105 protein-coding genes, 1 tRNA gene, 1 pseudogene and 2 riboswitches (2 of these 109 running past the window's edge) are annotated in these 113,557 nt (G+C 62.2%); of the genes and pseudogenes, 30 read left to right on the top strand and 77 right to left on the bottom strand.

Annotated features, from left to right (window positions below; translation table 11 throughout):
• On the bottom strand, window positions 1-552 hold the 5' portion of the coding sequence (locus AC0KW6_RS13120; RefSeq protein WP_323776287.1) for a type I secretion system permease/ATPase. The gene continues 1,182 nt to the left of window position 1, outside the view; the window shows 552 of its 1,734 coding nt (coding positions 1-552); its start codon is at window positions 550-552; its stop codon lies off the left edge, out of view.
• Between the two features lie 162 nt (window positions 553-714).
• Here AC0KW6_RS13120 and AC0KW6_RS13115 point away from each other — a divergent pair, with 162 nt between their 5' ends.
• Together AC0KW6_RS13115 and AC0KW6_RS13110 are read left to right on the top strand one after the other, a co-directional pair.
• Window positions 715-1,476 carry an MlaA family lipoprotein gene (locus AC0KW6_RS13115; protein ID WP_323776289.1) on the top strand — a complete coding sequence of 254 codons (762 nt, stop codon included), beginning with the start codon at window positions 715-717 and terminating at the stop codon, window positions 1,474-1,476.
• Between the two features lie 2 nt (window positions 1,477-1,478).
• Complete coding sequence (locus AC0KW6_RS13110) at window positions 1,479-2,066, top strand: MlaC/ttg2D family ABC transporter substrate-binding protein (protein ID WP_323776291.1); 588 nt, start codon at window positions 1,479-1,481, stop codon at window positions 2,064-2,066.
• Window positions 2,067-2,251: 185 nt separating this feature from the next.
• Here AC0KW6_RS13110 and AC0KW6_RS13105 read toward each other — a convergent pair whose 3' ends face one another.
• The gene (locus AC0KW6_RS13105; protein WP_474035086.1) at window positions 2,252-4,468 is read right to left on the bottom strand and encodes a transglycosylase domain-containing protein; all 2,217 of its coding nucleotides are present in this window, start codon (window positions 4,466-4,468) and stop codon (window positions 2,252-2,254) included.
• 271 nt (window positions 4,469-4,739) lie between these two features.
• On the opposite strand from AC0KW6_RS13105, the gene AC0KW6_RS13100 reads away from it, so the two are divergent.
• Window positions 4,740-5,093 (top strand): P-II family nitrogen regulator, encoded by a 354-nt coding sequence (locus AC0KW6_RS13100; protein WP_024091228.1) that lies wholly within the window; start codon window positions 4,740-4,742, stop codon window positions 5,091-5,093.
• 25 nt (window positions 5,094-5,118) lie between these two features.
• Window positions 5,119-6,453, top strand: a complete 1,335-nt coding sequence (locus tag AC0KW6_RS13095; protein ID WP_474035085.1) for an ammonium transporter — start codon at window positions 5,119-5,121, stop codon at window positions 6,451-6,453.
• Window positions 6,454-6,577: 124 nt separating this feature from the next.
• Here the strand turns inward: AC0KW6_RS13095 and AC0KW6_RS13090 are convergent, their stop codons facing one another.
• On the bottom strand, window positions 6,578-7,762 hold the full coding sequence (locus tag AC0KW6_RS13090; RefSeq protein WP_474035084.1) for an amino acid aminotransferase: 1,185 nt from the start codon (window positions 7,760-7,762) through the stop codon (window positions 6,578-6,580).
• On the bottom strand, window positions 7,762-8,616 hold the full coding sequence (gene sseA / locus AC0KW6_RS13085) for a 3-mercaptopyruvate sulfurtransferase (RefSeq protein WP_474035083.1): 855 nt from the start codon (window positions 8,614-8,616) through the stop codon (window positions 7,762-7,764). Before sseA ends, AC0KW6_RS13090 begins: the two co-directional genes overlap by 1 nt.
• Window positions 8,617-8,897: 281 nt before the next feature.
• On the opposite strand from sseA, the gene AC0KW6_RS13080 reads away from it, so the two are divergent.
• The gene (locus tag AC0KW6_RS13080) at window positions 8,898-9,341 is read left to right on the top strand and encodes a hypothetical protein (protein ID WP_474035082.1); all 444 of its coding nucleotides are present in this window, start codon (window positions 8,898-8,900) and stop codon (window positions 9,339-9,341) included.
• 259 nt (window positions 9,342-9,600) lie between these two features.
• On the opposite strand, the gene smpB is transcribed toward AC0KW6_RS13080, so the two are convergent.
• The 3 genes from smpB to AC0KW6_RS13065 all read right to left on the bottom strand — a co-directional run bounded on the left by smpB (window position 9,601) and on the right by AC0KW6_RS13065 (window position 11,628).
• Window positions 9,601-10,083 carry an SsrA-binding protein SmpB gene (gene smpB, locus AC0KW6_RS13075; RefSeq protein WP_024091233.1) on the bottom strand — a complete coding sequence of 161 codons (483 nt, stop codon included), beginning with the start codon at window positions 10,081-10,083 and terminating at the stop codon, window positions 9,601-9,603.
• Window positions 10,084-10,128: 45 nt separating this feature from the next.
• Window positions 10,129-10,983 carry a DMT family transporter gene (locus AC0KW6_RS13070; RefSeq protein ID WP_474035081.1) on the bottom strand — a complete coding sequence of 285 codons (855 nt, stop codon included), beginning with the start codon at window positions 10,981-10,983 and terminating at the stop codon, window positions 10,129-10,131.
• A gap of 84 nt (window positions 10,984-11,067) precedes the next feature.
• Window positions 11,068-11,628 (bottom strand): helix-turn-helix domain-containing protein, encoded by a 561-nt coding sequence (locus AC0KW6_RS13065; RefSeq protein WP_474035080.1) that lies wholly within the window; start codon window positions 11,626-11,628, stop codon window positions 11,068-11,070.
• A gap of 105 nt (window positions 11,629-11,733) precedes the next feature.
• Between AC0KW6_RS13065 and AC0KW6_RS13060 the strand changes: the two genes are divergently transcribed.
• Entirely contained in the window at window positions 11,734-12,912 is a 1,179-nt protein-coding gene (locus tag AC0KW6_RS13060) for a benzoate/H(+) symporter BenE family transporter (protein ID WP_323776308.1), read from the top strand.
• A 134-nt stretch (window positions 12,913-13,046) separates the two neighbouring features.
• On the top strand, window positions 13,047-14,891 hold the full coding sequence (ilvD, locus tag AC0KW6_RS13055) for a dihydroxy-acid dehydratase (protein ID WP_323776310.1): 1,845 nt from the start codon (window positions 13,047-13,049) through the stop codon (window positions 14,889-14,891).
• A 415-nt stretch (window positions 14,892-15,306) separates the two neighbouring features.
• On the opposite strand, the gene AC0KW6_RS13050 is transcribed toward ilvD, so the two are convergent.
• Window positions 15,307-15,660, bottom strand: a complete 354-nt coding sequence (locus AC0KW6_RS13050; protein ID WP_474035089.1) for a DUF6678 family protein — start codon at window positions 15,658-15,660, stop codon at window positions 15,307-15,309.
• A 5-nt stretch (window positions 15,661-15,665) separates the two neighbouring features.
• On the bottom strand, window positions 15,666-16,484 hold the full coding sequence (locus AC0KW6_RS13045) for a sulfotransferase family protein (RefSeq protein WP_323776314.1): 819 nt from the start codon (window positions 16,482-16,484) through the stop codon (window positions 15,666-15,668).
• 143 nt (window positions 16,485-16,627) lie between these two features.
• Here AC0KW6_RS13045 and AC0KW6_RS13040 point away from each other — a divergent pair, with 143 nt between their 5' ends.
• Window positions 16,628-18,205, top strand: a complete 1,578-nt coding sequence (locus tag AC0KW6_RS13040; protein WP_474035079.1) for a DUF5928 domain-containing protein — start codon at window positions 16,628-16,630, stop codon at window positions 18,203-18,205.
• Window positions 18,206-18,335: 130 nt separating this feature from the next.
• On the opposite strand, the gene rpiB is transcribed toward AC0KW6_RS13040, so the two are convergent.
• Both rpiB and AC0KW6_RS13030 read right to left on the bottom strand, forming a co-directional pair.
• Window positions 18,336-18,785, bottom strand: coding sequence for a ribose 5-phosphate isomerase B (rpiB, locus tag AC0KW6_RS13035; RefSeq protein ID WP_323776317.1), 450 nt, complete (start codon window positions 18,783-18,785; stop codon window positions 18,336-18,338).
• A 229-nt stretch (window positions 18,786-19,014) separates the two neighbouring features.
• Window positions 19,015-19,155 (bottom strand): annotated as a pseudogene (locus AC0KW6_RS13030) (IS5/IS1182 family transposase); the annotation flags it as partial.
• Between AC0KW6_RS13030 and AC0KW6_RS13025 the strand changes: the two are divergent.
• Window positions 19,115-19,279, top strand: coding sequence for a hypothetical protein (locus AC0KW6_RS13025; protein WP_474035090.1), 165 nt, complete (start codon window positions 19,115-19,117; stop codon window positions 19,277-19,279). The pseudogene AC0KW6_RS13030 and the gene AC0KW6_RS13025 overlap by 41 nt on opposite strands.
• 54 nt (window positions 19,280-19,333) lie before the next feature.
• On the opposite strand, the gene AC0KW6_RS13020 is transcribed toward AC0KW6_RS13025, so the two are convergent.
• The 14 genes from AC0KW6_RS13020 to AC0KW6_RS12955 form a co-directional block, all read right to left on the bottom strand.
• Window positions 19,334-20,419: an FAD-binding oxidoreductase gene (locus tag AC0KW6_RS13020; RefSeq protein ID WP_323776319.1), complete on the bottom strand. Its 1,086-nt coding sequence runs from the start codon at window positions 20,417-20,419 to the stop codon at window positions 19,334-19,336.
• A 4-nt stretch (window positions 20,420-20,423) separates the two neighbouring features.
• Window positions 20,424-21,659 (bottom strand): aromatic ring-hydroxylating oxygenase subunit alpha, encoded by a 1,236-nt coding sequence (locus AC0KW6_RS13015; protein ID WP_323776321.1) that lies wholly within the window; start codon window positions 21,657-21,659, stop codon window positions 20,424-20,426.
• Window positions 21,660-21,766: 107 nt separating this feature from the next.
• Window positions 21,767-21,965: riboswitch (cobalamin riboswitch) on the bottom strand.
• Between the two features lie 240 nt (window positions 21,966-22,205).
• A complete protein-coding gene (locus tag AC0KW6_RS13010; protein WP_323776323.1) occupies window positions 22,206-22,850 on the bottom strand; it encodes a DUF1523 family protein in 645 nt (214 codons plus the stop codon).
• A gap of 10 nt (window positions 22,851-22,860) precedes the next feature.
• Complete coding sequence (locus tag AC0KW6_RS13005; protein WP_474035078.1) at window positions 22,861-23,127, bottom strand: hypothetical protein; 267 nt, start codon at window positions 23,125-23,127, stop codon at window positions 22,861-22,863.
• A 2-nt stretch (window positions 23,128-23,129) separates the two neighbouring features.
• Window positions 23,130-24,491, bottom strand: coding sequence for a DUF6638 family protein (locus AC0KW6_RS13000; protein ID WP_474035077.1), 1,362 nt, complete (start codon window positions 24,489-24,491; stop codon window positions 23,130-23,132).
• A 52-nt stretch (window positions 24,492-24,543) separates the two neighbouring features.
• Window positions 24,544-25,278, bottom strand: a complete 735-nt coding sequence (locus AC0KW6_RS12995; protein ID WP_323776329.1) for an HNH endonuclease — start codon at window positions 25,276-25,278, stop codon at window positions 24,544-24,546.
• The gene (locus AC0KW6_RS12990; RefSeq protein ID WP_323776331.1) at window positions 25,275-27,212 is read right to left on the bottom strand and encodes an AAA family ATPase; all 1,938 of its coding nucleotides are present in this window, start codon (window positions 27,210-27,212) and stop codon (window positions 25,275-25,277) included. The genes AC0KW6_RS12995 and AC0KW6_RS12990 overlap by 4 nt, the downstream gene beginning before the upstream one ends.
• 104 nt (window positions 27,213-27,316) lie before the next feature.
• Complete coding sequence (locus AC0KW6_RS12985) at window positions 27,317-28,438, bottom strand: hypothetical protein (RefSeq protein WP_474035076.1); 1,122 nt, start codon at window positions 28,436-28,438, stop codon at window positions 27,317-27,319.
• A gap of 192 nt (window positions 28,439-28,630) precedes the next feature.
• Entirely contained in the window at window positions 28,631-28,828 is a 198-nt protein-coding gene (locus AC0KW6_RS12980) for a hypothetical protein (protein ID WP_474035075.1), read from the bottom strand.
• Window positions 28,829-28,889: 61 nt separating this feature from the next.
• A complete protein-coding gene (locus AC0KW6_RS12975) occupies window positions 28,890-29,972 on the bottom strand; it encodes a hypothetical protein (protein WP_474035074.1) in 1,083 nt (360 codons plus the stop codon).
• A 171-nt stretch (window positions 29,973-30,143) separates the two neighbouring features.
• Complete coding sequence (locus AC0KW6_RS12970; RefSeq protein ID WP_323776127.1) at window positions 30,144-30,767, bottom strand: class I SAM-dependent methyltransferase; 624 nt, start codon at window positions 30,765-30,767, stop codon at window positions 30,144-30,146.
• 24 nt (window positions 30,768-30,791) lie between these two features.
• Window positions 30,792-31,532 carry a CDP-alcohol phosphatidyltransferase family protein gene (locus AC0KW6_RS12965; protein WP_323776097.1) on the bottom strand — a complete coding sequence of 247 codons (741 nt, stop codon included), beginning with the start codon at window positions 31,530-31,532 and terminating at the stop codon, window positions 30,792-30,794.
• A gap of 297 nt (window positions 31,533-31,829) precedes the next feature.
• Complete coding sequence (locus tag AC0KW6_RS12960) at window positions 31,830-33,038, bottom strand: aminopeptidase P family protein (protein ID WP_474035073.1); 1,209 nt, start codon at window positions 33,036-33,038, stop codon at window positions 31,830-31,832.
• 214 nt (window positions 33,039-33,252) lie between these two features.
• Window positions 33,253-34,038, bottom strand: a complete 786-nt coding sequence (locus AC0KW6_RS12955; RefSeq protein WP_323776099.1) for an alpha/beta hydrolase — start codon at window positions 34,036-34,038, stop codon at window positions 33,253-33,255.
• 196 nt (window positions 34,039-34,234) lie between these two features.
• On the opposite strand from AC0KW6_RS12955, the gene AC0KW6_RS12950 reads away from it, so the two are divergent.
• On the top strand, window positions 34,235-35,707 hold the full coding sequence (locus AC0KW6_RS12950) for an NAD-dependent succinate-semialdehyde dehydrogenase (protein WP_323776100.1): 1,473 nt from the start codon (window positions 34,235-34,237) through the stop codon (window positions 35,705-35,707).
• A gap of 301 nt (window positions 35,708-36,008) precedes the next feature.
• On the opposite strand, the gene AC0KW6_RS12945 is transcribed toward AC0KW6_RS12950, so the two are convergent.
• The 6 genes from AC0KW6_RS12945 to AC0KW6_RS12920 all read right to left on the bottom strand — a co-directional run bounded on the left by AC0KW6_RS12945 (window position 36,009) and on the right by AC0KW6_RS12920 (window position 42,250).
• On the bottom strand, window positions 36,009-36,473 hold the full coding sequence (locus tag AC0KW6_RS12945; protein ID WP_323776101.1) for an Hsp20 family protein: 465 nt from the start codon (window positions 36,471-36,473) through the stop codon (window positions 36,009-36,011).
• Between the two features lie 134 nt (window positions 36,474-36,607).
• Window positions 36,608-37,423 carry a trypsin-like serine peptidase gene (locus tag AC0KW6_RS12940; RefSeq protein WP_323776102.1) on the bottom strand — a complete coding sequence of 272 codons (816 nt, stop codon included), beginning with the start codon at window positions 37,421-37,423 and terminating at the stop codon, window positions 36,608-36,610.
• Window positions 37,420-38,178 carry a trypsin-like serine peptidase gene (locus tag AC0KW6_RS12935; protein ID WP_323776128.1) on the bottom strand — a complete coding sequence of 253 codons (759 nt, stop codon included), beginning with the start codon at window positions 38,176-38,178 and terminating at the stop codon, window positions 37,420-37,422. The genes AC0KW6_RS12940 and AC0KW6_RS12935 overlap by 4 nt, the downstream gene beginning before the upstream one ends.
• Window positions 38,179-38,329: 151 nt before the next feature.
• The gene (gene glcF, locus AC0KW6_RS12930) at window positions 38,330-39,652 is read right to left on the bottom strand and encodes a glycolate oxidase subunit GlcF (RefSeq protein ID WP_323776103.1); all 1,323 of its coding nucleotides are present in this window, start codon (window positions 39,650-39,652) and stop codon (window positions 38,330-38,332) included.
• A 3-nt stretch (window positions 39,653-39,655) separates the two neighbouring features.
• A complete protein-coding gene (locus AC0KW6_RS12925) occupies window positions 39,656-40,762 on the bottom strand; it encodes an FAD-binding protein (RefSeq protein WP_474035072.1) in 1,107 nt (368 codons plus the stop codon).
• Window positions 40,763-40,801: 39 nt separating this feature from the next.
• Complete coding sequence (locus AC0KW6_RS12920) at window positions 40,802-42,250, bottom strand: FAD-linked oxidase C-terminal domain-containing protein (RefSeq protein WP_323776105.1); 1,449 nt, start codon at window positions 42,248-42,250, stop codon at window positions 40,802-40,804.
• Between the two features lie 94 nt (window positions 42,251-42,344).
• On the opposite strand from AC0KW6_RS12920, the gene AC0KW6_RS12915 reads away from it, so the two are divergent.
• Complete coding sequence (locus tag AC0KW6_RS12915; protein ID WP_323776106.1) at window positions 42,345-43,067, top strand: DUF599 domain-containing protein; 723 nt, start codon at window positions 42,345-42,347, stop codon at window positions 43,065-43,067.
• 35 nt (window positions 43,068-43,102) lie between these two features.
• Window positions 43,103-43,459, top strand: a complete 357-nt coding sequence (locus AC0KW6_RS12910) for a hypothetical protein (protein ID WP_474035071.1) — start codon at window positions 43,103-43,105, stop codon at window positions 43,457-43,459.
• A 53-nt stretch (window positions 43,460-43,512) separates the two neighbouring features.
• On the opposite strand, the gene rlmH is transcribed toward AC0KW6_RS12910, so the two are convergent.
• From rlmH to AC0KW6_RS12895, 3 genes are all read right to left on the bottom strand, one after another.
• On the bottom strand, window positions 43,513-43,983 hold the full coding sequence (gene rlmH / locus AC0KW6_RS12905; protein WP_323776108.1) for a 23S rRNA (pseudouridine(1915)-N(3))-methyltransferase RlmH: 471 nt from the start codon (window positions 43,981-43,983) through the stop codon (window positions 43,513-43,515).
• A 62-nt stretch (window positions 43,984-44,045) separates the two neighbouring features.
• Window positions 44,046-44,426, bottom strand: a complete 381-nt coding sequence (rsfS, locus tag AC0KW6_RS12900; protein ID WP_474035070.1) for a ribosome silencing factor — start codon at window positions 44,424-44,426, stop codon at window positions 44,046-44,048.
• A 167-nt stretch (window positions 44,427-44,593) separates the two neighbouring features.
• Window positions 44,594-45,970 (bottom strand): mechanosensitive ion channel family protein, encoded by a 1,377-nt coding sequence (locus AC0KW6_RS12895; RefSeq protein WP_323776129.1) that lies wholly within the window; start codon window positions 45,968-45,970, stop codon window positions 44,594-44,596.
• Window positions 45,971-46,144: 174 nt separating this feature from the next.
• On the opposite strand from AC0KW6_RS12895, the gene AC0KW6_RS12890 reads away from it, so the two are divergent.
• From AC0KW6_RS12890 to AC0KW6_RS12855, 8 genes are all read left to right on the top strand, one after another.
• Window positions 46,145-46,243 (top strand): isopropylmalate isomerase, encoded by a 99-nt coding sequence (locus AC0KW6_RS12890; RefSeq protein ID WP_245602898.1) that lies wholly within the window; start codon window positions 46,145-46,147, stop codon window positions 46,241-46,243.
• A 53-nt stretch (window positions 46,244-46,296) separates the two neighbouring features.
• Window positions 46,297-47,700: a 3-isopropylmalate dehydratase large subunit gene (gene leuC / locus AC0KW6_RS12885; RefSeq protein ID WP_323776110.1), complete on the top strand. Its 1,404-nt coding sequence runs from the start codon at window positions 46,297-46,299 to the stop codon at window positions 47,698-47,700.
• Window positions 47,701-47,771: 71 nt separating this feature from the next.
• On the top strand, window positions 47,772-48,560 hold the full coding sequence (locus tag AC0KW6_RS12880; protein ID WP_323776111.1) for a glycosyltransferase family 32 protein: 789 nt from the start codon (window positions 47,772-47,774) through the stop codon (window positions 48,558-48,560).
• An 84-nt stretch (window positions 48,561-48,644) separates the two neighbouring features.
• On the top strand, window positions 48,645-49,250 hold the full coding sequence (gene leuD, locus AC0KW6_RS12875; RefSeq protein WP_474035069.1) for a 3-isopropylmalate dehydratase small subunit: 606 nt from the start codon (window positions 48,645-48,647) through the stop codon (window positions 49,248-49,250).
• 373 nt (window positions 49,251-49,623) lie between these two features.
• Window positions 49,624-50,460, top strand: a complete 837-nt coding sequence (locus AC0KW6_RS12870; RefSeq protein WP_474035068.1) for a hypothetical protein — start codon at window positions 49,624-49,626, stop codon at window positions 50,458-50,460.
• On the top strand, window positions 50,457-51,500 hold the full coding sequence (locus AC0KW6_RS12865; protein ID WP_474035067.1) for an endonuclease/exonuclease/phosphatase family protein: 1,044 nt from the start codon (window positions 50,457-50,459) through the stop codon (window positions 51,498-51,500). Before AC0KW6_RS12870 ends, AC0KW6_RS12865 begins: the two co-directional genes overlap by 4 nt.
• A gap of 119 nt (window positions 51,501-51,619) precedes the next feature.
• Entirely contained in the window at window positions 51,620-52,723 is a 1,104-nt protein-coding gene (gene leuB / locus AC0KW6_RS12860) for a 3-isopropylmalate dehydrogenase (RefSeq protein ID WP_323776115.1), read from the top strand.
• 183 nt (window positions 52,724-52,906) lie between these two features.
• A tRNA-Pro gene (locus AC0KW6_RS12855) sits at window positions 52,907-52,983 on the top strand.
• 70 nt (window positions 52,984-53,053) lie between these two features.
• Here the strand turns inward: AC0KW6_RS12855 and AC0KW6_RS12850 are convergent.
• The 6 genes from AC0KW6_RS12850 to AC0KW6_RS12825 all read right to left on the bottom strand — a co-directional run bounded on the left by AC0KW6_RS12850 (window position 53,054) and on the right by AC0KW6_RS12825 (window position 59,664).
• Entirely contained in the window at window positions 53,054-53,974 is a 921-nt protein-coding gene (locus AC0KW6_RS12850) for a LysR family transcriptional regulator (RefSeq protein ID WP_323776116.1), read from the bottom strand.
• 14 nt (window positions 53,975-53,988) lie between these two features.
• Window positions 53,989-55,032, bottom strand: a complete 1,044-nt coding sequence (locus AC0KW6_RS12845; protein ID WP_323776117.1) for an ABC transporter ATP-binding protein — start codon at window positions 55,030-55,032, stop codon at window positions 53,989-53,991.
• A complete protein-coding gene (locus tag AC0KW6_RS12840; RefSeq protein WP_323776118.1) occupies window positions 55,029-56,024 on the bottom strand; it encodes an ABC transporter ATP-binding protein in 996 nt (331 codons plus the stop codon). The genes AC0KW6_RS12845 and AC0KW6_RS12840 overlap by 4 nt, the downstream gene beginning before the upstream one ends.
• A gap of 4 nt (window positions 56,025-56,028) precedes the next feature.
• Window positions 56,029-56,979, bottom strand: coding sequence for an ABC transporter permease (locus tag AC0KW6_RS12835; protein WP_323776119.1), 951 nt, complete (start codon window positions 56,977-56,979; stop codon window positions 56,029-56,031).
• A complete protein-coding gene (locus AC0KW6_RS12830; protein WP_474035066.1) occupies window positions 56,976-57,956 on the bottom strand; it encodes an ABC transporter permease in 981 nt (326 codons plus the stop codon). Before AC0KW6_RS12830 ends, AC0KW6_RS12835 begins: the two co-directional genes overlap by 4 nt.
• A gap of 145 nt (window positions 57,957-58,101) precedes the next feature.
• Complete coding sequence (locus tag AC0KW6_RS12825) at window positions 58,102-59,664, bottom strand: ABC transporter substrate-binding protein (RefSeq protein WP_323776121.1); 1,563 nt, start codon at window positions 59,662-59,664, stop codon at window positions 58,102-58,104.
• A gap of 518 nt (window positions 59,665-60,182) precedes the next feature.
• On the opposite strand from AC0KW6_RS12825, the gene AC0KW6_RS12820 reads away from it, so the two are divergent.
• The gene (locus tag AC0KW6_RS12820; protein WP_323776122.1) at window positions 60,183-60,656 is read left to right on the top strand and encodes a nuclear transport factor 2 family protein; all 474 of its coding nucleotides are present in this window, start codon (window positions 60,183-60,185) and stop codon (window positions 60,654-60,656) included.
• A 69-nt stretch (window positions 60,657-60,725) separates the two neighbouring features.
• On the opposite strand, the gene AC0KW6_RS12815 is transcribed toward AC0KW6_RS12820, so the two are convergent.
• The 3 genes from AC0KW6_RS12815 to AC0KW6_RS12805 form a co-directional block, all read right to left on the bottom strand.
• Entirely contained in the window at window positions 60,726-61,709 is a 984-nt protein-coding gene (locus AC0KW6_RS12815) for a GlxA family transcriptional regulator (protein ID WP_323776123.1), read from the bottom strand.
• A gap of 22 nt (window positions 61,710-61,731) precedes the next feature.
• Window positions 61,732-64,206, bottom strand: coding sequence for a GcvT family protein (locus tag AC0KW6_RS12810; protein WP_323776124.1), 2,475 nt, complete (start codon window positions 64,204-64,206; stop codon window positions 61,732-61,734).
• Window positions 64,207-64,399: 193 nt separating this feature from the next.
• The gene (locus AC0KW6_RS12805; protein WP_323776125.1) at window positions 64,400-65,920 is read right to left on the bottom strand and encodes a trimethylamine methyltransferase family protein; all 1,521 of its coding nucleotides are present in this window, start codon (window positions 65,918-65,920) and stop codon (window positions 64,400-64,402) included.
• 95 nt (window positions 65,921-66,015) lie between these two features.
• On the opposite strand from AC0KW6_RS12805, the gene AC0KW6_RS12800 reads away from it, so the two are divergent.
• Window positions 66,016-66,930: a LysR substrate-binding domain-containing protein gene (locus tag AC0KW6_RS12800; protein ID WP_474035065.1), complete on the top strand. Its 915-nt coding sequence runs from the start codon at window positions 66,016-66,018 to the stop codon at window positions 66,928-66,930.
• 1 nt (window position 66,931) lies between these two features.
• Here the strand turns inward: AC0KW6_RS12800 and AC0KW6_RS12795 are convergent, their stop codons facing one another.
• The 4 genes from AC0KW6_RS12795 to AC0KW6_RS12780 form a co-directional block, all read right to left on the bottom strand.
• Window positions 66,932-67,792 (bottom strand): metal ABC transporter permease, encoded by an 861-nt coding sequence (locus AC0KW6_RS12795; RefSeq protein ID WP_474035064.1) that lies wholly within the window; start codon window positions 67,790-67,792, stop codon window positions 66,932-66,934.
• Window positions 67,792-68,670 carry a metal ABC transporter permease gene (locus AC0KW6_RS12790; RefSeq protein ID WP_323784410.1) on the bottom strand — a complete coding sequence of 293 codons (879 nt, stop codon included), beginning with the start codon at window positions 68,668-68,670 and terminating at the stop codon, window positions 67,792-67,794. Before AC0KW6_RS12790 ends, AC0KW6_RS12795 begins: the two co-directional genes overlap by 1 nt.
• Window positions 68,670-69,575, bottom strand: coding sequence for a manganese/iron ABC transporter ATP-binding protein (locus tag AC0KW6_RS12785; protein WP_474035063.1), 906 nt, complete (start codon window positions 69,573-69,575; stop codon window positions 68,670-68,672). The genes AC0KW6_RS12790 and AC0KW6_RS12785 overlap by 1 nt, the downstream gene beginning before the upstream one ends.
• Window positions 69,576-69,671: 96 nt before the next feature.
• Entirely contained in the window at window positions 69,672-70,574 is a 903-nt protein-coding gene (locus AC0KW6_RS12780) for a metal ABC transporter substrate-binding protein (protein ID WP_323778139.1), read from the bottom strand.
• Between the two features lie 279 nt (window positions 70,575-70,853).
• On the opposite strand from AC0KW6_RS12780, the gene AC0KW6_RS12775 reads away from it, so the two are divergent.
• Both AC0KW6_RS12775 and AC0KW6_RS12770 read left to right on the top strand, forming a co-directional pair.
• Window positions 70,854-71,258, top strand: a complete 405-nt coding sequence (locus tag AC0KW6_RS12775; protein ID WP_323778141.1) for a hypothetical protein — start codon at window positions 70,854-70,856, stop codon at window positions 71,256-71,258.
• 27 nt (window positions 71,259-71,285) lie between these two features.
• On the top strand, window positions 71,286-74,450 hold the full coding sequence (locus tag AC0KW6_RS12770; RefSeq protein ID WP_474035062.1) for a M10 family metallopeptidase: 3,165 nt from the start codon (window positions 71,286-71,288) through the stop codon (window positions 74,448-74,450).
• An 89-nt stretch (window positions 74,451-74,539) separates the two neighbouring features.
• Here AC0KW6_RS12770 and AC0KW6_RS12765 read toward each other — a convergent pair whose 3' ends face one another.
• From AC0KW6_RS12765 to miaB, 17 genes are all read right to left on the bottom strand, one after another.
• A complete protein-coding gene (locus AC0KW6_RS12765; RefSeq protein ID WP_474035061.1) occupies window positions 74,540-76,111 on the bottom strand; it encodes an alkaline phosphatase family protein in 1,572 nt (523 codons plus the stop codon).
• A 144-nt stretch (window positions 76,112-76,255) separates the two neighbouring features.
• Window positions 76,256-77,011 (bottom strand): maleate cis-trans isomerase family protein, encoded by a 756-nt coding sequence (locus tag AC0KW6_RS12760; protein WP_474035060.1) that lies wholly within the window; start codon window positions 77,009-77,011, stop codon window positions 76,256-76,258.
• A gap of 13 nt (window positions 77,012-77,024) precedes the next feature.
• Window positions 77,025-78,191 carry a Xaa-Pro peptidase family protein gene (locus AC0KW6_RS12755; protein WP_323778149.1) on the bottom strand — a complete coding sequence of 389 codons (1,167 nt, stop codon included), beginning with the start codon at window positions 78,189-78,191 and terminating at the stop codon, window positions 77,025-77,027.
• A complete protein-coding gene (locus AC0KW6_RS12750; protein WP_474035059.1) occupies window positions 78,184-79,374 on the bottom strand; it encodes a diaminopropionate ammonia-lyase in 1,191 nt (396 codons plus the stop codon). Before AC0KW6_RS12750 ends, AC0KW6_RS12755 begins: the two co-directional genes overlap by 8 nt.
• Before the next feature lie 2 nt (window positions 79,375-79,376).
• On the bottom strand, window positions 79,377-80,522 hold the full coding sequence (locus AC0KW6_RS12745) for an amidohydrolase (protein ID WP_323778151.1): 1,146 nt from the start codon (window positions 80,520-80,522) through the stop codon (window positions 79,377-79,379).
• A 562-nt stretch (window positions 80,523-81,084) separates the two neighbouring features.
• Window positions 81,085-81,717: a (d)CMP kinase gene (locus AC0KW6_RS12740; protein WP_474035058.1), complete on the bottom strand. Its 633-nt coding sequence runs from the start codon at window positions 81,715-81,717 to the stop codon at window positions 81,085-81,087.
• Complete coding sequence (gene aroA, locus AC0KW6_RS12735; protein ID WP_474035057.1) at window positions 81,714-83,060, bottom strand: 3-phosphoshikimate 1-carboxyvinyltransferase; 1,347 nt, start codon at window positions 83,058-83,060, stop codon at window positions 81,714-81,716. The genes AC0KW6_RS12740 and aroA overlap by 4 nt, the downstream gene beginning before the upstream one ends.
• A 100-nt stretch (window positions 83,061-83,160) precedes the next feature.
• Entirely contained in the window at window positions 83,161-83,937 is a 777-nt protein-coding gene (gene trmB / locus AC0KW6_RS12730) for a tRNA (guanine(46)-N(7))-methyltransferase TrmB (protein WP_474035056.1), read from the bottom strand.
• Between the two features lie 79 nt (window positions 83,938-84,016).
• On the bottom strand, window positions 84,017-84,673 hold the full coding sequence (locus AC0KW6_RS12725; RefSeq protein ID WP_474035055.1) for a COG3904 family protein: 657 nt from the start codon (window positions 84,671-84,673) through the stop codon (window positions 84,017-84,019).
• A 270-nt stretch (window positions 84,674-84,943) separates the two neighbouring features.
• A complete protein-coding gene (gene metK, locus AC0KW6_RS12720; RefSeq protein ID WP_323778161.1) occupies window positions 84,944-86,125 on the bottom strand; it encodes a methionine adenosyltransferase in 1,182 nt (393 codons plus the stop codon).
• Window positions 86,126-86,133: 8 nt separating this feature from the next.
• Window positions 86,134-86,182: riboswitch (SAM-SAH riboswitch) on the bottom strand.
• Window positions 86,183-86,243: 61 nt separating this feature from the next.
• A complete protein-coding gene (gene lnt / locus AC0KW6_RS12715; RefSeq protein ID WP_474035054.1) occupies window positions 86,244-87,743 on the bottom strand; it encodes an apolipoprotein N-acyltransferase in 1,500 nt (499 codons plus the stop codon).
• The gene (locus AC0KW6_RS12710) at window positions 87,740-88,639 is read right to left on the bottom strand and encodes a hemolysin family protein (RefSeq protein WP_323778165.1); all 900 of its coding nucleotides are present in this window, start codon (window positions 88,637-88,639) and stop codon (window positions 87,740-87,742) included. Before AC0KW6_RS12710 ends, lnt begins: the two co-directional genes overlap by 4 nt.
• Window positions 88,640-88,661: 22 nt before the next feature.
• Window positions 88,662-89,174, bottom strand: coding sequence for an rRNA maturation RNase YbeY (ybeY, locus tag AC0KW6_RS12705; RefSeq protein ID WP_323778167.1), 513 nt, complete (start codon window positions 89,172-89,174; stop codon window positions 88,662-88,664).
• An 83-nt stretch (window positions 89,175-89,257) separates the two neighbouring features.
• Complete coding sequence (locus tag AC0KW6_RS12700) at window positions 89,258-90,268, bottom strand: PhoH family protein (protein ID WP_323778169.1); 1,011 nt, start codon at window positions 90,266-90,268, stop codon at window positions 89,258-89,260.
• A gap of 141 nt (window positions 90,269-90,409) precedes the next feature.
• A complete protein-coding gene (locus tag AC0KW6_RS12695) occupies window positions 90,410-90,709 on the bottom strand; it encodes a hypothetical protein (protein ID WP_416361506.1) in 300 nt (99 codons plus the stop codon).
• A gap of 18 nt (window positions 90,710-90,727) precedes the next feature.
• Entirely contained in the window at window positions 90,728-91,306 is a 579-nt protein-coding gene (locus AC0KW6_RS12690; RefSeq protein WP_416361505.1) for an OmpA family protein, read from the bottom strand.
• Window positions 91,307-91,584: 278 nt separating this feature from the next.
• Window positions 91,585-92,907 carry a tRNA (N6-isopentenyl adenosine(37)-C2)-methylthiotransferase MiaB gene (gene miaB, locus AC0KW6_RS12685; protein WP_474035053.1) on the bottom strand — a complete coding sequence of 441 codons (1,323 nt, stop codon included), beginning with the start codon at window positions 92,905-92,907 and terminating at the stop codon, window positions 91,585-91,587.
• Between the two features lie 128 nt (window positions 92,908-93,035).
• Between miaB and AC0KW6_RS12680 the strand changes: the two genes are divergently transcribed.
• A complete protein-coding gene (locus AC0KW6_RS12680) occupies window positions 93,036-93,905 on the top strand; it encodes a glycosyltransferase family protein (RefSeq protein WP_474035052.1) in 870 nt (289 codons plus the stop codon).
• Between the two features lie 60 nt (window positions 93,906-93,965).
• Here AC0KW6_RS12680 and AC0KW6_RS12675 read toward each other — a convergent pair whose 3' ends face one another.
• On the bottom strand, window positions 93,966-95,300 hold the full coding sequence (locus AC0KW6_RS12675; protein WP_474035051.1) for an aminotransferase-like domain-containing protein: 1,335 nt from the start codon (window positions 95,298-95,300) through the stop codon (window positions 93,966-93,968).
• Between the two features lie 90 nt (window positions 95,301-95,390).
• On the opposite strand from AC0KW6_RS12675, the gene AC0KW6_RS12670 reads away from it, so the two are divergent.
• Window positions 95,391-96,569: an MFS transporter gene (locus AC0KW6_RS12670; RefSeq protein ID WP_474035050.1), complete on the top strand. Its 1,179-nt coding sequence runs from the start codon at window positions 95,391-95,393 to the stop codon at window positions 96,567-96,569.
• A 394-nt stretch (window positions 96,570-96,963) separates the two neighbouring features.
• Window positions 96,964-97,983, top strand: coding sequence for an AraC family transcriptional regulator (locus AC0KW6_RS12665; RefSeq protein ID WP_323775739.1), 1,020 nt, complete (start codon window positions 96,964-96,966; stop codon window positions 97,981-97,983).
• A 126-nt stretch (window positions 97,984-98,109) separates the two neighbouring features.
• On the opposite strand, the gene rimK is transcribed toward AC0KW6_RS12665, so the two are convergent.
• From rimK to AC0KW6_RS12625, 8 genes are all read right to left on the bottom strand, one after another.
• Window positions 98,110-99,015, bottom strand: a complete 906-nt coding sequence (gene rimK / locus AC0KW6_RS12660) for a 30S ribosomal protein S6--L-glutamate ligase (RefSeq protein ID WP_323775738.1) — start codon at window positions 99,013-99,015, stop codon at window positions 98,110-98,112.
• Window positions 99,016-99,574: 559 nt separating this feature from the next.
• Entirely contained in the window at window positions 99,575-100,399 is an 825-nt protein-coding gene (locus AC0KW6_RS12655) for a DUF481 domain-containing protein (protein ID WP_323775737.1), read from the bottom strand.
• A gap of 132 nt (window positions 100,400-100,531) precedes the next feature.
• Window positions 100,532-101,467 carry a LysR family transcriptional regulator gene (locus AC0KW6_RS12650; protein ID WP_323775736.1) on the bottom strand — a complete coding sequence of 312 codons (936 nt, stop codon included), beginning with the start codon at window positions 101,465-101,467 and terminating at the stop codon, window positions 100,532-100,534.
• 214 nt (window positions 101,468-101,681) lie between these two features.
• Window positions 101,682-104,069, bottom strand: coding sequence for an endopeptidase La (gene lon, locus AC0KW6_RS12645; RefSeq protein ID WP_474035049.1), 2,388 nt, complete (start codon window positions 104,067-104,069; stop codon window positions 101,682-101,684).
• Window positions 104,066-104,485, bottom strand: a complete 420-nt coding sequence (locus AC0KW6_RS12640; RefSeq protein ID WP_323775734.1) for an Hsp20/alpha crystallin family protein — start codon at window positions 104,483-104,485, stop codon at window positions 104,066-104,068. The genes lon and AC0KW6_RS12640 overlap by 4 nt, the downstream gene beginning before the upstream one ends.
• Before the next feature lie 40 nt (window positions 104,486-104,525).
• Window positions 104,526-104,927 (bottom strand): SPW repeat protein, encoded by a 402-nt coding sequence (locus AC0KW6_RS12635; protein ID WP_474035088.1) that lies wholly within the window; start codon window positions 104,925-104,927, stop codon window positions 104,526-104,528.
• Between the two features lie 103 nt (window positions 104,928-105,030).
• Window positions 105,031-105,417 (bottom strand): hypothetical protein, encoded by a 387-nt coding sequence (locus AC0KW6_RS12630; protein WP_474035048.1) that lies wholly within the window; start codon window positions 105,415-105,417, stop codon window positions 105,031-105,033.
• A gap of 227 nt (window positions 105,418-105,644) precedes the next feature.
• Entirely contained in the window at window positions 105,645-106,376 is a 732-nt protein-coding gene (locus tag AC0KW6_RS12625) for a Crp/Fnr family transcriptional regulator (protein ID WP_323775732.1), read from the bottom strand.
• Between the two features lie 329 nt (window positions 106,377-106,705).
• Between AC0KW6_RS12625 and AC0KW6_RS12620 the strand changes: the two genes are divergently transcribed.
• Window positions 106,706-106,810, top strand: coding sequence for a CBS domain-containing protein (locus tag AC0KW6_RS12620; RefSeq protein WP_323775731.1), 105 nt, complete (start codon window positions 106,706-106,708; stop codon window positions 106,808-106,810).
• 142 nt (window positions 106,811-106,952) lie between these two features.
• Here AC0KW6_RS12620 and AC0KW6_RS12615 read toward each other — a convergent pair whose 3' ends face one another.
• The 3 genes from AC0KW6_RS12615 to AC0KW6_RS12605 form a co-directional block, all read right to left on the bottom strand.
• Window positions 106,953-108,293, bottom strand: coding sequence for a magnesium transporter (locus AC0KW6_RS12615; RefSeq protein ID WP_474035047.1), 1,341 nt, complete (start codon window positions 108,291-108,293; stop codon window positions 106,953-106,955).
• A 173-nt stretch (window positions 108,294-108,466) separates the two neighbouring features.
• Window positions 108,467-110,098: a chaperonin GroEL gene (gene groL / locus AC0KW6_RS12610; RefSeq protein WP_416361469.1), complete on the bottom strand. Its 1,632-nt coding sequence runs from the start codon at window positions 110,096-110,098 to the stop codon at window positions 108,467-108,469.
• 154 nt (window positions 110,099-110,252) lie between these two features.
• A complete protein-coding gene (locus AC0KW6_RS12605) occupies window positions 110,253-111,116 on the bottom strand; it encodes a LysR family transcriptional regulator (RefSeq protein WP_474035046.1) in 864 nt (287 codons plus the stop codon).
• A 160-nt stretch (window positions 111,117-111,276) separates the two neighbouring features.
• Between AC0KW6_RS12605 and AC0KW6_RS12600 the strand changes: the two genes are divergently transcribed.
• A complete protein-coding gene (locus AC0KW6_RS12600) occupies window positions 111,277-111,927 on the top strand; it encodes a BON domain-containing protein (RefSeq protein ID WP_323775728.1) in 651 nt (216 codons plus the stop codon).
• Window positions 111,928-112,215: 288 nt separating this feature from the next.
• Window positions 112,216-112,665 (top strand): host attachment protein, encoded by a 450-nt coding sequence (locus tag AC0KW6_RS12595; RefSeq protein WP_323775727.1) that lies wholly within the window; start codon window positions 112,216-112,218, stop codon window positions 112,663-112,665.
• A gap of 180 nt (window positions 112,666-112,845) precedes the next feature.
• Here AC0KW6_RS12595 and AC0KW6_RS12590 read toward each other — a convergent pair whose 3' ends face one another.
• A protein-coding gene (locus AC0KW6_RS12590) for a response regulator (RefSeq protein ID WP_323775726.1) crosses the window boundary here: on the bottom strand, window positions 112,846-113,557 show its 3' portion. The gene runs 893 nt beyond the window's last position; only the last 712 of its 1,605 coding nucleotides appear in the window; its start codon lies off the right edge, out of view; its stop codon occupies window positions 112,846-112,848.

Below are 113,557 nucleotides of genomic sequence, written 5' to 3'. Positions count from 1 at the left end.
CGGCGCCCTGGTGAACAGCTGGTTGAGGATGGCAATCCCCACCAGCACCGCGCCGCCCGCCAGCGCCAGCAGGCCCAGCCAGGGGTGGAACAGGGCGATGCCGGCCAGAAACACCGGGGTCCAGGGCAGGTCGAAGGCGGCGGTCAGCACCGGCGAGGAGATCAGCCGCTGCACCGCTTCCAGATCCTGCAGCCCGGTCTGCGCCGCCGGATCCGGCGCCACCGCCGAGCGGCGGATCATCGCATCGAACACCCGGTGGTCCAGCGCCGCCTGCAGCCGCGCCCCGACCCGTGCCATGATCCGGCCGCGGGCGTAGTCCAGCAGCCCCATCATGCCGTAGAGGAACACCACCAGCAAGGACAGCGCCAGCAGCGTCGCCTCCGACCGGCTGCCCAGCACCCGGTCATAGACCTGCATCATATACAGAGGCCCGGTCAGCATCAGCAGGTTCACAAAAAAGCTGAAGACCCCGGTGAACCAGTACAGCCCCCGGCTCTGCCGCCGCACAGAACGAAGCTCATCGTAGCCGCTCTTATAAATGCTTTTATTCATGGTCAGTCTGCAATAGAAGTTCCCGGGCCATCGGCCATGCCTGAGACAGTATCAGATCAGACACAAGCCGGTGAATAAATGTAATTGCACTGGAAATAGGCTGAAGAACCCTTATCTGCGCTCCCAGCCGTCTGTTCCAGCATCAATTGGACACTTAACCGAATGCCTTTTCTTTTGCGACCGCTGAAATTTGTATCTGCGCTGATTTTGGCCGGTGCCGTGGCCGGCTGCGCAACACAGGATCCGGTTGCACGGGCTTCGGGCGAGGTTTTTGACCCGTATGAGCGGACCAACCGCGGGATTCATGCCTTTAACCGCGGCGTTGACCGCCTGGCCTTCCGCCCCGCGTCCAAAGGCTATGTGGCTGTTGTGCCGGCACCGATGGTGACCAGTTTCTCGCATTTCGCCGAAAACCTGTCGATGCCAGGCCAGATGATCAATGCGCTGCTGCAGGGCAATCTGAAACTGGCCGGCAACGCATTTTCGCGGTTTGTGATCAACTCCACCGTCGGCTTTGCCGGGCTTGCCGATCCGGCCAGCGAATTCAATGTGCCGGCAGTCGACACCGATTTCGGCCAGACATTGCACACCTGGGGCGTCGGCGAAGGCGCCTATGTCGAACTGCCCCTGCTGGGCCCCTCCACCAGCCGCGATGCCGTTGGGGTCGCCGTCGATTTCTTTACCAACCCGCTGGGTTACGCCGAGCAGAATACTGCCGACAATATAACGATTTACGCTGAGATCGTGCGCCGCATGGGCGATCGTGGCAATTATTCCGATACGATCGACTCGATTCTCTACGAGAGCGCCGACAGCTACGCGCAATCGCGCCTGATCTATCTGCAGAACCGCAGGTTCCAGCTGGGGGATGGAAAGGAGATCCAGGAGATTGATCCGTTCGAACTGAACACTGAAGGATTCTGATAATGGACCGCCGCAAATTTCTAATAGGCGCTGGCGCCATGCTGGCTGCCGCACCGCAAGCCCTGTGGGCGCTGACCGAGAACCGCGCCAGCACGCTGATCAACAGTCTGGTTGGCGATATCAACCGGGTGATCGATTCCGGCAAGGGCGAGACCGCAATGTTCCGCGAGTTCGAGCGGATCTTCCAGCGCTACAGCGACACCTCCTATATCGCGGCCTACGCGCTGGGTGTGGACGGGCGCCGGGCGTCTTCGTCCCAGAAAAAGGCCTTTTCCAAGGCATTCCAGGGCTATATCTCGCGTAAATACGGCAAGCGCTTCCGCGAATTCATCGGCGGCAAGCTGGAAGTCAAAGGCGTCAAAAAAGTTAAGAAATGGTATGAGGTGAGCACTATTGCCTACCTCAAAGGCCAGTCGCCGTTTGAAGTGACCTTCCTGGTGTCGGACCGCTCAGGCCGGGATCTGTTCTTCAACATGTTTATCGAAGGCGTGAATCTTCTGCTGACCGAACGCACCGAGATCGGCGCCATCCTGGACAGCAATAAAGGCGACATCGATGCGCTGATTGCCGAGCTGAAGCGGCTGAGCTGAGCTCACGCCTCAGCGTATTCCGGAACAGGCTCCCTGCGGGGGCCTTTTTCTTTGCGGCTGGCGGTCCGGCATTTTCTGCGTACCGCAAAAGCTCCCGCCCGTCGCCGCAGCGTCCTGGATGCTGCGCTCCCGTTGGGCCCATGGGGACCATGAGACAAGCGGGAGCCCCCCGTTTTCCTGACTGGTCAGTTGCCGAGAATGTCGCGCAGGATGTTGTCCACCGCGCGGCCCAGTTCCTTGCCCAATTGCGGCCCCTGGCGGCGGCGCTCGCGGCGGGTTTGCTGCGGCGGCGGGGCGATCGGCGCAGGTTCCAGCATCGGCAGCGGTTTGGCGGTAAGGCCATCGTGTACCCGCACCATGGTCTCGCGCCAGATCTCGGCCGGCAGGCCGCCGCCGGTCACACCTGAAAGCGGCGTGTTGTCGTCATAGCCCATCCACACCCCCGCCACATACTCAGCGGTAAACCCGATGAACCAGGCGTCCTTGGCCGCAGATGTCGTTCCCGACTTGCCTGCCGCCTGCCAGCCCGGGATCTGCGCCCGCCTGCCGGTGCCGCCGGCAATCACCTTCTCCATCATCCAGACCAGCTGCTGCGCCGCTTCGGGGCGGATCACCCGCTCGCCGATGCCGCCGCTGGCGCCCATCAGCGCGTCGCTGTCGTTCACCAGTTTCAACTCGGACACACCGTAGGGCGTCACCGAAGAGCCGCCATTGAGAATCCCGGCATAGGCACCGGTCATTTCCAGCAGGCTGCTTTCCGAGGCGCCCAGCGCCAGCGCAGGCCCGGCCGCGAGGTCGCTGTCGATTCCGAAATCGCGCGCCACACGGCTCACCTTGTCGCGGCCCACTGCTTCGGAAATCTTGACCGCCGGCACGTTGAGTGAATCCCGCAGCGCCCGCGCCAGGGTCACCTCGCCATAGAACTTGCGGGTGTAGTTTTCCGGGCACCATTGGCCGGATCCGGGAATTTTCATGCAGTATTTTGCGTCCAGCACCCGGTCGTAGGGCGAATATCCCAGTTCCAGGGCCGTGGCATAGACAAAAGGCTTGAAGGCCGATCCGGTCTGCCGTTTGGCCTGGGTTGCACGGTTGAAAACGCCGTTCACCCGCGTCTTGCGTCCGCCCACCATCGCGCGCACCGCGCCATCGGCGCTCATCACCACAATGGCGGCCTGCGCCTTGGAGCCCGGGCGGACCTTGTTCTCAAAGATGTATTTCAGCGCTTCCTCAGCCGCCCCCTGCAGGCGCTGATCGAGGGTCGAGCGGATCACTACATCCTCCGTCGTCTGATCGCCCAGGAAATCGGGGATGGTGTCCATCACCCAATCGGCAAAATACCCCCCTGCCCGTGCGGCAGCGGCCTCGCTCAGCACTGCCGGGTCGTTCTGGTTCCGCTGCATCTCGGCGGTGGTCAGGTAGCCCTGCTCCTGCATCAGCCGCAACACGGTAGCGGCGCGGTCCTGCGAGCGCTTGAGGTTATTGGTCGGCGCCAGCGACGACGGGGCCGTCAGCAAACCCGCCAGCATTGCGCCCTCAGCCGGATTCAGCTGGTTCGCCGATTTGCCGAAATACCGCTGCGCCGCAGCTTCGGCGCCATAGGCACCGCCGCCCATATAGGCGCGGTTCATGTAGATCGAGAGGATTTCGTCCTTGGTGTATTTGGCTTCCATCGCCAGGGCAAAGATCGCCTCGGTCCCCTTGCGCCACAGGGAGCCCTTACGGCAGTCGGCCTCGTAGGCGCTTTCGCTCTTCCATTCTGCAGGATCATAGACCCGGCCCAGGCACAGCAGCTTGGCGGTCTGCTGGGTTATGGTAGAGCCGCCATGCCCCGACAGCGGCCCGCGGCCTTCGCGCAGGTTGATGCGGATGGCGCTGGCGACGCCGCGCGGGGAAATGCCGAAGTGGCGGTAGAACCGCTTGTCCTCGGTCGCGACAACCGCGTTTTTCAGGTGCGGCGAAACCGTATCAGCGCGGATGATCCCGCCGAACTGGTCGCCGCGCCAGGCAAAAACCTCCCCTTTGCGGTCCAGCAGGGTGACCGACCCGCGCGCACGCCCGTCCAGATAGGCCGAAACCTCGGGCAGCTTGGCATATTGCAGCGCCACCGCCAGGCCGACCAGCAGGCAGACCACCATGCCGACCCGCCAGGTAAAGCCCCAGACCAGCCGGAACGCCCAGACAAAGGGCGTCAGCAAGAGACCGATGAAGCCGCGTTTCTTCGGCGCCGGTTTCGCCCGCGCCTTTTTACGCGCGAACAGGCCGAACAGGCCGGTCTTCTTGGGCTTAACCTTGCGTGCAGGTTTTTTGCGCGCAGGCTTCTTCGCGGCGGAAGGCTTGCCCTTGCCGCCTGCGGAATAGCGTTTTTCTGCCACCAGAGGCTTGCGCCCGGATCCTTGTGCCATCGTCATGTCCTGCCCGGATTGCCCGTTTGCCGGGACAATACCCTGCGCGCCCCGGTTTGTAGAGGGGCAGAATCCCGGGCTTTCCCCCTTTGCCAGATGGCCGTTTTTTAAGCGAAGCCGGTCAAAGGCGCAAAATTATTGTGCGCACGCAGAAAGACACGCGGAAACTTGCTGGCTTTGGGCTTTGCACCGCTCGCGACGGCGGTTTTGCTGCAGGTGCACAATGCATCGGCACAGGGCCGGAGCAGCGCGGAAACCAAGGGATGCAGAGATGAAGATGATCATAGCCGCCATCAAGCCCTTCAAGCTGGACGAGGTCCGCGAGGCGCTGACCGGTCTTGGCGTGAGCGGGCTGATGGTCACGGAAATCAAGGGCTTTGGCGCCCAGGCGGGCCACACGGAAATCTACCGCGGCGCCGAATACGAAGTAAATTTCGTCCCCAAGCTGAAGTTGGAACTGGTGGTGCCCGCCGATCAGGCCGACCAGGCCATCAGCGCGATTTCCGAGACCGCCCGCACCGGAAAACTTGGGGAGGGCAGGATCGGCGACGGCAAGATTTTTGTTCTGGATGTGGAACAGGCCGTGCGGGTCCGCACCGGCGAAACCAACCTCGAGGCGCTGTAAGGCGCCCGGCATGGAGGAAAGACCTATGAAGAACCTCAAACTCCCCCTCGCGGCCCTGGCACTGGCCGCGCTGCCGGGACTGGCGCTGGCCCAGGACGGCCCCGCCCCCGGCGTGAACCCCGCGACCGATACCGTGTTCATCCTGAACTCGCTGCTGTTTCTGATCGGCGGCTGCCTGGTGTTCTGGATGGCTGCTGGCTTTGCCATGCTGGAGGCCGGCCTGGTGCGCTCCAAGAACGTAACCATGCAGCTGACCAAGAACATGGCGCTGTTTTCCCTGGCCGCCGTGTTCTACTGGCTGATTGGCTATAATCTGATGTATCCGCTGGGCAACTGGGCGGTCGACGGCGTGCTGTCCGGTGTCTTTGGCCCCGGCGTGCTGGAGGCGGTCGGGATCACCGCGGAAGGTGCCGACGACTATTCCTATGCCACGACCGGCTCGGATTTCTTCTTTCAGCTGATGTTCTGTGCCGCCACTGCCTCGATCGTTTCGGGCACTTTGGCAGAGCGCATCAAGCTGTGGCCCTTCCTGATCTTTACCATCGTGCTGACGTCGGTGATCTACCCGTTCCAGGCAAGCTGGAAATGGGGCGGCGGTTTCCTGGAGCAGATGGGCTTCCTGGATTTCGCGGGCTCGACCGTGGTGCATTCGGTGGGCGGCTGGGCCGCGCTGACCGGAGCGCTGATCCTGGGGCCGCGCATTGGCAAGTACAAGGACGGCAAGACCATTCCGATGCCCGGCTCCAACCTGGCGCTGGCAACGCTTGGGACCTTCATCCTGTGGATGGGCTGGTTCGGCTTCAACGGCGGCTCGCAGCTGGCGATGGGTTCGATTGGCGATGTAGCTGACATCAGCCGGATCTTCGCCAATACCAATGCCGCTGCAGCGGGCGGCGCGGTGGCCGCATTGGTTCTGACCCAGCTCCTGTTCCGCAAGCCGGACCTGACGATGATCCTGAACGGTGCGCTGGCGGGCCTGGTGGCGATCACCGCCGAGCCGCTGACTCCGGGCCTGGGCCTATCCACTCTGATCGGCGCCATCGGCGGGGTGATCGTGGTCTTTGCGGTGCCGTTCCTGGACAAGCTGCAGATCGACGACGTGGTGGGCGCCATTCCGGTACATCTGTTCTGCGGTATCTGGGGCACTGTTGCGGTCGTGCTGTCGAACCCCGACGCGACACTGCTGAAACAGCTGACCGGGATTGCCGTAGTGGGGATCTTCACCATCGCCGCCTCGGCCGCAGTGTGGATCATCCTGCGGGCCACCACAGGCATCCGGGTGGAGGAAGAGAATGAGGTCAACGGGCTGGACATGGCAGAACTGGGCATGGAGGCCTATCCGGAGTTCTCACCCAGCTGACTCCTTGCACGGCATTGAAACAAAAGGACGGCGCTTTCATGGGGCGCCGTCTGTGCATTTGCAGCCCGCAAAAGAAAAACGCGCCCCTGAAAGGAGCGCGTTTCGGGATGTTCTGGCGGCGGCCTCAGACGCCGGCGTCGACGATTGCCTTAGCCAGCAACGGAACGGTCTGCGCATTCAGGCCCGCGATATTCAGGCGGCTGTCACCGACCATGTAGATGCCGTTGTCCAGCCGCATCTTCTCGACCAGATCCGGCGTGGTACCCAGGAGCGAGAACATGCCGCGGTGCTGGGCGATGAAGCCGAACCGGTCCGAGCCGGTCAGCCGCTGCAGCTCATCTGCAAGGCTTTGGCGCAGGTCCAGCATGCCGAGGCGCACCTCTTCCAGCTCTGCCGCCCAGTCGGTGCGCAGGGCCTCGTCGTTCAGGATCATCGTCACCAGACGCGCACCGTGGTCCGGCGGAAAGGAGTAGTTCTGCCGGTTCAGGAACGCCAGGGTGCCCTGATTCAGTGCCTGCGCCCCCGCGTCATTCGACACCGCCATCAACAGGCCGGTGCGCTCGCGGTAGATGCCGAAATTCTTGGAGCAGCTGGCCGCGATCAGCACCTCGGGGCAGCCCGCGGCCACCAGGCGCACGCCCCTGGCATCTTCCTCCAAACCGTCGCCAAAGCCCTGATACGCGATGTCGATCATCGGAATCAGGCCGCGCGCGTTCAAAAGCGCGATGACCTCTTTCCACTGGTGCTCGTTCAGATTGGCGCCGGTCGGGTTATGGCAGCAGCCGTGCAGCAGCACCACGTCGCCCTTCTGAGCGCCCTTCAAGTCTTCCATCATGCCGTCAAAGTTCACACCGCGGGTGTCGCGGTCGAAATAACGGTAGGTGACGGCCTCAATGCCGACATAGTTCAGGATCGACACATGGTTCGGCCAGGTCGGGTCTGAAACGAACACCCGGGCCTTGGGATTGGCCATAGTGATCAGTTCAAACGCCTGGCGCACAGCCCCGGTGCCCCCGGGGGTCGCAGCCGCCGCGATATTTTCACGCGCTACCGCATCGCCCAGGATCAGATTGACCATCGCGTCGCCATAAGCCGGATCGCCGGCCAGACCGACATAGGCCTTGGTGGTCTGCTCTTCCCACAGCTTGTGCTCGGCCGCCTTGATCGAGCGCATCACCGGGGTGACGCCCTCGGCGTTCTTGTAGACGCCGACGCCAAGGTCGATCTTGTCCGCGCGCGGGTCGTCGCGGTACATCTGCATCAGCGCCAGAATCTTGTCGGCGGGCTGGGGTTTCAGGGTCTCGAACATCAGTTCTCTCCGGTAGCAACGGGAAGGGTCGGGAAGGCACCCCATTCCGCCCACGAGCCATCATAGACCGCATGATCGGTCTTGCCGATGCGCTCCAATGCAAGGCTGAGGACGGCGGCGGTGACACCCGAACCGCAGGTGGTAATCACAGGTTTGTTCAAATCGGCACCGGCTGCGGTAAATTCGGCGCGCAGCCTCTCTGCATCCTTCATGGTGCCATCCGCATTCAGCAGGCGGCCGAAGGGCACGTTTTTCGAACCAGGGATGTGACCCGCCCGCAGGCCTTCGCGCGGTTCCGGCACCTCGCCGCGGAACCGCGCGGCGGCGCGGGCGTCGATGATTTCATGGTCGCCCAGCTTGGCCGCGGAAGACACCTGTGTCACATCGCGCACCATGTGGTTTTGCACCCGCACGGTCATATGGCGGTCGCGGATCACCGGCGGCAGGTCCTCAACCGGGCGGCCTTCGGCCTGCCATTTCGGGAAACCGCCATCCAGCACCGCAACATTGGCCTGCCCCATCAGGCGGAACAGCCACCAGACGCGGGCGGCGGAAAACAGGCCCGCTCCGTCATAGACCACCACTTGGTGGCCGTCGCCCACGCCCATCGCCCGCAGGCGGGACATGAATTTTTCAACCGGCGGCACCATATGCGGCAGGTCCGAGCGGTGGTCGGAAACATCATCGATATCGAAAAAGCGCGCGCCGGGGATATGGGCCGCGTCAAATTCCGCCTTGGGATCGCGGTCTTCCTGCGGCAAGTACCAGGAAGCGTCCAGCACCCGCAGATCCGGATCCTTCAGATGGGCGGCCAGCCAGTCGGTGGAAACCAGTGTCTTTGGATCATCCTGCATCAAAGCGTCTCCCTTTCTGCGCATGCGCTATGGGTACATCTGGCGGCACAGCGGCGCAAGGCCGCGGCGCCCTCTGCCTGCGGTTCCAAAATTCCCGCGAGCCGTTACCAGGACGTTAACAGCATGGGCCCCAATTTCAGCATTTCATCGCAAAGGCCCGTTGCAGGCCCGGTTTTCACAGCTTCCTTGCAGCTTTTCTAATTGCAGCGGGCATATTCAACCCCGGCGCCTTGCGCGCGGAATGCATGGAGATCGGCAAAACATACATTGGCAGCAACGACTTGACGGCAAAGACCCGGATTGGAAACCACACACCGGATCTGCGGAAACCAAACCAGTTCACTGAGCAGGCCGATCTTACCCTGATGGCCGGGCTGCCGTTCAAGTACCGTGTCGGCCTGTCGGCTCTCGCTGCGCTGCCAAAGCTTGAAAAGCTGGCCTTGGTGAACATCACAGCGCCTGACCTTGCACCGCTCGCCCGTCTGCCGCAGTTGAAGCGGCTCAGCCTTGATTCTGTCCGCGTGTCCGAGTTTACCCCGCTGACCCGGCTGACACAGTCTGAGCACCTCTCGGTCTGGGGGGCAGTCGGCCTGCCCGCCGGAACGCTGCAACCGCTGCTGGAGGTCGAAACCCTTCGGATTGTCTATACCGGCCCTGTTTCCGCTTCGCACAGGCGGCTGCTCGGGAAAGGCAACATCGCTCAGTACCTCACAGGCACCCCCTAGCTGGTGCAACTGCTGCACAGTGGGATCCTGACCTGAGACCGGCAGCACAATCGCAGCGCCCGTCAAGATCAAGCCCGGCGAGGACGTGACAGGTCATGTTTCCCGTATCGAGGGGCACGGCGGGCGTGACAGGCAGAATGCCCGCAGCGCCGCTTCAGGCTACGGTGCCAGCCGGCAGGCGCATGATCCCGGCTTCTTTCTGGTGGACATACTCAGGGTGAATCGGCCGCCCGGCCAAGAGGGCAGCGCCCTCCCCTGGTCAGCGCGCGTCCTTCAGAAGCCGCTGCTTCTGGCGGGACCAGTCGCGCTTGGCCTCGCTCGCCCGTTTGTCGTGGTTTTTCTTACCCTTGGCGATGCCCAGCTTTATCTTGGCCCGGCCCTTGTGATTGAAATACAGAACCAGCGGCACCAGGGTCATCCCCTTGCGCTGGGTGGCGTTCCACAGATCCGACAGCTCCTTGCGCGACACCAGCAGCTTGCGGCGGCGGCGCTCTTCATGCTTAAAGACCTTGGCCTGTTCGTAAGGCGGGATATAGGCATTCACCAACCACAGTTCGCCATTCTCCACCGCAGCATAGCTGTCTGCGATGTTGGTACCGCCGCCGCGCAGCGCCTTGACTTCGGACCCCTCCAGCATGATGCCGCATTCGATATCGTCTTCGATCGCGTAATCGAACCGTGCCCGCCGGCTCTCGGCGATCACTTTGTAATTCGGATCGGATGTCTGCTTCTTCTTGGCCATGGGAGGCAGATGTAAGGCGGCGCGGCGGCGGGCGCAAGGCGCGCGTCACCGCTTCCGGCTGCGCAGCAGCGTGAAAACACCACTGCCGACAATCACTGCGCTGCCGATCAGGGTCAGCGCATCGGGCCGCTCGCCAAATACCAGCACCCCCAGCACCATGGCAAAGATCAGCCTAGTGTACCGGAACGGCGCAATCACCGCGATTTCCCCCGCCCGCATCGCACCGGACAGCGCGTTATAGGCAATGACGCCGATCGCCGTGGCCGCCGTGATCTGCAACCAGTTGCGCGGCGCGGGCCAAACCGCCCCGCCGGTCCAGCCCAGCGCGATCACACCGGCAAACGCCAGCATGGCAAAACCGAGGAAGCCCAGCTGGTTGTTGCTCATGTCCTTGGGCGCCGCGCGGGTAGCCAGATCCCGGCCCGCAAACCCCAGCGTTCCGGCAACGGCAAACAGCGAGGCAGGTTCAAACCCGCTCAGGCCCGGACGCAGAATCAGCAGCACGCCCACGAACCCCAGCCCGATCGCCAGCCAGCGCCGCCAGCCTACCGTCTCGCCAAAGAACACCACCGCGCCCGCCGCCACCACCAGCGGCGTTGCCTGCAGAATGGCCGAGGCCGAGGACAAAGGCGTCAGCGCAATCGCCAGCGTATAGCACAGCCGCCCCGCCACCTCCGCAACAGAGCGCAGCAGCATCGGGCGCGTGCTGAATCCCGGATGCCACGGGGCATGTCCTTGCGCACGCGCCATCGCGGCAAAGACCGCCATGCCGCCCAGGCCGAAGAGGATCAGGATCTGCCCCACTGGCAGGCTGCGGGCTGCGGATTTGATGAACATGTCTTCCAGGGCAAAGGCAGCCATGGCCAGCGCCATCAACAGGCTACCGCGCAGCGTATCCATACAAGACCTTTCCGGGAAACGGCTTCAATTCAATGTCACGGTCACTTGGTAGGCCGCACGCCGGCGATGCACAAGTGAAGGATGTCACCCCGGCTGCGGCAGAACCGCCTGACGGTAGTGATGCATGTTGAGGAACACCGCGCCGCTGCCGCCGCTGCGGTAGCCATGCGGTTGATCGGCGGCGAAGCGCAGCCCCTGACCGCTGTCCAGCGGGGTCCAGCTGTCGCTGCGCAGCACTTCCATCTGACCCTGCAGCACAAAGACCTCCTCGGTGACACCGGCATCATGGGGCTGGGACTGGTGGCATTGCCCCGGTTGCAGCGTCACCTGAAAGGTCTCAGCCCCTAGCAGCGGATCAAAGGGAAACACCATCTTGACCGCGATGCTGCCGGGGAACTGCACCGTCTCATAAACACCCTCAGCCTGGCCCACGGGCCGCGTTGCCTCGCCGATCAGCGCGGTCAGCGGCAGGTGAAAGCCCTTGGCGATCTTCCACAGGGTGGCAATCGTCGGGCTTGATTCGCCGCGCTCGATCTGCCCCAGCATTGCCTTGCTGACGCCGGTCGCCTCCGCTGCCTTGCTGAGGCTAAGCCCAGCCGCCGCACGGATGTCCCGCAGGTTCAGGGTGATGGTTTCATCGCTCATAAGTTCCGCCGCTCAAAAAACACTTGTGCGTTATAACGCACGGTGTGTATTGTGCGCTATAACGCACAATATCCCTAGCCGATCCGGCATCAAAGGAAAACCCGCATGCTCAAGGAGCTGAAACTTTCGCATCTTGTCTCCGGCGCAGTGGCCGTGCTGGTGGGCTACACCGGATCGGTCGCTATCATCTTTCAAGCGATCGAAGCGGCCGGCGCCACCCAGGCCCAGGCCAACAGCTGGATGCTGGTGCTTGGACTGGGCATGGGCGTAACCTGCCTGATCCTGTCGGTGATGTACCGGATGCCGATCCTGACCGCCTGGTCCACTCCCGGCGCGGCGCTGCTGGCCGTCAGTTTGAATGGTGTGCCCATTGCCGAAGCAATCGGCGCCTTCCTGCTCTGCGGCGCGCTCCTGACCCTTACCGGCCTTACCGGCTGGTTTTCCGCCCTGTCGCGGCTGATCCCCGACACACTGGCCAGCGCCTTGCTCGCCGGTATCCTGTTCCAGTTCGGGCTCTCTGCCTTCACCGCTTTGCAAACGGACACCCCGCTGGTGGCGGTGATGGGCCTCAGCTTCCTGTTGGGCCGCAAACTGTTCCCGCGCTACTGTATCCCCGCGGTGCTGGCGGCGGGGGTGGCCTGCTGCGCAGGCTCCGGCGCCTTTGGCAGCCTTGAGGTGTTGGACCTGACGCTGGCGCGCCCGGTGTTTGTGATGCCTGCCTTCTCGCTGCCCGTGCTGATCGGGGTCGGGCTGCCGCTGTATATCGTCACAATGTCCTCGCAGAACATGCCTGGTGTGGTGGCCCTGAAGGCCTGCGGCTATCAGGCACCGGTTTCCGCCAGCCTGACTGTAACCGGCCTGGCCTCGCTGATCCTCGCCCCGTTCGGCGGCTTTGCCTTCAATCTTGCCGCCATTACCGCCGCGATCTGCGCAGGACCGGAGGCGGATGAGAACCCGGACACCCGCTATCTCGCCGGCGTCATGACCGGCGCGGTCTACATTCTGGTCGGCTTGGGCGGCGCAACCGTCATCAGCCTGTTCCTGATCGCACCCAAGGCGCTGGTGGCCGCCGTCGCGGGACTTGCGCTGCTCTCAACCATCGGCAACAGCCTGTCTGCCGCACTGTCGGACGCCAAGGGCCGCGAGGCGGCACTGATCACCTTCATGATCACAGTGTCCGGCATCAGCTTCTTTGGAATCGGCGCGCCGTTCTGGGCGCTGGTGCTGGGGCTGGCGGTGAATCACTGGCTGAAAGCCCCCGAACCCGCCCCGGTGCGCGCCTGACAGCCCGCCAGGAGAGACATTTCACCCCTGAAATCCGGCGCCAACTGTGCCAAAATTATCGAACAGCCCCCCGGCAGGTTGCCTTTGTTGCGCAAATCGTGTCCCTGAGGGCAAAGACTAAGGGATATAGCCTGATGCCAATGTACCGATCCAGAACCTCCACCCATGGCCGCAACATGGCGGGCGCACGCGGATTGTGGCGCGCAACCGGCATGAAGGATGATGATTTCGGCAAGCCGATCATCGCCATCGTCAACTCCTTCACCCAGTTCGTGCCCGGCCACGTGCACCTCAAAGACCTGGGCCAGATGGTCGCCCGCGAGGTTGAGGCGGCCGGCGGTGTGGCCAAGGAATTCAACACCATCGCGGTGGATGACGGCATCGCCATGGGCCATGACGGCATGCTCTACTCGCTGCCGTCGCGCGAGGTGATCGCCGACAGCGTCGAATACATGGTCAACGCCCATTGCGCCGATGCCATGGTCTGCATTTCCAACTGCGACAAGATCACTCCGGGGATGCTGATGGCCGCCATGCGCCTGAACATTCCGGCAATCTTTGTCTCCGGCGGCCCGATGGAAGCGGGCAAGATCGACATTGCCGATCTGGACATGAAGAAGATCGACCTGGTGGACGCGATGGTTGCCGCTGCCAATGACAAATTCACCGACGAGCAGGTCCAGCACATCGAAGAGAACGCCTGCCCGACCTGCGGGTCGTGCTCGGGCATGTTCACCGCCAACTCGATGAACTGCCTGGCCGAGGCCCTGGGCCTGGCGCTGCCGGGCAACGGCTCGACCCTGGCTACGCATGCTGACCGCAAGCATTTGTTCCTGGAAGCCGGCCGCAAGATCGTCGAGATCACCAAGCGCCACTATGTAGGCGAGGAAAAGGGCCTGCTGCCGCGTGAGATCGCCACCTTCGAGGCGTTTGAAAACGCGATGAGCCTGGATATCGCCATGGGCGGCTCCACCAACACCGTGCTGCATCTGCTGGCGATCGCCAACGAAGGCGAAGTCGACTTCAACATGTCCCACATGGACCAGCTCAGCCGCAAGGTGCCCTGCCTGTGCAAGGTCGCGCCGAACACTGCCAATGTGCATATGGAAGACGTGCACCGGGCCGGCGGCATCTTCTCGATCCTCGGCGAGTTAAGCCGCGCGGGCCTGCTGCATAACGACTGCAGCACCGTGCATACCGCGACCATGGGCGAGGCGATTGCCAAATGGGACATCAAGGTTGCCAACAACCCCGAGGCCGAGGAACTGTACAAGGCAGCCCCCGGGGGCGTGCGCACGACGCAGGCGTTCTCCCAGTCCAACCGCTACAAAGAGCTGGACGACGACCGTGAAAACGGTGTGATCCGCTCCAAGGAGCACGCCTTCAGCCAGGACGGCGGCCTTGCGGTACTGTTCGGCAACATTGCGCTGGACGGCTGCATTGTGAAGACCGCCGGTGTCGACGCAAGCAATCTGACCTTCACCGGCTCAGCCTATGTCTGCGAAAGCCAGGATGCGGCGGTCAACGACATCCTGACCGGCAAGGTCAAAGAAGGCGATGTGGTGGTGATCCGCTATGAGGGCCCGCGCGGCGGTCCGGGCATGCAGGAAATGCTCTACCCGACGTCCTACCTGAAGTCGAAAGGCCTGGGCAAAGCCTGCGCGCTGCTGACGGACGGGCGGTTCTCTGGCGGCACCTCGGGGCTGTCGATCGGCCATGTCTCGCCCGAAGCAGCCGAAGGCGGCACCATCGGCCTGGTGCGCCAGGGCGACACCATCGAGATCGATATTCCAAACCGCTCGATCCATTTGGCAGTAGCGGACGAGGAACTGGCGGCGCGGCGTGAGGCGCAGGATGCAGCTGGCTGGAAACCGGCCGCGCCGCGCAAGCGCAAGGTGTCCAAAGCGCTGAGGGCCTACGGCCTGCTGGCAACTTCAGCTGCAAAAGGTGCAGTGCGTGCACTGCCCGGCGAAGACTGAAGCAATGCCGCCTGAGTGGTTTTCTTTTGACCTGCCGCGCCTGAAACCGGGTCAAGGGCCGCGCCGCGCGCGGCGGCACAGCGGCTTGCCCTTGGCGTGGTTTCAGGAGCCATAAAACGAAAAAGGCGCGTTTAGCGGCAGACATGCCCCTGAACCGCTTCTTGGCGAATTCTGCATAAGCAAAGGCCTCCCGCCCCCGCTTAGGCCCGCTGGCTGACGCCAGCACGCCGCGCGGCGTTGGGCGTGGCGCCGTGCTGGCGCACGGCGTGCCTCCGGCGGGAGTATTTCGGCAAAGGAGAAGCTGCTCTGCCAGATGAGGCACCCGCCCGCGCCGCGCCAGCGGCGCCCGGCCCAAGGCTTTAAGCTGCATCTTTGATGCTGCGCGAAGGCGCGGGAGCCACGCATCTTTCAACACTCAAAATGATTTGGGGAAGGACAGTTTTTCCACGGGGGTGCCGCATTTCACAAAGCCAAAGATACGCACTGCATTACCCTCGGCTTGCCCAGCCAATCCAATCTGCTCGAGCCGTCTTTGAAAGACGGCATCAGCCAAGCAGCTGCCACCCAATTCCACCCATTCCAAATCCGAAAAGCCGCCGTCGGAAAAATGGTAGTACCATTCGCGGTCCCAGCCGCCTACGTATCCGTTGACTATGCAACGAGACCGGAAATCAGGCCTGTCAGCGGTGTCCAGCGTCAAGACCAAGTCCCTGAGTTCCATCCATTTGGTATGGCTGGAAACGGGATAGTACCCCTCGGCTTCCTGCACCACACCTACTCGCCCAGTTTGGCGTGCACCTCGTCGAGGTCGATCTCCCCGACCGGCATCTTGTTGGCCGGGTTCTGGACGTCGTACTTGAACAGTTCAAAATCGCGTTTGTAGATCTCGTAGACCAGATGCATCGACAAATCGTCGAAATAATCCTCAACCGGATGCGCGCGTTTGGGGCCGTGGCCTTCGCTTTCGTTGAAGCGCGGGATCGCGTTCAGGTCCACGGCATGCGGCGTTTCGATGCCATCCAGCACTCCCTGCATGCCGGCGTTGAAATCTTCGGTCCAGAAGATCCGGTTGTAGCGTCCGCCGTTCAGGATGAAGGTGGACACATGCCCCGACATCGCCGACCAGTGAATGTCCGGGTCCATCGGGCGGCGCCAGCGGATGGTGTCGCGCACGAACAGCAGAAACCGGCGGAAGCTGGCGATCTGGTCGAAGTCCTGCTTACCGTCTTCGCCGCCGACCTCAACCCCGTATTCATAGGCCAGCTTGGGCACCAGATTGCCGCGGTAGCGGCGCCCGTTTCGCTGGATGCCGCAGATCTTGTCAAAGAACGAGCTGAGGACGCGGGCATAGGGGTTCCGCACACAGGTGAAGGCGTAGGACCGGTGTCCCTGCACATTGCGGGTGATCGGCCCCTGGCTGTGTTCCAGCGCCCATTTGTGCAGGCCCTCTTTGGCGTCGTGGATATCGCCGTCAAAGAACGCCCCGTGATCGGAGTAATAAAGGATCTGCCCGATTGTCGAGCAGGCGCATTTCGGCACCACCCGGTAGACCACACTTTCACTTTCCGTCATCCAGGTGCCGGGGAACCCCATCCGCTGCCCTCTTATTAATTCTTGCCTTGGTCCCGGCAGTATTCGCATATGTTTACCGAAACGGGAACTATCTGGTTTATTCGTGCCTTAAGCCCGCTTATCAAGGGAAACAATCAGGCAAAACAAGGCAATCCGTCCGCATCATGGCAAAAATCGCATATATTCTGCTCTGCCATAAGGACCCCGGGTCGATCATCCAGCAGGCTGAGCGGCTGACTGCGGCCGGCGATTACATGGCGATCCACTTTGACGGGCGGGCGGCGCCGGAAGACTACCAGTCGATCCGGGCTGAGCTGGCGGACAACCCCAATGTGACCTTTGCCAGAAAGCGGATCAAATGCGGCTGGGGGGAATGGTCGCTGGTCGAGGCGACGCTGCACGCGCTGCGCAGCGCGGTGGAGGAGTTTCCCCGCGCCACTCATTTCTACATGCTGTCGGGCGATTGCATGGCGGTGAAAACGGCAGAATACGCCCACCGCTTCCTCGACCAGCATGACAAGGATTTCATCGAAAGCTTCGATTTCTTTGACAGCGACTGGATCAAGACCGGCATGAAGGAGGACCGGCTGATCTACCGACACTTCTTCAACGAGCGTAAGCACAAGCAGTTGTTCGACTGGAGCCATCGGCTGCAGAAACACCTGGGACTGCAGCGCGAGGTGCCGGCAGATATCCAGGTTCAGATCGGCAGCCAGTGGTGGTGCCTGCGCCGCCGCACGGTGGAGTGGATCCTGGATTTCACCCGCAAACGCCGCGATGTGATGCGGTTCTTCCGCACCACCTGGATCCCGGATGAAACCTTCTTTCAGACTCTGGTGCGCCACCTGATCCCGGAAGGCGAGATCGAGCCCCGCACCCTTACCTTCCTGATGTTCACCGATTACGGGATGCCAGTGAATTTCCACAATGACCATTACGACCTGCTGCTAAGCCAGAACTTTTTGTTCGCCCGCAAGATCAGCCCGGAAGCGACAGAGCTGAAGTCGCGGCTTGGGCGGCTTTATGCAGCGCAGGGCGTCGACTTCCAGATCTCTAACGAGGGGCGCAGCCTGTACAAATTCCTGTCCCAGCGGGGCCGGATCGGACGCCGGTTCGCACCGCGGTTCTGGGAGACTGAAAGCTCGCTGGGGCGTGAGCGCGAGCTGCTGATCGTGATCTGCAAGAAATGGCACGTGGCCAAGCGGCTGCTGGAGCAGATCCGCCAGGTGACCAATATCCCGGCCATCGAATATCTGTTCAACGAAGAAGACACACCGCTGCCCGATCTCGGCGGCATCCAGGCTGCGCTGATGAAGCGCACCCGCCACCGTCGTGCGCTGATGCGGATGCTGTTCGAATACTACGATTCCGATCAGCTGCTCATCTGCCTGGATCCCGGCGCCGTCGATCTGATGAATGATTTCCATTCCGACCGTTCCTCGACCCGTTTCCTGCAGATCGAATGCGAGTTCAGCGATGATTATCTGACCGGCCACGCGCAGCGGGTCGGGCTGGCGGGTGAACGCACACCGCAATTGACCCTCGAGCGTCTGCTGCCGACAATCCGCAACGACATCCTGTATGAAATCGACCGCATCCGCGATGCCGGGTTCAGCCAGCTGTTCCAGATACGGGAAACCAACAGCCCGGAGGAGAACGCAGACCAGCTCCGCCGCTTCCTGGGTCTGACCGAGGAGAAAGCCATGCAGATTGCCGGTGCCCGCTACCTGTTTGCAGATTGAGCCGAGCAGCACCCCGGCGGGCGGGCACGCAGAAAGGCCCAAAGTGCGGGACAGGCCGGAGATGCACCGGACCCGCGCAGCGGCAGGCGGCAGCAGGTCTTCGCCGCCGCCCTGACATCGGGGGTTAGCGTCAGTCTTCCAGCGCTTTGATCATGTCCACCCGTGTTGCATGGCGGCCGCCCTCAAAGCTCGCGTTCAGGAATGCATCCACAATGTCCAGCGCCAGGCCTTCGCCCACGACACGCGCGCCGATGGACAGCATGTTGGCGTCGTTATGGGCGCGGATCATGCCGGCCGAAAACGTATCGGCGCAGACACCGCAACGGATGCCTTTGACCTTGTTCGCGGCCATCATAATTCCCTGGCCGGTGCCGCACAGAACAATACCCAGCAGGCACTCGCCAGAGGCGACAAGCCGCGCCGCGGCTGCGCCGTGCTCAGGATAATGCGTGCTTTCCGGTGTCTGCGGCCCGATGTCGGCCACCTCCCAGCCCTGCGCCTCGATATGTGCAGCGACAGCTTTACGCAGCTCAATGGCGGCATGGTCGCTGGAAAGGGCAATCCGGTTGCTGGATGTCATGGTTTGGTCGTCCTGTGTCAAAAGGAAGTTTGCGGCATGGCGGCCTTGGATCAAGTCACAGGCGCGCCGTCAATCACTTTATCCCCAGCTTTGGCACGGGAAGCCCCGCTCAGCCGGCTAAACCGCTCTGCTTCCCCGCAAAATCCGCCAGGTGTTCAGCGATCCAGTCGAAGGCGTTGTAGCGCAAATCTGAAGGGAGCCGCATTTCCCCTTTCCCCGGACACAGTAATCCTACAGCCTTTGCGATTGGTATGCCGGAAGCGGTGAAACGATTCAGCACCGCAGCGCGGACCTGAACCACGGCGGCTCGGCGATTGAAGTTGCGGGCCATGAGACGCAGCCCGAGACCCTTCACACAGTTCATGCGCGACGACGGCACCGTGATCCAGCCCTTTTGGCGCTCGCTCTACCGCCACGCCCGCCCCGGTATCCTCGGCGCTGAAGGCCATCAGATCAACGAAGCCCATGTGCACAAGCTGGCCATGGAAGCCTGATCGGGCCGAACAGGCAAAAGGGCGCGCGCCAGTCCCGGCGCGCGCCCTTGTTCTTTAGATATCGACCTCGACCCGGCCAATCGGGTTGGAGCAGCAGGCCAGGATGTAACCTGCCTCCACGTCTTCCTCCGAGATGCCGCCGTTGTGCACCATATGCACTTCGCCCGCGGTCTTCTTGACCTTGCAGGTGCCGCAGATGCCAAAGGTGCAGCCCGACGGGATGTTGAGCCCCGAAGCCTTGGCCACCGCCAGCACCGTATCTGTTTCGGTGCAGGCCGCCATAACACCGGAGGCCGCAAAGCTGATCTCTGCCGCTGCGGTCTCTTCCGGCACCACGTCGTCGATCTCGGGCGCATCGGCTGCAGTCTCAACCGGGGCACCAAAGCTTTCCTGGTTGTAGTTCTCCATGTCGAAGCCCAGGCCGTTGAGCATGTCGCGCACCGCCTGCATGAACGGATCCGGCCCGCAGCAGTAGACTTCGCGCTCCAGATAGTCGCCGGCAATCAGGCCCAGCATGATCTGGTTCAGCTGTCCGCGGTAGCCGGTCCAGACCTGATAGGGATCGTCCTCTTCCACCACAAAGTTCAGCTTGAGGCCGGGCACCCGTGCCGCCATGCCTTCCAGCTGGCGCCGCGCGATGATCTCGCTCGGGCGCTTGGCGCAGTTGATAAAGCTGATGTCGGGCGACTGGCCGCGGTCGAACAGATACTGGGTCATCGACAGGCTTGGCGTGATGCCGGAGCCTGCGGAGATGAACAGGAACTTGCCGTTCGGGCGCTTGGGCAGGGTGAACAGCCCCGCAGGCCCCGAGGCTTTCAGCATCCTGCCGGGGCGCAGGTTGTCCAGCATCCAACGGGTGCCGATGCTGTCCGCTTGCGCCTTCACCGTCACCGAGATCGACAGCGGCCGCGACGGCGAGGAACTGATCGTGTAGGTGCGCCAGACGGTCCCGCCCGGCACCGGCAGTTCCAGCGTCAGGAACTGGCCCGGCTGGTATTTGAACCACGCGCCGGAAGGCGCGCGGAAGCTGAAGGTGGCGGTGTTCGGCGCTTCCGGCACAACAGAGACGCATTCCAGCATCTCGTCGTCCTTCCACGCCAGGGTTTCGTCCAGCGACTCGAAATTAGCCTGCAGTCCCATGGGCTTACTCCGCCGCGATCAGGTGGCGGCCGGTCAGGGCGCGGGTCAGGTGCTCAGCATACCAGTTGGAGAACTGAATGACGCCGCTTTCCTGCACTTCGGAATAGGGTCCGGGCTGGTAGGCGGGCGAGTTGATGCCGCGCTGGTTGTCCTCGACCACAATGCGGTCCTCATCGTTGGTGGCCATCCAGACTTCTGTCAGGCGCTTGATGTCATAGTCCTGGCCCTCAACCGCGTCCTTGTGCACCAGCCACTTGGTGGTCACTTCGGTCTCGGTCGCGCTGATCGGGTTCACCCGGAAGACAAGGGAATGATCCGGCAGGAAGTGGTTCCAGGTGGTTGGGTAGTGGAACTTCAGCAGCGTGCCGGCATCGGCAAAGGGCACCCGTCCCAGCGGTTTGGCGACCGCAGCCTTGCCATCCATGGTATAGCTCTCGGCGCCCTCGTTCAGCGGCATTCGCGCCAGCCGGTGCTGTCCGCGCGCATCCATCCGGAATTGCGCCGGGCAGCCTGCGGCTTCGATCCGGTCGAAATGCTTCTGCAGGTGCGGCGGGGTTTCACCGCCTTCCACCCCGGTGACCGAAGGATCTTCCGGGAAGGTCCGGCACAGTGACGGGTGGTTGCCGCCGCAGTGATAGCACTCGCGGTTGTTCTCCCAGACCAGCTTCCAGTTGCCGTTCTCGATGATCGAGCTTTCATAGGCAATCTTGGCATTGCCCAGATCATGCGGCTCCAAGTAGGGGCGGGCGGCCTCGGCGAACGCATCGAAATCCGGCGCCTCATCGGCCAGGCAGATATAGATCAGACCGGCCAGATCCCGGCAATGCACCGGCTTCAGCCCATGTTTGGAGGCATCGAAATCCGGCCCCATGTCGCGCGCCCACAACAGCGAGCCGTCCAGCTCGTAGGTCCACTGGTGGTAGGGGCAGACCAGCTTGGGCGAATTGCCCTTCTTGGCCTTGCACACAACCGAACCGCGATGGCGGCAGGCATTGTGGAAGGCACGCACTTCGCCATCGGTGCCGCGCACGATGATGACGTTATAAGCCCCCACCTGATGGGTCACATAGTTGCCCGGCTTCGGCACTTCGCAGGCGGGAATGGCAAACAGCCACTCGCGGTAGAAGATCTGCCGCAAGTCCAGATCCAGAACGCCTGGATCGGTATAGAACGCCTGTTCCAGAGAGTAGTTTTTCTGCCGGGCCATCAGCTTGGCCAGAATCTCGCTATCGTGAAGCATCTGCTTCTCTCCTTTGCCGCAACCCCGCGGCGGGTTGGCTGGGTGCGGGCAGGTGAAGAGAGATTGCAGGCCACGCGCCCGCAACCGCCCCGCCGCCGCCCGCGGTTGACGTTTTTCAGGGCAAGGCTGGTTTCCGGACTGTCCCGGGGCCTTTAGGCGGCGGGGCCTGGCACCTTCCCGAGGCACCTGCCTCAGTGGTCATTGCCATGCCTTGCCCGGGGTCACCGTTGCGGGGGCAGTGCCGGGGTTTCACCAGCTTCCCAATTCTCCGCCCCGAAGGACGGCACCTTGCTATCCGCGGTATTGCCCTAAAAATTTCCCGCCATGGGAAACAAAACCGACCCGGCGAAACCAGAATGAGACATGCAGGTTCATTACCGGCCACCAGACGAACCTGCCCAATGCCGCAAAATGCGCTCTGCATGCAAAAAGCGGCAAAAACCCTACCTGTCAGCAGCTGATTCAGGCCGTTTCCGGCGAATCTGCACAGCGCTCTCCGCCAGGCTCCGCCGCACCTGAAAAAGGCCGCGTTTCCGCGGCCCTGTCTTACTTCGATTTCCAGCTGTCCAGCCAGCGCCGGAACCGCCCCTTGCGCTCGGCGATTGCATCGCCCGCCGCATATAGGCTGTCCTCGACCTCCTCCAGCATCGGGTCTATGCGGGCTTGGCGGAAGCGGCGCCAGCGCACATAGATGGCCCAGAACAGCGCCGCCAGCAGCACCAGCACAATGATCGAGAACCAGTTGGCCGGCTTGTCCTCCGGCCCCGCCACCGGGTTAATCGTCACGGCGTTGGGAAAAACCGACAGGAACTCGTTGCGCCAGCCGTAATGCATCACCGCCACCCATTCCGGGTTCGCCTTGGTCGAGATGCTGTCATTGGCATCGGTATACAGGTTCGCGGTGTCGAACTTGAAATAGGGCGGCCAGTTCCAGCCGGTATCCTCATTTCGGTAGACCATGTTGCGGCCGTTGGGGCGCACCGCCTGGATGAACTGCACATCGCGGTTGATCAACTCGGCGGACTGGCCGTCCGGCTTGGACCAGAAGAGTTTGGTCCAGTCGTTCAGCTCCTGCCGCTCCTCATAGGTGTTGACGATGCGCACCACATCGTACTGCGGCAGCGTGTAATGCAGAAAGGCGCCGAACAGCACCCAGATGGTGATCAGAAAAGCCCATTTGATGAAACGCATCTGCTGCACCTCACATGAAGTTGATGACATAGACCAGAAGCGCGATCGCCCCTAGCGGAATGATATAAACCAGCAGGATCAGCTTGCGCCGGAACGAGCGGTCATATTGTTTCAGCCCCCGCTGGATGAAGGCGCTGCGGTCGCCGGTCAACCCCTTCTCTTTCCAGCGGCGCTTGAGCTTCGCCCGCCGCACTTCGCGCGAATAAAGCGAGACCGCGCCGTAAGCCACGGTCAGCCCCGCCAGCAGGATCAGGATCAGGCGGATAAACCCGAACATCTCTATCGCCCCCTCACCCGGTTCACCGCGCCCCAGGGGCCGACCCGCTCGACCATCCCTTTGCGCCGCACCCGCGGCAGCGCAGGTGTGTGCCCGTCCATATCCGGCTCATGCCCGAACAGTGCGGCGCGCGCTCCGGCCTTGTCCACCGCGTACTCCCGCGCCAGGAACTCCGCTGCATAGGCCTTTTTCGTCTCCGGCCAGCCCCGGTACTGATGGTAAAACAGCTCCTTGTGGCAGATGAACATCTGGCGGAAATCATGCGGGCACAGCTCCGCCAGCAGCATGTTCACGAGATCGCGGCAGGGCGTATCCGATGCCCGCAGGGAATAGAAATAGGCCGGATGGTCCGAGGTGATCTTCGGCCACTTACCACCGCCCTCCGCCCAGCGCACCAGCGCCGCCAGCCCCTCGAACTCCGCCGGCAGTTCCTCCGCATGCCGCGCCGCCATCCGCCGCAGGTCCGCGCGCGACAGGCCCGACAGATCCCTGCCCTTGCCCGTCAGCACGCTCACTGCCAGAAACCCCATCTTCTGCCGCAGGATCGCCGCACCATCGACGCCGCGCGCCCGGATCACCGGCTCGGCCAGTTGGTTCAGCTCCAGGAACCGGGCAATCGCATTGCGCTCATCCAGCCCGAACACGTGGCGCAGCGGTACGCCTTCGGGCTTGGCGCCGCTGGCAATCACTGCCGGATGCTCAACGTCCTGGAACACATAAAGCCCGCCGAAATGCGCGGTCCAGAAGTTCGACTGCTCAAAGACCTCATGCTCCAGATGCACCGGATTGCGGGTCACATCGCCGGTCTGTTCCGCCGTCGCAATCATCTCCCCGATCAGCGCATCGTCAAACCAGGCATCCTCCGCGGTTTTGAAACGCTCCACCAGCTCCACCAGACGGTCCGCATGGCGCAGCGTGCCGCGGGTGGTATCCGCATCGATCCGAACCCGCCGGATGTCGAACAGCTTGGCGGGGCTGGAGACCTCGTACACCGAGTTCACCAGTTCACCGGCGACTGCATCGGTCGCGGTCAGCGCAAACAGCTGGCGTTCGTTGACCTCGATAAACCGGCGCAGAATGTCCCGGCTGGTGGAGAATTTCACGTGAAGCAACGGGCAGCGCTTCTGCTCGGTCGACAGCAGTATGAACTGCCGGTTCACCCCCGCATGGTTCAGATAGTGATCATCCCCCAGCTCGTCGCCCACTTCGGGAGAGTAGCCCGAGATATCGACGTGGAAATCCGTGAGGGAGGTGGTCTTGCCCGTCAGATGCGTCAGCGCGCGGTTATACCGCTCCACCAGCGCCGGCGAGGCCACATGGAAGAGATTGCCGAACATCAGGCCATGCTGGATGAGGCGTTTCATGTGTCTCTCCTTTCCGCATCGCGGCTTCACCGGGGAATACCGCCTTATAAGGTCACGCATTTTCTCTAATCAGCTTCTTCAATTCTTCAATTTGGAAGGGTGGCTGCCTTTTATGCAGCATCGCATGACAATTAGGGCAAACGGGCCTGAGGTCCGTTACAGGGTTAATTTCGTAAGTCTTTTTGCGAGCTGACACTGGTACCAAGTGATGCACATGGATAAACTCCCTCCCAATTTCACCAAAAGTTGCCTGAAAATCAAAATTACAGACTGAGCAAACGTATCCGTACTTTGCCAAACATGCGGCTCTAGCCTGAGCGTTACGCTCATATTTCGTCTGCAGAACATCCAGTCGAGCCCCCTCGAGAAACTGCGTGTTTGCTAGATTCTTTGCCGCATCTGGTGCCGTAACTTCCCGGACCAAGGCATAATATTCACTGCCTTCCTGAATCAGTTTCCTTTCTTCAGACGGCTCTTCACAACGAAGAATTTTGGGAGTGTCTTTTTCGGTACCTGGGACCGCGATCTGACGAAACGTCAACAACCTATAGTTTTCTTCTAGAACCAGTTCCAAATGACGGAGTGTTTGCGCATATCCGGCCGCCCTTTTTTTCCCCGGTTGCGGTATAGACCAGCTCTCAGAAAACACACGCTGCACTCCATCTTTGTCAAAGTGCTGCCAGGCTCCGATAATCACAAACCGCTCTTCGTGGTTCACAAAAGACCAGCTCCAGTTCCAATTGTCGCACGTCGCTCCGAGAGCTTGGACAAACTTCTTCCTGCTCACCCCTGCCCCTCCAGATACCGCCGCTTGGCCTCTTCCTGGCGGCCAAAGTCTCGCACCATGTTCTCAATCGCCACCTCATCCGACTTGTCGGCATAGCGGAACTCAGAGTCGGCGTAGCGGTTGATCTCCTGGATCACCATATCGACCGTGATCGGCACCCGCAGCTCCGCAATCATCGCCGATTTGGTCTCGTAGTCCTTGAACAGGAACAGCTCCGGGTTCTCCATCCATTCATCCGGCAGCTCGAAATCCATCGCGCGGACCTTGACCGCGTCGGTGATGTTCTTGATGGCACGGCCCGTAAACCGCTCGTCCGCCCGCTGGATCGCCTTCAGGTAGGTGCCCAACTTGGCCAGATCATCCAGCTCCCCGAGCTGATCCTGCACCCGGCCAAAGACCTCTACCAGCCCCGGCTCCTGAGGGCGATTATAAGCCTCGAACGAGCGCGCGACGGCCTGTTTGATCTCCTGCGCGCCGTAGAGGTCATGCTCACCCAGCGGGATCGCATGGTTCTTGCCCATCAGCAGGGTCAGGATGTCGATGTAATCCTCCCGCGTCTGCGGCCCGTCCACCAGGAACCGCGCGCCCGCCCGCTGGCGCAGCGCGTCGTCCACATTCTCCGGGTAGTTGGAGAACATGCCAAAGGTGCAGTTGCCCCTGACCACGGTATTCGCACCGGCGAAGGCCTCCATGAACACCGCCGTCACCTCCTGCTGGCCCGCCGAGGATTGCCGGTCGCCGCGCTTGCCCGCGATCTGGTCGATGTCATCGATGGTGCCAAAGCCGATGACGCCCGGATCAATCACGTTCTGGATGAACGACTTGGCATTCTGGCCCGACTTGCCCTGATAGCTGTCGATATTGTCGATGCCGAAATTCTGGTAGCGGAAGGCATAGCCTGCGTTCTGGCAATAATCGTGGATCAGCCCCGCCATCATCTGGATCAGCGTCGTCTTGCCCGTTCCTGGCTTGCCGTCCCCCATGAAGGTGAAGATGAAGCCGCCCATTTCGGCAAACGGGTTCAGACGGCGCTCAAAATCATAGGCCATCAGCATCTTGGACAGCCGCAGCGCCTGGTACTTGGCGATATGGTTGCCGACCACCTCATGCGGCTTCTTGAACGCCATGGTAAGGGTCGTGGATTTCGCCTTGGCCGCGGCGTCAAAGCCGCTGATGGTCAGATCATCCGCCTCCACCCGCCAGGCAGCGGCAGTGAACGCCTCCAGCCGGCCCGCATGCTGCGCGCGCAAGGCGGCCTTCTCCATCAACTGCTCGGCATAACCCGCCGCAGCCGCAATCAGATGTGCGTCATCGGTGCCATGCAGCGCCAGTTTCTGGTCCAGCTCCCACAGCGCCCCGTGCAGCGCCAGCGGCGCGTTGTCGGTCAGCAGCTCCTCCGCCTCCCCCACCTCGGCCTGCACCTCGGACCCGTGCGGCGCCAGCAGATAGGCCGTGGCATTGGCAAAGACATGCGCTGTGACCAGCGCCTCTGCGGCCAGCAGCTCGGTGAACTCCCCTTTGCGTGCGGCATCCAAAGACCCGGCCAGATTGGCCCGCTTCAGGTCACTCAGGCCGGACACATCCGCATAAGCTTCCCCCATCGCCAGCGAGATCGCCAGCGCCCGGCGCAGGCAATGCTGCAAAGTCGCCTGCAAGGGCGAGGTCAGCGGATCCTCCTCATCCGCCGCTTCAATCCGGGCAATCAGATGCACCCCTTCGGGCCGCGCGGTGGAGCGCGTCACCAGTCCCGGCGTGGTAGACCGGAACCGCCGCCGCGTGCCGATGCCTGAGGACCGCTCCGTCGCCTTCGCCTCGGCCTGCGGCTTGGCCATCCGCGGCGTGTGGTCAAACCCCTCCAGCAGCGCGGCCGCGGCGGCGTAGTGCTTGCGGATATCCACTTCCCGCAGCTCCATCTGATTGCCTGAAATGCTCATTTCACCCTCTCAATCCGTGCCGCGCGCCCTAAAACCCGGCCCGCTCTTCATCTTTCAAAAAATACTCCCGCCGGAGGCTCCCGCACTCACAACACGCGCCGGCCTCAATACCGCAGTACCTGCCCCGCCTCGCTCACCACAAATTTCTGCACATCGCCGAACCCCGGCGGATCCAGCTCTGCCAGCACCTGAAACGGGCGCTGCGGCAGAATGATGGCCCGCTGGGTGCGGGTCGCCCCGGTATCGGCGCCGCGGCCGCCAAAGGGATCGAGCGCAAAAATCTCCCGCTCCACGGTTCCGAACCAGCCCGACCGTTCCTCGCGCACCTCTTCGCTTTCCAGCTCCTCCAGCGTCCAGGCCAGCGCCCAATCCTGGCCCTCTGGCGCCCCGGCCTCCTCCAGCACCCGGTGCAAGGGCCCGGACTGCTCGGTATAGGCCGAGGAATACATCGGCCCCACATGAAAGCGGCGCAGATGCTTGGGGTGAAGGCCGTCGAAATCCCCGTCAAACCCCTTGGCGATGGTCACCAGCTTCAACCCCGCCAAGGCCTGCGCCATCAGATGCGCCTGCACCTCGGGCCAGCGGCGTTCGTCTTTGGGCAGCGCCACCTTGCCGCTGTCCTCCAGCTCCATCAGGTAGATCACCGGCAGGTTCACCTGGCTGTCATAGGCCGCCCAATGCAGCAGGAAACGGCGGCGCCGCTCGCCGATGTTTTCCAGCCATTCGCATTCCGGGTCGTTCTGCGTCCAGAACAGCTGCCCCTTCAGCAGCTCCTGATAATACAGCCGCTGCGACAGAGCGAATTGCAGTTTTGACGGCACCGTCCGGTCCGAGATGATGGTGCGCACCATGTCGTCCTTCAGCACATCTTCACTGGCCATATTGGCCAGATGCCGTTCCGCCTGCTGGGCGTCATTGGCCATGGTCATCAGCTCAGCCGCCACCGGAAAGCCGCTGTCGCGCTTGTCCATCGCCAGGCTGCCGAAAAACCGCCCGGTATCGCGCCCCGCCATCAGGTACTTCATGCTCAGCGCCCGGAAGGTGAAGTTCAGCCGCATCAGGTAGGCGGTCAGCACCTTCACATCGGATTTGCTGAGCCGCCCCTCCGCCTGCATCGCCGCCGCCACCCGGGTCAGATGCCGGATGATGGTCTCGAACTTCTTGAAATACCGGCGCGAGGCGAAGGTATCACTGAGGCCCGCGTGGTCGTGGGAAGGATCGGTCATGTGCACGCCCTTTCCGGACGTGCCGCTTGCGGCGCGGACAGCGCCCGGCCGCCCCCCCGGGCGGGCGCTACGCCCCCACCCGCGGCCGGGAGCCGTCCTGTGTTTCGTGCGAACTCAATTCTAGCTGTTTCCATCAATCTTTTCTTTGTTGCACTAACGGAAAAGGTAATCAGGCAGTTTTCGTGACCAAAGTCAGTCCTTCTGACTTTCGGCACGATTGAGAACGAAGGTAAGCCCCAGCCAAGCGACGGCCCAAGCGGCAAGCACAGCTGAAAGTCCCAGCAACAAGAAACTTCCAAAATAAGCTGCTAAGCCAAACCCAGCTCCAATCTTTCTTACCCATTCCGTCTCAAACTGAAAAAGTGCGGTGGAAATCAGGGGGAATGCCATAGCTAGACCCGCAATTCCCAAAGCCCACTTAAGCAGAGAGACGGGTCGCCGGTATGAAACATCACCCCCCATACAGGTTCTTGTCGTGCTTCTCGACAATCGCCGCAAACCGGCGGGCAAAGCGTTCATCGGCCTTGGCCTTCTTTTCCAGCACGTCGCGGGCAAACACCATGTTGCCCTCATGGCTTTCCAGCATGTCGGCCATCTTCTGGTTGGTGGCGGTGCCGATAGCCGCCATCGCGGTCTGGGCTTCCTTGTCTGTCTCCACGCCGATCTCGTTGATCCGATGCGCCACATCCTGCTGCTGCGCGGTCTTCAGCGATTTGGTCAGCGCATCATACAGCACCACCCGCTGCTGAGTGTCCGTCTGCAGCTTGTTGATCAGCACCATCTGCGTCGCCGCCTGGTTCTGCAGGCTGTCGACCCAGGTCTTGCCCTTCTCGATATAGCGCTCCAGCGTCTGGGATTTGGCGAGCTTCACCTGCTCCTCCTGCACCATCGTGTTGTATTTGGCATTCAGCTCCGCCAGCTCGGTCTCCAGTTTGGTGCGCGCGGCGGCGTCCTGCTCGACCGAGATCTTGTTCTCCAGTTCGATGATCTGCGGATCCAAGCCGACGATCCCGGCGCGCACGGCCTCCAGTTCCTGCACCGTGAATTCGCGGTCGTCGAGAGTGGCGGTCAGGTTCGCCTGCACCTTCTCCCGCTGCTCTTCCAGGGTGGCCAGCTGCCCCTGCAGCAGCTTCACGATCACGTCCGACTTGGCAATCAGGTCCTGCAGCTTGTCGTCGATGTTGGCGGTACGCATCCGCTCCTGGCGTATCGATTCCGATTTTCCCTTGCTGAACAAGCCAACAAAGCTCTCCCAGCCGGTCTTGCCCCGCATCTCGTCAAAATCCTTGGAGAAGGCCGCGGTCACATCGTCCAGCCCCATAATCAGCTCGGCGATATTGGCATTCATCACTTCGGTATGGGCGTGAACATCCTCCAGAGTCGCGTTTTCAATGTCGATGCTGGCATCCTCGCCAGCCTCGATCTTGTTGCGCGCGGCCTCGATACGCGAGGTCAGCGCCCCGATCTTGGCCTGCGACTCCCGTACCGTGTCCTGGCTTTCGGCCACCATCTTCTCAAATTGGGAAACACTCATAGCATCCCTTCCTTCCCCTGAAATAACTGATCCGGATATGGGGATGTAAAAGAAATTTACATCCCCTGAGGCGGTGTAATTCCGCCCGGTTCACATGCACTGTTGCAGAGAGGCCGCACAAAGAAAAGCCCCGGAGAACACTCCGGGGCCGCTTCGCTGAACTGCGCCGTTTCACATGGTTTGCAGCTTGCTCAGCACCAGAAAGGTCATCATCCCGAAGGGCGGAATGCTCTCCTGCCGCTCGATCTTCAGCCGGTCCTCCTGCAGCACCGTTTCCAGTGCGAAATCCGAATGCCAGCCGATCACATTGGCCAACGGAGCAGAGAGTTTTTCCAGTGACGCCCGCACCCCCTTGCCGCTTTTGAAGTGGTTCGTGATCACCACCTCGCCGCCGGGTTTCAGGACGCGCGCTATCTCACGCATCACCTGTTCCGGATCCGGCACCACCGACAGCACATGCATCGCCGCCACGGTGTCAAAGGAATTGTCCGGAAAGTCCAAGCACCGCGCATCCATCTGGCGCAGTTCCTTGACCTGGCTCAGGCCCAGCTCCTGCACCTTTCTTTGCGCCTTCTTCAGCATGTCATGGCTGAAATCGATGCCGGTCACCTGCAGATGCGGTGCGTAATGGCGCAGCGACAGCCCGGTGCCGACACCGACTTCCAGCACCCTGTCCTGACGGGTGTTGATATAGAGGGCCGCACGGCGGCGGCCCGAGCGCGTCACCGCGCCAAAGGTCTTGTCGTAGACCGGCGCCCAGCGCGCGTAAGATTCTTCAACTGCCTTGATATCCAATTCGTCCCTCCCGGACGTCATGGGCTAGTCCTTTGGATTTGAAACCAGCCCCCAAATCACCATCACAACGTAGCCAACGCATAGCACAACCAGCACCGTCCACGCATAGGTCAGTAATGCCGCAGCAATAAAGGCAAAGCCGACAAGCAAGTATTTAACATTCTCGCGGGAGATTTTAACCGCCTTTGGCGACCAAGTCTGAATGTGGCTGATCATTGCCAATCCGATCACCACCATATGCAGGCAGATCAGCAGCTCCGGCAGCACTACCTTGCTGTCAAAGGCAAAGGCGGCAAACATCGGCAGCAATGCCAGCAGCGCGCCGGCAGGCGACGGGATGCCGTCAAAATAGCCGCTGCGCCCCTTTGGCGATTCCTCCGACTTGGTGCTGACATTGAACCGCGCCAGCCGCACCACGCAGCAGACCGAAAACACCAGAACCGAAATCCACCCGGCTCCGCGCACGTCCTGCAAGGCCCAGAAATAGATCACCAGCGGCGTGGCAACACCAAAGTTCAGAAAATCCGCCAGCGAGTCCAGCTCGGCGCCCATCTTGCTTTCACTGTGCAAGGCACGGGCCAGCCGCCCGTCCAGCCCGTCCAGAACCGCGGCCAGGATGATCATCATCACCGCCAGGGAATAATTCCCGAAAACCGCAAAGCGGATCGCAGTCAGGCCGGCACAGATGGCGCCAATGGTCATCATGTTCGGCATCAGCTGGATCAGCGCAAATTCGGATTTCTTCTTTTCCGGGGTATCATACATTGCGGTGGCTCTTTCTTCCTCGCGGGGCGCTGGGGCACGCCGCGGCCCTTTGGCGGCCTTTGGGGCAAACCGCGGAGTATAAAATCAGCGGCTGTTTCAGCCGTGGCGCACATATGCCCCAAGCAGCGCCCCGGTGCAATGTGTGCAAACCCGCACCCGGCCGCCGGACGCGCAGTGTACAGGCGACAGCCTGGCAAAGGAAATGGCACCGTGCATCGCACGGTGCCACGCCCAACTGTGAAGGTCTCCCACCGGGAGGCCCTGAACAGACGGGAGAGGCCCGCCTGCCGTCTTCAATTACCCGACGACGTTGAACTCCGGCCCATAGGGGTACTTGGTGATGTTCTCATTGCCGTCTTCATGGATGATCAGGATGTCATGCTCGCGGTAGCCGCCGGCACCGGGCTGGCCATCCGCAATCGTCAGCATCGGCTCCATCGAGATCACCATGCCCGGCTCCAGAACCGTATCGATATCCTCGCGCAGCTCCAGCCCGGCCTCGCGGCCATAGTAGTGCGACAGCACCCCGAACGAGTGGCCATAGCCGAAGGTCCGGTACTGCAGCAAGTCGCGCTCTTCAAAGAAGGCGTTGATCTTGTTGGTGATCCCCGCGCAGCTTGCGCCCGGCTGCAGCAGCGAGATGCCGTATTCATGGGCCGCCACATTGGCCTCCCAGATCTTCAGGCTCTCGGCATCCACTTCCCCCGCGAACATGGTCCGTTCCAGCGCGGTGTAATAGCCGGAGATCATCGGAAAGGTGTTCAGCGACAGGATATCACCCCGTTTCAGACGGCGGCCGGTGACCGGATTATGGGCGCCATCGGTATTGATGCCGGACTGGAACCAGACCCAGCTGTCACGGTATTCCGCATCCGGGAAACGCTTGGCGATCTCCAGTTCCATCGCATCGCGGCCCGCCATCGCCACGTCGATCTCGCGCACGCCTTCCTTCACCGCAGCGCGGATCGCAAAGCCGCCGACGTCAGCCACCGCAGCACCGGCACGGATCATGTCCAGCTCGGCCGCGGATTTACCCATCCGCTGGCGCATGGCCGGCTCATAAAGATCCACCAACCGGGACGGCGCCAGGAAGCTCTCCAGTTTGGCCTTCTGCATCAGGGTCAGGTGATCGCTCTCATAGCCGACAACCGCGCCCGCGCCGCTGACCGACTTGATCGCGCGCCAGAAGTTGTCGCGCTGCCAGTCGGTATAGGTGATGTTGTCGCAGAACGACCGCCGCCAGGGCTGGCCTGCATCGATACCGGCCGAGATGGTCACGGCTTCGGACGCGGTCACCACCATGCCGTAAGGGCGGCCAAAGGCGCAGTAGGTGAAGCCCGAGTAATAGGAGATGCTGTGCATCGAGGTGAAGACGGCGGCGCTCACCCCGGTGTCAGCCATGATCTTGCGCAGACCATTGAGGCGCGCCTCGTATTCGGAGACGGCAAATTGCAACGGCGCTTTTTCGCCATTGTGAAAACGGTACATTTCAGGACGTGCAGTCATATCAGACCCTTCCTTCTTACAAGAAAGGTCCCGGCGTTCAGGACAGTTTTGGATTTTAGGGCACCATGTATCCCATGCGGCGACGCCATCGCCTGGCCCTTGGCCGGATTAATGGGCTGAAATCAGGATTCTGGCAAGAACAATTTTCCGGCCGTTACCTGCACCCCGGAAAGGCGGGCGCCCGCCGTCCGGCCTACCGGCCGGACAGAAGCTTTCAATTCACGATCAGCGCCACCAGATCGCTTTCGGGATCCGCCAGCGGATCGATCACGTTGAAATGGTGCTTGCCAAAGGCGATCACGTGATCCGCCTCCCAGGCCTCCACCAGCCAGATCGCCTGATCCAGAAACGCCGGACGCTCCTCGCCGCCAACCCAGACCGTCACCTCTGCCGGATAACGGTCCTGCATGTCCACCGGGCTTTCGGCAATGGCCGCGGCGGAATCCAACTTGAACTTCTGGTTCATCGAGGTCCGCAGCAGGGGGCGCAAATCCGCCAGCGGCGAGATCGGGATCACCGTCTTGATCCGCGCGCCCACCGCTTCCGGCAGCAGCGCCCTGTCCAGCATCCGCGCCACCAGATGGCCGCCCGCCGAATGGCCCGCCAGCGCAATCGGCCCGGCAACCTCCTCCGCAATCCGGGCCACCGCAGCCGCAATCTGCCGGGTGATATCCGCTATCCGCACCTCAGGGCACAGATCATAGGACGGCATCGCCACCGCCCAGCCATGCGCAATCGCACCGCGGGCCAGATGCGACCAGGAGCTTTTGTCGAAGGCCAGCCAATAGCCGCCATGAACAAACACAAACACGCCCTTGGGCGTGCCCTCCGGCAGGAACAGGTCCACGCACTGCCGCGCCCCTTCGCCATAGGGGATATCCAGCCGGGCGCGCTCATGCAGGCTGTTGCGGAAATCCTCCGCCGACGCGGCCCAGCGCGGCGGGTAGCTGCCCGCATTTTCGATATATGCCCCATTGGCATAGGCATCATCCAATTCCATGCCCAATCTCCCCTGTTCTTATTCTTTGCGGCTACCTGACAGTCTGCCACAGGACATGTCAAATTGCCCGCCTGAAAAATTCCGGCCTCTGCGCGCGGCGGTTGATTTGATCAAATTCTGGACTCATCAATGTTTCTGGACTTAGTTAGGCACAGCTGATTTCCATTCCAGCGACAAAATATCCGGGAGGCCCGCAATGCTCGACACAACCACAGACCTGAAATCCCTGCTCAAAGATCCCAGCCTGCTGGAAACCCGCGCCTATATCGGCGGCCAGTTTGTTGATGGCGAGGACACTTTTGACGTGACCAACCCCGCCCGCGGCGACGTGATTGCGCAGATGGCCGATATCAGCCGTGCGCAGGTGGCGGGTGCCATCGCCCAGGCCGAAGCGGCGCAAAAGGACTGGGCCAAGTGGACCGGCAAGGAGCGCGCCAATGCGCTGCGCAAATGGTTCGACCTGATAATGGAAAACCAGGAGGACCTGGCGGTGATCCTGACCGCCGAGATGGGCAAGCCGCTGGCAGAATCCCGCGGCGAGATCGCCTATGGCGCGTCTTTCATCGAGTTTTTCGCCGAAGAGGCCAAGCGGATCTACGGCGAGACCATCCCCGGCCACCAGCGCGACAAGCGCATCACAGTGCTGAAGCAGCCGATCGGCGTCGCCGCCTCGATCACGCCGTGGAACTTCCCCAACGCAATGATCACCCGCAAGGCCGGCCCGGCCCTGGCCGCAGGCTGCGCCTTTGTCGCCCGCCCTGCCGCCGAGACCCCGCTGTCAGCCACGGTGCTGGCAGTGCTGGCCGATCGCGCAGGCATCCCGGCCGGCGTCTTCAACGTGGTGCCCTCGTCGCGCGCCTCCGACATCGGCAAGGAATTCTGCGAAAACAATGCGGTGCGCAAGCTGACCTTCACCGGCTCCACCGAAGTCGGCCGCATCCTGATGCGCCAGGCCGCCGACACGGTGATGAAATGCTCGATGGAACTGGGCGGCAACGCGCCGTTCATCGTGTTTGACGACGCCGACCTCGATGCCGCCGTCGAAGGCGCAATCATGTGCAAATTCCGCAACAACGGCCAGACCTGCGTCTGCGCCAACCGGATCTACGTGCAGGCCGGCGTTTACGATGCTTTTGCGGACAAGCTGAAAGCCGCGGTCGAGAAGATGAATGTCGGCGACGGCCTCAACGACGGCATTCACTTCGGCCCGTTGATCAACATGGAAGCGGTCGACAAGGTGCAGGAGCATATCGCCGACGCCACCTCCAAAGGCGGCGAAGTGATCCTGGGCGGCAACCCGTCGGAACTGGGCGGCAGCTTCTTCCAGCCGACCATCGTCAAGGGCGCAACCCAGGACATGGCCTTCGCCACGGACGAGACCTTCGGCCCGCTTGCGCCGCTGTTCAAGTTCGAGGACGAGGACGAGGTCATCGCCATGGCCAATGACACCATTTTCGGACTGGCGTCCTATTTCTACGCCAAAGACCTGAGCCGCGTGTACAAGGTTGCCGAGGCGCTGGAATACGGGATTGTTGGTGTCAACACCGGCATCATCTCCACTGAGGTGGCTCCGTTCGGCGGCGTCAAGCAATCGGGCCTGGGCCGCGAAGGCAGCCACCACGGCATCGAGGATTACCTGGAGATGAAATACATCTGCATGGCAGTCTGACCCGCTGACGGATCAACGTGCAATGGCCGGTGCCGGGTCAGCGGCCCGGCCGCCTGGCGGATGGCGCCGGCCCAGGCGGTTTCCGTCTCCGGATCCAGCGCCGGCCCCGCTCAAGCCATCGCGGGCGATCAAATGCGCTGGCGCGAGTCACCATTCACAGCCCGAGTGTGCTCTGAAAACCCTGACGACCAATTGCAACGCAGAGCCATTACCGGTGCCTGTCCCCGCGGGGACAGGCCGGCAAAACAAAAAGCCCCCTGGCAGGACCAGGGGGCTTACAGGCTCGAACAGGAACGCGGGATCAGTTGACCGCGGTGGCCTCGATCTCGGCCCGGTTCGAGCGGGAGGAGGAGATTTCGATCCGGCGCGGTTTCAGCGCCTCCGGCACTTCGCGGTGCAGATCGATATGCAGCATGCCGTTTTCATGGCTGGCACCGGTCACGCGGACGTGGTCGGCCAGGGTGAAACGGCGTTCAAAGGCGCGGGTGGCAATGCCGCGGTGCAGGAAGGTGCGGTCGTCGCCGTCTTCGGCCTTTTTGGCGGCCACCACCAGCGCGTTTTCCTTCACTTCGACGTTCAGGTCGTCTTCGGAAAAACCGGCGACTGCAATCGAGATCCGATAGCTGTCGGCGTCGGTCTTTTCGATGTTGTAGGGCGGGTAGCTGGACTGGGCGGCATCCGCGCTCAGGGCGCGATCCATCAAGCCGGCGATCTGGTCGAAACCGATGGTGGCCCGGTGCAGCGGTGCAAAATCAAAACTACGCATGTTGTCATCCTCATACATGAGCGATTTCAGGGCGCCTTCCCCGCGGGGACAGGCTGGTTTTACTCCGGGCCCCAATCAGCGGCTGCCCGGATAGACCTGAGATAAGAACGGAAAATACGGCTTCAAGAGGGCTGTCAGTCGCCAGCACTCACAAATTTAGCCCCGCCGGCAGAATTGCCGCCGCCGACCCGGATCCGTTTGATCCGCCGGTCAGGAGCGGCCACCGGATTGCGGCGCAGCTGCGCCTTCAGTTCCGCCACCCGCTGCGGCAGTTTCATGCCAAAGGCCACCTGCCTGCCCCGGTATGTGCCGCCGCCCGAGACCAGCGCCAGGATCCGCCCGCGGCCGCCGACCCGGGAAAACACCGGCGCTCCGGAAGAGCCGAAAGTGACATTGCAGTCGATCATCAGAACATCACCGCTTTCGGCCATCAGATTGCACTGGCGCTGGCGCGACAACGCCTCGGCGCGGCCCTGGCCATAAGAGGTAACGGAAATATTGCTGCCGTATTCGCGCCCCGAATGCAGCGCAAAGGCATCCGCCTGGCCGCTGGGCACCGGCGCAGCCAACCGGATCAGCGCCACGTCGTGGCTGATGTTTTGCAGATCCAGCCGTCCCCGCGGGTTGAACCCCGGATGCGCGGCGATCTGCAGACCCTGGCGTTCGGCGATCGCCACCCCGTCGCGCAGGCCCGCACGAAAGGTGATCTGCTCTGCTGCGCGCAAAGTCCTGTTGCGGTCATAGACGCAATGGGCGGCGGTCAGCACCAGCTCAGGCGCGATCAGCGTGCCGGTGCAAAAGCCCTGGCCGTTCAGCTCCAGCCGGCCAACGGCCTCCCAGCCCAGCAGGTCGTCACGGTCGGTCAGGCGCCGCAAACCCGTGTCCTGGGCCGTTGCCTGTGCAGCGCACGCCAGAGTGGCAACACCCAGTATCAGCGCCCGCCAGATCATTGGCTGATGAACTTCGCACCGGAGGAGCTGCGCCCCTCGCCCACTTTTACCCGGCCAACACCGGGGGGCAGGCGGCCGCCGGTGTTCACTCCGGTCAGCTGCGCCTGCAGCAGGGTCAGTTCCTCGGCCAGGGCAGAGCCCAGCGAGACCCGCTCGCCGCTGACCTCGGCCTTGGCAGAGATCACCGAGACGATCCGGGGGGTGCCGCCCTCGAACGAAAACACCGGCGCTCCGGAAGAGCCGAAATCCACATCGCAAGACATCACCAGGACGCCCTGCTGGCGCGCCATCACCACACAGACCTCTTGCAGCGAAGGGGCCTCGGACCGGTCATGGGCATAGGACACCACCCCGATACTTGCGCCCTTGCGCGGGCGCTCGTCGGTTTCAAACGGGGTCACAGTGGTGTTGCGGATCGGGCGCTGCAGTTGCAGCAGGGCAATGTCGTTGCGGACCCGGTCGGTCGAAAGCTCGCCGTCATAGATATAAGAGGGATGTTCAACCGCCCGCCGCACGCTGCGGTAAGCCGAGGCGCGCCCGTTGCGCCAGCCGGCCAGGAATTCGATGGTGCCGGGGTCGATCCGCGCCTTGGTCTGGCTGTCATACAGGCAATGGGCAGCGGTCAGCACCAGATCCGGCGCAATCAGCGCGCCGGTGCAGAAGCCTTCGCCATTCACGTCAAGCCGCCCGACAGCTTCCCATTTGCGGCCCGCGTCGATTGTGTCCATCCGCTGCAAACGGCTGTCCTGCGCCATGGCCGCTGCCGGCAGCACAGCTGCCAGAACCGCCAGTATCCACTGCCTCACATGACTCTCCTCTGGTCCACAGGTTGGGAGATTACGGGTCCGTTCAGGCAAAATTAGGGCAAATGCAAGCTTTGTGCAGCCAGATTCTTTGGCCACGGCATCAGCGCAGGACCGGCACCTCGGGCGTTTGCTTGCCCGGGGCGGTCAGCGCGGGCGGCTGCGGACCGCCGGCAGCCCAGTCCAAAAGCTCCACCGTGTGCACGATAGGCAGTTCTGTGCCGGACCCGATCTGCATCATGCAGCCGATATTGCCCGCGGCGATCAGATCGGGCTGCCTGGCCTCCAGCGTTTTCACCTTGCGCACCTTCAGTTCGGCCGAAATCTTTGGCTGCATCAGGTTGTAGGTGCCGGCGGATCCGCAGCAGAGATGGCTGTCGGCGGGTTCCACCACCGTGAAACCGGCGCGTTTCAGCAGCGTCTTGGGGTGGGTCTTGATCTGCTGGCCATGCTGCAGCGAACAGGCCGCGTGATAAGCCACCGTCAGCCCGTTGTCCGCGCCCTCGGGCAGCTCCAGCTGCATCAGGAGTTCAGAAATATCCATGGTGCGTTCCGACACCCGCGCCGCATCCGCCGCCAGTGCGTCATTACGGAACATATGGCCGTAATCCTTGACCGTGGTGCCGCAGCCGGAGGTATTGATGACAATGGCGTCCAGCCCCTGCCCGTCCATCTCGGCCGTCCAGGCGCGGATATTTATCGCAGCAGTGGCATGGCTTTCCGCTTCGCGCCCCATGTGATGGGTCAGCGCGCCGCAGCAGCCCGCACCCTTGGCCACCACCACCTCGCAGCCCAGCCGGGTCAGCAGGCGGATGGTGGCATCGTTGATATCGGTGTTCAGCGCCTTTTGCGCGCAGCCAGTCATCAGCGCCACGCGTTTCTTGCGGGGTGCTGAAGGAGCAAAGCTTTGCGGATCGTCGTTGCGGCTGACCGGCGGGATTGTTTCCGGTGCCATATCCAGCATCGCGCGCAGCCGCGCGTCCGGTATCAGCCCCCTAAAGGGCTTGGCGAGTTTCGCCGCCAGCAGCGCCAGGCGGAACCGGCCCGGATAGGGCAGGATCCGGGCCAGCAGCCAGCGCAGGGCGCGGTCGCTCCAGGGACGGTCATAGTGTTTTTCGATATAGGCGCGGGCATGGTCGACCAGATGCATGTAATGCACGCCCGAGGGGCAGGTGGTCATGCAGGCCAGGCACGACAGGCAGCGGTCGATATGCTTGACGGTCCTGGCATCCGGCACGCGCTCGTTTTCCAGCATGTCCTTGATCAGGTAGATGCGGCCGCGGGGGCTGTCCAGCTCGTCTCCCAGCACCTGGTACGTCGGGCAGGTCGCCGTGCAGAACCCGCAGTGGACACAGGACCGCAGGATTTCGTTGGCCCGCGCCGTGCCGGGATCCTGCAGCTGTTTTTCGGTAAAAGTCGTCTGCATGTTTTATCCCATCAAGCCTGCGTTCAGAATGCCGCGCGGGTCGAACTGCTGCCGCAGCCCCGCAGAGAGCGCTGCCAGGGGCCCCGGCTGCGGCTGGAACACGCCAAGCCGCGCGCGGGTATCGGCGCCGGCCCGCACCAGGGTCGCATGGCCCGGCACATTGATCCGCGGCCGCAGATCGGTGCCCGCTGGCAGCAGCGCCCAGATCAGCCCGCCACCCCAGTCGAACTGCAGCGCCTCGGCCTGCAGCCGCGGTGCCAGCGCAACGGCATCGGAGGGTTTCACCGAAATCCGCCAAATGTCCCCCGCCCGCCCCTGAAAGGCGGCGGCATCGCGGATGCCCCGCCACAGAGCGGCGCTCTCGTCTTCGATCCGGGGACTGCCAAAGCCGGCCAATTCCGATACCAGTCTGCGGCATCGGTAGGCCGCTGAGTCTGCGAACCCCTCGACCCGGATATAGGCGGTTTGCTTCTCCGGGTCATAGGCTGCACCGGTCACGTCATAGGGGGACCCCAAAGCCGCGGACATCGCAGCCACCGCGGCACCCAAATCAGCGCCCTCAATGGCAACTGTTGCTGCGGCCTCTGCCACCGGCAGCACCTTCAGCGAGACCTCGCTCAGCACTCCCAGGGTGCCATGGGCGCCGCACATCAGTTTCACCAGGTCATAGCCGGTGACATTCTTCATCACCCGGCCGCCGTTCTTGACAATCTGTCCTGTGCCATCCGCAAACCGCACCCCCAGCAGGTGATCCCGCGCGGCCCCCGCCTGGATACGCCGGGGACCGGAGACACCTGCGGCAATGACCCCGCCAATGGTCGGCTCGCCCTCGGTGCCCAGCAGCACGCGGTGATCCATCGGCTCAAAGGCCAGCCGCTGGTTTTCCGCGGCCAGCAGCGCCTCAACCTCGGCCACCGGCGTGCCCGCCCTGACCACCAGCGTCAGCGCACCCGGTTCATAGAGTTCGACTCCGGACAGGCCTCTGCTGCTCAGGACTTCACCGTCAATGGCCAGCCCGCGGGTGCCGCCGCCCTGGATGCACAGCGGACCGCTTGCTCCTGCCAGCATTTCGGCCAGTTCGGCCTCGCTCTGAGGTGTCAGCATTTTCATCTTTCCAAAAGCACTCTGGGGTTTGGGGCCAAACCCCGATTATTCAGCCGCCAATGCCGCCGCCCGGCGGCCCTCGCTCACCGCTAGCGGAAACACCTTGGCCGGGTTCAGCAGCCACCTGGGGTCAAACACATCCTTGACCTTCAGCTGCGCCTCAAGGTCCGCGGCGCTGTATTGGTGCAGCATCAGGTCGCGTTTTTCGATCCCGACCCCGTGCTCGCCCGTCAAGCAGCCGCCGGCCTCGACACAGAGCTTCAGAATCTCCGCCCCGAACGCCTCGCAGGTTTCCAGATCGCCGGGCTTATTGGCATCAAACAGGATCAGCGGGTGCATGTTGCCGTCACCGGCATGGAACACATTGGCCACGTCCAGCCCGAATTCCTGGCTCATTTCCCCAATGCGGCGCAGCACAAACGGCAGCGAGGACACCGGGATCGTGCCATCGAGACACATGTAGTCGTTGATCTGCCCCATCGCGCCAAAGGCCGATTTGCGGCCCAGCCAGATGCGGCCGGCCTCTTCCGCATCGCCGGCCTCGCGCAGCTCTACCGGATTGTGGGACCGGGCGATTTCAATGATCAGCCCCAACTGATGGTCGATTTCCGCGGGACTGCCCTCCACCTCGACGATCAGCAGCGCCTCGCACATCGGATAGCCGGCCTTGGCAAAGGCCTCGCAGGCCTCGATGCAGGGGCGGTCCATGAATTCGATCGCCACCGGCAAGACACCTGCCTTGATGATATCCGAGACACAGGCGCCGGCCACCTCGTTGCTGTCATAGCCGATCAGCACCGGCCGGGCGCCTTCGGGCTTGCGCAGGATCCGCAGGGTCGCCTCGGTCACCACGCCCAGCTGGCCTTCGCTGCCGCAGATCACGCCAAGCAGATCCAGCCCCCCGGCGTCCAGATGCGCACCGCCGATCTCCACCACGGTGCCGTCCATCATCACCAGGGTGACGCCCAGCAGGTTGTTCGTCGTCACGCCATACTTGAGGCAATGCGCCCCGCCCGAGTTCATCGCGATATTGCCGGCGATGGCACAGGCCAGCTGCGAGGACGGGTCCGGCGCATAGAAGAAGTCCGCTTCCTCCACCGCGCCGGAAATACTCAGGTTGGTGCGCCCGGTCTGCACCCGGATGATGCGGTTGCCGTAATCCGTTTCCAGCACCGCGTTCATCCGAGCCACACCAAGGATCACACAATCCGCTGTCGGCAGCGCCCCGCCCGCCAGCGAGGTGCCTGCGCCGCGCGGCACCACCGGCACGCCTTCTTCATGGCAGATGCGCAGGATGTCCGAGACCTCCTGCGTGCTCCGCGGCAGCACCGCCAGCAGCGGCGGGCATCTATAGGCCGTCAGCGCGTCGCATTCATAGGCCCGGGTCTCGGCCTCGTCCTGGATCACCGCATCATCAGGCAGCACCGCCAGAAGCCGCTCGGCAAGCCGCGCCTTGCGGGCCAGAATGGCGGGATTCGGGGGTGGCATCTCCATGGCGCTCTCCTATTTGGTAAAATAATATTACCAATCCTCGCCGTCTGACAAGAGACGGATTGCCGCGCCCGGATCAGCCCCCTAGTGTCGGGCCATGATCTGGACCACCCGCCTTGCGCAATTCTCGCTGCTCGACCCCGCCGCGCTCGCCCTGCTGATTGCCGGCTGGCTGTGGATCGGCTGGCGGATCGAGAACCCGCCTGCGGGGCGGCCTTCGGTGTCCTGGCTGATGGCGGATTTCCGGCGCGACTGGATGAAACAGATGGTGGAGCGCGATCCGCGGATCTTTGATGCGCAGCTGGCAGGAAATCTGCGTCAGGCGACTGCTTTCTTCGCCTCTGCCACGATGATTGCAATTGGCGGCGGGCTGGCGCTTATCGGCAATACCGAGCAGCTGGCCGGCGTGGCGGAAGACCTGATCCAGGACAGGGCACCAGCCTTTGTCTGGGAGGTTAAGATCCTGGTGGTGCTGCTGTTTCTGTCAAATGCGTTTTTGAAATTTGTCTGGTCGCACCGGCTGTTCGGCTATTGCTCGGTGCTGATGGCAGCGGTGCCAAACGACCGCACCGCCGCTCTGGCCTATCCCCGCGCCGCGCAGGCGGCAGAGATCAGCATCACCGCCGCGCGCAGCTTTAACCGCGGCATGCGGGCGACGTATTTTTCTCTGGCCGCTGTGGCCTGGCTTGCCGGCGCGCTGCCGCTGGCAGGAACCGCGCTGATCACCGTTGCGGTGCTGTACCGGCGGGAATTTGCCTCGCACTCCCGCACGATCCTGCTGCGGATTCCGCCAGTCAGCAAGGGAGACACAGTTCCGTGACTGCCGCTTCGCATATGCAAGGCAAAGGCGGCGCCATGAGACATCTGTTTCTGCCCCTCGTGCTAAGCGCTGCAGCCCTGCCCGCATGGGCGGCGGAGCCAATGATAGAAGCGGCCGCTGCCCGCCGGTCCGGCGGCGGCTGGAGCGTCAGCGTGACCCTCTCCCACCCCGACACCGGCTGGGAGCATTTTGCCGATGGCTGGCGGGTGCTGGACATGGCGGGAAACGAGCTGGGCCTGCGTGTGCTGGCGCATCCGCATGAGCACGAACAGCCCTTCACCCGGTCGCTCAGCGGCGTGCAGATCCCGGAGGGCACCGCGCAGGTGCAGATCCAGGCCCGCTGCCAGATCGACGGCTGGAGCGAGAGCACTTACGCCCTCAGCCTGCCGTGAGTTCATCTTTCTGAAAAATACTCGCGCCTCAGGCAAGCGCCTGCAAAGCGCCTTTACACCCTGTGATACGGGCTGCCCGCCAGGATGGTCGCGGCCCGGTAGATCTGCTCGGCCAGCATCACCCGCACCAGCATATGCGGCCAGACCATCTTGCCGAAGGAGATCGAGAAGTCCGCCTCGGCCCGAAGCGCGGGATCTATTCCGTCCGCCCCGCCAATGATCAGTGCCAGATCCTGGCGGCCGCTGTCGCGCCAGTCAGCCAGCTTGTCCGCGAAATCCGGCGAGGAGATCACTTTGCCGCGCTCGTCCAGGGTGCAGATCACCGCGCCCTTGGGCAATGCCTTGCGCAGCAGTGCCGCTTCAGCCGCCATGCCGCCGTTTTTCTTGTCTTCGATCTCCAATACCTGCACAGGCCCCAGCCCCAGCGCACGGCCGGTCCGGTCGAACCGGGCAAGGTAGTCGTCGATAAGGGATTTTTCAGGGCCGGACCTCAGACGGCCGGCCGCACAGATATGCAGACGCATGAAATTCCTGAAGCAATCCGGCCCGCACCGGTTGCGCGGGCCTGCATCCATTCAGCCTTGGTTCAGTCCTCGGCCGCCTGGGTTGCCGGAGCTGCCGCGGCGCTTGCGGGCATCCACATCTTCTCGAGCTGGTAGAACTCGCGCACTTCCGGACGGAAGATATGGACAATCACATCACCGGTGTCGATCAGCACCCAGTCGCCGGTATCCTTGCCCTCGACCTTGCAGCCGACCTGGAACTCCTGTTTGAGCCGGTCGGTCAGCTTTTCAGCCATGGCGGCAACCTGGCGGGTGGAGCGGCCGGAAGCCACCACCATGTAATCGCCAATCGCCGTCTTGCCGCGCAGATCGATCTGCACAACGTCTTCGGCTTTGTCATCGCTGAGTGAGGAGAGAATCCGCTCCAGCAGCTGTTCGCTGGTGGGCTGGGACTGGGCGGCCATCACGGCTGCCCCAGTAGCAGCGGCATCCGCCGCTTGAGGTACGGGTGACAGGACATAGTCCTCCTTACAACGCGCCGCCAAGCCCCGGCGCCGGGCCTATTATCAATGTAGCAAGCAGGCGATAAAATTTCAATGAAACCCCGCCCCGGCGCTGCAAAGCCTGTGCTTTATCCGTCATTCTCTGCAGGTGCAACCCTGACCGGCAGCGGGTCGTTCAGCATCCGCACTTCGCGCTGCGGGAACGGAATCGAGATGCCCTCGGCCTGGAACGCATCCCACAGCGCCAGATAGACATTGCCGCGGATATTGGTGAGACCGCCGGTGGGATCGTCGATCCAGAATCTGAGAACATAATCAACGCTGCTGTCGCCAAATCCGGTGACGTGGCAGACCGGCCTGCGGTCGCCCGCCTGCAGGACGCGGGCAACGCTTACGGCCGCCTCGACCGCGATTTCGCGCACCTTGTGCGGATCGTCGCCGTAACCGGTGCCGAAGGTCAGATCCAGCCGCACAAATTTGTTCGAATGCGACCAGTTCACCACCTGCGAGGTGATCAGATCCTCGTTCGGAATCAGATACTCCCGCCCGTCGCGCGTCACCACCGAGACATAGCGGGCGCCCAGCGCGTTGATCCAGCCGAAGGTATCGCCAAGCGAGATCACGTCGCCCGGCTTGATTGATTTATCCAGCAGGATAATCAGCCCCGACACCAGATTCGACACCACCTTTTGCAGGCCGAAGCCAAGACCCACACCGATGGCACCGGACAGCACTGCCAGCCCGGTCAGGTCGATGCCGATCGCCTTGAGGCCAATAAAGAAGGCGCCGCCAAACAGCAGGATCTGCGCCATCTTGGCGCCCAGCACCTGCATCGAGGGGGATATATCAGTGTTGCTGCGGATGCGGTTGGCCGCCACCGAAGAAATCACCCGCGCCAGCGTCAGCATCACCCCGAGGATGACCGCCGCCTGCACCACCAGATACAGCGAGATCCTCAGGTCGCCGAATTCGATGGCAATGGCGTCCAGCAGCGCGGTTGCCTCCGCCGTGACGCCAAGGATACGCAGGGTAATCCAGATCCAGGCACCGTATCTGACCAAATTCCGCAGCAGCGGATTACCGACCAGCCTGGTGGCGAAGGCCACGATCAGCCAGGCCAGCGACAGGTTTGCGATCACCGCCAGCAGCTGTGAGCGGCTGGGCCATGTGGCCTCCCGCATGACCAGAACAACCACCCAGATCAGCAGCACAAACAGGATACCGCGGATCCGCTTGTGCAGCACCAGCCCCGCCCGCATCCGCCAGCGCGGCCAGCCCTCGCGCTGGCGCAGCCAGTCATGGAACGCCCCGGCCACGGGCCGCGCGATGAGCGCAGCCAGCACAAACAGCGCCAGCGCGATCCCGGCCTGATAAGCGTTCCAGGGCCTCAGCAGCAGTCCGGTGCCCTCTGCCGCCAGCTCCCATATCCGCTGGCCGAATTCCAGCGCCTCGGCAGTGCTTTCCGCCAGCGCGTCCTTGGGTTGGGTCTGCTCTTCCGGCTCCATCACGCCCCCTTTTTCCGGCAGTGTGCCGTCCTGCCCGGTTTCGATCAAGCAGAGACAAGGGCGCGGCCCGGCGTGCCGCCGGGTGGTATGGCAGCTTGATGCCTCTGCCGCCTGCCTTTCTCCGGGCTTAGAACGAATCTTGATTGCCGGCTCTTGCGGATGTATCTGACAGCCATGACCCTCGTATTGGCGCAAAAGATCGAACTGCAAGACCGCGCACGGCTGCGCGAACGGTTCTATGGCGCCGCCCGCACGGTCCTGGCGCGCCTATAAGGCCGTTGCCCAGCCCAAAGCCAGCATACCCAAATACATACGGGAGTGGACCCATGTCCCCCAAGACACTCTATGACAAAATCTGGGATGCGCATGTTGCGCATGAAGCCGAGGACGGCACCAGCCTGCTCTATATCGACCGCCACCTGGTCCACGAAGTGACCAGCCCGCAGGCCTTCGAAGGCTTGCGTATGGCCGGCCGCGGCGTGCATGCGCCGGATAAAACCATCGCGGTGCCGGACCACAACGTGCCGACCACACTGGATCGTGCCAAGGGCATCGAAAACGAGGAAAGCCGGATTCAGGTCGAAGCGCTCGACAAGAACGCCCGCGAATTCGGCGTGCATTACTACCCGGTGGATGACGTGCGCCAGGGCATCGTGCATATCGTCGGCCCCGAGCAGGGCTGGACCCTGCCCGGCATGACCGTGGTCTGCGGCGACAGCCACACCGCCACACATGGCGCCTTCGGGGCGCTGGCGCATGGCATCGGAACCTCCGAAGTGGAACACGTGCTGGCCACCCAGACGCTGATCCAGAAGAAGTCCAAAAACATGAAGGTGGAGATCACCGGCAAGCTGAAGCCGGGCGTCACCGCCAAGGACATCACCCTGGCCGTGATCGGCGAGACCGGCACAGCCGGCGGCACCGGCTATGTCATCGAATACTGCGGCGAGGCGATCCGTGATCTGTCGATGGAAGGCCGCATGACCGTCTGCAACATGGCGATCGAAGGCGGTGCCCGTGCCGGCCTGATCGCGCCGGATGAGACCACATTCGAATATGTCAAAGGCCGCCCGCATGCCCCCAAGGGCGCCCAGTGGGAAGCCGCGCTGACCTGGTGGAAGACGCTGTTTACCGACGAAGGCGCCCATTTCGACAAGGTAGTCACCCTGAAAGGCGAAGACATCCAGCCGGTTGTGACCTGGGGCACCAGCCCCGAGGACGTGCTGCCGATCACCGGTGTCGTGCCTTCCCCTGATGATTTCACCGGCGGCAAAGTTGACGCCGCACGCCGCTCGATCGAATACATGGGCCTCACCCCCGGCCAGAAACTGACCGATATCGAGATCGACACCGTGTTCATCGGCTCCTGCACCAACGGCCGCATCGAGGACCTGCGCGCCGTAGCCGAGGTTGTGAAGGGCAAGAAGATCAAGGACGGCATGCGGGCGATGATCGTGCCCGGATCCGGCCTGGTCCGTGCCCAGGCTGAGGAAGAAGGCCTGGCCGAAATCTTTGAGGCCGCCGGTTTCGAGTGGCGCCTTGCAGGCTGCTCCATGTGCCTGGCTATGAACCCCGACCAGCTGGCCCCAGGGGAGCGTTGCGCCGCGACCTCGAACCGGAATTTCGAGGGCCGTCAGGGCTATAAGGGCCGCACCCATCTGGTGTCCCCGGCCATGGCTGCCGCCGCCGCGCTGACCGGCAGACTGACGGATGTGCGTGAGCTGATCTGATGGTTGCCGCCGGAGCAAATACGGCGCAACCGGATTTGCTGCCGGTGGGAACGGTCTGGGTTGGACCGCAGATGAATTGGATCGGCCGGATGTCCCTGCAGTCGTTTCTGCACCGGGGCCATCCGGTCACTCTGTTCTGCACGGAAGACATGGAAGACCCGCAGATCGAGGGGCTTGAGCTGGTATCAGCCCGCGAGATCTGGGACTATCCGGAAAAACTCTTGGACCGGGTCAGCCCGACTGTGTTTTCCGACTTCTTCCGGCTGCGCATGATCCGGGATGCAGGCATGATTTGGGCCGATACGGATGTCTTCTGTTACCGCCCTTTCATACCCAAGGATGGATACCTGGCCGGCTATGAACATAGCGGCATGATCAACAACGCAGTGCTGCATTTGCCCGAGAATTCCGCCTCGTTGAACGAACTGATCGACCTGTTTTCCGATCCTTCCTATGTCCCGGAATGGCTGCGTCCTGCGGTACAGCGCACAGCACAGGAATTCGGCAAAGGGCGCAGGCTGTACGAGGCCTGCAAACTGATGCCGACCGCTTCCGGCCCGCGTGCGCTGACACATATGCTGCCCAAGCATGGCGAAGACATACACGCCTTGCCCCAGGAGGCACTGAACCCGCTGCCGTGGTCCTTTGCGGATGCCTACTTCAACCCGAAAGGCGGAGTTGAGGGATGGCTGAGCGAAGACACCAGGGCGATCCATCTCTATTCCTCGCGTATTCGCGCCTTCCACAAAAGGGTCCGGCCGCTTCGGGGGAGCTTTGTTGCAGACTTCGCAGAGCAGATTGGCTTTGACCTTGATGCCTGCGGCTTGACCGCCAACAGCAACGAACCCCCTTTGGAATGAAATTCAGGGGCCGCACGGCCCTGGCACTTAAAAACCTGAACCCGGCAGACTTCCCGCACACGGGTTCGCACAAGGAGAATGGCAATGGAAAAATTCCAGAAACTGCAGGGCATCGCCGCCCCGATGCCGCTGGTCAACATCGACACCGACATGATCATCCCGAAGGTGTTCCTGAAATCCATTCAGCGCACCGGCTTCGGCAAGAACCTGTTCGACGAGATGCGCTATAACCGCGACGGCACCGAGATCGAGGATTTCGTGCTGAACAAACCGCAGTACCGCAAGGCCGAGATCCTGGTGGCGGGCGACAACTTCGGCTGCGGCTCCTCGCGCGAGCACGCACCGTGGGCGATTGCCGATTTCGGCATCAAATGCATCATCTCGACATCCTTCGCCGACATTTTCTTCAACAACAGCTTCAAGAACGGCATCCTGCCGATCGTGCTGCCGCAGGCGCAGATCGACATTCTGATGGCCGACGCGGAAAAGGGCGAAAACGCCCGCATGACCGTGGATCTGGAAGCGCAGGAGATCACCACCTCGGACGGCGAAGTGATCCCCTTTGAGGTGGATGCCTTCAAGAAGCACTGCCTGCTGAACGGTCTGGACGATATCGGCCTGACCATGGAAAAAGCGGACTCGATCAAGACGTTTGAGGACAAGGCCGCGCAGGAGCGTCCCTGGGTCTGATCCCGGCGTTTCAGCTGCAGAACGATTACGGGCCGCCCTCCCCCGGGCGGCCCTTGCTTTTCACCCGACGGAGTCGCGCCGCATTTCCGCCGCAATTCGGCGCGGGCGCCCGCATTGTGTGCCCGGCGCTTTCAGCCACAGCATCTGGTAGGCGCCACCAACCCTCTCATTTCTCATCAAAACTCTGATGCAATCCCGCACCAGTCCCGCGGTGAAAGTGGCCCTGTTCCGCCTGCCGGCCCTTGAGCGGAAAGCCGCTGCCCGGCAACAATGGGGCAAAAATGAGGCAGAGCGTCCCGGGCCGTCCCCGGGGGGCTTCAAGTCCGGACCCAGAGGCGAAAACGCCCGCGCCGGTTTGAAGGGAATGAAAGACGTGTTTGCACGCATCACAGGCGCGGCGTTCCGCGGCATATTGGTGGCTATGCTGTTTGCCATGCCGACGCTGATCCTGCCGGCATCCGCCACCGAGTCGCCGGAAATCGTCCTGTTCATCGCGCTCTTGGGCTCGGCCCTGGCCTTCACCGAATATTATTCGCATTTTCCCAGCATCGTGGAATTCCGCAATGCGCCGCCGATCAACCGGATGCGCTTTGCCGCCAGTGCTGCGTCTGTCGGCGCATTGAGCCTGCTGGCGGCGCATCCACTGGAGCCGACCGGGCTGACGGCACTGGTCCACCGTCTGGGCAGTTCCCTGGGCGGGCAGCTGGATTTTGCTTATTCGCCGGTGCAGCTGACCGTGCTGATGCTGCCGCCCCAGGTGTCCGAAGCCACTGTGGTGATGGTCCGCAATGCAGCCGGCCTGGCCAGTACAGCAGCAGGCGCCGCGATTACCGTCTTTGCGCTGGTGATCCGCGTCGGCCATTGGCCTGTCGGCAGCGGCGCCTTCAATGTCTGGGTGAACCTGCCGCTGTTCGACCCCACCACCGGCGGCGATGTGGTGCAGCGGCTTCAGCGGGACGCGCGGGTCAATATCATTGCCGGCGTGCTGCTGCCCTTTGCCCTGCCCGCCGCGGTCAAGATGGCCTCGGGCCTGGTCGATCCCGGAATCCTGGCGGCCCCCCATATGCTGATCTGGGTGATCAGCGCCTGGGCGCTGGTGCCTGCGTCAATGATCATGCGCGGCATGGCAATGCAACGCATTGCCGGGCTGATCATGCATAAACGGCGCACCGCCGGCAACGCCGCGGATGAGGCCCTGCAAACCGCATGAGACGGCTGGCGGCGGGTCTTCTTCTGATCCTTGCCGCCGGGGCAGGCCAGGCCGGCACTCTGCGCGTCGCCACTTTCAACACCGAACTTTCGCGGGACGGACCCGGCCTGCTGTTGCGCGATATTGAACGCGGCGGTGATCCGCAAATTGCCGCGGTGGTGGAGGTGATCTCCGCCGCACAGCCGGATGTGCTGGTGCTGCAAGGGGTGGATTGGGATTACGAAGGCCGCAGCCTTGCCGCCCTGGCCGGGCTGCTGGCAGAGGCCGGCGCCGCCTATCCTTACAGCGTTTCCCTGCAGCCCAATGCCGGGCTGCCGCCCCCGGCCTTGCTGGACATGGATGGCGATGGCAAGACCGGCGGGCCGCGTGACAATCAGGGCTATGGCCGGTTCCGCGGCCAAGGCGGCATGGCGCTTTTGTCGCGGCTGCCGGTTGACCGCAACGGGATCCGCGACTTCTCGGCCCTGCTGTGGCGGGACCTGCCCGGCGCGCTGCTTCCCAAGCACCCGGACGGCCGCCCGTTTCCGTCCGGCGAGGTGCAGGCCGTGCAGCGTCTGTCTTCTACCGCGCATTGGCTGGTGCCGCTGCAATTGCCCGGCGGCAAGCGGCTGAACGTGATGGCATTTCACGCCGCCCCGCCGGTGTTTGACGGGCCGGAAGACCGCAACGGGCGGCGCAACCGCGATGAAATCCGCCTGTGGCAGCTGCTGCTGAATAGCCGCCTGGGCCCCGCCCCCCAAGCGCCCTTTGTGATTGCTGGCGATGCCAACCTCGACCCGGATCAAGGGGAAGGCCGCAAGGACGCAATCCGCAGCCTGCTGGACGATCCCCGGCTGCAGGATCCGCAGCCGCTCAGCCCTCAAGCCGGAAGCGCAACCGTGGAATGGCAGGGTGCCGGGCGGATGCGGGTGGATTATGTGCTGCCCTCTGCCGGGCTGGCCGTGACCGGCAGCGGTGTTGTCTGGCCGGATGCGCCGGACGCAGCGGCGGCCCTTGCCAGCCGCCATCGGCTGGTCTGGGCGGATATCGCGCTGAACTAGGGCCTGCACCCGGCCCAGGCTGCGCAAATCCCCATCACCCCCCTTTAATTTCAGGGCCTATTATTGACCCTGCCCCGCTGTCCCGCTACGCCCTTGCCAGCTGTTTAAGGAGGATCCCCATGCCCAACCCATCGATTCTGATTCTGCCCGGTGACGGGATCGGCCCCGAAGTCATGGCCGAGGTGCGCAAGATCATCTCCTGGTTCGGCGACAAACGCGGCCTGCAGTTCGATGTGAGCGAGGATCTGGTCGGCGGCGCGGCCTATGACAAGCACGGCAAGCCGCTGGCGGATGAAACCATGGCCAAGGCGCAGAACGCCGATGCGGTGCTGCTGGGCGCCGTCGGCGGCCCGGCTTATGACGGTCTGGATTTCTCGGTAAAGCCCGAACGCGGCCTGCTGCGCCTGCGCAAGGAAATGGATCTCTATTCCAACCTGCGCCCGGCTCAGTGCTTTGACGCCCTGGCGGATTTCTCCTCGCTGAAGAAGGACATCGTCGCAGGTCTCGATATCATGATCGTGCGCGAGCTGACCTCGGGTGTCTACTTCGGCGAGCCGCGCGGCATCTTCGAAGAGGGCAACGAGCGCGTCGGCATCAACACCCAGCGCTACACCGAGAGCGAGATCGAACGCGCCGCACGGTCAGCGTTTGAACTGGCAATGCGCCGGGGCAAGAAGGTCTGCTCGATGGAGAAGGCCAATGTGATGGAATCCGGCATCCTGTGGCGCGAAGTGGTGACCCGGGTCTCGGCTGACTACCCCGAGGTGGAGCTGTCGCATATGTATGCCGACAACGGTGCGATGCAGCTGGTGCGCGCACCCAAGCAGTTCGACGTGATCCTGACCGACAACCTGTTCGGCGACATCCTGTCCGACTGCGCCGCGATGCTGACCGGCAGCCTGGGCATGCTGCCCTCCGCAAGCCTGGGCGCACCGATGGCAAACGGCCGCCCCAAGGCTCTGTACGAGCCGGTGCACGGCTCTGCCCCCGACATCGCGGGCCAGGGCAAGGCCAACCCGATCGCCTGCATCCTCAGCTTTGCCATGGCGCTGCGCTACAGCTTCGACCAGGGCTCCGAGGCCGACCGCCTGGAAGCGGCGGTTGAAAAAGTTCTGGCCGACGGCGTGCGCACGGCAGACCTGCTGGGCGAGGACGGCGTTGAGCCGGTTTCGACCAGCCAAATGGGCGATGCCGTGCTTGCCGCCCTGGAGGCAAGCCTCTGATTCTGAGGCCGGTCCATACAATGTTCAAAGCCCCGCCTGACTGTCAGCGCGGGGCTTTTTTGTTCCTCCGCGTGGCCGCGCCGCCCCTCGCCGCAACGGCAAAAAGAATTCCTGAAAACCGCAGCTTTCTACGGAATCGCCCTTGTCAAACCCCGCCCCCTGAGCTATTCCGCCCTCCACGGTCGGAGCGTAGCTCAGCCTGGTAGAGCACTGTCTTCGGGAGGCAGGGGCCGGAGGTTCGAATCCTCTCGCTCCGACCAATAAAACAAGGCGCCTTCGGGCGTCTTTTTTTGTTTTGAACCGGTGCTCAATGCTTCCGGGAAATGAGGATCAAGCCGTCTCCAGCGCGGCCATCCTCAGCTTGTTCCACAGCACATCCAGCGTCGGTTTGGTGCTGCGCGGATCGCGGTAAAGGCGGATTTCCAGATCGGTGGCCAGGCGGTCGTCAACCACCGCAAAGCGCCCCTGTTTGATTTCCTCGCGGCACAGGCTCAGCGGCAGCCAGCCCATGCCAAACCCCTCCTGAATCATCGCCTTGACGCTGTTGGCCAGCGCGTTCTGGTTGACCACAAAAACCTTCTGTCCGGGCAACAGCTGCGCCAGCGCAAATTCCTGAACCGACCGGAGCGCCGAGACCGCACCGTAGGACAGTAGCGGCACCGCGTCCTTTCCGGCCTTGGGAAAGGAAAATTCAGGCGCCCCGTCCGAAGTTGTCCGGGACACTGGCACATAATGATCGGTGGACAGGGTCAGATGCTCGAAATTGGCAACCTCCAGCGGCCCGAGGAAATCCATTGACGGATGCCAGTAGGTCAGGATCACGTCGCAATAGCCCTGCTGCAGCGCGCTGACGAACTGATCTGCTGCCCAGGAGGTGGAATTGAGGTCGGTATCCACCCCGCCTTCGCTGGCCAAAGGCGCGATAAGCGTCTTGTAATGCGTCATGTAAAGCGACTGCGAAGCGGCAAAGCGGATCACATTTTCACCCGCCGCATCAATCGTCTGGCAGCGCTCGATGGTTTCCTCGTAGGTGCGCAGCATGATGCGGGACTGCGACAGGAATACCTCGCCTGCCGGGGTCAGCGTCAGCGGCAGGGTTTCGCGGTTGATCAGCCGCACGCCGATCTCATTCTCCAGCGCCCGGATACGGCGGGAGAAGGCCGGCTGGCTGACATTGCGCTCTTCGGCCGCGCGCGAGAAATTCTTGCACGCGACCAAAGCCTCGAAATCCTTGAGCCAGATGATGTCCAACTGGGTGTCCCGTCTTAACCGGCGGCCACCGCATCCAGCCTGTCCTCCTGGACAGCATGGCAGGCGACAAGGCTGCCATCGGGCTGGTGAATGGCTTTTGGCTGTTCACTCTTGCATCGTGCGTCCGCAAAGGCGCAGCGGCTTTGGAAGGGACAGCCTTGCGGCAGATTGATCGGCGTCGGGATCTCGCCCTTGAGGCGGATATGGTTCGGCCGGTCATCCTTCAGCTGCGGCACTGCGGACAGCAAGGCCCGAGTATAGGGATGTTTGGGGTTGGAGAACAGCGTTGCCGTGTCCGCAACTTCGCAAACCGACCCCAGGTAAAGCACCGCCACGCGGGTGCCGAAGTGCTCTACCACGCTCAGATCGTGGGTGATGAACAGATAGGTGAGACCGCGGCTTTCCTTGGCCTCCAGCATCAGGTTCAGCACCTGCGCCTGGATCGATACGTCCAGCGCGCTGATCGGCTCATCGGCGATGACGAATTCAGGGTCCACTGTCAGGGCGCGGGCAATGGCAATCCGCTGGCGCTGGCCGCCGGAAAACTCGTGCGGATAGCGTTTGGCCCAGCTGGGATCGACACCAACTGACAGCATCACCTCGGTGACCTTGTCGCGCACCTCCGCTGCCGAGGCGGCGGGAAAGTGGTGGCGCACAGGTTCCTCCAGCGCCTGACGGATGGTCATGCGCGGGTTGAGCGAGGCGTAGGGGTTCTGAAAGATCATCTGGATCTTCTTGCGCAGGGGCTGCATGCCGCTGCGCGGCAAATTGTCGATCCGCTGGCCTTCGTAATGGATTTCGCCTGCGGTGGGGGTCAGCAGACCGGCCACCAGCCGCGCCACTGTCGACTTGCCGCAGCCCGACTCGCCAACCACACAGAGCGCCTCGCCGCGGCCGACATTAAGCGAGACATTGTTCACCGCATGGACCGAGCGGGTTTCCCGCACGATCTTGCCCTGCTTGAACTTGAGGGTTTCCAGAAAGCCCTGATCCAGGTCGAACTGCTTTGCCAGATTCCTGATTTCCAGCAGCGGGCGGTCTGTCTTTGCATCCTTCATGCCCGTATCTCCTTAAGGTCTTCATCGCTATGCAGGCGCTGCACCTCGTGGCAGGCCACTGCGACCTCGCCGTATTGCACGATGTCCGGCACCCGGCTGCGGCACAGGTCGGTGGCGTATTTGCAGCGCGGGTTGAAGGCGCAGCCCTGGGGGATGCTGGCCAGGCCCGGCATATTTCCGGGGATCTGCTTCAACCGCTGGCCGGGCACGGTCTGCTGCGGCAGCGCGTTGATCAGCCCCTGGGTATACGGGTGCTGCGGGTCGTTGATGATTTCCCGCGTGCGCCCCGCCTCAATGATGCGGCCGGCATACATCACCAGCGTGCGCTCGGTCATCTGGCTGACCACGCCGAGGTCGTGGGTGATCAGGATCAGCCCCACCTGGTTCGACTGGCACAGCTCCAGCATCAGCTCCATGATATCGGCCTGAATGGTCACATCCAGCGCCGTCGTGGGTTCATCCGCGATGATCAGCTGCGGATCGAGCAAGAGCGCAATCGCGATGATGATCCGCTGCCGCATGCCGCCCGACAGCTCGTGCGGGTATTGCTCCAGACGTTCCTCCGGAGAGGGGATATAGACCTCGCGCAGCTTGACGATGGCAATCTGGCGCGCTTCCTCGCGGCTCAGCTTGCGGTGTGCCAACAGGGTCTCAACCATCTGCTGACCGATGGTCAGCACCGGGTTCAGGGTCACCATCGGATCCTGAAAGATCATCGCCATGCGGTTGCCGCGCAGGTTGCGCAGGCGCTTGTCGCTCATCTTGACGACATCTTCGCCCTCGAATTCAATCTGGCCGCTGTCGATGTAACCGGGGCGGCTGAGCAGGTTCATCAGCGAAAACCCGGTGATCGACTTGCCGGCGCCGCTTTCGCCGACAATGCCCAGGCGTTCGCCCTTGGCCAGGTCAAAGGAGATGCCGTTAAGGGCAGTGACCGTCTGGTCGCGCATCGCAAATTTCACGGTCAGGTCGCGAACGGATAGAAGGCTCATCGCGTTACCCCTTGTACAGTTTCGGGTTCAGAACATCGCGCATCCAGTCGCCCAGCAGGTTGATGACCAGCACCAGCACCACCAGCACCACGCCGGGAATGGCGGTAATCCACCAGCTGCCCGAGAAGATATAGTCGAAGCCCGAGGAGATCAGCGAGCCCAGCGACGGCTGGCTCGGCGGCATGCCGAGGCCAAGGAAGCTGAGCGAAGCTTCGGAGATGATCGCATTGGCAACCTGCACGGTAGAGATCACGAAAATCGGCGACAGCGAGTTCGGCAGGATGTGCCGCACCATGATCCGCATCGGGCCGAAACCCAGAACGCGGGCGCTGTCGACATATTCCTTCTTCTTCTCGGCCAGCACGGTGGCGCGCACGGTCCGGGCGTATTGCGGCCATTCCGCCACGCCGATCACCGCGATCAGGAACACTACGGCATAGCGGTTGAAAGTGTCTGAACCGAACATCGCCTGTGTGACGGCCAGAAAGATGATCGCCACCATCAGGGTGGAGAACGACAGCTGGATATCGGCCAGCCGCATCAGCAAGCTGTCCAGGCGGCCGCCGACATAGCCGGCCAGCAGCCCGATGGAGATGCCCAGGAAGGCCTGCAGTGCCACCGCGCAGATGCCGATCAGCAGCGACAGGCGGGTGCCGTACAGGATCGTGGACCACAGGTCCCTGCCTTGGTCGTCGGTGCCCAGCACAAACTCCGGCAGCGAGCCGCTCACCCAGGCCGGCGGGTATTCGGAGTTCATGATATCCATCTGCGCCGGATCATAGGGATCATAGGGCGCGATCACAGGTGCCAGAAAGGCGGCGCCGGCAATCAGCAGGAAGATGATCATGCTGACCACCGCGACCGGATTGCGGCGGAAGCTGTAACCCATGTTGGAATTCCAGGCCTTGGCCCAGCGCGACGGATCGGACTTCGGGGAAAGCATTTCGGTGCTCATGCGCCCATCCTCGCAATATTCACGGTCGGGTTCACCAGGCCATAGATCAGGTCGACAATGGTGTTGGTGACCACAAAGATGAAACCGACAACAATCAGGTAGGCCACGATCAGCGGGGTATCGACGCGGTTCACCGCCTCAAGGAACATGAACCCCATGCCCGGCCACTGGAACACGGTCTCGGTCAGGATGGTATAGGCCACCATGGTGCCGATCTGCACGCCGCCCACGGTGATCACCGGCAAAAGCGTATTTTTCAAAGCATGCACGAAATAGATCCGCCAGGGATTGATGCCCTTGGCCTTGGCGTATTTCACGTATTCGGACTGCAGAACTTCCATCATCTCGGCCCGGATCAGGCGGACAAACAGCGGCAGCATGATCGACGCCAGCGCAAAGGAGGGCAGAATGATGTGCATCCAGCCGTCGGCGGTGGCAAAATTGGTCTGCCAATAGCCCCAAACCTGCACAGTATCGCCGCGCCCGTAAGAGGGGAACCAGCCGTATTCGACGGAGAACACAAAGATCATCAGGATGGCGGTCAGGAACACCGGGATCGAAATGCCGATGATCGACAGGCCCATGATGATGCGGCTGATGATGCTGTCCGGCTTGATCGCGGTATAGACGCCCAGCGGCACCGAGAAGCCGATGATGATCAGCGTCGCGCCGAACACCAGCTCCAGCGTGGCGGGCAGCTTCTTCAGGATCACGTCCAGCGCCGGCTCCTTGAAGAAATAGGAGGTGCCCAGATCGCCCTGCAGCGCATTGCCGGCGAACCGCAGGTATTGGGTCACGAAGCTGTCGTTCAGCCCCAGCTCATCGCGCAGCTGCTGGCGCACTTCTTCCGAGACCGACTGCCCGACCAGCTCGCGCAGCGGGTCGCCCAGGTTGCCCTGGATGGCGAAGGCAATCAGCGAGATGACGAACATCACGGCAATCGCCTGAATCACTCGCTTGGCGAGATAGGCAAACATCTTCCTGACCTTTGTAGAGTTTGGTTACAGCGCAGGCCGCAATCTCCAAGGAACTGCGGATCCTGCAAATTCAGCCTTGGCGGCCGTTTGTTATTTCTGCGGCCCGGGCCGGCCGGGGGAGACCGGCCCGGGTCTGTTCAGTGGCTCAGCTGCCGGTTTCGACAACCAGGTCACCGAAGTAGGGGAAGTTCAGCGCGTTCACGATCTCTGCCGCGTTCATGCCGGACTTGGCACCCCAGGCCAGGTTCTGCCAGTGCAGCGGGATGAAGGCCGCCTCTTCGTACAGGATGCCTTCCAGCTTCTGCAGCAGCTCCGCACGCTTGGCCGGATCGGTTTCCGCGTTGGCCTGGTTCATCAGCGTGTCGGCTTCCTCGTTGCAGTAGTTGCCGGAGTTATACTGGCCGTTGCCGGTTGCCTCATCCGGGCAGGCGGACAGGAACTGGTGGAAGTTGGCCGAATCTTCGGTGTCCGCGTGCCAGCCGATCATCATCATGTCCGCCGCGCGCTCGTCGAACGCCGGCCAGTACTGCGCCTTGGGCATGGTCTGCAGGTCAACCTTGATGTTGATCTGCGCCAGCATCGAAGCCACCGCCTGGGCGATCTTGTCGTCGTTCACATAGCGGTTGTTCGGCGCCATCATGGTGATCGAAAAGCCGTCGGCATAGCCTGCCTCGGCCATCAGCGCCTTGGCTTTTTCCAGGTCAAAGCGCGGTGCGAAACCCTCGCTGTAACCCAGATAGCCGGTCGGGCTGGCCTGGCCGGCCACCGTGCCGAAACCGCGCATGATGCGGTCAACAATGCCTGCGTTGTTCACCGCATAGTCGATCGCCTTGCGGACGCGGGCGTCCTTGAAAGCCTCGACGCGGTCCTGGTTCATCTGGAAAGTGATAATCCGGGTGCCGGGCATGGTGATCAGGTCCACGCCTTCCGCTTCCTCGACACGCTTCAGGTCGGTCGGCGGCACCGGCGCGATGAAGTCCACGTCACCGGACAGCAGGGCGGCCACGCGGGTCGGGTCTTCCTTGATCGGGGACAGAACGATCTTGTCGACATTGCCGCCGCTTTCGCTGTCCCAGTAATCGGCATAGCGGTCGAACACCACGCGCACGCCCTGCTCACGCTCGGAGACGATGAAGGGGCCGGTGCCGGAGACATTGCGCGAGGCAAAGCTGTCGCCGTGCTTGACCACTTCGGCCTTGTCCTTGCCGTCCGCGGTGGTGCCGGAATAGAAGGCGCTGTCCATCGGGAAGATGTAGGTCGCGGTGTGCAAGACCAGCGGATAAGGCTCCGAGGTCTTGAGGTCGAAAGTCATGTCATCCACGACTTCCACATCGGTGAAGGGGGCGAAAATGCCCTTGAAATCGTCACTTTGCTTGAGCCGGTCAAAGGTCCAGTCGACGTCATTCGCAGTCAGCGGGTTGCCGCTGTGGAAGGTGACGCCGCTGCGCAGCTTGAAACGCATGGTGGTGCCATCGATCTGCTCCCAGCTTTCAGCCAGGCGCGGTTCGAACTGCAGGTCCTGGGTCCAGCGCACCAGCGGGTCAAAGACCATATGCGACAGCTGCAGCGTGCCGCCGGACAGCTGTTCATGCGGATCCAATGAAACCGGGTCAGCGTCATAGGCAACGCGCACTGTGGTCTCGGCATAGGCAACCGGTGCCATCGCCACCACCGCAGCCGCCGCCAGGCTTCTGACAAATTTCGTCATTAGGCATACTCCCCTGTGATTATGGCGTGAACGCTATCTGCTGGCGCGGCAGCTGTGAAATGCCGAAATCGCATAGGGTATGCAGCACGCACATTGGCGCTATGCGCAACCGCAATCTGTGTTCGTTTACAAACGCTTATGGGCAGCACTCTGGCGAAGGCTGAGTTGGCCCGAAGACTGCCGCGGTCAGTTTGCAGTGAAACATGGGTGATATCACCCCGGAAAAATACTGTCCGGACTTGCGCACCCCGGCTTGAAAGATCCGGATTTGCTGGCAGCGCTGCGTACTGATTGACCATTCAGCGGCTCACCGCCGGGTCTCATCGGGGCGCAACTGGCCTGAACCGCGCTTTGAGCACGGGAGCATGATCCCGGAGCAAGTCATCCGGGACAAGGGGAACGCACGGCACTGAGATACCGCACTATTTGGTCCCTGGAAAAAATTTTAAACACAGCCCTTGATTTTCAGTACCGATCTGTACACTTATAGCGCATCACTAACAGATCGGTAAATAAACATGACAGAAGCCCCCCGCCCCCCGCTGCCGCCCTTCACCCGCGAAACCGCCATTGCCAAGGTTCGTGCCGCCGAGGATGGCTGGAACAGCCGCAACCCCGACGCCGTCGCGCAAGCCTACACTCTGGACACCAAATGGCGTAACCGCACCGATTTCCCCCAGGGCCGCGACGCAGCTCAGGCGTTCCTGGCCGGCAAATGGGACCGCGAGCTGGAATACCGGCTGATCAAGGAGCTCTGGGCCTATGACGGCAACCGTATCGCCGTGCGCTACGCTTACGAGTGGCACGATGCATCCGGCCAATGGTACCGCTCCTACGGCAACGAGAATTGGGAGTACGCCGAAGACGGCCGCATGGCCCACCGCTTTGCGTCGATCAACGACTTGAAAATCAACCAGGAAGACCGCCTGTTCCACTGGCCGCAAGGCCCGCGCCCGGCAGATCACCCAGGTCTCAGCGATCTCGGCCTCTGATCAGAGGAGGGACACCGGATCATGTCTTGCCGGATGCGTCTCCGCACCCGGCAAGGCAAAGCACGATGGTTAAAACGGCCGTTCCTGATGCGGTGATTTGCCGAAATACCGGCGGTAGACTTTGGCGAAGTGGGTCTGGCTGTTGAAGCCGGATGCCAACGCCACATCGATGATCCGCATTTTGGTCTGCAGCAGCAGGCTGCGCGCGTAGTCCAGCCGCAGTCTGGTGTAATAGACCTTGGGCGTGGTCTGCAGATATTTGGAGAAAAGCCGCTCCAGCTGCCGCACCGACAGGCCGACCAGACCGGCGATGCCGCCCGGCGTCAGCGGCTCCTCCAAGTTGCTGCGCATCAGGCTGAGCGCGGCCGCCAGCTTTTCGTGCCGCACGCCGGTCCGGCCGTATTCCGATACCGTCTGATCCTGACTGCCCTTGCGGGCTGAGGAACAGACCATCAGATCCGCCGCCCCGGTCGCGACGGCCGGCCCATGGTGGTCCGAGATCAGGTTCAGCGTCATGTCTATAGTCGCGGTCCCGCCCGCACAGGTGATCAGCTTGCTCTCCATGGTGAACAGCGAGCTTTTGACCTCCACGTCCGGATGCGCCTCCGCCAGGATCGCCCGCAGCGCCCAATGGGCCGAGACCTGGCGCCCGGACAGCAGCCCGGCGCGGGCCAGCGCCAGGATACCGCCGCCCAGCGCGCCGAGTGTTGCGCCCATTCGGTGCGCCCTGCGCAGCCAGCCCAGAACTTTCAGCGAGATGCGCGGCTCCTGCCCCTGGCCGCCGCAGACAAAGATCATGTCGCCGCGCATCAAGTCCGGAAGCCCGCCGTTCACCGCCACGTTGAGCCCGTTGGGCGCGGTGACCGGCAACCCGTCCTCGCTGACCACGCGCCAGTCATAGCGCGCAGCCCCGTCATGTGTGTTCGCCGCCTCCAGCGCTGCCACCGCGCTGGACAGGTCCAGCGGCGAAAAGGTGGGCAGCAGCAGGAAGATGCAGCGGCAGGCCGGCACGGCCTGGGCCGCGTCGGGGAGGTTTCGCATGGGTCTGGCCATGGTGTCCGCTCCCCTTGCCGGCTCAGGCGCGCATGTTGGCGCCATTGGCGTCATAGACCGGCGCCCCCAGCACTTCGGCGTCGTACATCTCGCCCAGGATCTCGACCTGCAGCCTGGTGCCCGCCGCGGCGTGTTCCGCCGAGACATAGCCCATCGCCATCGACGTCTGCGCGTGATGCGCATAACCACCGGAGGAGATGTAGCCCACCGCCGCGCCATCCTTCAGGATCGCCTCATCATTGGAGACATCAATGCCGTCCACGTCGATGGTCATGGTGACCAGCTTGCGGCTGGGCCCGGTGTCCTTGGCGGCCAGGGCCGCTTCCTTGCCGACAAAATCCTTTTTCCAGTTGATAAAGACATCCATGCCGCTTTCCGCCGCGTCGAAATCTGGGCGGAAGTCGAGCGTCCACACACCCCAGCCCTTCTCCAGCCGCATCGACATCAGCGCCCGCGCGCCATACCAGCGGTAGCCCAGATCAGCGCCGGCGCCCTCGATCGCTTCGGCCAGGCGCAGCAGGTACTGCGGCTTGCAGTAGATCTCATAGCCCAGCTCGCCGGAAAAGCTGATCCGGTTCAGGATCACCGGCACGCCGCCGACAAATGTCTGGCGCAGGTCTCGGAATTTCATGGCCTCGGCGGAGACGTCCTCACGGGTGATCCGCTGCAGCAGCTCTCGCGAATTCGGCCCCGACAGCGCAATGCCGTGCCAGTCATCCGAGACGTTCTGGTAGGTCACACCCGCTGGCAGGTCTTTTTCAAACCAACGGCGGTGCGCCTCCTGCATGGCCCCGGAACCGAACAGCATGAAATGATCCTCACCCAGGCAGGCCACGGTCAGATCGCCGTAAAGCTTGCCCTTCGGCGTCAGCATCGGCGTCAGCGCCAGGCGGCCCGGTTTCGGCACATAGCCCGCCAGGACCCGGTCAAGATAGGCCCGCGCGCCTGCGCCCTTAAACTCATGCTTGGCAAAGTTGGCAACCTCGATGCCGCCGACGGCCTCGCGCACCGCTTTGACCTCGCGCGCGACATAATCGTGCGAGCGGTTGCGCTCAAATGTAGGCTCCTCATGCGCATCCTCCGGCCCATCGGCAAACCACAGCGCGTTTTCCAAGCCAAAGCCCTGGCCCATGCGCGCGCCCTTGGCGACCAGCCGGTCATACAGCGCAGTGGTCTTCTGCATCCGGCCCTTGGGCAGGGTTTCATTCGGGAAGGTCATCACGAAGCGGCGCTCGTAATTCTCGGTCGATTTCACGGTGCCCCAGTCGGGGGTTGCGAAGTCGCCAAAGCGCGCCACATCCATCGCCCAGACGTCAATAGACGGCTCGCCATCGATCATCCATTCGGCCATGGTCAGCCCCACACCGCCGCCCTGGCAGAAGCCCGCCATCACGCCCACGGCGCACCAGTAGTTTTTCATCCCCGGAACCGGGCCGATCATCGGGTTGCCGTCAGGGCCAAATGTGAAGGGGCCGTTTATCATGTCCTTGATGCCCGCCTCGCCAATCGCCGGGATCCGCTCGAACGACATCTCCAGACGGTCGGCAATGCGGTCCAGATCCGGCTGCAGCAGCTCATGCCCGAAATCCCACGGCGTGCCGCCCACCTTCCAAGGCGTCCCCTTCGGCTCATAAGTGCCCAGCAGCATCCCCTGCCGCTCCTGCCGGAAATAGATATTGGCCTCGTAATCAATGCCGGCCGGCAGGCGGGTCGGATGGTTGGCCACCGCGTCTATCTTGTCGGTGATCAGATAGTGGTGTTCCATCGGCTGCACCGGCAGGTTGACGCCCTGCATGTGGCCGACTTCCCGCGCCCACAACCCGCCGCAGTTGACGATATGCTCCGCGTTGATCACCCCGCGTGGCGTCACCACGTCCCAGCTGCCATCGGGACGCTGGGTGGTGCCGGTCACCGGCGTGTGGGTGAAATACTGCGCGCCGTGCACCTTGGCCGCTTTGGCAAAGGCATAGGTGGCGCCCGACGGGTCCAGATCGCCGTCCTGATCATCCCACAGCGCCGCGTGGTAATGTTTCGGGTCTATCAGCGGGTGGCGCTCAGCCACTTCCCTGGGGCTGATAAACTCCTGGTTCAGACCCATGTAGCGCGCCTTGGAGCGTTCACGCTTCAGGTAGTCGTACCAGGTCTTGTTCGACGCCAGATAAAAGCCGCCAGTGATATGCAGACCGACAGAGTGGCCCGACAGCTCCTCAATCTCCTTATACAGATCAATGGTATAGGACTGCAGCCGCGAGATGTTCGGGTCCGAAGAAATCGTGTGGATCTGCCCCGCCGCGTGCCAGGAGGAGCCGGAGGTCAGCTCGTCCCGCTCCAAGAGCACCACATCCTTCCAGCCGAATTTGGCCAAATGGAACAGGATCGAGCAGCCAACAACACCGCCGCCGATGATCACCGCCTTGGTGTGGCTCGGCAGCTTCTTGTCGCCGGTGCTTTCTTCCTTGTGGATGTTGAGCGTCGATTGGGCAAAATTGTCTGTCATGGGTATTGGTCCTCAGGTCTGGGCCAAAGCACGGCAAGGGCCGGATTTAGCGGAAACGGGAAATTTGGTGCATGAACTGCGGCAATCGGCACCCTGGGGGTGCACAGGAGGTGTACGGGGGGTGCACAGTGGGTGCCGGGGCAAACCCGCCCCTATTGCATCACCGGCGCTTATGCGTGAAGAAAAGGTTAACTCAGTACCACGCATCCGGGATCTCCTCCTTGCGGCGGGCGACATAGGCGGCCAATTCTTCCTTCACCGCCTCATCCATAGGCGGCGCCTGATACTCGTTCAGCATCTGGTTCCAGCGCTCATAGGCCCGCTGGCGCATGTCCTTGGAGCCGCCCTCCTCCCAGCTTTCAACGTTTTCGCTGTCGCTGAGTGTCGGCTCATAGAACGCGGTCTGGTAGTTGCGCATGGTGTGGGCTGAGCCAAGGAAATGGCCGCCGGGCCCCACCTCGGCGTACGCGTCGCGGGCAAAGGCCTCATCGCTGGTATCCAGCCCATGGCTCAGCACCTTCTGGTACGAGCCCAGCCGGTCGGCATCCATCACCAGCTTCTCAAACCCGGTGCACAGCCCGCCTTCCAGCCAGCCCGCCGAATGCAGCACATAATTGGCCCCGGCCAGCATGGTGGAATGCATCGAGTCGGCACTCTCGTAAGCCGCCTGCGCATCCTCGATCTTGGATGCCGTCAGCGAGCCGCCGCAACGCAACGGCAGACCGGCACGGCGGGCCAGCTGGCCGATCGCATAGTTCGACACCACCGGCTCGGGCATGCCAAAAGTCGGCGCGCCGGACTTCAGCGACATCGAGCTGAGGAAGTTCCCCAGCACAAACGGCGCCCCGGGGCGTACCAGCTGGGTGAAGGCACAGACCATCATTGCCTCGGCCATCGCCTGCGCCACCGAGGCCGCCGTCGACACCGGCCCCATCGCACCCGTAAGGATAAACGGCACAACGACAATCCCCTGCCCACGGGCGGAATAGACCCGGATCGCCTCGGTCACCACCTTGTCGACCAGCAGGGGCGAATTGGTATTCACATTGCCCATGATCACGCAGTTGTTGTCCATGACATCCTTGCCAAAGACGATCTCGGCCATGCCGACGCTGTCCTGCGCCCGGCTCATCTCGGTGATCGCGCCCAGATGCGGCTTGTCGCTCAGCGTCATATGGGCAAACAGCATGTCGAAATGACGCTTGCTCACCGGCACGTCGCAAGGCTCACAGATCACAAAGCCGCCGTGATGCAGGTTCGGATGCATATAGGTGAGCTTCACCAGCTTCTCGAAGCTCTCCATGTCGCCATAGCGGCGACCGCCCTTTAGATCGCGCACAAACGGCGCGCCATAGATCGGGGCAAAAACCTGATTGTTGCCGCCGATGGTCACCGACCGTTCACGGTTGCGGGCCAGCTGGGTAAACGCGCGCGGCGCCTTGGCACACAGCGCGCGGATCCACTGCGCATCCGCCCGCACGATGTCGCCGTCAATCCGTGCGCCGGCCTCCCTCCAGATCCTGAGCGCCTCCGGGTCATCCCGGAAAGCGATGCCGACGTCTTCAAAAATCCAATCGACCTGGGCCTCCAGCTTGACCAGTTTCTCCTCGTCCAGCATATCAAAGAACGGCAGCCTGCGCTGGATGAACGGCGATGCGGGGGCACCCGCCGGAGCGGTGTTTCTATCGCGGGATGCGCGGGCGCGTCGGGCCATGGGGCTCTCCAAAATCTCAAGTGATGAACCACACTAAGCCTGAGGCCGGCATTTGTGACGGTTGAAAAATCTGATCGTTTGGATAATTGAGGGTTATGCAAGAACTGTGGAAGCTCCTTACCAGCCCCCGCCACCTGATCGTTTTTGAGGCCGCCGCAAGGCACGGCTCCTTTACCCGTGCGTCGGAAGAGCTGAACGTGCAGCAGCCGGCCGTCAGTGCCGCGATCAAGCAGATGGAAGCGTCACTGGGGGTGGTTCTGTTCCGCCGCAGCCACCGCAAAGTGGAGCTGACCGGGGCGGGAATGCGGCTTTATACAGATGTCTCCAAGGCGCTGGAGGATATCCTGTCCTCCGCCAAAGCGGTCCGGCAGTTCGGGCGCAACGACCATGTCACGCTCAATTGCTCCTCTGCCTTTGCATACTACTGGGTGATGCCAAGACTGGCCCGGCTGCACGAGGTTCATCCCGATATCGACTTGCGGCTGCAAAGCTCTGACCGGGAGCCGGACATAAATACCGAAGGCATCTCGCTGGCGGTGCGGCGCGGGCAGGGAAACTGGCCGGACTGCCATTCCGCCCTGATCGCACCCGAGGTGATCTTTCCGGTGGCAAGCCCGCGGGTGATGGCCTCGGCCGTCAATCTGGCGACGGTGCCGAACCTGCTGCATGAGCGGCTGATCCACCTGGAAGAGCCGATCCGCGAACGGCCCAGCTGGCAGCAATGGTTTGCGCATTTCAAGGTCACCGGCCGCCCTCCCGCCGCCGGCCTGCGCCTCAACGACTATGCGCTGGTGCTGCAGGCGGCCATCGCCGGCGAGGGCTTTGCCTTTGGCTGGCAGCATGTGACCGAGCCGCTGATCAAACAAGGGCTGCTGGCCGCGCGCCAGGATTGGTCGTGGACCACCGGATCAGGGTTCTATCTGGTCTGGTCCAAGAGCCAGGACCTGATTCCCAACGCCGAACTGGTGCGCGAATGGCTGCTGGAAATGGCCAGGCCCGGCAGCGCCTGAATCACACGATCCCTGAAGTATCCCTGACTCGCTGCTTCGACGTGCGGCGGGTCACATGCAGCCGCCGCACAAACGCAAGGATGAACAGCAATGTCAGGATCAGCACGATGGTCGGAGCCGGCGCGCTGTCGAGGAAGAAGCTGGCATAAGTGCCCGCCAGCATCGACACCATGCAGACCAGAACCGAGACCCACAGCATGGTGCTGAACTTGCGCACCACCAGAAAGGCGATGGCACCCGGCGCAATCAGCAATCCAATCGCCAGGATCAGCCCTGCCGCGGACAGGGTGGCCACAATCGTCAGCGACAGCGCCGCCAGCAGCCCGTAGTGCAGCACTGTCACCGGCAGGCCGGAGGCTTGCGCCTGAGCGGGGTCAAAACTGTGCAGCACAAGATCTTTCCATTTCAGCACCAGCGCCGCGCCAACACCCAGCGAGATGATGCCCGCGGTCCACAGCTCATTCGGCTCCACCCCCAGCATGTTGCCGAACAGTATGTGGTCCAGATGTGCGTTGGTCTCAACCGAGACATAGAGCACGATACCGAGGCCGAACATGCCGGAGAAGACTACCCCCATCACCGTGTCCTGTTTCACCCGGCTATTGCCGGACAGATAGCCAGTGGCAACCGCACAGAGCATGCCCGCAGCAAAAGCGCCCAGGATCAGCGGCAGCCCTGCGATATAGGCCAGAACGATACCGGGCAGCACCGCATGGCTGACCGCATCGCCCATCAGCGCCCAGCCCTTCATCACCAGAAAGCACGAGAGCAGCGCCGTCGGAACCGAAACTATCATCGAGATCAGAAAAGCGTTCTGCATGAACGCGAACTGGAACGGCATCAAAAGGCTTTCGAAGTCCATCACACAGCTCCCTCTTGTGCGGCGGGGCCGCGTTTCAATGCCTCGCGCGCCTTGCGTTTTGCGGCCAGCAGCCCGTGTTTCGGAGCAAAGACAAAGACCGTCAGAAAGATCAGCGTCTGCAGGGTCACAATGATGCCGCCGGTGGCACCGTCCATAAAATAACTGGCGTAGGCGCCAAAGAAGCTGGTGAGGGCACCGATCAGCACCGACACCATGATCAGCCGCGGAAACCGGTCGCACAGCAGATAGGCGGTGGCACCCGGCGTCACCACCATGGCGATTACCAGAAACGCGCCGACGGTCTGCATTGCCGCCACGACGGAGGCCGACAGAAGCACAAAGAACACCGTCTTCAGCAGCCCGGGCTTGAGCCCGATGGTGCGGGCGTGGTTTTCGTCAAAGAAGGTGACCATCAGGTCCTTCCACTTGGCCAGCAGTACCGCCAGCGAGACAAAGCCGATGATTGCCAGCTGCAGCGTATCCTCGGGCGTGATCGCCAGGATGTTGCCCATGGTGATGGTCTGGACTGAGACCGACATCGGACTGATCGAGACGATGAACAACCCAAGGCCGAAGAAGGAGGTGAAGATCAATCCGATGATCACATCAACCTTGAGGCCGGAACGCTCCGACAGGAACAGCATCGCCCCCGCCGCCAGCCCGCCGGCAATGAAGGCGCCCAGCGCAAACGGCAGGCCCAGGATATAGGCTCCCGCCACCCCCGGCACCACCGAGTGCGAGAGCGCATCGCCAATCAGCGACCAGCCCTTGAGCATCAGATAGGCCGACAGGAAGGCGCAGACGCCGCCGACCAGCGCCGAGACCCACATCGCATTGGTCATATAGCCATAGGAGAACGGCTCCAGCAGATATTCCATCATTCCTGTTCCCGGCTCTCGCTGGTCTGGGTCTTTTCACCGTATTGCACAAAGGGACGCTCATCGTCGGTCAGGATGGTGACCTCGCGGGTGTCGCCGTCGTCATGCAGCGCTTGGCCGCCCAGGGTGAAATGGCGCAGCACCCCGCCAAAGGCGTGTTCAAGATTCTCGCGGGTAAAGGTTGTTGCGGTCGGGCCGTGCCCCAGCACCGTGCCCTTGACCAGAACGGTGCGATCGCAGAACTCCGGCACGCTGCCCAGGTTGTGGGTGGAAACCAGCATCACCCGGCCCTCGGCCCGCAGCTCGCGCAACAGGGCGATGATCTGTTCTTCGGTCTTCACGTCCACCCCGGTAAAAGGCTCGTCCAGCAGGATCACCTGCCCGTCCTGCGCCAAAGCACGCGCCAGGAACACCCGCTTGCGCTGGCCGCCGGACAGCTCGCCGATCTGGCGGTGGCGGAAATCCTGCATGTTGACCCGGTGCAGCGCCTGCTCGACGGCCTCGTGATCCGCCGCCTTGGGGCGGCGCAGGAACCCCATATGGCCATAGCGGCCCATCATCACCACATCCTCGACCAGCACCGGAAAGGCCCAGTCGACCTCCTCGGACTGCGGCACATAGGCGACCAGGTTCTTGCGCAAGGCCTGCTTCACCGTCATGCCGAGAATGCTGATTTCGCCCTGCGCGGCCGGTACAAACCCCATGATCGCCTTGAACAGGGTCGACTTTCCCGCCCCATTCACGCCAACCAGAGCAGTGACGGTGCCGCGGGGAATGGCAAAGCTGGCATCCCACAGCGCGGTATGGCCGTTGCGATAGGTCACCGTGACGTTCTTGGCGGCGATCCCGTCATCGGCGGGCGTGGCGCTGGCATTCATAATGCGGGTCTCACTGGCATCAAGCATGGGCTGTCCTGCAGAGTTACACACAGAATATGTGCTTTGTGAAATGAAACGCCCCGCAGCACGTGCTGCGGGGCAAAAGCATATTCATTGAAAGGCTCAGTTGGTGACCTCGGTCAGACCGCGTGCCACGGTTTGGGACGTGACCCTGAGCAGGTCCAGATAGGTGGGCACCGGACCGTCCGCTTCGCTGAGCGAGTCGACATAAAGCTCACCGCCATAGGCCACGCCGGTTTCACGGGCCACCTGCTCGGCCGGAGCGGTGTTGACGGTGCTTTCGCAGAATACCACCGGGATATCATTGGCGCGCACCCCGTCGATCACCGCGCGCACCTGCTGCGGGGTGCCGACCTGATCGGCGTTCATCGGCCACAGGTACAGCTCCTTCATGCCGAAGTCGCGGGCCAGATAGCTGAAGGCGCCTTCGCAGGTCACCAGCCAGCGCTTGTCTTCGGGAATTTCGGCAATGGCGCGGCGCAGCGGCTCAATCGTGGCGCGCAGCCTGTCCTTGTATTCGCCGGCGTTCTTGACGTAGACGGCGGCGTTTTCAGGATCGTGCTCGGCAAAAGCCTCGACGATATTGTCTATGTAGATCAGCGCGTTATCCAGACCCATCCAGGCATGCGGGTTGGGCTTGCCCTCGTAGGAGCCGGCCCCGATCGGGATCGGATCGATTCCATCGGTCAGCGTCACCGAGGGCACATCCTTCATGTTGGACAGGAACTGTTCGAACCACAGCTCCAGATTCATGCCATTCCACAGGATCAGGTCGGCATCGGAGGCCCGCACGATATCGCGCGGCGTCGGTTCATAGCCGTGGATCTCGGCGCCGGGCTTGGTGACCGAGACCACCTCGGCGGCATCCCCCGCCACATTGGCCGCCATATCTGCCAGAACGGTAAAGGTTGTGACCACCTTCATCTTGTCTTCAGCCATGGCAGCGCTGGCAGCAGCGGCCGCAAAAGCGGCGGCGGAAACTGTCTTGAGCAGGTTCGGGAACATCCGATTCTCCGTTTTGAAGATGTCTGTGATGCATCGTTATTGCAAATCATTCTCAACTGTCAATGAAATTGAGAATGATTTGCAATAACAGCGCAGGTGCCGACAGGGCTGCGCTGTCATCCTTTCCCTGCTGCATGGTTAATGGCGGTTAATGACGTCTTAATGTTGCCAGGATCGCAACCGCCATTTAGCCCCAATCGGCGGCTAAACCTGAAGCTGCAGCCAGAACGGCGCGGGACTGAACCTAATCCTTCGACCTTCTGAGCGAGCACACTCCCAATGACTTCACCTGGAGATCTTTCCAGCTGTTCCGGCGCAATCCAGCTGCTGATCACTGGCACTGCGGTATCCGGCAGCCCGTTGCGGACTGTTCAGCTGCAGTACAGCGGGTCTCTGCAACTGCCGCTCTGCAAAGCGCTGGCCAACGGCTTGCAGAAGACATTCCCCGGTGCCACGATTTCCGCTGCAGACCGACAGCAGACCGGCGCAGACCTGACCCTGCGTTTCGTTGAACAGAACCAGGCGGCTGATTGGATCTCCGGCAGCCTGGCCTGGCAGCACAGCGACGGCCGCAGCGGCCAAGGCCCTGTCATCGAACAGTCGGTCATGGATGGGCAGCTGACTGCGGACGATCTCTCGGACTTTGCCGGAAAGTTGCTTCAGCACACTGAATTCCCTTTGTAATTCATAGATCTAGGATGGAACACGGACATGTGTGAATATTGCGGTCAAGCCAATCACAGAATTCCCGAAAACACCGCCAGCAGCGGCTCAGGTTCAGCAGGCCAGCCGGCCGGCAGCAAACCCACCTATACCGTCGATCAGGTGGCAGAATATCTGTACAAGGGATACTGGCAGTCGACTGGCCGCTCAGAACGGTCCTTTGATGTGGAAACCGGCGGTCAGCTCACTGTGAACCTCAGCGGGCTGAATGGAACCGGCAAAGATACCGCACGCAAGGCGCTGGAAAGCTGGACCGCGCTCACCGGAATTGAATTCGTCGAAACCAGCGGCAGCGCCAAGATCACCTTCGACGATAACCAGTCCGGGGCCTATGCCAGCTCCTCGGTCAGCAATGGCACAATTCTGAGCTCCAGCATCAATATCGACGATGCATGGGCCCAGTACGGCAATTACTACCTGCAAACTTACATTCATGAGATCGGCCACGCCCTCGGCCTGGGCCATACCGGCAATTACAACGGCAGCGCCAGCTACGGCTCGGACGCGCATTTTGCCAATGACAGCTGGCAAATGTCGATCATGTCCTATTTCAGTCAAGCCGAAAATACAGCAGTGAATGCCTCATTTTCCTATCTCGCAACCGCTCAGCTTGCTGACATCGCGGCGGTTCACCATCTCTACGGCACGCCGGTGAACATCGAAACGGGCAACACCACTTATGGTGACGGTCAAACCACCGGCCGCTTCGGCATGGATCTGAACGGCGGCTTCGGCGTGGCGATTGTCGATACTGGCGGTATCGACCTGATCGACCTGGGCTCGCGCACCTACAATCAGACATTGAATCTGAATGAGGAAGTCTTTTCCAGCCTGAACGGAAAGACCGGCAATTTCGCCATTGCCCGCGGCACCGTGATCGAAAACGCGGTCACCGGTTCGGGTATCGATCATATCACAGGCAACGCGGCGGCCAACCAGCTGGAGAGCGGCGCCGGAAATGACCAGATCGAGGGCGGTGACGGCAACGATACCTTGATCGGCGGCGGCGGCGCAGACTTCCTTACCGGCGGCAGCGGCGCAGACCGGTTCGTATACAGCAGCCTCAGCGAATCCGGCGATTCTATTGCTGACTTTGATCTGGCAGCAGGCGACAGGGTCAGCATCGCGCAACTGTTGCAAGCAATTGGCTATGGAGGAGATGATCCCGCAGGCGACGGCGTCGTTACGCTGCAGGCCGGCAGCGGCGGATCATGGCTGAAGATTTCTCATGGTGGCAGCAATATCCTTTTAGTCTTTCTTGCCGGCGTGACCGAGGATGCCAACCCGGCAGAGATCATCAACACTTCCGCAACCCCGGGGCCGGCACCGGACCCCACACCTGATCCGGACCCGGCACCCGATCCGGCACCGGACCCCGACCCGACTCCTGACCCGGACCCGGACCCGACTCCTGACCCGGATCCAACTCCGGAAACCATTGAAAACACATATGTATTTGACGACACCTTCGTGACGCAATGGACCCAGCAGCTTGGAACCGTCACTGACACGAATGGCGGAATTGACACCCTGGACCTTAGTGCTGTCACGCGGATCTCGACAGTCGACCTGGCAAGCGGGGCAGCCGGAAAAATCGGCTCCAAGAGCCTGACAATCAGTGACGGCTCCGAGATTGAGAACGCCATTCTCGGCAGCGGGTCAGATAAGGGCTACGGCAACGAGCTTGCAAATCTGATCGAAGGCCGTGGCGGCAACGATCTTCTGGAGGGGCGCGGCGGCAATGATACGCTGGACGGCGGCATCGGCAACAACAAAATCAATGGCGGCCTGGGCGATGACAGCCTGACCGCCGCAGACGGCAACGACAATATCTATGGCGGCGGCGGGAATGACACGCTCCATGGCGGCAGCGGGAGAAACTTCCTGTCCGGTGAAGACGGCGATGACACTGTCACGGCCGGAGCCGGCGCAGACCGGATTTATGGCGGCGGCGGGAATGACAATCTGGACGGCGGCGATGGCAAGAACCGGATCGACGGCGGCGAAGGTGACGACGCCATTACCGGCGGCAGTGACAAAGACCTTCTGTCAGGCGGCGAAGGCCATGATACGATGTCGGCCGGCGAGGGCACAAACAGACTGGAAGGTGGCGGCGGCAATGACAGCATGTCCAGCGGCAGCGGCAATGACAAAATGTCAGGCGGCGATGGCAACGACACTATGTCTGCCGGTGATGGAGACAACAAGCTGGACGGCGGCGCCGGGGATGATGCTCTCACCTCAGGCAGCGGCAACGACAAGCTGGCTGGCGGCGAGGGAGCTGACACGCTGTACGCCGGCGATGGCGAAAACAAACTGGACGGTGGTGAAGGCGACGACAGCTTGTCCGGTGGCAGCGAACAGGACCGCATTAAAGGCGGTGATGGCAATGACACGATATACGCCGGTGACGGCACCAATAAGCTGGATGGCGGCAACGGGAACGACCTGATCACCAGCGGCGCCGGGGAGGACAATCTGAAAGGCGGCATGGGGGATGACACGCTCTCGGCTGGCGACGGCAAGAACAGGGCTGATGGCGGCGACGGCAATGATATGCTCAGCAGCGGCAGCGGCATGGACCAGATCAAAGGCGGCAAAGGGAACGATACGCTGTTGGCCGGTGCCGGGGACGACAAACTGGATGGCGGCAAAGGGGACGACAGCCTCAGCGGCCAGGAAGGTACCGATCTCCTGAAAGGCAACAGTGGCAATGACACCCTCAGCGGCGGCGACGGCACCGACAAGATCAAAGGCGGTTCGGAAGACGATGAACTTTCGGGCGGCGCCGGAATGGACACGCTCGATGGTGGCTCCGGCCTGGACCGGCTGGAAGGCGGTGCAGGGGCGGACTACCTCAAGGGCGGCAGAGATGCCGATGTGTTTGTCTTTACCGCGGCCGAGGACGCAGGGGATACCATCGGCGATTTCAAACTACGCGATGGAGATGCCCTCGACATAGACGGGCTGCTTCTGGATCTGGGCACCAGCCTTGGCGACGCCCTGTCCAGCGGCAAGCTGAGCCTCAGCGACAGCCGTACGGTCTGGCTGGAGTATGACGCCGACGGCGAGGGCGGTGACGATGCGTTTCAGATCGCCTATCTGAGAGGGGTGAAGCCGGGTGATAGCCTGACCGACGACTGGTTTGTCTAAGCACAACACATCAGTCAGGCAGCGCCCGGTCTGCGGTTTGGGATCCGGGGCGCCTTACGTCATGCGTTGCGAGCTGCAGCAGGCTGCGGTCAGGATCTCTGCCCTGGAACCCGGGACACGGCGCGTACGCCATCCGGGGTGATCGACATAAGCGACAGCGTATGATCCATGTTTTTCATCCGGTGCCGCAGCATCAACCGCGTCAGCCGGCTCAGATCAGCGGCATATGCCGGCTGTCCGGCCACGTTCTCCAGCTCCCCCTGCCCTTCGCTGTCAAACAGCATCGGCGGCAGATCAGCGGCAAACTCGACCAGCGTGAACCGCGCATCGCGCAGGATCCCCAGACAGCTGTCGCTTGGGGAGGTGCCCAGCGCCTGCTGCCACAGCGTCGGCTTCTGCGGCTCCGAGAAGTCCAGCTCCGAGAAGGAATACTGGCGCCAGTCCTGCGGGTCGTCTCCCTGCAACAGCGGCAGCAGCGACCGCCCGTCCATCGAGTTCGGGATCTTCAGCCCGGCCCAGTCCAGAATGGTCGGCGTCACATCGATCGACTCGGTGATCTGGCTGAGGCAGGCACCGGCATTGTCCTCATTACCCGGCATCCGGATGATCAGCGGCGTGTGATAAGCCGCGTCATAGACCGTCATCTTGCCCCAGGAATGGCGGTCGCCCAGCATCTCGCCATGATCTGCCGTGATCACCACCATGGTGTTGTCATACTGGCCGCTATCCTTGAGGAACCGTATCACCCGCCCGACATGGTGGTCCACCTCACTCGCCAGCCCCAGGTAGAGCGCGCGCAGGGTGCGGATATTGTCATCGGTCGGCTCCAGAACCGGGAACCCCTCAACAATGCCCGCGATAGCGCTGTTGCGCAGCAGCGGATCAAAGAAGGGATGCTGGCTGCACTCAGCCTCTGGGCTGTTCAGACGCACCGGCAGCGGCAGGCTGGCGGGGTCATACATCGTGTTATAGGGCGCCGGCGCCACCAGCGGCGGGTGCGGCCGGATATAGGTCAGATGGGCAAACCAGCTTTCCTTGTGATAGGCAGTCATCTTGCCCAGAAAGGAATTTGTGAGGAACGCGGTATCGCTGTCCTCCGCCGCATAAAGCGCAGGATCGTTCAGTTTCGGTGCGCCGCCATCGGGTGAAACCGGTTTGTAGACGTCCCAGTAATTTTCGAACCCGTAGCCCCGGTTCATCAGATGCGATTGCCAAGGATAGGACATCTCCATCCGCATCTCGGTCATCTCATGAAAGCCGTTCATCGGAAATTCATAGGTCCGCAGCGCCGGGTCATTGGCGTCAAAGGCGCGCGGATCCTGCGAGGTGTCGGTATAGCCGAACAGCATCGGCATATAGCCGGCCTTGCGCATCTCGGTGGCAATGTTCGGCGTGTCGTGGCGCAAAGGCGTGCCATTGCGCACCGACCGGTGGTTCATCGCATACTGCCCGGTCAGGATCGAGGCACGCGACGGGCCGCAAGGATTGGTCACCGAGAAATGCCGTTTGAACGTCACCGCATCCTTCATGAATGCGCGGATGTTCGGCAGCTCCACATGCCTGGCCAGCGCGCCGAACACGCAATCTGCCCGCAGCTGGTCAATGATGATGAACAGGACGTTCCGGTTTGCGGGGCCGGTCTTGGGACGGGTGGCAGGCATTTGGGCATCCTTGCAGGCACAAGACAGATTTCGACTGGCAATCTGCGGCGATCTGCGCAGGGATTACAAGCGCAGTTTGCGCGGCACTGAAAACCGGCTCAGAACCAAAAATGCCAGCTGACAAATCCCTAACCATTGTATCTATCAGGGCGCCAGCCCCCGTGTGAACAACCTGCCGAATTGCGGCTGACGCTCTGTGACACCAGCAAGGCGCAGCATGTGCCAGGCCAGTGCCTGGTTGCTGGAGACAACGGGCACCGCGGTCTGTGCCTCAATCTCCGGAATGACCCGCAGGCAGCGCAGATTGGTGCAGGAAATCACAATGGCATCGCAATCGCCCTCTTTTACCACCTGCTTGGCGGCGTCCGAAATTGCCGCCTCGGTGATCCGCGCCACCACCCGGTCGTCCACTTCCTCAAACGAGCCGAAGCCTGCGATTGCAAACCCCGCGTCTTCCAAATTGGACCGCATCTGCGCAGAAACCTCTGGCAGGTAAGGCGTGACGAACCCCAGCCGGGAGGCGCCCAGCGCCCGGCCCGCCGCGATGATTGCCGCCAGCGGGTCGGTCACCCTGGCCTTGGGCAGGACCGTCTGCACCGCCTCAGCCACCTGGGCTGAGCCGATCACCGTCGACGCCGAGGTACAGCCATAGCCAATCACATCAAAGTCCCGCGAGGACGGCAGCAGCCGGGCCGAGGCCGGCAGGTCCGCCAGCATCCGCGCCAGCGTTTCCGGACGGATCTCCGGTGCCATCGGAATGCGGCTGTGATAAAGCGCCACCCCTTCCTGCGCCATCATCCGGGAGAACTCCGGCTCCAGCGTCTCATCGGTTTCCAGCACGATCACACCCAGCGTGGCGCGAGTGCCGATGCCGGCGTCCGTGTCATAAGGGAGCTTCATCGCGGATCCTCCTTCAGATCACCGGCAGTTCAGGCGCGGCGCGGGTTGTCAGCAGGTCTGCGCCATCTGCCCGCACCACGATGTTCTCCTCATGGACCATGATACGGCCATCGCCGTAGCCGAGCGAGGGTTCCAGCGTCAGCACCATGTTTTCCTCGATCACCGTATCGTCAAAAGCCGCGTGCGAGGGCCATTCGGTCAGCTGCATCCCCAGCCCGTGGCCCAGGCGGCCGACATCGCCGCCCTGATCGTCCATTTCCGCAATCACGGACTGCATGGCCTGGAACAGATCCCGGCAGGTCGCCCCCGGTTTGGCAGCAGCAATCCCGGCCTCGGTCGCCCGCCACAGCACATCATAAGCCCGGCGCGACAGATCATCGGCGCGGCCGATGGCAAAGTTGCGGTCAAAATCGCAGAAATAGCCGTCCCAGGTCGAACCGGTGTCCAGCATCACGATGTCGCCCGCCTGCAGCGGCCGGCTGGTCGGCGGCGAGATCACATCGCTGTAGCCGCCTTGATCGGCGCCGCCGACCAGATAGGGCACGTCGTCCGCACCCTGCGCCAGTGCTTCGCGGCGGAAGGCGCGGAACAGATCGTCGAACGGCTGCCCCTCATGGGCGATCTGCGGGACCTGCGCAAAACTGCGCGAGCCGATGGCGCAGATATGGCTCAGCTTTTCGATCTCCGCTGTGGATTTCACCATCCGCAGGCTGCGCACCAGCGGCGTTGCATCCGCGATACTCAGTCCCGGCAGGCCTGCCATTAAGCGTTCATAGTCGCCCAATGGCATCCGCAGCGCGGTTTCATGGCCTTTCATGATACCGACACTGCCACCGCGCCCGGCAATCGGCGACAGCAGCTCTGTCAGCAGGCTGATGCCGTCGTCCTCCGGTGCAGGCGCGCTCCAGCTGCGGATGTCCTCGATCCAGGTGCGGCGCATCAGGTCAGCGCCGATTTCCGGGATGATCGCGACGGGCTTGCCCTCAGGCGGCACAAACAGGAACCAGGGCCGGGTCGGGCTTTGCCAGAACAGCGTATGAAAACCGCTGAAATAGCGGACCTCTGCCTCTGTCAGCAGTAAAAGCCCATCCAACCCCTGCTGTGCCATCCGCGTCTGCGCCTTTTGGGTCCGCGCGGCAAACTCCGCCTCCGGAAAACCGCGCACCGGCACCTTAGACATTGTCCCTTCCTGCCATGATCGCGGCATAGATCGCCGGGTCGGTGACACCTTCGGAACCAATCAGCAGCACGCGCGCGTTTTCATCCAGACCCAGCGTCTCCTTCATCCCGGCAGACTGGCATGCCGCGATCAAGGCAGCCAGCCCCGCCACGGCGCTTTCGCCGGCCTCAACCGCCGGATCGCCGGTTTCCGCATTGGCCAGCAGCCGCACTGCGGGGGCGACAATGCTGTCGGGGATGGTCAAAAAGTCCGAGGCTTCTTCTGCCAGGATTTCCCACGCCATTTCAGAAGGTTCGCCGCACGAGAGGCCCGCCATGATGGTCTCTTCCTGAATTGCGAAATTGGTCGCCTTGCCGTTGCACGCACTGTCAAACAGGCAGGCCGCCAATTCGGGTTCAACAATCACAACCCGCGGTGCCTGCACAGCATAAATCTGCCGCAGTGCCGCGGCGACCGAGGCCGCCAGCCCGCCGACACCGCCCTGCAGGAACACATGGGTCGGCGCCTGCTCCAGCGCTTCGCAGACTTCGCGGGCCATCACGCCATAGCCTGCCATCACATCGCGCGGCGGTTCGGTATAGCCCTCCCAGGAGGTGTCAGAGACCACGAACCAGCCGTTTTCCTCTGCCTCCTTTTTGGCCAGCAGAACCGAGTCGTCATAATCGCCAGCGATCCGGATCACCTCGGCGCCCAATTCGCGCATGGCGACGGCCCGGCCTTCGCTGACCTCGGCATGGATGTAAATCCGGCAGGGCGCGCCGAACCGCTGGCAGCCCCAGGCCAGCGAGCGGCCATGGTTGCCATCAGTGGCAGACACCAGGGTGATGCCGGCGCAGGCGTCCTTCTGGGCGCCCTTGCGGATCTCCTCCAGGCTGACGTCCTTGCCCAGCCGGCGGCTCAGCTCGCGCTGCAGAACCCGCTGAGCGGCATATGACCCGCCCAGCGCCTTGAAGCTGCCCAGCCCGAACCGCGGCCCTTCGTGTTTGTAGTCAATCCGGCCCACGCCGATTTTTTCAGCCAAGCCCGGCAGCGACACCAGCGGCGTCCCTTCATAGCCCTCCCAGGCGGTGATTTCCGCACAGGCACCGGAGAAATCCTGTTCGGACAAAACGGTATAGGCGGCGTCGCCGGACTTTGGGTTTCCTGCCGTGTGGCGCAGGGCAACGGCAAATTGTTCAAGCATCGTCAGTCCTTTCCCTCTGGCAGCCGGTCACGCACCAGCTGCACCCAGAACTCGGCGCCAATCGGCAGCAGAGCGTCGTTGAAATCATAATCCGCCGCATGCAGCGGCTGGCCGTGCGCGCCCTCCTCGCCATTGCCCAGCAGCAGGAAGCAGCCGGGCACCGCGTTGGCGAAATGGGCAAAATCCTCAGAGAAGCTCATCGGCGGGCGGTCGCGGATCACCTCGCAGCCCGCAGCCTCGCCTGCGCGGCAGGCAGCCTCGGCCGGGCCTGCCGCGTTGATGGTCTCTCTGAATTCGGTGTTGAAGCTCATCTCGGCTTCCACCGCATGGGTGGCAGCAACACCGGCAGCAATCTGGCGCATGAAGCGTTCTATTGCCGCGCGGTCCGCAGGCATGCGTGCGCGCACGTCGCCCTTCAGCACCGCTTGGCCCGGCAGCACATTGCGCTGGCCGTCGGTCAGGAATTCTGTGACCGACACAACCGCGCCCGCCCCCGGCACCAGCTTGCGCGAGACGATGGTCTGCAATGCCAGCACCATCTCGGCCCCGACAGTGATCGCGTCGACCCCGGCTTGCGGCATCGAAGCATGGCCGCCCCGCCCTTTGATTGCGATTTCAAACAGGCTCTCGCTGCTGCAGATCTGGCCCGCCCGGGTCGAGATCTGCCCCACCGGCGCCCCCGGCAGATTGTGGATGGCATAAACCTCCTCAATCGGAAACCGCTCCAGCACGCCTTCTGCAATCATTGCCTGCGCACCCAGCCCGTGTTCTTCGTTGGGCTGGAAGAGGAACACAGCAGTGCCGTCAAACCCCTGCTCCTGCACCAGCCGTTCGGCGGCGCCCAGAAGCATCGTCATATGGCCGTCATGGCCGCAGGCATGCATTTTTCCGGGCGTTACAGAACCATAATCGTGGGTGGAGATTTCTGCTATCGGCAGCGCATCCATATCAGCCCGCAGCCCGATGGCCCGGTTTCCTGTGCCGGCCCGCAGCAAGCCGACAACGCCAATCCCTTCATGCACCTCGAGCCCGAGACTGCGCAGATGCTGTGCCACCTTGGCCTTGGTCCGGTCCTCCTGAAAGCCAAGTTCCGGATGCCGGTGGAAGTTCCGGCGCAGCGCGGTCAGGCGGTCCTGAAAGCTGGTCATATGCGTTCCCCCAGGCTGAATGCAGCGACCTTATTCTGCCAAACACGGCTTGGCGCGTATTTTTCCCGCTCCGCTGTGACGAAATTTATTGCCGTGACCGGGGTACGGGCTGAAATTCGTACCTGTCAACGTGCGGACCGCATGGGCCGCATTGACGGTCCGGCCAAGCCGCCCCCAAGCCATCGGCAGTTCCGAATACTTTGGCCCATACGGCGCGTCCTTGCAGATACAGGCCCACAGGCTGCTGCGCCGCCGCGTCAGGCTTCCTCCACAAAGGGCTAGGCCGGCGGGAACGGCCGCCGCACGGCAGCTTCTTCTCCTACGGCGTATCGGTCGGCGAAAAGTTCGATGGAGACCCGGGCCAGTATCCGGTGAACGATGGCAAACTGTGCCTGAACGCCGACACCCGCGCGGCCTTCCTGGAAGATGCGGCGGGGCCCGCAAAAACCGCAGACCGCCAATCGGACCGGAACAAGCACACAGCTGTCAGCGCACTCTGTACCACTTGCCCTTGCCCCCGCGGCTGATGCGTCAGCTGCGGGTGTTTTTGGATCGGTGATGTCTACGCCAGTGTTTCACCGGCCTCGCGGCGGGCTTCGATCACCTCGATGGCCTTGGCCAAGGCCTCCTCGATGCTCAGATCGCTGGTGTCGATCAGGATGGCATCCGGTGCCGGGCGGAGCGGCGCCTCGGCGCGGTTCATGTCCCGCTCGTCCCGGGCCTTCACATCGCCCAGAACCTCGTCCAGCGTGGTCACCTTGCCGGCCGCGGCCAGTTCAAGAAACCGCCGCCGGGCGCGGACTTCGGCGCTGGCAGTGACAAAAAACTTCACCTGCGCATATGGGCAGATCACAGTGCCGATATCGCGCCCGTCCAGCACCGCACCACCTGCGCGACGGGCAAAGGCCCGCTGGAAATCCACCAGTGCGGCGCGGACTTCGGCGATCACTGCCACCTTGGAGGCTGCCTGCGCCACCTCCGGCCCGCGCAGGTCATCGCGCGCCAGCTCCTCGGGTGTCAAGTGCACCGCCGCCTCGACCGGGGCCGCGCCATCCAGCATTTTCGCCCCGACGGCGCGGTACAGCAGGCCGGTGTCCAAATGGCCGAAACCGTAATGGGCCGCCAGTGCCTTGGACAACGTGCCCTTGCCAGCAGCAGCCGGCCCGTCAACGGCTATGGTGTAACTTTCGCTCATGCGCGCTCCAGCTTGGCACCCAATCCGCCCATCAGGCTCTCAAAGATCGGGAAGGACGTGGCAATCGGACCGCCATCATCGACCGAAACCGCCTTCTGCGCGCCCATGCCCATCACCATAAAGGACATGGCGATGCGGTGGTCCAGGACGCTTTCACAGGTGCCGCCGCCCGGCACACCGGAGATGCCCAGACCAGTGACCTCCCACCAATCTTCGCCCTCTTCAACCGTCACGCCGTTGGCGCGCAGGCCCTTGGCCATCGCATCGATCCGGTCGCTTTCCTTGACCCGCAGTTCTTTGACCCCGGCCATCATGGTCTTGCCTTCCGCAAAGGAAGCAACCACCGACAGCACCGGATATTCGTCGATCATCGAAGCGGCGCGCGCTGGCGGCACTTCGATGCCCTTCATGTCGGGCGAGTATTTCGCACGCAGATCTGCGACCGGCTCGCCGCCCTCCTCGCGCATGTTTTCAAACGTCAGATCCGCGCCCATGTCCTGCAGGGTGTAGTAGAGGCCCGCCCGGGTCGGGTTCAGCCCGATGTTCGGCACCAGCACGTCAGAGCCAGGCGTGATCAGCGCGGCGCAGACCGGAAAAGCAGCCGATGACGGATCGCGCGGCACCGCGATAACCTGCGGCTTCAGCTCGGGACGGCCGGTCAGGGTGATGACGCGGCCCTCTTCAGTATCCTCGGTGGTGATCTCGGCACCGAAACCCGCCAGCATCCGCTCGGTATGGTCGCGGGTGGCTTCCTTTTCGATCACCACGGTCTTGCCGGGCGCGTTGAGGCCGGCAAACAGCACCGCGGATTTCACCTGCGCCGACGGCACCGGCACCTCATAGCGGACCGGAACCGGGTCCGCCGCGCCGACAATGGTCATCGGCAGCCGCCCGCCGGAGCGGCCCACGGACTGGGTGCCGAACAGCGCCAGCGGATCAGTGACCCGCGCCATCGGCCGCTTGTTCAGCGAGGCATCGCCGGTGAAGGTCGCAGTGATCGGCGAGGTGGCCATCACCCCCATGATCAGCCGCACCCCGGTGCCGGAATTGCCGCAGTCGATCACGTTGCCCGGCTCGGCAAAACCGCCAACGCCGACGCCGAACACAGACCAGTTGCCGCCGCCGTGGTTCACCACCTCGGCGCCAAAGGCCTGCATCGCCTTGGCAGTGTCCAGAACGTCCTCGCCCTCCAAAAGGCCGGAGATCCTGGTCTCCCCCACCGACAGCGCCCCCAGGATCAGCGAACGGTGCGAGATCGACTTGTCGCCGGGCACCTCTGCCACGCCCTTGAGCGGGTCAGCACGGTGCGAGGTCATCGGGATGGGCGTGCCGTGTCCGGACATGGGGCTTCCTTCGTCTGTCGCTGCTTACTTACGTTGGCGCTATCGGTATCGGATTGGTGCTGGACGGTCCAGAGCCTTTGGCCGCCGCCCGCCCGCCCCCTCAGCCCAGGCGGCGGAAGGTCAGGTAATGCGGCGTACGGCCTTCGCGCAGGGCTTTTTGCTCATAGCGGGTGGAAATCCAGTCATCCCAGGACTTGCGCCAGTCAGCCGGCCCTTCTGCCAGCCATTCAAAGCCGGCTTTCGGCACCTCCTCCAGGGTTTGGCGCACATAGTCGGGAATATCGGTGGCCACCCGGAAGACCGCGCCCGGCTTCAGGCAGCGGGCCAGCGGCTCCAGGTGCTCTTGCGTCACAAAGCGGCGGCGGTGATGGCGGGCCTTGGGCCAGGGGTCCGGATACAGCAGGAAGGCACGCGAAATCGAGGCCTCGGGCAGCACATCCATCAGATCACGCGCGTCACCGGGATGCACCGCAATATTATCTGCACCGGCTTTGCGGATCTTGCCCAGCAGCATTGCCACGCCGTTGATAAAAGGCTCGGCGCCGATGATCCCTGCATCCGGATTGCTTGCGGCCTGATGCACCAGGTGCTCGCCGCCGCCAAAGCCGATTTCAAGCCAGACATCCTTGCCGCCGAACAGCGCATCAAGGTCAAGCGGCGTTCGGTCCGGGTTTACATCCCAGTCCACGGCGCCGGGACTGAGGCTCGCCAGATCCTCGTTCAGGTAGCGCTTCTGGCTGTCCTTCAAGGTCTTGCCTTTGAAGCGGCCATAGAAGTTGCGCCAAGGCGCGCCGCTGGCGTGTTTATCGGCCGCATTGGCGGCAGCGGGCCGGGCTAGCTTGGGCTGGTCGTCGCGGGGCGTTTGGTCGCCGGACATGCGTCTGGGCTCCTGTTCAGGGCGTCTCGTCAAAGGCTGGCCGCTGCTCTGCCGCAAGCGGCGCCCCAGGTCAAGTCGGCTAGGGGCGCCGGCCCGGCAGAACCTCCCGCAAAACCCCTGCTGCAATCAACCGCAGACGGCTGGGATACCATTCCCCGTTGGGATCCGTCCGCAGTGTCTCGATCGCAAAACCAGGATCAACGCCGCGCTCCACCATATAGCTGAGATGGTCAAAAATCTCCTGCTGCGTATCCAAATAGATCCACGAGCCGAACTCAAAAGGCGTCGCCCAGCGCTGCGCTTTCCGCTCGCTCCGGTAGTATTTATGCACTTCTGCCGCCGACCAGCTGCGCTGGTGGAAGCCGATTTTGGACCCGATTGTCATCCGCCGCCGGCTGCCGGCCAGAAAGACATCAACACAGGCGCTGATACACTCCCCGTCAACCGAGGTGTCAAGCCCGTAGTCCAGCACCAGCCCGGCAATTTCTTCCCCGGCAAAAATACTGCCGCCGACGCTGTTGAGCTGCAGCTCTGTGATTTCCGGGTTTTTCTTCAGGATCTCCTGCAGGCGCCCGATATCCTGTTCGGTGATTTCCGCCAGTTCCTCATCCGCTTCCCGTTCCGTGTCATAAACCAGCGTTCTGCCTTGCAGGCTGAACTTTTGCGGCAAGGCTTCTTTGGCGGCTGCAGCCGACGCCAAAACCAGATAGGAAAAAACAATCATCACCCGCAACATTACGAACCCGGCACTTGGAAACACACTGCCTTGCAATATGGTGCAGCCCGCCTGTGTCTTCCAGCCTGAAAAAAGGTCAGCCATTCTGCCGCAATGGTTCGCGCGCGAAACATCCGGTCAGCAATGCTGACCGGTCCGCCGCGCTGCAGCACCGCGCTGGACCCAACGGATGAGGCGCAGCCCCTGAATGCACCGAAGCGGGCGAGAGCATCTCCCAAACGAAAAAGAGCGGACCTCGCGGCCCGCTCTGCTGTTTTGGTCAGTCCGGTTTCAGACCGCTTTCTTCAGCGCCTCAGCGAGGTCGGTGCGCTCCCAGCTGAAGCCGCCGTCCGCTTCCGGGTTGCGGCCGAAATGGCCATAAGCAGCGGTGCGCTGATAAATCGGCTTGTTCAGGCCAAGATGCGAACGGATGCCGCGTGGGGTCAGATCCATCACCTGGTCAATCGCCTTCTCAATCGCTGCGGCATCCACTTCTCCGGTGCCGTGCGTGTCGGCATAGATCGACAGCGGCTTGGACACGCCGATGGCATAAGACAGCTGAATGGTGCATTTCTCTGCCATGCCCGCAGCGACCACGTTTTTGGCCAGATAGCGCGCGGCATAGGCTGCCGACCGGTCCACCTTGGTCGGATCCTTGCCGGAAAACGCGCCGCCGCCATGCGGGGCCGCACCACCGTAGGTATCCACGATGATCTTGCGGCCGGTCAGGCCAGCGTCGCCGTCCGGGCCGCCGATCACAAACTTGCCGGTCGGGTTCACATGCCATTCGGTGGCGTCCGTCAGCCAGCCTTCGGGCAGCGTTTCACGGATGTAGGGTTCCACCAGCGCACGAATGTCGGCCGAGGTCAGGCTTTCGTCCAGATGCTGGGTCGACAGCACCAGCGAGCTGACGCCCACCGGCTTGCCGCCCTCATAGACCACGGACAGCTGCGACTTGGCATCCGGGCCCAGCGCGGGCTCAGTGCCGTTTTTGCGCACTTCCGCCAGGCGCCGCAGGATCGCGTGGGAATACTGGATCGGCGCAGGCATCAGCGCATCGGTTTCATTGGTGGCAAACCCGAACATGATACCCTGATCGCCGGCACCTTCGTCCTTATCACCGGACGCATCCACGCCCTGGGCGATATGCGCGGACTGCTCGTGCAGCAGGTTGGTCACTTCCACGGTTTCGTGGTGGAACTTGTCCTGCTCGTAGCCGATGTCCTTAATGCAGGCACGGGTGATCTCGTCAATCTTGCCCATGTAGTCGTGCAGCTTGTCCTGATCGGACAGGCCAACCTCGCCCCCGATGACAACACGGTTGGTGGTGGCGAAAGTCTCAGCTGCCACCCGTGCTTCGGGCTCCTCCGCCAGGAACGCGTCCAGCACCGCATCGGAAATGCGGTCGCAAACCTTGTCCGGGTGGCCTTCGGAAACCGATTCCGAAGTGAAAGTGTAGTTCATACGGGTCATGAAAAGAGTGCTCCATTGGGTTCAGCCCGCCACGCCAGGAAGCCGTTGTGGCAGGTATCAGGCCGCAGTACGCGGCTCATCCGCGCGGGTCAATCAATATTCGTTTAGAGTTAACCCGCTATGACCGCGGAGCAAGGGCGCGGGAGCAAAAGAATCCGGCCACTGCGCCGAACAGGCACAGCAGGAACACCGGCCAGTCACCGGTGCGGCTGTAGAACGTCGGCGGCAGCGGTGCGGGCAGGTCGGCATCGATATACCCTGCTTCTCCCAATGGCAGGCTGTCCAGCATCCCCCCATCCGGCGCAATCATCGCCGAAACCCCGGTGTTTGCGGCGCGGATCATCGGCAGCCCCTGCTCCAGCGCCCGCATCCGCGCCTGCACCAGATGCTGGTAAGGGCCGGAGCGGGTGCCGAACCAAGCATCGTTGGTGAGCTGCACCAGCATGTCCGGGCGGGTGTCTGCGGCGCTCACATCCTGTGGAAAAACAGCCTCATAGCAGATCAGCGGCAAGGCGCTGCCGATAGGAAGATCCATTACCTGCGGCCCCGGCCCGGCGGCATAACCTGCCCCAGCCTGCGATGCGAAGCCATAGATCCCGAACCGGGCCATAACGTCGCCAAACGGCACATATTCGCCGAACGGCACCAGGTGCGCCTTGTCATAGGCGGCGGCGGGCTGGCCATCCGCGTCTAGCAGCACTGCAGAATTGTAATAAGCGCCCGCCTCTTCCCGCTGGATGCCTAGAAGCACCGGAACCCCGCCCGCGTTTTCGGAAAGGGCCCGCAGGGTGTCATCCGCATAATTAAGCAGCTGCGGCACCGCGGTTTCCGGCCAGACAATCAGGTCCGGGCGCGGTGTTCCGGCAGAAAAAGCAACAGCGCGGCGGACAAATTCCCAGCGGTGATCCGGGTGCCATTTCAAATCCTGCGGTGCGTTGGGCTGAACGATTCGCACGGTCTTGCCTGTTGGATCTGTCTGCGGCGGCGCGGGAGCGGCAAAAACGGCGGCTGCCGCCAGACCCAGCGGCGCCAAGGCTCCAGCCGGGGCCTGCCGCAGCAATGCCAGCGGCAAGAAGGCCGTAAGTGTCAGCAGCGCCAGCCCCTGCGGGCCGGTCCAAGGCAACAGATTCACAGCAAGCGTGTCGATCCAGAACTGGCCGAAAGCCGCCCAGGGAAAGCCGGTCAGCAGATAGGCGCGGCCAAGTTCCGCCAAGGACCAGGCGGCCGCCAGCATCGGGATCCTCCAGGCGCCGGTGCTGAACCGAACCGCCAGTCCAAAGGCCGCCCCCCAGAACAACGCAAGCCCGCCCGCCAGAAAGAACAGCGCAAAGGGCGCCATCCAGGCATGGCGTTCCGGGTCGATCTGAAAAGGTTCAAGGATCCAGGACAGGCCAAAGGCAAAATACCCCAGCCCGAACAGCCAGCCGGCCAGCATCGCCGTCCGCGCCGTGGCAGCCTGCAGCACCAGCCAGCCTGCGGCCCCCAAGGCAACAGGCAGGCCGATCCAAAAGCTCCAGGGGGCAAGGGCCAAAGAGGCCAGCGCACCGCCGCCGAAGGCCAGCCCGGCCCGGGCCGGCCGGAGCTGCCGCACCGCCAGCCGCAGCCCGGCTGTCATCATGCGGCGGCGTCCGGCAACCGGACCCGCAACCGCTTGATCCGCCGGGGGTCGGCATCCATCACTTCAAATTCGGCGCCTTCGGGGTGTTCGATCACCTCGCCGCGGGCAGGCACCCGGCCCGAGAGCATGAAGACCAGCCCGCCCAGGGTCTCGATCTCCTCTTCGTCAACGTCATCGTGGCTGGTCAGAGACTGGCCGATCTCGGTTTCAAACTCCGGCAGCGGCGTACGGGCAAGCGCGATGTAGCATCCCGGTTTTTCCTCGAACCAGGTCTGCAGTTCATCCGCGTCGTGCTCATCCTCGATCTCGCCGACGACCTGCTCGATCAGATCCTCGATGGTGACAAGCCCGTCAACGCCGCCGTATTCGTCGATCACCAGCGCCATATGACGGCGCTCGGCCTGCATTTTGGTCAGCAGCACGCCGATCGGCATCGACGGCGGTACGAACAGCAGCGGGCGCAGCATTTGGGACAGTTCGAAATCCGACGTGCCGCCGTTGAAGCCATGGTTCAGGGAGAAATCCTTGAGGTGGACAAAGCCCAGTGGCGTGTCCAGCGTGCCCTCATATACCGGAATCCGGGTAAACCCGCTTTCGCGGAAAATGCCAACAAGGTCTTTCTTGGCGATCGAGACCGGCACGGCAGCGATTTCCGCAGAGGGGATCGCAACATCCTCGACCCGCAGCCGGCGCAAGTTCATCATGCCGGGCGGTTCCGTCCCGGCAGCGGGCTGTTCGCGGCCACTGTCTTCTTGGGGCAGCGGCTCCGAGCTTAATGCCCCGAAAAGCCGTGCCCAGAACCTGGTTTTCCCGGCGGCCGGCGCTTCCGCTGCCGTGCCATTTATGTTCTGCAGCGCGCCCTGCGCCGCGTTAGAACTGCCTTCTATGTCGCCCATTGATCCTATCCAAATGCCTCGCTTATGAGGCGTCCTCACTCATATATGGGTTCGCGACACCCATTTTGCCAAGTAGCTGCACCTCAATCTCTTCCATCAGTGCGGCATCGCGCTCACGAATGTGATCATACCCGAGAAGATGCAACATTCCATGAACGATCAAATGGCGGGTATGATCGCCCAGCGGCTTTCCTGCTGCCGCGGCTTCACGGGCGCAAGTGTCGTAAGACACCGCAATGTCGCCCAGCGGATATTCGCCGGTGAAATCGGCCTCGGGCCGCGCCGGGGTGCCGCCATCCGCCTCCGCGGCCAGATCCTCGGTGGGCCAGCTAAGCACGTTTGTCGGCTTATCTTTTTCCCGGAATTCTGCGTTGAGACCGGCAATGCGCAGATCATCGCAGGCCAGAAGAGAGATTTCGCAGTCCTCCCGGTCCAACACGAAATGCGCCAGAACCGCTGAGACGGCCTCGCCGGCCAGTGCCTCAAGCCCGGCTTCCTGCCAGCGGCTGTCTTCGATGGTGATGTCGAGCGTCATGTCCTGCCTGTCAATGCGGGGGCTGGCCCCCGCACCCCCGGAGTATTTCCGGATAGATGAAAAGAGCGCGGCGGCTTCAGGCCTCAGGTCGATTTTACATCGGCGTCATAGGCCTCGATGATCGCCGCCACAAGGGGGTGGCGGACCACGTCGCGGGCGGTGAAGTAGTTGAAGCTGATCTTGGGAATCGCCTTTAGCAGCCGTTCGGCATCGGCCAGGCCCGATTGCACCCCGCGCGGCAGGTCGATCTGGGTGCGGTCGCCGGTGATCACCATACGCGAGCCTTCACCCAGACGGGTCAGGAACATCTTCATCTGCATGGTGGTCGCATTCTGCGCCTCATCCAGCACCACAAAGGCATTGGACAGGGTGCGTCCCCGCATAAAAGCAAGCGGCGCGATTTCGATGCGTTTCTCCTCGATCAGCTTGGCTGCCTGTTTTTCCGGCAGGAAGTCGTTCAGCGCGTCGTACAAAGGCTGCATATAAGGATCAACCTTATCCTTCATATCTCCGGGCAGGTAGCCGAGCTTTTCGCCCGCTTCCACCGCCGGACGGGACAGGATGATGCGGTCGACATGGCCGGTGATGAACATGGAAACACCGACGGCCACGGCGAGATAGGTCTTGCCGGTGCCGGCCGGGCCGATGCCGAAGGCCAGTTCGTTTTCGAACAGAGAATGCACATAGGCCTTCTGTGCTTCGGTGCGCGGTTCCACCAGTTTCTTGCGGGTCTTGATTTCCACCCGGCCGCCGCGGAACATTTGCAACTGGCCGTCAGGTTCGGCGCTCTCGGCTTCGGGACTCATCCGCAGTTCGCGGTCGATATCGCCGGTTTCGACGCTGCGCCCGGTTTCCAGCCGGTCATACAGCGCCGTCAGCACAGCTGCCGCCTGTTCCCGCGCGGAATCCTCCCCCATCACGGACAGCTGGTTGCCGCGGCGGACAATCTGCACGCCCAGTTTCTGTTCTATGTCAGCCAGGTTGCGGTCGTATTCGCCGCACAGGTCGATCAGCAATCGGTTGTCGGGAAATTCCAGCAGCACTTCGTGGGTTGCGGACTGGTCTTGCGCGTCATTCAGGGCACTGATGGCCAAGCTGATCTCCTTAGTCAGAGGTTACAGCTTCAGTCTGCCTGCGAAGTGAATTCTGCGCAAGATCCAGCGGCAGAAATTCACGCAATCGAAACAAAACAGCCGCCCGGGAGGGCGGCTGCAAATCACGGTTGTCAGTGTTTCCTACAGCGGGTCGGCAAAGGTGGAGCCGCTCTTGAACGGCCCAGTGGCAACATTGCGCGGCAGGTTGCTGTTGCAGACCGGCTTGCCGTCCGGTGTGCGGCGCAGATCGGCGTAGCCTTCAAGACCATCGTCGATGATCCAATGTTCGCAGCCCTGCGGATCCACCCAGATGCCGGCTGTCATGTTCGACAGATGGCTGGAGGAGCCATCGCCGGCGTGCTGGTCGCGGGTTTTGTCAAAGGCATCCGTGCAGCCCGATACAGCGGCGGCAGCGGCAAGGAGCACAAGTGTTTTACGCATCAGCATGATTTTGTCCCCTCAGCGCAGGCAATAGATTTCGACGCGACGGTTTTGCGCCATGTTTCCGGCACTGGTGTTGGGCACCCGCGGATCACGTTCACCATAGGCGCGCACATCGCTGATCCGCGCGCCCACCGAACGGCCCGCCTGAGCCACGGCATGGGCGCGGCGCTCGGACAGGCGGATATTGTATTCATCCGATGCCCGGCTGTCGGTGTGGCCGGCAATGACAAAAGCGCGGGCGCCATTGGATTTTGCCTGCTGGAAAAATTCCCCCAGACGCTGGCGGCCTGCTGCATTGATGTGGTGTTTGTCCGTGGCGAAAAACTGATCTGCCGGCACCACGCCGCAGATATTGCCGCGGCGGCAGACCGGCTTGCCATCCGGCGTCACATGCGGTGTCATGAACCCTTCGGCTCCGTCATCCATCACCCAATGTTCACAGCCGTCCGGGTCAACCCAGATGGTGGGAACATAGCGCTCGCCCTTGATGGTCCGCTGCCCGGATTGCGCGCTGGCAGGCGCGGCGGCGATGCTGAGTGCGGCCGCAGCAGCGGCGGCCAGCGCAATCGCTTTGTCAAATTTGTAAGTCAACACAACCAGATTTCCTTCACCTAAGTTCCCCCAGCGCGCTTGCCGCTAATGTGCCCACCGCTCAGGCCATAAGGGACAAACTATCTGAAATTTATGTAATATACCTGCTAAATTGAAAGTTATTCCGTGCAGATTAATCGCATTTCTCGGGACACTTAAAGCAGCCAAGGGAAATTGTCGCCGGAACCGATGCAATCGGGACTCACCTGCGCAATCCGGAGAAACGGATGTACAACAGTTTCTATAAAGGAGGATTAAAGATTCGCGCTGCGGCGGGAGCTTCAGCCGATCAATTCCCCTGCCAGTGAATTTGCACCAGAGGAAATGATGCGCACCCGGGCCAGGTCGCCCGCCGCACGATTGCAATCAGCGACATGTACAGCATGGAGGTAGTCGGATTTACCAACCATCTGCCCCGGAAGACGGCCCGCCTTTTCAAACAGAACGCCAACCTCGCGGCCAACCATGCTGTCCTGCACCTCACGCTGCTGCTTGGTCAGCAGAGCCTGCAGGCGCTGCAGCCGGTCGTCGGCCGCGGCCGGATCGACCTGCGCACGTTCGGCAGCCGGGGTGCCTGGGCGGGTCGAATATTTGAAGGAATAGGCAGTGCCGTATTTTACTTCTTCCACCAGATCCATGGTGGCCTGGAAATCTTCCTCGGTCTCTTCCGGAAAGCCGACAATGAAGTCGCCGGAGATCAGGATGTCGGGCCGCGCGGCGCGGATGCGCTCAATCAGGCGGAGGTAGCTTTCGGCGGTATGGCTGCGGTTCATCCGCTTCAGGATCTTGTCCGATCCCGCCTGCACCGGCAGATGCAGATAGGGCATCAGCTTGGCGCAGGTGCCATGCGCCTCGATCAGGTCATCCTGCATGTCATTGGGATGCGAGGTGGTGAAGCGGATACGCTCCAGCCCGTCGACTTTGTCCAGTTCCCAGATCAGCTGCGCCAGGGTCAGGTCGCCATTGGGGCCGGCTCCGTGATAGGCGTTCACATTTTGACCCAGAAGGGTGATTTCGCGCACGCCGCGCTCCACCAGATCGCGGGCTTCGGTCAGAATGCGGTCCGCCGGGCGCGACACCTCGGCACCGCGGGTATAGGGCACCACGCAGAAGGCACAGAATTTGTCACAGCCTTCCTGCACGGTCAGAAACGCCGTCGGGCCGCGCTTGGCCTTGGGGCGGTTCTTGAGCTTTTCGAACTTGTCTTCCTCGGGGAAATCGGTATCCAGCACCTTCTTCCCCTCCCGCGTCTTGGCTTCCATCTCGGGCAGGCGGTGATAGCTTTGCGGGCCGACCACCAGATCCACCAGCGGCTGGCGGCGCATGATCTCCTCGCCCTCGGCCTGGGCGACACAGCCGGCGACGCCGATCTTGAGGTCGGGCTTTTCCGCCTTCAGTCCTTTAAAACGGCCCAGTTCGGAATAGACTTTCTCGGCTGCTTTTTCCCGGATATGGCAGGTATTGAGCAGGATCATGTCGGCGTCATCGGCCGATTTTGTCTCGACATAGCCTTCACCGCCCAGCGCCTCGGCCATGCGTTCGCTGTCATAGACATTCATCTGACAGCCATAGGTCTTGATAAACAGCTTCTTCGGGGCACTCATGCGGGTCAGCCTTCCAGCCAAGGTGGGTGAACAGCGGCCTGCCTTACAGGCAAATGCCGCCGCTTGCAATGAGGCGGGATTTACCCGATTTTGGCCGCAAAGGCCAGAAAGGCAAAGGGCAGACGGGCATGATGTATTCTTCGCTGCAGAATTTCCTGAAAAAGGGCAAGGCGCTGCTGGCCAAAGGACCGGTGGCGCTAATCTTTGTCGAGGACGAGGTGGAGATCGCCACCACTCTGCGTCATCACCTGCAAAGTGGTTTCAAGGCAGTTGTGGCCCTGATGCCGGACGCCTTTGATCTGCCGCAGGATGTGCGCGCCAAGGTGCACCGGGTGCCGTTTGACTGCGCCCCTGAAGAGGCGCTGCCAGGCGCAATCAATGCGGTGATCGCCGCAGCGCAGCCCGGATGCTGGCTCTATTACTGCTACAATGCGGAGTATCTGTTCTACCCGTTCTGCGAGACGCGCAGCGTTGGAGAAATGCTGACCTTCCATTCCGAAGAGCGGCGTGATGCAGTGCTCAGCTATGTGATCGACCTTTATGCCGGCGATCTTCAGAACTGCCCTGGCGCTGTCTCCCTGGAGGCGGCCTATCTCGATAAATCCGGTTACTACGCCCAGTCGCGCAAAGATCCCGGAACCGGCCATCCGCGCGAGCGGCAGCTGGACTTTTTCGGCGGGGTGCGCTGGCGGTTTGAAGAGCATATCCCAGAGAAAAGCCGGAAAATCGACCGGATTTCTCTGTTCAAGGCCAAGCCTGGGCTGAAACTGCAGCAGGATCACACTTTCAACGACCAGGAATACAATACCTATGCCTGCCCCTGGCATCATAACCTGACTGCCGCGGTCTGTTCATTCCGCACCGCCAAGGCGCTGAAACGCAATCCTGGCTCAACTTTCGACATTGAAACCTTCCGGTGGCACAACTCCGCACCGTTTGAATGGCATTCGCGCCAACTGTTGGATCTGGGACTGATGGAGCCGGGACAGTGGTTCTGAGCACAGCCGGCGGCGGCTGAGGAACACCTGACCGGCGGGCCGCATTTCAGGAGCGCTGCCTTAGCCTGTCCGCTCAGCGTGAACCGCGTCGCGTACCGTTTCCAGCGTGCCGCGCAGCTCTGCCATCGGCAAACCGCCAAACGCCAATCTCAAGGCCTGTGGCGCTGCGGCGGATGTTGCAAACGGCTCTGCGCCGGACACCGAAATGCCCTGATCCTTCAAACGCGTCACGATGGGCTGCGCACGGGCGCCTTTTTCAAGCGGCAGCCAGGCAAAACCCGCGTTGCGATGCGAAATGACACGAGACGCGCCAAAGACATCCCGGCACACCGATTGACGCGCAGCGCCATCCTGCCTGCGGGTTTCTTCGGATTTTTCCAGTGTCCCGTCTTCGATCCAACCTGTGACCAATGCGGAAATCAATGCGGGCGTGTTCCAGGTCGTCGCGCGGATCACTTCCAGCAGAGCTGCGGTGCGGTCTGCAGGCGCGATCACGTACCCCAGACGCAATCCGGTTGCGAAGCTTTTGGAAAAGCCGCTGATATGCACCGTCCGCTCTGGTGCCAACGACAGGAAACCGGGCGGCGGATCAGGTTCCAAAAACGCATACGCCGCGTCCTCGATGATAAGCAGGTTGTGCCGCCGGGCCACATCCAGCAGGCGCAGCCGGACTGTTTCATCCATGACGGTTCCCAGCGGGCTTTGGACCGTCGGCATCAGGTAAACCGCTCGTATGTTCCGCAAGCGGCATTGGTGGTCCAGATCGTCCGGGTCCATGACACCGTGCTGCATCCCGACCGGGGCAAGCTCCAGACCATTCAGTGCCGCAGCGGATTTGAACCCTGGGTATGTAAGCGCGTCAGCCGCGATCACATCCCCCTGCTGAAACAGCCCCAAACAGGTGACCGCCAGGCCATGCTGGCTGCCCGAGGCGACCAGCAGGTGCTCGGGGTTTATCGGGCCCAGACACCGCCTGAGACTATCGGCGATGATCCGGCGTTCGTGTATGCGGCCGCCGTGGGGCTGATAGCGCAGCACCGCATCCAGGTCGCCGGCCGCCGCAAGCCGACGCAGGCCGGCCCGCAGAATGTCTGCGTCCACGGGACCACCTGGCATGTTGAAGACCAGATCCGTGATCCCCTTGGCCGCGGTTTGATGCACTCCCAGTGTCATCGGCACCTCGGGATCGCGCACAAAAGTCCCGCGCCCGGCTTCTCCCCTGACAAGTCCCCTACGTTCCAGTTCCTTGTAAACACGGGTTGCGGTCGCCAGCGCGATGCCGGTTTTTTCAGCGAAAGCCCGGTGCGTCGGCAGCCTGGAGCCCGGCGCCAATTTGCCCTCCCGGATCGCATTTGAGAGCATGTCGGCAAAGCGGGTGTATCTGGATTTCGTCATGCGCCCGGCGTCCTTAGTACAATCCAAAAATTGTCATACAGCGAAACTTCATGGCATTGCGGAGGCGAGTCAACCTGCGAGGTCCGCCCGATGCTCCGTTTCTTGTCTGCTGCTTTGCTTGCCGTAATTCTGTTCACTGTCACGTTTGCCGTGAATCTTCAGGCGCCGTTGTATGAAGCCTATGCCGCGCAGGATAATGCCGGCGCCACCGCCGTCACAATCGCCTTTGCAGCCTACGCTGGCGGCCTGATGCCGACGCTATTGCTGCTTGGCGGGCTGTCAGACCGGATCGGGCGGCGTATTCCGATTGCGCTGGCCCTGATCCTCGGCGCGGTTGCGACGGCAGTTCTGATGCAGTTCCCAAACTGGACAAGCCTTGTCACGGCACGGGTTTTCCTGGGCATCGGGACCGGGCTGGCGACCACCGCGGGTAATGCGTATATGGCGGAAATCCTGGGCGCCGGACGGGCACGCAGCGCGGCCTTGATTGTTACATCGGCAACATCGCTTGGGTTCGGCGGCGGCGCGCTGGCAACAGGTCTTAGCCTTAGCCTGCAAGGGCCGACGTTCCTGCCATTGAGCTACGCGGCACTGCTTGCAACAGCTCCGGTTCTGGCCGCAGCCGCTTTCGCCCTGCCCAAGGCGGACTGTCCGAAACCCGTCACACCGCTGCGGCTGCCGGCCTTTCCGTCCGGCACATGGGTGTTCGGCGCGGCTATGGCGCTGGCCTGGTCGACAACCGGCATGACCATTGCCGTTGTGCCATTGCAATTGGCTGCCAATGCGCTTGGAGGCTGGACCGGGCTTGTCATATTTCTGGCGATCTTCGCCGGGTTTCTCTGCCAGCCTGTCGCCCGGCGCATGTCCAACGGCCGGGCACTGGCACTCGGGTTTGTGCTGATACCGCTGGGCTTTCTCGTGCTTCTGGCCGGAGTCTGGCTGACATCACTGGAGCTGGTCCTTGCCGGAACCTGCATCACCAGCGCGGCAAGCTATGGCTTTACCTATCTTGCTTCCCTGGCGGAGGTTTCACTGCGCGCACCTGATGACAGGGCGCGGGCGACGGCTGGCCTTTTCGTCTATGCCTATTGCGGGTTCTCGCTGCCTGTCATTGCAAGCGGCGCATTGGCCGACACCTTGGGACTGCTGGCTGCAATGGCGCTCTTTGCCGCTGCCCAGATTTCCGCCACATGGGTCATCGTTCTGTTTTGGAGGAAAGGCAGGCACCCGGCCCGCCCAGCCACGGAGCAGGAGTTGGGTATCGTCTGATCCGGCCTGGTTACCGCGTATGCTGATCAAGACCCGGGGAAATTTCCACCCACACACCCTGCACCGCATCTGCCGCGTCAGCTCCCAGAGTCAAAAGGGGCTGTTCGCCGCAGCCAGAAACCACGATGACACGCCTCTAAGATGAGACCGGCAAAAACAGGCATTCCAGCTTGGGCGCAGGCATTCTGGCCGCGGACGGACAGGCGCGCAGACGGCCAGGCCGGCAATGCTTCGATACAGAACATACAGACCGCGGGTTGCTGTGTGATAAGCCATTTCCGGTATTCTGGGCTGATGTTCCCTTCGCCGAATGTGTATTGCAGCTCATAAGTTTCACGGTCAGAAAAGATGGCATGCTTTCCAATAATGACAAACGGCGCTGGAACCCAAGGAAATGACAGCTTCGGATCCTTCAAGCCTTGCCACGGTCTCGGCGCAGTTCGCCGAGGATTGGATCATGGCCTTGAGGCAGTGTTGCACGGATGCCCAGCTAGCATCCTTTCTGCAGCGTGCGGGGATGCATACGGTGCAGGGTCGCCTTGCCCATCGCATTACCCTGGATCAGATTGTCCGGCTTTATCAAATTGCCGCCATCGAAACCAAAGATGAAATGATGGGGCTTTGGAGCCGCCCGATCCGGGCCAGAGCTCTGCAGCATCTCCTGACCACGGTCCGTGAAGCCAGCTCACTTCCCTCGGCCTTGCACCGGTTTTCTACATTCTGGAACCTTCTGCTGGACGACTACCAGCTAGAACTCGAATCCGGATATGGCAGCATCAGTCTGCGGCTTATGCCGCGGGAAACGCTGCCCTGTCAGCAGTTTGGCCATATGCTGATGCTGAAATTGGCACATGGGCTGCTGTCCTGGCTTGCAGGATATGAAGTGCCTGTCCAGGCTGTTCAATTTGCTTTTGAACGCCCCGGGTTTTCAGACGATTACTCGGTGATCTTTCCGGCGCAGGTCAGCTTCAAGGCTCCGTGTTCGGCAATTACCTTTGAAGCGGCAGAACTGGGGCCGGCAAATAAACGCAGCACTGCGGAACTGAAGGAGTTCCTGAACCGGGCCCCCCGCGACTGGATATTCACGGAGTATAGAGAACATAAGCAGTCTCTGAGGGTCCGGGAGTATCTTTATCGGACAAGCTGGGAGGGTGGCCACCTGGCAGGCGCAGCCCGCAGCCTGAATGTAACCCCAAGAACCTTGATGAGACGGCTGGACGCGGAAGGCACCTCCTTCCAGGCGATCAAAGACGGGCTGCGCCGGGACATAGCCATTCGCGGCCTGCAAGGCGGACGTAAGAGCATCGAAGAAATCTCTCAGGATGTCGGGTTCTCCTGTCCCGCAAATTTCCACCGCGCCTTTCGGCGGTGGACCGGCGTAACTCCCAGTTCCTACAGGACGTCAGAAAACTGAACGCAGGCCCTGCGCTGCAATGTCTTGTTCAGCCCTGCCCCGGACACGGTGGTGTTTCACCCGTCGGTGGCCGAAGCTTACCCGCAGCAATCCGGAAATCCCCGATGCAGAAGTCAGTGCGAGGCGCTAACCCTTGCCCTTCGTCTTTGTGGCACCTCTTTTGGCATTCTTTTCGAGATATTCGATCATCATGCCGGCGATATCCAGGCCGGTGGCTTTCTCCACGCCTTCCAGTCCCGGTGATGAGTTGACCTCCATGATGACCGGGCCGTGATTTGCCCGGAGCATGTCTACGCCGCAAGCATTGAGACCCATGGTTTTAGCTGCTCGGACTGCTGTCGCCCGCTCTTCGGCCGAAAGCTTCACCAGCTCGGCGGAACCGCCGCGGTGCAGGTTAGACCGGAACTCGCCCTCAGCACCCGTTCGCTTCATAGCTGCGACAACCTTTCCTCCCACGACGATGGCACGGATGTCTGTGCCGCCGGCTTCTTTTATGAATTCCTGCATCAGGATATTCACACCTGCGCCCCGGAACGCTTCCACCACCGATTTGGCGGAACGGTTTGTGTCGGCCAGCACCACGCCAATCCCCTGGGTGCCCTCAAGGAGCTTGATGACGATGGGAGCCCCGCCAGCGAGGGCAAGCACTTCCTCGGTCTGCTTCGGGTCATGGGCGAAAGTGGTGACCGGGAGCCCGATCCCGTCGCGTGCCATCAACTGCATCGAGCGGAGCTTGTCCCGCGACCTGCCGATCGCAACGCTCTCGTTCAACGGGTACACACCCATCATTTCGAATTGGCGCAGAACCGCTGTGCCGTAGAAGGTGACCGACGCCCCGATTCTCGGGATGACCGCATCATACCCCGTAAGATTTTCCCCGTTGTGGTAGATTTCAGGCTTACGCGACGCGATGTTCATGTAGCAGCGCAGAGTATCAATGATGTCGAGCGTGTGTCCGCGCGCTTCAGCGGCCTCTTTCAGGCGCTGGTGGGAATACAATTTGGGGTTGCGTGCCAGCATTGCGATTTTCATTTTGCGTACTCCTTGGTGCTACTTCGAGGGGAAAATCAGGAATGAGCGCGGCGGATCAGCCCTTACTGCCGTGCGGCATACAGCATCTGGAAATCATGCCGAGGCTTGCACAGGCGCGGAGCACCTGATGGTAACAGCGCTTGGTGATCCTCTCATCAGCTGTGTCTGTAGCTGAGAAGGGCAGCACAAGCGTTCTGTCGATTTCTCCAAGGACTGACACCGTGGCAGATCGCACAGCAGGTTGTCTAGGGCACCAATCCGGATCAGCGCCAGGTTTCCCCGCACCCAGGGCAAGGCCGGGATGGACAGCAGCCTGTCAAAACCATGCGTAGACGATGGGCAGAGACCCGCGACGACGACTTGTGGGCCCGCTGTATAGCCAACAAGCCGGCAACCAAACACCGATGCGGTAGACTTTGCGCTCAAGGCTTCGTCATAGCCGAAGCCTGCTTCCACCAGCTGCTTTCACTCGACATGGGCAGGCCTTTCCGCATTGGCCAACTTGGAAAAGGGGGGCGGGTTGCTCCGCCCCAAGTCGTCGAGGGATAAACAGGTTTCGTCAGAAGCCGTAGACCAGAGACACGCCCAGCTTGTTGTCGGTGCTTTTAAGGCCCGGCAGCGGATCGCTGTCCCAATCGGTCCGAAAGGACACTCGGGTAGCCAGGCGGTCGGTCATCCTGAAATTCACGCCCAGATCGTTGGTCACCACGGTATCCTCATCCGAGAAAAGCACGTCCGTGTCCATGGTCAGAAAGATATTGCCGCTGAAAGCGAAGTAGTAGCGCGACGCAGCAATGCCTGCCACTTCGGTGCTGTCATTGCGCAGCTGGTCCTCAATATAGCGGACGCCGGGGCCAGCCTGAACCCGCCAGGTCTGGGTGGGGGTGTTGATCACCCGGTAGCCGGGGCCAAAACCCAGGAAGCTGTCCAGCCTGTTGGAGTCGAAATCGTCATAGCGCACCGACCCCAGGCCAAACAAGTAGAACTGCTCTGTTAGGTATCGGTTAGCTTCATAGGTTAGAAAGATCTCTTCCTTGTTGCGCACGTCGTTGTCTTCCGAAAACTCGCCGGCAAAGCCTAGTGTGTGGTTCCACGGGCCGTTGCCGTAACGCAGGCGTCCGGCAAAATCGAGGTCGGCTGTATCGGTGTTGCCGGTGGTGCCGGAGAAGCCGAGTGCGGCGCTACCTGTCCAGCCCTGGGCGTACTGGTTTGTGCCAAAGCGGTCCTTGTCGCTGCCTTCTGCCAGTTCTTCGTCGACGTCCTCCTGAATGTCGTCGATACGGTCGTCCAGATCCTCGATCCCAACAATTGCGCCTTGCGCGAAAACTGGAGCAGCCACGAGCAAAGCCAGGATCGACGCGGCCAGAGTGTTGCGTGCTTGCATGGGTCATTCCTTCCCAATCAAGTGATCCATCCCGGATGAGCCGGGGGCATCACTGTATGAAAAGAAAAATAGGTATAGCAGATGTATTGGAGAAATTTGAAATAATTATAGATAAAGCGAGTATTTCTCGCTTTAAAAGCTGTTTTCAGTGTTTCCAAGCACTTCGACAATGTCATTGGTGCTGATGTCGCGCAGCTCGGCGATGACGGCATCCTGTTCGGCATCAATGCGTGACTTTATCGCCACAAGTGTGGCTTCGGCGTTAGCCCGGACCTCGGGGTCCAGGTCATTGCGCCAGATGGACCACACCGGATAGGGAAACCGCGGCGTGTCGGCAACCAGGTGGAGGCGGCCCTCGTCGAGGTATTTCTTGATGTAGCGCGCGGGCAGATAGGCGGCGGCACGCCGCGACACGATGTATTCCGCAGCAAGGGCGCCTAGCGACAGGCTCAGCCCGGGATTGGTCAGCTCGGGCAGTTCGATTGCGTGGGCGTGGACGAACTCCGGCCCCCAGTCGACAAAGACATAATGGGGAACGATCTCGTCAAAGGAGGCCGGCCAGGAGGCCGCCAGCACCAGATCCTCCTCGATCACCTTGCGGGCGGTGAGGCCGGGCCGCAGTTGCGGGCTGTACATCAGCCCGATCTGCACCACGCCTTCGATCAGAAAACGCACAATACGGTCCGGCATGCCCAGCTCGGCCCGGATGTTCAGCGACGGCATTTCCTGCTGCATGGTGTCGATCCAGCGGAACCCCAGCCGCGGCCACAGCGAATACTGCGCGCCGATCGTCAGCGATTTGGTATAGCCTTCAGGCACACCGACCTGCTGGCGTGCCTCTTCCCAGATCTTGACCAGCGACAGTGCATAACGCTCAAACTCGCGCCCCGCCGATGTCAGCTCCGCACCCGCCTTGGAGCGGGTGAACAGCTGCTTACCAAGGGCTTCCTCCAGCCGCTGCACCCGCAGGCTGACCGCTGACTGGGTCACGAACAGCCTCTCGCTCGCATTCACAAAAGATCCGGTGGCAGCAACTTCAAGGAAGGTTCGGATCAGGCTGATGTCCATCGCAGCACCTACAAGAAAAGCTTGAGATAAGTGCATTTCATATTCGCTTACCTGCGACCAAAGAAGCCCAAAATCAGAAAATACTGCCACTCTGGCCAGCATCGAAAACTTGGCCGCCGTGGGCAGCACCCAGCAAGCGCCGGCCACCGCCGTAGCGCTGCTGGAGCACACCCGCGCGCAGGCCGCGGGTTCGTCCAAGGTATCGAACAGCTCTTCATTGAGGAGTTCGCCCCCCAGGCTCTGGCTGCAGCGCCTTTAGCAGCGCTTCATCGGCGGTGTCCAGCCAGATGAATTCCAGCTGTTTGCGGGTGCTCTCGGGAAGATCCTCCAACTCGCGCCGGTTGCGGGAAGGCAGCATTACCCGCGTGACACCGGCAGCAGAAGCAGCAAGCATCTTTTCCTTGATCCCTCCAACCGGCAGCACCGCCCCGCGCAGCGAAATCTCACCGGTCATCGCAGTGTCGCTGCGCACCGTCCGGTCCAAGAACAGGGAGGCCAACGCAGTGTAGATCGCCACCCCGGCGCTGGGCCCGTCCTTGGGGGTGGCACCTGCGGGTACATGGACGTGGATGTCCACGCTCTCAAAGCTCTTAGTCTTGAGCCCCAGTTGCCCGGCCTGCGCCTTCAGCAGCGACAGCGCGGTCTGGGCGCTCTCGCGCATCACTTCGCCCAGCTGTCCGGTCAGGATCAGTCGGCCCTTGCCTGGTGCTCGGCTGGCCTCAATGAACAGGATATCGCCGCCGGCGGGCGTCCAGGCCAGCCCGGTGGCAACTCCCGTCAGGCTGGTGCGCAGCGCGGTCTCATTTTCAAATCGCGGCACCCCCAGCGCCGTCTCCACCTGCTTCACCCCGATCTTGCATTTTGCAGGCTTGCCCTCGGCATGAAGCACCGCCGCCGCGCGCAGCACCGCCCCGATCTGGCTTTCCAGCTGCCGCACCCCGGCTTCCCTGGTGTAGCTTCGGACAATCAAGCGCAGCGCCGCCGGGGTGAACCGTATCCGCTCATTCTGCAACCCGCAGGCCCTCAGCTGCCGCAGCACCAGATAGCGCTTGGCTATCTCCAGCTTTTCCTCCTCGGTATAGCCCGGCAGGTTAATCACCTCCATCCGGTCAAGGAGCGGTCGCGGAATACCTTCCAGCATGTTTGCCGTGGTCAGGAACACTATCTGCGACAGGTCGAAATCCACCCCTAGGTAATTGTCCCGGAAAGCGCTGTTCTGCTCCGGATCCAGGACCTCCAGCAGCGCCGCCGAAGGATCGCCCTGGATGCCGTGCCCCAGCTTGTCGATTTCATCCAGCATAAGCACGCAGTTGCGGCTGCCCGCCCGTCGCACCGCCTGCAGAATGCTGCCCGGCAGCGCTCCGATATAGGTTCGCCGGTGGCCGCGGATTTCGGCCTCGTCATGCACACCGCCAAGGCTGATCCGGACAAAGGTCCGGCCCAGAGCGCGCGCAATCGATTGGCCCAGGGATGTCTTGCCGACACCCGGCGGCCCGGCAAAGCACAGGATCGGCGCCCGGCCTTCCGGCGACAGCTTGTGCACCGCCATGAACTCGACGATCCGCGCTTTGACCTTCTCCAGCCCGTAATGGTCCGCATTCAGTATGTTGCGCGCCTGGATCAGGCTGACCGGCCGGCTGCTGGGCAGCTGCCAGGGTAGTTCAATCATCCAGTCCAGCCAGTTCCGCAGCACCGCCCCCTCCCCGGCGGCTTCAGACAGGCGGGCAAAGCGACCCAGTTCCTTGCGTGCCATTGTCTCGGCTTCGGTCGGCATTCCGGCCCGGGTGATCGCCGCGCCCAGCTGAGCAACTTCCTCGGCGTTGCCGTCGGCCTCGCCCAACTCCTGTTGAATCGCCGCTAGTTGTTCGCGCAGGATCGCCTGCCTATGGCGCTCGTCAAACGCGGCGCGTGTCCGTTCGCTGATCTCGCGAGTGATGCGCAGCACTGCCAGCCGCCGGGCTAGGATTCTCGACACCTTGTCCAGCCGCACCGCGATATCGATGGTTTCCAGGATCTCCTGCTTTTCGCCGATGGAAATATCGGAATAGGCCGCCGCCAGATCCGCGAGCGTTCCCGGTTCGGTGGCTGCCTGCGCCGCCTCCTCAAAGCCGGAAGGCGATTGCGGCAGCATCGACAGCAGCTCGGCGGCCTGATTTCTGAGATGCAAATACTGCGCTTCGACCTGCGGCGAACGGCTGGTGACATCCGGCAGGGTCTGGACCCGGCCAACCGGGAACGGCGGCCCCTGCAGCAGCTCGATCAGGCGGAAACGTTCCACCCCCTGGCAGATGATGTGATGCGCCCCGTCTGGTGAGGTCATCAGCCGGAGAATATTGGCTGTGCAGCCGATGAGGTGCAGATCTCCTTCCTTTGGATCGTTGACCGCGGGATTGCGCTGCAACAACAGACCCACAGGCCGCGACTGACGGATTACCTGCTGGATCGCGGCAATCGACTTGGCACGTCCTGTAGAGACCGGAAAGACAGTCCCAGGAAAGGGCACTAAGTCGCGCACCGGCAGCAAAATCAGGCCGTCGTCCGGCAGCGGCACGGTCTTCATGTCCGGCAACTGGGACATATCTCCACCACTTGCCTCATTCATGCCAGTGCTCCCCCTTCCGTTTTGCACAGGCGGATCAGCAGGTGGCCCCGCACCGTTTGCCGCTTAATCGCATAGGTGCCCGGGGGAATTGCAATACGGCGTTCAAACCTCCCAAACGGCAGCTCCAGCCGGATCACTGTGGCATTGCACAGCTCGGCAGGCGGCTCCCGTCGGCCCCGGATGATCAGTTCGCCATTACCGACGTGCACATCGACCTCATCAGCCTTGGCCCCGGGCAGCACCAAATAGACAAGCAACTCGCTGTCGGTTTCCAAGAGGTCTACCGGCGGCTCCCAGCACGGCTGCCCGTCCTGCAGCGAGCTCAGCAGAAACAGCTGGCGGCAGAATTTCTCTGTCGCCGCGAGCCGTGCCATCGCTTCGGAAAGCATTATGTTCTCGGGGGGTTGATTATCCATGCTGCACCAACGAAAAGTCCTAGAATTCTTTGCCCGAAAGCTATTGCCGCAGGCCCTGGCGCATTTGCCTGTCAGACGCAGGGTCAGGTTTTCCGCCGCCAGGAGGGCCCTGAGCAATGCACGAGACCGCCTGTGCCGTAATACTCCCGCCGCATAGAACCGCAGTCCAGGCGGCCGGCAAGTTGCCGGAAAAGCCAAGCACCCAAGGTGTGGCTAGCAGCCAAAGGCCGATTGCCACGCAGCCCCATTCCTCGCAGGTGTTACCGGTGTTCTGGACAGCCGCTGCCAGGATGGAGGCGGCCGATCCGGCGGCGATGAAACTCCAGCTCGCCGAAACGGCCAAACCGCCGTTAGACAGTACCGAATTCTCATACCAGGGCATTGCGACAAGTAAGCAGCCCAGAGCGACGAATACCCAGTTTTGCCAATGTGTACGTACCATCGGCGTTCCCTTTCCCGAAACCCGGCGGCAAAGTGCGCCAGAGATGGTCTGCAGCACTGGCACCGGAGATCATTGACCGCTGTCAATACGCGGGCGCCTAGCCCTATCCCGCCTGGCCGCCTGGCCGTTTCCCGGAATCCCCTGCGGCGCGGTGCCCGGCCGTCTGATTACCGCTTACCCCAGGCGGAAATTGCGCCGTTTCCGGCAATCCTTGGCAGTACTTAACCATGCGGCCGACTTCATCGTGGTAGTCGTCCATCATCTTCTCAACATGGCGCCACTGCACCACCTGGATTTCGTCCAGGCTGCCGCTATCCAGTATTTTGCGTTGCGTTCTGACGTTGGCATCGAGCCGGGCAATGGTGAAATTGCATGCCTCCCCCCATATCTCGACGCAGACCTGCATTGTCTGCATCAGCGGCATCTGGAAAGGGAGTTCGTCCGCTGCGGCCGGATACTCTTTCTGTATTTTGTGGCTGGGTACATTCATGACACTCTCCTTTTCGTGACCTCGCAATAGAATGGATAAGGCTACCCAAACCACAGCCTAGGCAGCGGGTCATTGACAGCAGTCACTGCCGGACCCGGTTCCCACCCTTCCGGTCCGGGTCCGGCAAGTTCTGGCTGATGTTCAGCTGCCGGGTACTGTGCCGCAAAGGCAGGCAAAGTATTTCCGATCGGGAACGATGCGGGTACAAGCCTGCACCGATTAAGGTGTCAGTGCTCACTCTGAGCAAGCATCTGCAGAGTCCCGATATCACTGATGGCCGCCTGTTTCGGGGTCAGCATGACAATGGCGCGGTGTTGTTCCAGCTGGTGCAACCCCCGGCACAGTGTCTCCACCGTCATATCCAGCAGCGAGGCCAAGTCCCGCCGCCGCAATTCAATGACCACAACCGAAACCTGGCTTCCGCAGTCGCCGGCCCCCGCGGCCTCTCCAGCCTGGCGCAGTATCCAATTGGCAATCCGTCGCAACGTGCTGCCGCCGCGCAGCAGCACCGCCCATTCCCATTGCGCATTCAGCTGACGGCTGGCTGAGGCAAGCAGCGCCTGGCCCAGCATCGGTTCCTGCTGGATCAGCGCGTTCAGAGCCGGCAATGCAATCCAGCACAATGAAACTTCGTTCGCAGCCTCCCAGGCGACACTGGTTCTGCCTGGAAACAGGGTACCAATCAATTCACCTGGTTGAAGCAGCTGCAGCACATGCGCAGAGCCGCCTTCGGTCACATTCACAATCTTCACAGTGCCATCAATGATGATTCCGGCATGACCAGCCTCTTCACCCTGAGGCAGAATCGTGTCCCCTGACCGGAACCTGGCTAGCCGGGCACGTTTTGCAAAAGCTGTTGAGGCATGTCCTCCTGCAGCGCCGCAGATCCCAAGACGCTCTGCCGGACAACCCTGACAGCGCCCGGCAGTTATAATGGCAGTGGCATTTCCGAAGTGCATGCAGGCTCTCTCTCCAGACAGGATGAACCAGGCTGGCGCGGGTCGAAGCTTCAATGCGGCGCCGCCAGCGAAACGGCAGTTTGCGCCTGCACACGGCTTTGCGAAAGCGGGTAATTTGTAAAGAATTGTACGCACAGCCCCCAATGCTTCAGGAAATGCAGTTCGGAAAATTTTCGTGATCCGCAGCAGGCAGCAGACCACCGCCTCCCTTGGTGCGGACTGCTCTCCCCAGTAGGGACTGCCTGCTTGGCATTCTAACCGTCCGGGACATCATGCTTCGGGTGCTGGCCGCTTGCGGCGATCCTGCAACGGAGACCGCCGGAGAGTTGATGACCCGCAACCCGGTCTATTGCAGCGCCGATGAGCCTCAGGACGGTACCGTCTTCCTTATGGAGCTGGGACGGTACCGGCAGATGCCCGTGATGGACTGCTAAGGGCCGGTTGTGCGGCATGCTCAGCCTGGACGGTTTGGCCCATTCAACGCCGCAATTCGCGAACGGCATACAGCAGCACGCCACGGCAGAACACCGCAGGACTGAAACAGCGGCATAAATTCACCCTGGCCTGCAGCCGCAGTCAGACCAGAAACGGCATCATCGCGGTTGCAAGACTGAGGACAAGAAAAAAACCCGCCATGTCGGTGATCGTCGTCAGCAGCGGCCCGCTGGCGGTCGCGGGATCCTGACCGGCACGTTTCAGGACAAGAGGGACAATTCCGCCGATCGACACCGCGACAAAGGTGTTCAGGCCAAGCGCACCGCCGATGACGAGCCCCAAAAAGGCATTGCCTTTCCAGATCCAGGCAACAAGCCCGATCAGAACACCAAGAACAAACCCGTTGATCAATCCGATCCCCGCCTCCTTCTTCCATACGCGAAACACATCGGCCGGACGGGCCAGACCAAGAGAGAGTTCTCGCATGCTTACGGCGACGGCCTGATTGCCGGAACAGCCGCTCATGTCCGAAACCATCGGCAGAAAGACGGCGATGGCGATCACTGCTGCCAGGGTCTCCTCGTAGGCTGCGATCACGCTCGCCGCAATAACGTTCAAGACGATATTTGCCGACAGCCACTGCAACCGGCGCCGGGCGCGCAGTTTCAGCGGCATTGATCTCAGCTCATCTCCGAACACCCCTTGCCGCCTCAGATTTTCTGTCTCAGCCCGCGTAAGCAAGGCGTCATCCACCGCAGACCGCGACACAACACCCGCCAGCACCCCGTCTGCGTCCACAACCGGAAGCCCCAGAAACGGGTGTTCGTTGAATATATCCTGCAGCTCCTCCAGCGGCATGCCCGCAGGAACGGTCACTGGCGGCACCATGATCGCCGTCAGGCTTGCCCCCCGGCGGGTTGTAAGCAGCCGGCGCAATGAAACCACCCCGACCGGCGAGCCGCTGGCGTTGACCACATAAGGGTGCTGGCCGCGGTAGCGTTCAAAATCCTCGTCATCCAGAACGAAGCGCCGCAGCACATTGCCAACCGTATCGGTTTCTTGGAAAGTGAAGGCTTCTGCGGCCATGAGGCCGCCAGCAACATAGCCGTCGTACTCAGACAAGCGCCGAATTTCAGCGGCATCACCGGGCTTCATCCGGGCCAGAATTGCCTCCGCCTCCGCATCCTCAAGTTCACCGATCACATCGGCCTTGATGTTTGAGCCTAGTTCCTCAATGATCCCTGCCGCGGTTGCGGTCTCCAATCCTTCAACAAGATTGACGGCAAGTTCGTTCGGGGCTTCCCCGACGATTTCCGCAGCCCGCGCCGATGGAAGCAAAGACAGCGCCAAGTTCCGGTCGCCAGGCGAAAGATTTGTCAGCTCGCGCAGGACGTCGCTAAGCGAAAGCGGCTCCAGCAAGTCTGCAAGCGCCACACTATCTTGATCTGCCAGTGCCCGGCTGAGCCGTCCATCTGCTTCCATGGCCGCGCTGGAAGACAATTTGCCATCTGCCATGCTATTCCCGACCTTTCTGCGCGGCGCAGGAAATTATCGACCATGGGATGCCTCATCGCTGCGCTATATGTTCAGGTATGGTCCCGCTGCCGCCCGAGACGGCTGCGCACTTCTGGCATCGCCTGCCGCCAAAGAGCCTGTTACAAGTCCAAACCCTCCAAGCTACCCGGATAACCGGATGACGATGCCGCCTTGTGGCGGTTCACCACCACTGCCTCCGTAGTCATCATCAGCCCAGCTATCGACACAGCGTTCTGCAAGGCGATCCGCACCACCTTGGCCGGATCCACAATGCCCGCATCGAACATATCGGACAGGCAATCGTTCTGCGCATCATAGCCCCAGGCGGTATTGTTCTTCTCCAGCAGCCTGCCAACGATCAGCGCCCCATCCTTTCCCGCATTGCGGATAATCCGGCGCATCGGCTCTGCCGCAGCCTTCCTGACAATTGAAATGCCGGCCCGAATATCCTCATTTGCGGCCTCCAGCCCGTCCAGCGCCCGCGCCGCATACAGCAGCGCCACGCCGCCGCCGGGCACGATCCCCTCTTCTGTTGCCGCGCGGGTTGCGTGCAAAGCATCTTCGATCCGGTCCTTGCGCTCCTTCATCTCGGATTCGCTGACGCCGCCGACCTGGATAATCGCTACCCCGCCGGTCAGTTTCGCCAGCCGCTCCTCCAGCTTCTCGCGGTCATAGTCCGACTTCGCCTCTTCAGCCTGCTGGCGAATCGCGTTGCAGCGCGCCTCGATATCCGGTTTTGCGCCGGCCCCGCCGATCAGCGTGGTGTCATCCTTGCTGACCGTGACCCGCGCGGCCTGCCCCAGCATGTCCAGCGTGACATTCTCCAACTTCATACCCAGATCGGAGGAAATCACCGTGGCGCCGGTCAGCACCGCAATGTCTTGTAACATCTCCTTGCGGCGGTCGCCGAAACCGGGCGCCTTCACCGCTGCGCATTGCAGGCTGCCGCGCAGCTTGTTGACAACCAGCGCCGCCAACGCCTCCCCGTCCACATCCTCGGCAATCACCAGCACCGGCTTGCCCTGCTTGATCACCGCCTCCAGCAGCGGGATGAACGGCGCCATGTTCGATATCTTCTTGTCATGCAGCAGCAGGAAAGGCTCTTCCAGATCCACGCTCAGCGTATCCGTCTTGGTAATGAAATAGGGCGACAGGTAACCGCGGTCGAACTGCATCCCCTCCACCGTTTCCAGCTGGGTCTCGCGCGACTTAGCCTCCTCAATGGTGATCACCCCGGTCCGCCCGACGCGTTCCATCGCCTCGGTCAAAATCTGCCCCGCCTCGATATCGCCGTTGGAGGCAATGGTCGCCACTTGGGTGATTTGCCCGCTGGTGCCGACCGGCCTGGAAATACTCTCTATTTCGCCAGCCAGCACCGCCGCAGCACGGTCGATGCCGCGTTTCACATCCATCGGGTTCATCCCCGCGGCAACCGCCTTGCAGCCCTCACGCAGGATGCAGCGGGCCAGCACAGTTGCAGTTGTCGTGCCATCTCCAGCCAGCTTGGCGGTGCGTTCCGCAACCTCGCGGATCAGCCGGACGCCGGCGTTTTCCACTGGATCAGCAAGCTCGATTGACTTGGCAACTGATACCCCATCCTTGGTAAAGCGCGGCGCGCCGAAACTTCTTTCGATCAGCACGTTGCGGCCGCGGGGCCCCAGCGTCGCGTTCACCGCATCGGCCAGAATGTTGACACCGCCCAGCATCCGGCGCCGGGCGTTTTCGGAAAGAATGATGTCTTTTGCAGTCATCGGATTGATCCAGCCAAAGGTGGTTATGTTTCGCGAAAGTGTACCCACTAGGCAGGCGTGTGAAGGTGTTTCAGAAATGATTTTTTCTCTTCGGTGTTATCGGGTTTCTAAATACACCCGCCTTTTCAGCGCTCTGCACGCTTCTCCCCGCAGCTTAGCCCACCCCCGCTCCGCCACCGCGGGCCTTCTGGCGCAGAAATTGCGCTGCCTGCCCAGCATACCCGCCGCGCTGGCTTTCGCTGATGACCGCATAGGCCGCATAACCGAACCGCGGCGCGTCCCCGATCTGGCGCAGCCAGCCGGCCCGCAGCTCCGCTGCGATCACCCGTTTGGGAAAATACGCCGAAGCCGGCACGTTGCGCAGGTGCTGCAATGCCAGCGTCCCGATGTCCAGCTGCAACCGCGGGGTGCTGACTTCAGGCAGGGTAAGCAGGTGGTCAGCACGGAACTCCGGTCCCCAGTCAATCAACACATAGTCTTTACCAAATGGGTCAACGCCGGGATCCGGGTTGCTGCTGACCAGTACAAATTCATCCGCAAACAGCTGCTCAACTGCCAGCCCCGCCGCTGCATGCGGCCGGTAGGCGACCATCAGATCCAGCCCGCCCCGGCCGAACTGTCCAGCCAGCACTTCAAAGGGCGCCGAAGACGCCCGAACCGCCACGTCCGGCAGCGCCCGCCGAAGCCCTGGCAAAGCATTGGTCAGGAACCCGTCCCAAAGACTGGGGGGTGCCCCGACAGCCAGAACCGCCGCCACTCCGGCGGGCAGCGCCGCATCCAGCTTAGCCTGTGTCCAGGTACGCACCAAGGTCTGCGCATGGCGCTGGAATTGCCGCCCCGCAATTGTCAGCACCGCTCCCGCCTTGCTGCGTTCGAACAGGCTGCAGCCCAGTTGCTGCTCCAGCGCACGGATGCGCAGGCTGACCGTCGACTGCGCCACATGAACCATTTCCGCAGCTTCCAGAAAACTGCCGGATTCGGCCACCGCCAGAAAGGTCCGCGCCAGCTCGATGTCCATCGATCACCTCCAGTACCGGGCGGCCCAGTATAGCAGAAGCTGCCGCCGCTCCGAAGAACAGATGCGCAACTGTTGCCGGCCGTCAATGAAACGCCCGGCAATTGGTTCAGACTGGCGCCATCGCGGCGGAAGACGCCGCGGCGAGAACAGGAGGCCAGCCATGAAAGACGCAACACTCAGACGGGAAATCCTGGAGGAACTGGAACTCGTTCCCAGCATCGACGCAGCCAACATCGGCGTTTCGGTGGAAGACGGGATTGCAACGCTCACCGGCCATGTTGCTGCCAGCGCACAGAAACAGGCGATCGGCAAAACGGTCAATCGTGTCAGCGGCGTGCACGGAATCGTAATGGAAATCGAAGTGCGCCCGATCGGCGAGCACCTGGACGCCGACGATGAAATCGCAAAACGCGCGATTGAGGCGCTGCGGTGGATCGATTCTGTGCCCAAGGACACGATCAGGGTCGAGGCCGAGCACGGAATTCTGACCCTCACCGGGCAGGCCGGCTGGAGCTACGAGAAAGCCGCAGCCGAACGGGCGGTGCAGAAAGTTTCGGGCGTGAAGGAAGTCATCAACCTGATCAAGGTCACCTCTGCGGTCAGTCATACAAATGTCCGGATGAGCATTGAAACCGCACTGCGGAAGGATGCCGCCAGCGAGGCAAAAGGAATTCATATTTCTATCGACGACCACTCTGTGACGTTGACCGGGAGTGTCCGAACCAAGGCGGAGCGCGATACCGCCCGTCGCGCAGTCTGGGCGGTTCCCGGTGTCAGCAACGTCGTGGACGGCCTCACCGTGGAGCCGTGATTTGTCAAGGCCGGGTCTCAGGCTGTTTCGCAAAACCGGACTGCTTGCCGCAGGAGGCCGCACAAAGAAAACCGCGCATTGGCAAGGCTGCGGAACAGGCCGGCATAGCACATTGCACCGTTTTGCAGGCGGCCGGAACGCTGACCTGGACACTGCACCTTGCCAGCGATGACCCCGCTTTTCTCGTCCGCATCGAGAACTTTGCTGCGATATGCCGGGGTCTGCGATACACCGCGCTGGCACCAAGTCCCCGCGGATCTTCAGGGGACGCAGGTTCTGGAGGACCGCATGAACCCGGAACGCAATTGGTACATAATCATCAATTCGCATCGTGCCCGGATTGTTCAGGGCCTGCCGAAGCCGCACAGTCCAGCTGCGCTGGAAGTGGTGCTTCTGGCCCCCGAACGGAATGTCCGCAGCATAATAGCGGGCAAAACTGAACGCGCCATTGCCTCGGCAAGCAGTGGCCGCCGCGCCTCGGTGCAGCCGCATAACTCACCCCAGCGAGCCGACCAGCGCGAGTTTCTGCGCGATGTGTTCGGTTTCCTGGCCCCGGCCCTGCGTGACCAGAACTTCGACAAACTGGTGCTGTTTGCCTCGCCGGACATTCTTGGTGTCTGGCGTGAGGAAGTGCCGGACAGCCTGAAGCAGAAAGTGGCCAGGGAAATCGCCAAAAATCTGGTTCGACTACCTTATCATTCCCTGATTGCGGCGGTCCGCGAGGCTCTTTCAGGTTGACTGACCGTCCTGCCTGCCCGCCCATTGACGGCTGTCAATGCGGCTAGCCCCCGCGGCATTCCAGACTGCTTTCGCCCGCTGCATCTGCAAAGCGGCACGGTGAATGCCCCCGCACCCCGTTCCTAACAGTGCCGCGGGCATTCCGGCAGGCCGGTACAGCCAGGCTGTCCGGCCTGTGTCTTACCGGCCACCCTGTCCGGCTCCGGCCAGCGCCCGTTCAACTGCCCGGGCCAGAACCTGCAGCGAATAGGGTTTTGCAATCAGTTCAACGGGCGAGGTCAGCTGCCGCTGCCGCGATACCCCGCGCGAAGCATAGCCCGAGGTCAGCAGCACCGCGATGCCCGGATGGCGGCGGCGCAGCAGCAACGCCAGATCGTAACCCGACAGCCTGCCCGGCATCACCACATCCGAGAAAACCAGATCTACCGGCTCTCCCTGCTGCAGCAGCTCCAGCGCCGCCTCACCGTCGGCGGCTTCAATAACCGCATAACCCAGCACCTCGAGCCGCTGCAGAACCGCTTCCCGGACCAGCGGGTCATCCTCCACCACCAGGACAAGCTGGCCGTCGCCAAAAGGCACCTCTCCATCTTGATCCCCGCCCAGGCATTCCGCCGCCTCCGGCGCACGCGGCAGGTACAGGCTGACGGAAGTTCCCTCCCCCGGCGCAGTCTCCAGTTGCAAAAAGCCGCCCGCACGGGCCACCGTCATCCCAACGCTTGTCAGCCCCAGCCCGCTGCCGGAACCCGTGGGCTTGGTGGTGAAAAACGGTTCCAGTGCCTGCGCCGCGACACTGGCGGGCATCCCGCTGCCGGTGTCGCTGACAGAGATGCGCACAAACTCCCCAGGCGCGGCACCGGACATGCCGGCGACCTGCTCCGGCGTCAAGCAGACG

This window comes from Leisingera sp. SA215 (genome assembly GCF_055902035.1).
Note: the sequence above shows the minus strand (reverse complement) of the source record. Positions and strands in the feature narration are given on the sequence as shown.

Bases quoted from the DNA above. Each gene is read 5' to 3' on its own strand.
- AC0KW6_RS13115 (WP_323776289.1), top strand. From the start codon at position 715: ATGCCTTTTCTTTTGCGACCGCTGAAATTTGTATCTGCGCTGATTTTG.
- AC0KW6_RS13110 (WP_323776291.1), top strand. From the start codon at position 1,479: ATGGACCGCCGCAAATTTCTAATAGGCGCTGGCGCCATGCTGGCTGCC.
- AC0KW6_RS13105 (WP_474035086.1), bottom strand. From the start codon at position 4,468: ATGGCACAAGGATCCGGGCGCAAGCCTCTGGTGGCAGAAAAACGCTAT.
- AC0KW6_RS13100 (WP_024091228.1), top strand. From the start codon at position 4,740: ATGAAGATGATCATAGCCGCCATCAAGCCCTTCAAGCTGGACGAGGTC.
- AC0KW6_RS13095 (WP_474035085.1), top strand. From the start codon at position 5,119: ATGAAGAACCTCAAACTCCCCCTCGCGGCCCTGGCACTGGCCGCGCTG.
- AC0KW6_RS13090 (WP_474035084.1), bottom strand. From the start codon at position 7,762: ATGTTCGAGACCCTGAAACCCCAGCCCGCCGACAAGATTCTGGCGCTG.
- sseA (WP_474035083.1), bottom strand. From the start codon at position 8,616: ATGCAGGATGATCCAAAGACACTGGTTTCCACCGACTGGCTGGCCGCC.
- smpB (WP_024091233.1), bottom strand. From the start codon at position 10,083: ATGGCCAAGAAGAAGCAGACATCCGATCCGAATTACAAAGTGATCGCC.
- AC0KW6_RS13070 (WP_474035081.1), bottom strand. From the start codon at position 10,983: ATGGATACGCTGCGCGGTAGCCTGTTGATGGCGCTGGCCATGGCTGCC.
- AC0KW6_RS13065 (WP_474035080.1), bottom strand. From the start codon at position 11,628: ATGAGCGATGAAACCATCACCCTGAACCTGCGGGACATCCGTGCGGCG.
- AC0KW6_RS13060 (WP_323776308.1), top strand. From the start codon at position 11,734: ATGCTCAAGGAGCTGAAACTTTCGCATCTTGTCTCCGGCGCAGTGGCC.
- ilvD (WP_323776310.1), top strand. From the start codon at position 13,047: ATGCCAATGTACCGATCCAGAACCTCCACCCATGGCCGCAACATGGCG.
- AC0KW6_RS13045 (WP_323776314.1), bottom strand. From the start codon at position 16,484: ATGGGGTTCCCCGGCACCTGGATGACGGAAAGTGAAAGTGTGGTCTAC.
- AC0KW6_RS13040 (WP_474035079.1), top strand. From the start codon at position 16,628: ATGGCAAAAATCGCATATATTCTGCTCTGCCATAAGGACCCCGGGTCG.
- rpiB (WP_323776317.1), bottom strand. From the start codon at position 18,785: ATGACATCCAGCAACCGGATTGCCCTTTCCAGCGACCATGCCGCCATT.
- AC0KW6_RS13025 (WP_474035090.1), top strand. From the start codon at position 19,115: ATGAGACGCAGCCCGAGACCCTTCACACAGTTCATGCGCGACGACGGC.
- AC0KW6_RS13020 (WP_323776319.1), bottom strand. From the start codon at position 20,419: ATGGGACTGCAGGCTAATTTCGAGTCGCTGGACGAAACCCTGGCGTGG.
- AC0KW6_RS13015 (WP_323776321.1), bottom strand. From the start codon at position 21,659: ATGCTTCACGATAGCGAGATTCTGGCCAAGCTGATGGCCCGGCAGAAA.
- AC0KW6_RS13010 (WP_323776323.1), bottom strand. From the start codon at position 22,850: ATGCGTTTCATCAAATGGGCTTTTCTGATCACCATCTGGGTGCTGTTC.
- AC0KW6_RS13005 (WP_474035078.1), bottom strand. From the start codon at position 23,127: ATGTTCGGGTTTATCCGCCTGATCCTGATCCTGCTGGCGGGGCTGACC.
- AC0KW6_RS13000 (WP_474035077.1), bottom strand. From the start codon at position 24,491: ATGAAACGCCTCATCCAGCATGGCCTGATGTTCGGCAATCTCTTCCAT.
- AC0KW6_RS12990 (WP_323776331.1), bottom strand. From the start codon at position 27,212: ATGAGCATTTCAGGCAATCAGATGGAGCTGCGGGAAGTGGATATCCGC.
- AC0KW6_RS12985 (WP_474035076.1), bottom strand. From the start codon at position 28,438: ATGACCGATCCTTCCCACGACCACGCGGGCCTCAGTGATACCTTCGCC.
- AC0KW6_RS12980 (WP_474035075.1), bottom strand. From the start codon at position 28,828: ATGGCATTCCCCCTGATTTCCACCGCACTTTTTCAGTTTGAGACGGAA.
- AC0KW6_RS12975 (WP_474035074.1), bottom strand. From the start codon at position 29,972: ATGAGTGTTTCCCAATTTGAGAAGATGGTGGCCGAAAGCCAGGACACG.
- AC0KW6_RS12965 (WP_323776097.1), bottom strand. From the start codon at position 31,532: ATGTATGATACCCCGGAAAAGAAGAAATCCGAATTTGCGCTGATCCAG.
- AC0KW6_RS12960 (WP_474035073.1), bottom strand. From the start codon at position 33,038: ATGACTGCACGTCCTGAAATGTACCGTTTTCACAATGGCGAAAAAGCG.
- AC0KW6_RS12955 (WP_323776099.1), bottom strand. From the start codon at position 34,038: ATGGAATTGGATGATGCCTATGCCAATGGGGCATATATCGAAAATGCG.
- AC0KW6_RS12950 (WP_323776100.1), top strand. From the start codon at position 34,235: ATGCTCGACACAACCACAGACCTGAAATCCCTGCTCAAAGATCCCAGC.
- AC0KW6_RS12945 (WP_323776101.1), bottom strand. From the start codon at position 36,473: ATGCGTAGTTTTGATTTTGCACCGCTGCACCGGGCCACCATCGGTTTC.
- AC0KW6_RS12940 (WP_323776102.1), bottom strand. From the start codon at position 37,423: ATGATCTGGCGGGCGCTGATACTGGGTGTTGCCACTCTGGCGTGCGCT.
- AC0KW6_RS12935 (WP_323776128.1), bottom strand. From the start codon at position 38,178: ATGGCGCAGGACAGCCGTTTGCAGCGGATGGACACAATCGACGCGGGC.
- glcF (WP_323776103.1), bottom strand. From the start codon at position 39,652: ATGCAGACGACTTTTACCGAAAAACAGCTGCAGGATCCCGGCACGGCG.
- AC0KW6_RS12925 (WP_474035072.1), bottom strand. From the start codon at position 40,762: ATGAAAATGCTGACACCTCAGAGCGAGGCCGAACTGGCCGAAATGCTG.
- AC0KW6_RS12920 (WP_323776105.1), bottom strand. From the start codon at position 42,250: ATGGAGATGCCACCCCCGAATCCCGCCATTCTGGCCCGCAAGGCGCGG.
- AC0KW6_RS12915 (WP_323776106.1), top strand. From the start codon at position 42,345: ATGATCTGGACCACCCGCCTTGCGCAATTCTCGCTGCTCGACCCCGCC.
- AC0KW6_RS12910 (WP_474035071.1), top strand. From the start codon at position 43,103: ATGAGACATCTGTTTCTGCCCCTCGTGCTAAGCGCTGCAGCCCTGCCC.
- rlmH (WP_323776108.1), bottom strand. From the start codon at position 43,983: ATGCGTCTGCATATCTGTGCGGCCGGCCGTCTGAGGTCCGGCCCTGAA.
- rsfS (WP_474035070.1), bottom strand. From the start codon at position 44,426: ATGGCCGCCCAGTCCCAGCCCACCAGCGAACAGCTGCTGGAGCGGATT.
- AC0KW6_RS12895 (WP_323776129.1), bottom strand. From the start codon at position 45,970: ATGGAGCCGGAAGAGCAGACCCAACCCAAGGACGCGCTGGCGGAAAGC.
- AC0KW6_RS12890 (WP_245602898.1), top strand. From the start codon at position 46,145: ATGACCCTCGTATTGGCGCAAAAGATCGAACTGCAAGACCGCGCACGG.
- leuC (WP_323776110.1), top strand. From the start codon at position 46,297: ATGTCCCCCAAGACACTCTATGACAAAATCTGGGATGCGCATGTTGCG.
- AC0KW6_RS12880 (WP_323776111.1), top strand. From the start codon at position 47,772: ATGAATTGGATCGGCCGGATGTCCCTGCAGTCGTTTCTGCACCGGGGC.
- leuD (WP_474035069.1), top strand. From the start codon at position 48,645: ATGGAAAAATTCCAGAAACTGCAGGGCATCGCCGCCCCGATGCCGCTG.
- AC0KW6_RS12865 (WP_474035067.1), top strand. From the start codon at position 50,457: ATGAGACGGCTGGCGGCGGGTCTTCTTCTGATCCTTGCCGCCGGGGCA.
- leuB (WP_323776115.1), top strand. From the start codon at position 51,620: ATGCCCAACCCATCGATTCTGATTCTGCCCGGTGACGGGATCGGCCCC.
- AC0KW6_RS12845 (WP_323776117.1), bottom strand. From the start codon at position 55,032: ATGAAGGATGCAAAGACAGACCGCCCGCTGCTGGAAATCAGGAATCTG.
- AC0KW6_RS12840 (WP_323776118.1), bottom strand. From the start codon at position 56,024: ATGAGCCTTCTATCCGTTCGCGACCTGACCGTGAAATTTGCGATGCGC.
- AC0KW6_RS12835 (WP_323776119.1), bottom strand. From the start codon at position 56,979: ATGAGCACCGAAATGCTTTCCCCGAAGTCCGATCCGTCGCGCTGGGCC.
- AC0KW6_RS12830 (WP_474035066.1), bottom strand. From the start codon at position 57,956: ATGTTTGCCTATCTCGCCAAGCGAGTGATTCAGGCGATTGCCGTGATG.
- AC0KW6_RS12825 (WP_323776121.1), bottom strand. From the start codon at position 59,664: ATGACGAAATTTGTCAGAAGCCTGGCGGCGGCTGCGGTGGTGGCGATG.
- AC0KW6_RS12820 (WP_323776122.1), top strand. From the start codon at position 60,183: ATGACAGAAGCCCCCCGCCCCCCGCTGCCGCCCTTCACCCGCGAAACC.
- AC0KW6_RS12815 (WP_323776123.1), bottom strand. From the start codon at position 61,709: ATGGCCAGACCCATGCGAAACCTCCCCGACGCGGCCCAGGCCGTGCCG.
- AC0KW6_RS12810 (WP_323776124.1), bottom strand. From the start codon at position 64,206: ATGACAGACAATTTTGCCCAATCGACGCTCAACATCCACAAGGAAGAA.
- AC0KW6_RS12805 (WP_323776125.1), bottom strand. From the start codon at position 65,920: ATGGCCCGACGCGCCCGCGCATCCCGCGATAGAAACACCGCTCCGGCG.
- AC0KW6_RS12800 (WP_474035065.1), top strand. From the start codon at position 66,016: ATGCAAGAACTGTGGAAGCTCCTTACCAGCCCCCGCCACCTGATCGTT.
- AC0KW6_RS12795 (WP_474035064.1), bottom strand. From the start codon at position 67,792: ATGGACTTCGAAAGCCTTTTGATGCCGTTCCAGTTCGCGTTCATGCAG.
- AC0KW6_RS12790 (WP_323784410.1), bottom strand. From the start codon at position 68,670: ATGGAATATCTGCTGGAGCCGTTCTCCTATGGCTATATGACCAATGCG.
- AC0KW6_RS12785 (WP_474035063.1), bottom strand. From the start codon at position 69,575: ATGCTTGATGCCAGTGAGACCCGCATTATGAATGCCAGCGCCACGCCC.
- AC0KW6_RS12780 (WP_323778139.1), bottom strand. From the start codon at position 70,574: ATGTTCCCGAACCTGCTCAAGACAGTTTCCGCCGCCGCTTTTGCGGCC.
- AC0KW6_RS12775 (WP_323778141.1), top strand. From the start codon at position 70,854: ATGACTTCACCTGGAGATCTTTCCAGCTGTTCCGGCGCAATCCAGCTG.
- AC0KW6_RS12770 (WP_474035062.1), top strand. From the start codon at position 71,286: ATGTGTGAATATTGCGGTCAAGCCAATCACAGAATTCCCGAAAACACC.
- AC0KW6_RS12765 (WP_474035061.1), bottom strand. From the start codon at position 76,111: ATGCCTGCCACCCGTCCCAAGACCGGCCCCGCAAACCGGAACGTCCTG.
- AC0KW6_RS12760 (WP_474035060.1), bottom strand. From the start codon at position 77,011: ATGAAGCTCCCTTATGACACGGACGCCGGCATCGGCACTCGCGCCACG.
- AC0KW6_RS12755 (WP_323778149.1), bottom strand. From the start codon at position 78,191: ATGTCTAAGGTGCCGGTGCGCGGTTTTCCGGAGGCGGAGTTTGCCGCG.
- AC0KW6_RS12750 (WP_474035059.1), bottom strand. From the start codon at position 79,374: ATGCTTGAACAATTTGCCGTTGCCCTGCGCCACACGGCAGGAAACCCA.
- AC0KW6_RS12745 (WP_323778151.1), bottom strand. From the start codon at position 80,522: ATGACCAGCTTTCAGGACCGCCTGACCGCGCTGCGCCGGAACTTCCAC.
- AC0KW6_RS12740 (WP_474035058.1), bottom strand. From the start codon at position 81,717: ATGAGCGAAAGTTACACCATAGCCGTTGACGGGCCGGCTGCTGCTGGC.
- aroA (WP_474035057.1), bottom strand. From the start codon at position 83,060: ATGTCCGGACACGGCACGCCCATCCCGATGACCTCGCACCGTGCTGAC.
- trmB (WP_474035056.1), bottom strand. From the start codon at position 83,937: ATGTCCGGCGACCAAACGCCCCGCGACGACCAGCCCAAGCTAGCCCGG.
- AC0KW6_RS12725 (WP_474035055.1), bottom strand. From the start codon at position 84,673: ATGTTGCGGGTGATGATTGTTTTTTCCTATCTGGTTTTGGCGTCGGCT.
- metK (WP_323778161.1), bottom strand. From the start codon at position 86,125: ATGACCCGTATGAACTACACTTTCACTTCGGAATCGGTTTCCGAAGGC.
- lnt (WP_474035054.1), bottom strand. From the start codon at position 87,743: ATGATGACAGCCGGGCTGCGGCTGGCGGTGCGGCAGCTCCGGCCGGCC.
- AC0KW6_RS12710 (WP_323778165.1), bottom strand. From the start codon at position 88,639: ATGGGCGACATAGAAGGCAGTTCTAACGCGGCGCAGGGCGCGCTGCAG.
- ybeY (WP_323778167.1), bottom strand. From the start codon at position 89,174: ATGACGCTCGACATCACCATCGAAGACAGCCGCTGGCAGGAAGCCGGG.
- AC0KW6_RS12695 (WP_416361506.1), bottom strand. From the start codon at position 90,709: ATGCGTAAAACACTTGTGCTCCTTGCCGCTGCCGCCGCTGTATCGGGC.
- miaB (WP_474035053.1), bottom strand. From the start codon at position 92,907: ATGAGTGCCCCGAAGAAGCTGTTTATCAAGACCTATGGCTGTCAGATG.
- AC0KW6_RS12680 (WP_474035052.1), top strand. From the start codon at position 93,036: ATGATGTATTCTTCGCTGCAGAATTTCCTGAAAAAGGGCAAGGCGCTG.
- AC0KW6_RS12675 (WP_474035051.1), bottom strand. From the start codon at position 95,300: ATGACGAAATCCAGATACACCCGCTTTGCCGACATGCTCTCAAATGCG.
- AC0KW6_RS12670 (WP_474035050.1), top strand. From the start codon at position 95,391: ATGCTCCGTTTCTTGTCTGCTGCTTTGCTTGCCGTAATTCTGTTCACT.
- AC0KW6_RS12665 (WP_323775739.1), top strand. From the start codon at position 96,964: ATGACAGCTTCGGATCCTTCAAGCCTTGCCACGGTCTCGGCGCAGTTC.
- rimK (WP_323775738.1), bottom strand. From the start codon at position 99,015: ATGAAAATCGCAATGCTGGCACGCAACCCCAAATTGTATTCCCACCAG.
- AC0KW6_RS12655 (WP_323775737.1), bottom strand. From the start codon at position 100,399: ATGCAAGCACGCAACACTCTGGCCGCGTCGATCCTGGCTTTGCTCGTG.
- AC0KW6_RS12650 (WP_323775736.1), bottom strand. From the start codon at position 101,467: ATGGACATCAGCCTGATCCGAACCTTCCTTGAAGTTGCTGCCACCGGA.
- lon (WP_474035049.1), bottom strand. From the start codon at position 104,069: ATGAATGAGGCAAGTGGTGGAGATATGTCCCAGTTGCCGGACATGAAG.
- AC0KW6_RS12640 (WP_323775734.1), bottom strand. From the start codon at position 104,485: ATGGATAATCAACCCCCCGAGAACATAATGCTTTCCGAAGCGATGGCA.
- AC0KW6_RS12635 (WP_474035088.1), bottom strand. From the start codon at position 104,927: ATGGTACGTACACATTGGCAAAACTGGGTATTCGTCGCTCTGGGCTGC.
- AC0KW6_RS12630 (WP_474035048.1), bottom strand. From the start codon at position 105,417: ATGAATGTACCCAGCCACAAAATACAGAAAGAGTATCCGGCCGCAGCG.
- AC0KW6_RS12625 (WP_323775732.1), bottom strand. From the start codon at position 106,376: ATGCACTTCGGAAATGCCACTGCCATTATAACTGCCGGGCGCTGTCAG.
- AC0KW6_RS12620 (WP_323775731.1), top strand. From the start codon at position 106,706: ATGACCCGCAACCCGGTCTATTGCAGCGCCGATGAGCCTCAGGACGGT.
- AC0KW6_RS12615 (WP_474035047.1), bottom strand. From the start codon at position 108,293: ATGGAAGCAGATGGACGGCTCAGCCGGGCACTGGCAGATCAAGATAGT.
- groL (WP_416361469.1), bottom strand. From the start codon at position 110,098: ATGACTGCAAAAGACATCATTCTTTCCGAAAACGCCCGGCGCCGGATG.
- AC0KW6_RS12605 (WP_474035046.1), bottom strand. From the start codon at position 111,116: ATGGACATCGAGCTGGCGCGGACCTTTCTGGCGGTGGCCGAATCCGGC.
- AC0KW6_RS12600 (WP_323775728.1), top strand. From the start codon at position 111,277: ATGAAAGACGCAACACTCAGACGGGAAATCCTGGAGGAACTGGAACTC.
- AC0KW6_RS12595 (WP_323775727.1), top strand. From the start codon at position 112,216: ATGAACCCGGAACGCAATTGGTACATAATCATCAATTCGCATCGTGCC.